The sequence below is a fragment of the Actinoplanes philippinensis genome (genome assembly GCF_900113015.1).
GTDB lineage: Bacteria > Actinomycetota > Actinomycetes > Mycobacteriales > Micromonosporaceae > Actinoplanes > Actinoplanes philippinensis.
In genome coordinates, this window is sequence record NZ_FONV01000009.1 from 110,304 (window position 1) to 223,016 (window position 112,713).

General features: G+C 72.9%; 112 protein-coding genes, 2 pseudogenes and 1 riboswitch (2 of these 115 running past the window's edge). Of the genes and pseudogenes, 56 read left to right on the forward strand and 58 right to left on the reverse strand.

The window, feature by feature from the left end:
- The 3 genes from BM290_RS23940 to BM290_RS23950 all read left to right on the forward strand — a co-directional run.
- Positions 1-19 carry the 3' portion of a metallophosphoesterase family protein gene (locus tag BM290_RS23940; protein WP_093617735.1) on the forward strand. The gene continues 725 nt to the left of window position 1, outside the view, so 19 of the gene's 744 nt are visible here — the last part of the coding sequence; its start codon lies off the left edge, out of view; the stop codon is at positions 17-19.
- Positions 20-30: 11 nt separating this feature from the next.
- Positions 31-720, forward strand: coding sequence for a VOC family protein (locus tag BM290_RS23945; RefSeq protein WP_239143666.1), 690 nt, complete (start codon positions 31-33; stop codon positions 718-720).
- Between the two features lie 101 nt (positions 721-821).
- Complete coding sequence (locus BM290_RS23950; RefSeq protein ID WP_093617739.1) at positions 822-1,523, forward strand: hypothetical protein; 702 nt, start codon at positions 822-824, stop codon at positions 1,521-1,523.
- 16 nt (positions 1,524-1,539) lie between these two features.
- Here the strand turns inward: BM290_RS23950 and BM290_RS23955 are convergent, their stop codons facing one another.
- From BM290_RS23955 to BM290_RS23970, 4 genes are all read right to left on the reverse strand, one after another.
- On the reverse strand, positions 1,540-1,854 hold the full coding sequence (locus tag BM290_RS23955; protein ID WP_093617741.1) for a DMT family transporter: 315 nt from the start codon (positions 1,852-1,854) through the stop codon (positions 1,540-1,542).
- Positions 1,855-1,868: 14 nt separating this feature from the next.
- A riboswitch (guanidine-III (ykkC-III) riboswitch) is annotated at positions 1,869-1,938 on the reverse strand.
- An 84-nt stretch (positions 1,939-2,022) separates the two neighbouring features.
- Positions 2,023-2,544: a hypothetical protein gene (locus tag BM290_RS23960; protein WP_093617743.1), complete on the reverse strand. Its 522-nt coding sequence runs from the start codon at positions 2,542-2,544 to the stop codon at positions 2,023-2,025.
- Positions 2,545-2,585: 41 nt separating this feature from the next.
- The gene (locus tag BM290_RS23965; RefSeq protein WP_093617745.1) at positions 2,586-3,170 is read right to left on the reverse strand and encodes a hypothetical protein; all 585 of its coding nucleotides are present in this window, start codon (positions 3,168-3,170) and stop codon (positions 2,586-2,588) included.
- 52 nt (positions 3,171-3,222) lie between these two features.
- Positions 3,223-3,993 carry a lysophospholipid acyltransferase family protein gene (locus tag BM290_RS23970; protein WP_093617747.1) on the reverse strand — a complete coding sequence of 257 codons (771 nt, stop codon included), beginning with the start codon at positions 3,991-3,993 and terminating at the stop codon, positions 3,223-3,225.
- 104 nt (positions 3,994-4,097) lie between these two features.
- Here BM290_RS23970 and BM290_RS23975 point away from each other — a divergent pair, with 104 nt between their 5' ends.
- Positions 4,098-4,751 carry a GNAT family N-acetyltransferase gene (locus BM290_RS23975; protein ID WP_093617749.1) on the forward strand — a complete coding sequence of 218 codons (654 nt, stop codon included), beginning with the start codon at positions 4,098-4,100 and terminating at the stop codon, positions 4,749-4,751.
- Between the two features lie 6 nt (positions 4,752-4,757).
- Here BM290_RS23975 and BM290_RS23980 read toward each other — a convergent pair whose 3' ends face one another.
- From BM290_RS23980 to BM290_RS23995, 4 genes are all read right to left on the reverse strand, one after another.
- Positions 4,758-4,994 (reverse strand): hypothetical protein, encoded by a 237-nt coding sequence (locus tag BM290_RS23980; protein WP_203779471.1) that lies wholly within the window; start codon positions 4,992-4,994, stop codon positions 4,758-4,760.
- Between the two features lie 129 nt (positions 4,995-5,123).
- Positions 5,124-6,674: a trypsin-like serine protease gene (locus BM290_RS23985; protein ID WP_177319873.1), complete on the reverse strand. Its 1,551-nt coding sequence runs from the start codon at positions 6,672-6,674 to the stop codon at positions 5,124-5,126.
- A gap of 121 nt (positions 6,675-6,795) precedes the next feature.
- Positions 6,796-7,332 carry a LuxR family transcriptional regulator gene (locus BM290_RS23990; RefSeq protein ID WP_239143665.1) on the reverse strand — a complete coding sequence of 179 codons (537 nt, stop codon included), beginning with the start codon at positions 7,330-7,332 and terminating at the stop codon, positions 6,796-6,798.
- Positions 7,329-9,824 (reverse strand): LuxR C-terminal-related transcriptional regulator, encoded by a 2,496-nt coding sequence (locus BM290_RS23995; RefSeq protein WP_093617753.1) that lies wholly within the window; start codon positions 9,822-9,824, stop codon positions 7,329-7,331. The genes BM290_RS23990 and BM290_RS23995 overlap by 4 nt, the downstream gene beginning before the upstream one ends.
- A gap of 176 nt (positions 9,825-10,000) precedes the next feature.
- On the opposite strand from BM290_RS23995, the gene BM290_RS24000 reads away from it, so the two are divergent.
- From BM290_RS24000 to BM290_RS24020, 5 genes are all read left to right on the forward strand, one after another.
- The gene (locus tag BM290_RS24000; protein WP_093617755.1) at positions 10,001-11,464 is read left to right on the forward strand and encodes a dynamin family protein; all 1,464 of its coding nucleotides are present in this window, start codon (positions 10,001-10,003) and stop codon (positions 11,462-11,464) included.
- A gap of 61 nt (positions 11,465-11,525) precedes the next feature.
- Positions 11,526-13,307: a dynamin family protein gene (locus tag BM290_RS24005; protein ID WP_093617757.1), complete on the forward strand. Its 1,782-nt coding sequence runs from the start codon at positions 11,526-11,528 to the stop codon at positions 13,305-13,307.
- A 1-nt stretch (position 13,308) separates the two neighbouring features.
- A complete protein-coding gene (locus BM290_RS24010) occupies positions 13,309-13,761 on the forward strand; it encodes a hypothetical protein (RefSeq protein ID WP_093617759.1) in 453 nt (150 codons plus the stop codon).
- A gap of 73 nt (positions 13,762-13,834) precedes the next feature.
- Positions 13,835-15,211: an MFS transporter gene (locus BM290_RS24015; RefSeq protein WP_093617761.1), complete on the forward strand. Its 1,377-nt coding sequence runs from the start codon at positions 13,835-13,837 to the stop codon at positions 15,209-15,211.
- Positions 15,211-15,570 carry a GntR family transcriptional regulator gene (locus BM290_RS24020; protein ID WP_093617763.1) on the forward strand — a complete coding sequence of 120 codons (360 nt, stop codon included), beginning with the start codon at positions 15,211-15,213 and terminating at the stop codon, positions 15,568-15,570. Before BM290_RS24015 ends, BM290_RS24020 begins: the two co-directional genes overlap by 1 nt.
- A gap of 193 nt (positions 15,571-15,763) precedes the next feature.
- Here the strand turns inward: BM290_RS24020 and BM290_RS50005 are convergent, their stop codons facing one another.
- The gene (locus BM290_RS50005) at positions 15,764-15,889 is read right to left on the reverse strand and encodes a DUF2199 domain-containing protein (protein ID WP_239143664.1); all 126 of its coding nucleotides are present in this window, start codon (positions 15,887-15,889) and stop codon (positions 15,764-15,766) included.
- Positions 15,871-16,077, reverse strand: a complete 207-nt coding sequence (locus tag BM290_RS47490) for a DUF2199 domain-containing protein (RefSeq protein ID WP_239143663.1) — start codon at positions 16,075-16,077, stop codon at positions 15,871-15,873. Before BM290_RS47490 ends, BM290_RS50005 begins: the two co-directional genes overlap by 19 nt.
- A gap of 187 nt (positions 16,078-16,264) precedes the next feature.
- On the opposite strand from BM290_RS47490, the gene BM290_RS24025 reads away from it, so the two are divergent.
- The gene (locus BM290_RS24025) at positions 16,265-16,915 is read left to right on the forward strand and encodes a hypothetical protein (protein ID WP_143133911.1); all 651 of its coding nucleotides are present in this window, start codon (positions 16,265-16,267) and stop codon (positions 16,913-16,915) included.
- On the opposite strand, the gene BM290_RS24030 is transcribed toward BM290_RS24025, so the two are convergent.
- The gene (locus tag BM290_RS24030; RefSeq protein WP_093617767.1) at positions 16,866-17,405 is read right to left on the reverse strand and encodes an MFS transporter; all 540 of its coding nucleotides are present in this window, start codon (positions 17,403-17,405) and stop codon (positions 16,866-16,868) included. The two genes, BM290_RS24025 and BM290_RS24030, sit on opposite strands and share 50 nt — an antisense overlap.
- Here BM290_RS24030 and BM290_RS24035 point away from each other — a divergent pair.
- Positions 17,404-17,976: a hypothetical protein gene (locus tag BM290_RS24035; protein ID WP_143133912.1), complete on the forward strand. Its 573-nt coding sequence runs from the start codon at positions 17,404-17,406 to the stop codon at positions 17,974-17,976. The two genes, BM290_RS24030 and BM290_RS24035, sit on opposite strands and share 2 nt — an antisense overlap.
- Before the next feature lie 346 nt (positions 17,977-18,322).
- Here BM290_RS24035 and BM290_RS24040 read toward each other — a convergent pair whose 3' ends face one another.
- Positions 18,323-19,057: an SGNH/GDSL hydrolase family protein gene (locus tag BM290_RS24040; protein ID WP_093617771.1), complete on the reverse strand. Its 735-nt coding sequence runs from the start codon at positions 19,055-19,057 to the stop codon at positions 18,323-18,325.
- A 199-nt stretch (positions 19,058-19,256) separates the two neighbouring features.
- Entirely contained in the window at positions 19,257-19,958 is a 702-nt protein-coding gene (locus BM290_RS24045; RefSeq protein ID WP_093618460.1) for a class I SAM-dependent methyltransferase, read from the reverse strand.
- A gap of 66 nt (positions 19,959-20,024) precedes the next feature.
- Between BM290_RS24045 and BM290_RS24050 the strand changes: the two genes are divergently transcribed.
- The gene (locus tag BM290_RS24050; RefSeq protein WP_177319874.1) at positions 20,025-20,522 is read left to right on the forward strand and encodes an RBBP9/YdeN family alpha/beta hydrolase; all 498 of its coding nucleotides are present in this window, start codon (positions 20,025-20,027) and stop codon (positions 20,520-20,522) included.
- On the opposite strand, the gene BM290_RS24055 is transcribed toward BM290_RS24050, so the two are convergent.
- The 6 genes from BM290_RS24055 to BM290_RS24080 form a co-directional block, all read right to left on the reverse strand.
- A complete protein-coding gene (locus tag BM290_RS24055) occupies positions 20,500-21,381 on the reverse strand; it encodes a DUF3626 domain-containing protein (protein ID WP_093617775.1) in 882 nt (293 codons plus the stop codon). The two genes, BM290_RS24050 and BM290_RS24055, sit on opposite strands and share 23 nt — an antisense overlap.
- On the reverse strand, positions 21,378-22,214 hold the full coding sequence (locus tag BM290_RS24060) for an undecaprenyl-diphosphate phosphatase (RefSeq protein ID WP_093617777.1): 837 nt from the start codon (positions 22,212-22,214) through the stop codon (positions 21,378-21,380). Before BM290_RS24060 ends, BM290_RS24055 begins: the two co-directional genes overlap by 4 nt.
- Before the next feature lie 60 nt (positions 22,215-22,274).
- Positions 22,275-23,201, reverse strand: a complete 927-nt coding sequence (locus BM290_RS24065; protein WP_093617779.1) for a tyrosine-type recombinase/integrase — start codon at positions 23,199-23,201, stop codon at positions 22,275-22,277.
- Between the two features lie 13 nt (positions 23,202-23,214).
- Positions 23,215-24,795 (reverse strand): ABC-F family ATP-binding cassette domain-containing protein, encoded by a 1,581-nt coding sequence (locus tag BM290_RS24070; protein ID WP_093617781.1) that lies wholly within the window; start codon positions 24,793-24,795, stop codon positions 23,215-23,217.
- 99 nt (positions 24,796-24,894) lie between these two features.
- Positions 24,895-25,491 carry a dihydrodipicolinate synthase family protein gene (locus tag BM290_RS24075; RefSeq protein ID WP_093617783.1) on the reverse strand — a complete coding sequence of 199 codons (597 nt, stop codon included), beginning with the start codon at positions 25,489-25,491 and terminating at the stop codon, positions 24,895-24,897.
- Between the two features lie 27 nt (positions 25,492-25,518).
- Positions 25,519-26,292, reverse strand: a complete 774-nt coding sequence (locus BM290_RS24080) for an endonuclease/exonuclease/phosphatase family protein (protein WP_093617785.1) — start codon at positions 26,290-26,292, stop codon at positions 25,519-25,521.
- Positions 26,293-26,408: 116 nt separating this feature from the next.
- Between BM290_RS24080 and BM290_RS24085 the strand changes: the two genes are divergently transcribed.
- Genes BM290_RS24085 through BM290_RS24095 form a run of 3 tightly spaced genes read left to right on the forward strand, consistent with a single transcriptional unit; the run spans position 26,409 to position 28,667 of the window.
- The gene (locus BM290_RS24085; RefSeq protein ID WP_093617787.1) at positions 26,409-27,170 is read left to right on the forward strand and encodes a sulfite exporter TauE/SafE family protein; all 762 of its coding nucleotides are present in this window, start codon (positions 26,409-26,411) and stop codon (positions 27,168-27,170) included.
- Between the two features lie 20 nt (positions 27,171-27,190).
- Positions 27,191-27,667 (forward strand): heme-degrading domain-containing protein, encoded by a 477-nt coding sequence (locus BM290_RS24090; RefSeq protein ID WP_093617789.1) that lies wholly within the window; start codon positions 27,191-27,193, stop codon positions 27,665-27,667.
- A gap of 58 nt (positions 27,668-27,725) precedes the next feature.
- On the forward strand, positions 27,726-28,667 hold the full coding sequence (locus tag BM290_RS24095; RefSeq protein WP_093617791.1) for an NAD-dependent epimerase/dehydratase family protein: 942 nt from the start codon (positions 27,726-27,728) through the stop codon (positions 28,665-28,667).
- On the opposite strand, the gene BM290_RS24100 is transcribed toward BM290_RS24095, so the two are convergent.
- On the reverse strand, positions 28,662-30,332 hold the full coding sequence (locus BM290_RS24100) for an FAD-binding dehydrogenase (RefSeq protein ID WP_093618462.1): 1,671 nt from the start codon (positions 30,330-30,332) through the stop codon (positions 28,662-28,664). The two genes, BM290_RS24095 and BM290_RS24100, sit on opposite strands and share 6 nt — an antisense overlap.
- Positions 30,333-30,473: 141 nt before the next feature.
- On the opposite strand from BM290_RS24100, the gene BM290_RS24105 reads away from it, so the two are divergent.
- The 5 genes from BM290_RS24105 to BM290_RS24125 all read left to right on the forward strand — a co-directional run bounded on the left by BM290_RS24105 (position 30,474) and on the right by BM290_RS24125 (position 39,194).
- Positions 30,474-31,949 carry an IucA/IucC family siderophore biosynthesis protein gene (locus tag BM290_RS24105; RefSeq protein WP_239143661.1) on the forward strand — a complete coding sequence of 492 codons (1,476 nt, stop codon included), beginning with the start codon at positions 30,474-30,476 and terminating at the stop codon, positions 31,947-31,949.
- Between the two features lie 22 nt (positions 31,950-31,971).
- Positions 31,972-33,504, forward strand: a complete 1,533-nt coding sequence (locus BM290_RS24110; RefSeq protein ID WP_093617795.1) for an IucA/IucC family protein — start codon at positions 31,972-31,974, stop codon at positions 33,502-33,504.
- A complete protein-coding gene (locus BM290_RS24115; protein WP_093617797.1) occupies positions 33,501-34,628 on the forward strand; it encodes a type III PLP-dependent enzyme domain-containing protein in 1,128 nt (375 codons plus the stop codon). The genes BM290_RS24110 and BM290_RS24115 overlap by 4 nt, the downstream gene beginning before the upstream one ends.
- A gap of 171 nt (positions 34,629-34,799) precedes the next feature.
- The gene (locus BM290_RS24120; RefSeq protein ID WP_203779470.1) at positions 34,800-36,584 is read left to right on the forward strand and encodes a glycosyltransferase 87 family protein; all 1,785 of its coding nucleotides are present in this window, start codon (positions 34,800-34,802) and stop codon (positions 36,582-36,584) included.
- A 183-nt stretch (positions 36,585-36,767) separates the two neighbouring features.
- Entirely contained in the window at positions 36,768-39,194 is a 2,427-nt protein-coding gene (locus tag BM290_RS24125; protein ID WP_093617799.1) for a DUF6493 family protein, read from the forward strand.
- Between the two features lie 71 nt (positions 39,195-39,265).
- Here the strand turns inward: BM290_RS24125 and BM290_RS49225 are convergent, their stop codons facing one another.
- The 4 genes from BM290_RS49225 to BM290_RS47495 form a co-directional block, all read right to left on the reverse strand.
- Entirely contained in the window at positions 39,266-39,871 is a 606-nt protein-coding gene (locus BM290_RS49225; RefSeq protein ID WP_239143660.1) for a sterol carrier protein domain-containing protein, read from the reverse strand.
- Entirely contained in the window at positions 39,775-40,473 is a 699-nt protein-coding gene (locus tag BM290_RS49230; RefSeq protein WP_218163301.1) for a GNAT family N-acetyltransferase, read from the reverse strand. The genes BM290_RS49225 and BM290_RS49230 overlap by 97 nt, the downstream gene beginning before the upstream one ends.
- Positions 40,474-40,706: 233 nt before the next feature.
- A complete protein-coding gene (locus tag BM290_RS24135; protein WP_239143659.1) occupies positions 40,707-41,111 on the reverse strand; it encodes a GNAT family N-acetyltransferase in 405 nt (134 codons plus the stop codon).
- A gap of 128 nt (positions 41,112-41,239) precedes the next feature.
- The gene (locus tag BM290_RS47495) at positions 41,240-42,013 is read right to left on the reverse strand and encodes a DUF4142 domain-containing protein (protein ID WP_143133914.1); all 774 of its coding nucleotides are present in this window, start codon (positions 42,011-42,013) and stop codon (positions 41,240-41,242) included.
- Between the two features lie 156 nt (positions 42,014-42,169).
- Between BM290_RS47495 and BM290_RS24145 the strand changes: the two genes are divergently transcribed.
- Complete coding sequence (locus BM290_RS24145) at positions 42,170-44,119, forward strand: endo-1,4-beta-xylanase (RefSeq protein WP_093617805.1); 1,950 nt, start codon at positions 42,170-42,172, stop codon at positions 44,117-44,119.
- A 251-nt stretch (positions 44,120-44,370) separates the two neighbouring features.
- Positions 44,371-45,096 (forward strand): hypothetical protein, encoded by a 726-nt coding sequence (locus tag BM290_RS24150; protein ID WP_143133915.1) that lies wholly within the window; start codon positions 44,371-44,373, stop codon positions 45,094-45,096.
- Positions 45,097-45,443: 347 nt separating this feature from the next.
- Here BM290_RS24150 and BM290_RS24155 read toward each other — a convergent pair whose 3' ends face one another.
- A complete protein-coding gene (locus BM290_RS24155; RefSeq protein ID WP_093617808.1) occupies positions 45,444-46,589 on the reverse strand; it encodes a threonine aldolase family protein in 1,146 nt (381 codons plus the stop codon).
- Positions 46,590-46,727: 138 nt separating this feature from the next.
- Here BM290_RS24155 and BM290_RS24160 point away from each other — a divergent pair, with 138 nt between their 5' ends.
- The gene (locus BM290_RS24160; protein ID WP_093617810.1) at positions 46,728-47,303 is read left to right on the forward strand and encodes an RNA polymerase sigma factor; all 576 of its coding nucleotides are present in this window, start codon (positions 46,728-46,730) and stop codon (positions 47,301-47,303) included.
- A 39-nt stretch (positions 47,304-47,342) separates the two neighbouring features.
- The gene (locus tag BM290_RS24165; protein WP_093617812.1) at positions 47,343-47,798 is read left to right on the forward strand and encodes a hypothetical protein; all 456 of its coding nucleotides are present in this window, start codon (positions 47,343-47,345) and stop codon (positions 47,796-47,798) included.
- Here the strand turns inward: BM290_RS24165 and BM290_RS24170 are convergent.
- A complete protein-coding gene (locus BM290_RS24170; RefSeq protein ID WP_093617814.1) occupies positions 47,788-50,427 on the reverse strand; it encodes a CHAT domain-containing protein in 2,640 nt (879 codons plus the stop codon). The genes BM290_RS24165 and BM290_RS24170 overlap by 11 nt on opposite strands.
- 373 nt (positions 50,428-50,800) lie before the next feature.
- Here BM290_RS24170 and BM290_RS24175 point away from each other — a divergent pair, with 373 nt between their 5' ends.
- The 4 genes from BM290_RS24175 (at position 50,801) to BM290_RS24190 (ending at position 55,039) form a co-directional block, all read left to right on the forward strand.
- Positions 50,801-52,090, forward strand: coding sequence for a S8 family peptidase (locus BM290_RS24175; RefSeq protein ID WP_177319875.1), 1,290 nt, complete (start codon positions 50,801-50,803; stop codon positions 52,088-52,090).
- A gap of 114 nt (positions 52,091-52,204) precedes the next feature.
- Entirely contained in the window at positions 52,205-52,897 is a 693-nt protein-coding gene (locus BM290_RS24180; protein WP_143133916.1) for a hypothetical protein, read from the forward strand.
- Positions 52,898-52,901: 4 nt separating this feature from the next.
- Entirely contained in the window at positions 52,902-53,375 is a 474-nt protein-coding gene (locus BM290_RS24185; protein ID WP_093617820.1) for an LNS2 domain-containing protein, read from the forward strand.
- A 59-nt stretch (positions 53,376-53,434) separates the two neighbouring features.
- Positions 53,435-55,039 (forward strand): peptide chain release factor 3, encoded by a 1,605-nt coding sequence (locus BM290_RS24190; protein WP_093617821.1) that lies wholly within the window; start codon positions 53,435-53,437, stop codon positions 55,037-55,039.
- Between the two features lie 64 nt (positions 55,040-55,103).
- On the opposite strand, the gene BM290_RS48560 is transcribed toward BM290_RS24190, so the two are convergent.
- Positions 55,104-55,268, reverse strand: a complete 165-nt coding sequence (locus BM290_RS48560) for a hypothetical protein (RefSeq protein ID WP_177319876.1) — start codon at positions 55,266-55,268, stop codon at positions 55,104-55,106.
- Positions 55,269-55,432: 164 nt separating this feature from the next.
- On the opposite strand from BM290_RS48560, the gene def reads away from it, so the two are divergent.
- The gene (def, locus tag BM290_RS24195) at positions 55,433-55,942 is read left to right on the forward strand and encodes a peptide deformylase (protein ID WP_093617823.1); all 510 of its coding nucleotides are present in this window, start codon (positions 55,433-55,435) and stop codon (positions 55,940-55,942) included.
- 173 nt (positions 55,943-56,115) lie between these two features.
- Here def and BM290_RS24200 read toward each other — a convergent pair whose 3' ends face one another.
- From BM290_RS24200 to BM290_RS24220, 5 genes are all read right to left on the reverse strand, one after another.
- Positions 56,116-56,493 carry an STAS domain-containing protein gene (locus BM290_RS24200; RefSeq protein ID WP_093617825.1) on the reverse strand — a complete coding sequence of 126 codons (378 nt, stop codon included), beginning with the start codon at positions 56,491-56,493 and terminating at the stop codon, positions 56,116-56,118.
- Between the two features lie 72 nt (positions 56,494-56,565).
- Positions 56,566-56,841 (reverse strand): DUF3040 domain-containing protein, encoded by a 276-nt coding sequence (locus BM290_RS24205; protein WP_093617827.1) that lies wholly within the window; start codon positions 56,839-56,841, stop codon positions 56,566-56,568.
- A gap of 80 nt (positions 56,842-56,921) precedes the next feature.
- Positions 56,922-57,659: a GerMN domain-containing protein gene (locus tag BM290_RS24210; RefSeq protein WP_143133917.1), complete on the reverse strand. Its 738-nt coding sequence runs from the start codon at positions 57,657-57,659 to the stop codon at positions 56,922-56,924.
- On the reverse strand, positions 57,656-58,999 hold the full coding sequence (locus BM290_RS24215) for a sensor histidine kinase (protein ID WP_093617829.1): 1,344 nt from the start codon (positions 58,997-58,999) through the stop codon (positions 57,656-57,658). Before BM290_RS24215 ends, BM290_RS24210 begins: the two co-directional genes overlap by 4 nt.
- On the reverse strand, positions 58,996-59,682 hold the full coding sequence (locus BM290_RS24220; protein ID WP_093617831.1) for a response regulator transcription factor: 687 nt from the start codon (positions 59,680-59,682) through the stop codon (positions 58,996-58,998). Before BM290_RS24220 ends, BM290_RS24215 begins: the two co-directional genes overlap by 4 nt.
- A 124-nt stretch (positions 59,683-59,806) precedes the next feature.
- On the opposite strand from BM290_RS24220, the gene BM290_RS24225 reads away from it, so the two are divergent.
- From BM290_RS24225 to BM290_RS24235, 3 genes are all read left to right on the forward strand, one after another.
- Positions 59,807-60,091 carry a hypothetical protein gene (locus BM290_RS24225; protein WP_093617833.1) on the forward strand — a complete coding sequence of 95 codons (285 nt, stop codon included), beginning with the start codon at positions 59,807-59,809 and terminating at the stop codon, positions 60,089-60,091.
- Positions 60,088-60,447 carry an STAS domain-containing protein gene (locus BM290_RS24230; protein WP_093617835.1) on the forward strand — a complete coding sequence of 120 codons (360 nt, stop codon included), beginning with the start codon at positions 60,088-60,090 and terminating at the stop codon, positions 60,445-60,447. Before BM290_RS24225 ends, BM290_RS24230 begins: the two co-directional genes overlap by 4 nt.
- Positions 60,448-60,540: 93 nt before the next feature.
- Entirely contained in the window at positions 60,541-60,978 is a 438-nt protein-coding gene (locus BM290_RS24235) for an ATP-binding protein (protein ID WP_093617837.1), read from the forward strand.
- Here BM290_RS24235 and BM290_RS24240 read toward each other — a convergent pair.
- Positions 60,975-61,394, reverse strand: a complete 420-nt coding sequence (locus BM290_RS24240) for an RpiB/LacA/LacB family sugar-phosphate isomerase (protein WP_093617839.1) — start codon at positions 61,392-61,394, stop codon at positions 60,975-60,977. The two genes, BM290_RS24235 and BM290_RS24240, sit on opposite strands and share 4 nt — an antisense overlap.
- Positions 61,395-61,403: 9 nt before the next feature.
- The gene (locus tag BM290_RS24245) at positions 61,404-61,997 is read right to left on the reverse strand and encodes a CGNR zinc finger domain-containing protein (RefSeq protein WP_093618468.1); all 594 of its coding nucleotides are present in this window, start codon (positions 61,995-61,997) and stop codon (positions 61,404-61,406) included.
- Between the two features lie 144 nt (positions 61,998-62,141).
- On the opposite strand from BM290_RS24245, the gene BM290_RS24250 reads away from it, so the two are divergent.
- The 3 genes from BM290_RS24250 (at position 62,142) to BM290_RS24260 (ending at position 64,478) form a co-directional block, all read left to right on the forward strand.
- Complete coding sequence (locus BM290_RS24250; RefSeq protein ID WP_093617841.1) at positions 62,142-62,591, forward strand: VOC family protein; 450 nt, start codon at positions 62,142-62,144, stop codon at positions 62,589-62,591.
- Between the two features lie 15 nt (positions 62,592-62,606).
- On the forward strand, positions 62,607-63,509 hold the full coding sequence (locus BM290_RS24255) for a pyridoxamine 5'-phosphate oxidase family protein (protein ID WP_093617843.1): 903 nt from the start codon (positions 62,607-62,609) through the stop codon (positions 63,507-63,509).
- A 222-nt stretch (positions 63,510-63,731) separates the two neighbouring features.
- Positions 63,732-64,478, forward strand: a complete 747-nt coding sequence (locus BM290_RS24260) for a hypothetical protein (RefSeq protein ID WP_093617845.1) — start codon at positions 63,732-63,734, stop codon at positions 64,476-64,478.
- On the opposite strand, the gene BM290_RS24265 is transcribed toward BM290_RS24260, so the two are convergent.
- Positions 64,471-65,490, reverse strand: coding sequence for a CU044_5270 family protein (locus tag BM290_RS24265; protein WP_093617847.1), 1,020 nt, complete (start codon positions 65,488-65,490; stop codon positions 64,471-64,473). The genes BM290_RS24260 and BM290_RS24265 overlap by 8 nt on opposite strands.
- A complete protein-coding gene (locus BM290_RS24270) occupies positions 65,487-66,011 on the reverse strand; it encodes an RNA polymerase sigma factor (RefSeq protein ID WP_093617849.1) in 525 nt (174 codons plus the stop codon). Before BM290_RS24270 ends, BM290_RS24265 begins: the two co-directional genes overlap by 4 nt.
- Positions 66,012-66,386: 375 nt before the next feature.
- Here BM290_RS24270 and BM290_RS47500 point away from each other — a divergent pair.
- Positions 66,387-66,506, forward strand: a pseudogene (locus BM290_RS47500) (helix-turn-helix domain-containing protein); the annotation flags it as partial.
- A gap of 318 nt (positions 66,507-66,824) precedes the next feature.
- On the opposite strand, the gene BM290_RS48565 reads toward BM290_RS47500, so the two are convergent.
- Genes BM290_RS48565 through BM290_RS24280 form a run of 3 tightly spaced genes read right to left on the reverse strand, consistent with a single transcriptional unit; the run spans position 66,825 to position 68,080 of the window.
- A complete protein-coding gene (locus tag BM290_RS48565) occupies positions 66,825-67,232 on the reverse strand; it encodes a hypothetical protein (RefSeq protein ID WP_093617851.1) in 408 nt (135 codons plus the stop codon).
- Positions 67,229-67,399: a hypothetical protein gene (locus BM290_RS48570; protein WP_177319864.1), complete on the reverse strand. Its 171-nt coding sequence runs from the start codon at positions 67,397-67,399 to the stop codon at positions 67,229-67,231. The genes BM290_RS48565 and BM290_RS48570 overlap by 4 nt, the downstream gene beginning before the upstream one ends.
- A gap of 57 nt (positions 67,400-67,456) precedes the next feature.
- Positions 67,457-68,080 (reverse strand): DUF4360 domain-containing protein, encoded by a 624-nt coding sequence (locus tag BM290_RS24280; protein WP_093617853.1) that lies wholly within the window; start codon positions 68,078-68,080, stop codon positions 67,457-67,459.
- A gap of 313 nt (positions 68,081-68,393) precedes the next feature.
- On the opposite strand from BM290_RS24280, the pseudogene BM290_RS50010 reads away from it, so the two are divergent.
- Positions 68,394-68,744 (forward strand): annotated as a pseudogene (locus tag BM290_RS50010) (ATP-binding cassette domain-containing protein); the annotation flags it as partial.
- Between the two features lie 724 nt (positions 68,745-69,468).
- Complete coding sequence (locus BM290_RS50015) at positions 69,469-69,786, forward strand: ATP-binding protein (RefSeq protein ID WP_239143658.1); 318 nt, start codon at positions 69,469-69,471, stop codon at positions 69,784-69,786.
- 437 nt (positions 69,787-70,223) lie between these two features.
- Here the strand turns inward: BM290_RS50015 and BM290_RS24295 are convergent, their stop codons facing one another.
- A complete protein-coding gene (locus BM290_RS24295) occupies positions 70,224-71,222 on the reverse strand; it encodes a hypothetical protein (protein WP_143133918.1) in 999 nt (332 codons plus the stop codon).
- 257 nt (positions 71,223-71,479) lie between these two features.
- Positions 71,480-73,372 carry a putative bifunctional diguanylate cyclase/phosphodiesterase gene (locus BM290_RS24300; RefSeq protein ID WP_239143683.1) on the reverse strand — a complete coding sequence of 631 codons (1,893 nt, stop codon included), beginning with the start codon at positions 73,370-73,372 and terminating at the stop codon, positions 71,480-71,482.
- A 169-nt stretch (positions 73,373-73,541) separates the two neighbouring features.
- On the opposite strand from BM290_RS24300, the gene BM290_RS24305 reads away from it, so the two are divergent.
- Complete coding sequence (locus tag BM290_RS24305; protein WP_093617861.1) at positions 73,542-74,540, forward strand: sugar ABC transporter substrate-binding protein; 999 nt, start codon at positions 73,542-73,544, stop codon at positions 74,538-74,540.
- Positions 74,541-74,579: 39 nt separating this feature from the next.
- On the opposite strand, the gene BM290_RS24310 is transcribed toward BM290_RS24305, so the two are convergent.
- Positions 74,580-75,857: an extracellular solute-binding protein gene (locus BM290_RS24310; protein ID WP_143133919.1), complete on the reverse strand. Its 1,278-nt coding sequence runs from the start codon at positions 75,855-75,857 to the stop codon at positions 74,580-74,582.
- A gap of 129 nt (positions 75,858-75,986) precedes the next feature.
- A complete protein-coding gene (locus tag BM290_RS24315; RefSeq protein WP_093617864.1) occupies positions 75,987-76,292 on the reverse strand; it encodes a hypothetical protein in 306 nt (101 codons plus the stop codon).
- A 98-nt stretch (positions 76,293-76,390) separates the two neighbouring features.
- Here BM290_RS24315 and BM290_RS24320 point away from each other — a divergent pair, with 98 nt between their 5' ends.
- Complete coding sequence (locus BM290_RS24320; protein WP_093617866.1) at positions 76,391-77,404, forward strand: methyl-accepting chemotaxis protein; 1,014 nt, start codon at positions 76,391-76,393, stop codon at positions 77,402-77,404.
- 12 nt (positions 77,405-77,416) lie between these two features.
- On the opposite strand, the gene BM290_RS24325 is transcribed toward BM290_RS24320, so the two are convergent.
- On the reverse strand, positions 77,417-79,645 hold the full coding sequence (locus BM290_RS24325; protein ID WP_093617868.1) for a beta-L-arabinofuranosidase domain-containing protein: 2,229 nt from the start codon (positions 79,643-79,645) through the stop codon (positions 77,417-77,419).
- Positions 79,646-79,762: 117 nt separating this feature from the next.
- The gene (locus tag BM290_RS24330; RefSeq protein WP_093617870.1) at positions 79,763-81,127 is read right to left on the reverse strand and encodes a BNR repeat-containing protein; all 1,365 of its coding nucleotides are present in this window, start codon (positions 81,125-81,127) and stop codon (positions 79,763-79,765) included.
- A gap of 173 nt (positions 81,128-81,300) precedes the next feature.
- On the opposite strand from BM290_RS24330, the gene BM290_RS24335 reads away from it, so the two are divergent.
- The gene (locus BM290_RS24335) at positions 81,301-81,876 is read left to right on the forward strand and encodes a hypothetical protein (protein ID WP_093617872.1); all 576 of its coding nucleotides are present in this window, start codon (positions 81,301-81,303) and stop codon (positions 81,874-81,876) included.
- Between the two features lie 34 nt (positions 81,877-81,910).
- On the opposite strand, the gene BM290_RS24340 is transcribed toward BM290_RS24335, so the two are convergent.
- The 4 genes from BM290_RS24340 to BM290_RS24355 form a co-directional block, all read right to left on the reverse strand.
- Positions 81,911-82,672 (reverse strand): hypothetical protein, encoded by a 762-nt coding sequence (locus tag BM290_RS24340; protein WP_239143657.1) that lies wholly within the window; start codon positions 82,670-82,672, stop codon positions 81,911-81,913.
- 83 nt (positions 82,673-82,755) lie between these two features.
- On the reverse strand, positions 82,756-83,427 hold the full coding sequence (locus BM290_RS24345) for a maleylpyruvate isomerase N-terminal domain-containing protein (RefSeq protein ID WP_093617874.1): 672 nt from the start codon (positions 83,425-83,427) through the stop codon (positions 82,756-82,758).
- Positions 83,428-83,785: 358 nt separating this feature from the next.
- Positions 83,786-86,146 (reverse strand): aminopeptidase N, encoded by a 2,361-nt coding sequence (gene pepN, locus BM290_RS24350; protein ID WP_093617876.1) that lies wholly within the window; start codon positions 86,144-86,146, stop codon positions 83,786-83,788.
- A gap of 13 nt (positions 86,147-86,159) precedes the next feature.
- A complete protein-coding gene (locus BM290_RS24355; RefSeq protein WP_093617878.1) occupies positions 86,160-86,999 on the reverse strand; it encodes a TolB-like translocation protein in 840 nt (279 codons plus the stop codon).
- Positions 87,000-87,070: 71 nt separating this feature from the next.
- Here BM290_RS24355 and BM290_RS24360 point away from each other — a divergent pair, with 71 nt between their 5' ends.
- Positions 87,071-88,048: an aminoglycoside phosphotransferase gene (locus BM290_RS24360; RefSeq protein ID WP_143133920.1), complete on the forward strand. Its 978-nt coding sequence runs from the start codon at positions 87,071-87,073 to the stop codon at positions 88,046-88,048.
- Positions 88,049-88,050: 2 nt separating this feature from the next.
- On the opposite strand, the gene BM290_RS24365 is transcribed toward BM290_RS24360, so the two are convergent.
- The 4 genes from BM290_RS24365 to BM290_RS24380 are packed head-to-tail and all read right to left on the reverse strand — an operon-like array spanning position 88,051 to position 90,929.
- The gene (locus BM290_RS24365; protein WP_093617882.1) at positions 88,051-88,722 is read right to left on the reverse strand and encodes a hypothetical protein; all 672 of its coding nucleotides are present in this window, start codon (positions 88,720-88,722) and stop codon (positions 88,051-88,053) included.
- Complete coding sequence (locus BM290_RS24370) at positions 88,722-89,276, reverse strand: TerD family protein (RefSeq protein ID WP_093618472.1); 555 nt, start codon at positions 89,274-89,276, stop codon at positions 88,722-88,724. Before BM290_RS24370 ends, BM290_RS24365 begins: the two co-directional genes overlap by 1 nt.
- A gap of 16 nt (positions 89,277-89,292) precedes the next feature.
- The gene (locus BM290_RS24375) at positions 89,293-89,745 is read right to left on the reverse strand and encodes a hypothetical protein (protein WP_093617884.1); all 453 of its coding nucleotides are present in this window, start codon (positions 89,743-89,745) and stop codon (positions 89,293-89,295) included.
- 2 nt (positions 89,746-89,747) lie between these two features.
- Positions 89,748-90,929 (reverse strand): toxic anion resistance protein, encoded by a 1,182-nt coding sequence (locus BM290_RS24380; protein ID WP_093617886.1) that lies wholly within the window; start codon positions 90,927-90,929, stop codon positions 89,748-89,750.
- A 119-nt stretch (positions 90,930-91,048) separates the two neighbouring features.
- Between BM290_RS24380 and BM290_RS24385 the strand changes: the two genes are divergently transcribed.
- Genes BM290_RS24385 through BM290_RS24415 form a run of 8 tightly spaced genes read left to right on the forward strand, consistent with a single transcriptional unit; the run spans position 91,049 to position 98,401 of the window.
- Positions 91,049-92,185 (forward strand): DUF475 domain-containing protein, encoded by a 1,137-nt coding sequence (locus BM290_RS24385; RefSeq protein ID WP_093617888.1) that lies wholly within the window; start codon positions 91,049-91,051, stop codon positions 92,183-92,185.
- 11 nt (positions 92,186-92,196) lie between these two features.
- Positions 92,197-92,778, forward strand: coding sequence for a TerD family protein (locus tag BM290_RS24390; protein WP_093617890.1), 582 nt, complete (start codon positions 92,197-92,199; stop codon positions 92,776-92,778).
- Between the two features lie 19 nt (positions 92,779-92,797).
- A complete protein-coding gene (locus tag BM290_RS24395; protein WP_093617892.1) occupies positions 92,798-93,382 on the forward strand; it encodes a TerD family protein in 585 nt (194 codons plus the stop codon).
- 6 nt (positions 93,383-93,388) lie between these two features.
- Positions 93,389-94,069, forward strand: a complete 681-nt coding sequence (locus BM290_RS24400) for a TerD family protein (RefSeq protein WP_093617894.1) — start codon at positions 93,389-93,391, stop codon at positions 94,067-94,069.
- A 45-nt stretch (positions 94,070-94,114) separates the two neighbouring features.
- Positions 94,115-95,266 carry an HpcH/HpaI aldolase/citrate lyase family protein gene (locus BM290_RS24405; RefSeq protein ID WP_093617896.1) on the forward strand — a complete coding sequence of 384 codons (1,152 nt, stop codon included), beginning with the start codon at positions 94,115-94,117 and terminating at the stop codon, positions 95,264-95,266.
- Positions 95,263-96,459, forward strand: coding sequence for a phosphoribosyltransferase family protein (locus BM290_RS49235; RefSeq protein WP_203779469.1), 1,197 nt, complete (start codon positions 95,263-95,265; stop codon positions 96,457-96,459). The genes BM290_RS24405 and BM290_RS49235 overlap by 4 nt, the downstream gene beginning before the upstream one ends.
- A complete protein-coding gene (locus tag BM290_RS49240) occupies positions 96,456-97,568 on the forward strand; it encodes a cysteine protease StiP family protein (protein ID WP_203779468.1) in 1,113 nt (370 codons plus the stop codon). The genes BM290_RS49235 and BM290_RS49240 overlap by 4 nt, the downstream gene beginning before the upstream one ends.
- Complete coding sequence (locus BM290_RS24415; protein WP_093617898.1) at positions 97,565-98,401, forward strand: HAD family hydrolase; 837 nt, start codon at positions 97,565-97,567, stop codon at positions 98,399-98,401. Before BM290_RS49240 ends, BM290_RS24415 begins: the two co-directional genes overlap by 4 nt.
- 135 nt (positions 98,402-98,536) lie before the next feature.
- Here the strand turns inward: BM290_RS24415 and BM290_RS48575 are convergent, their stop codons facing one another.
- Positions 98,537-98,698, reverse strand: coding sequence for a hypothetical protein (locus tag BM290_RS48575; protein ID WP_177319879.1), 162 nt, complete (start codon positions 98,696-98,698; stop codon positions 98,537-98,539).
- Positions 98,699-98,771: 73 nt separating this feature from the next.
- Positions 98,772-99,548 (reverse strand): 2-phosphosulfolactate phosphatase, encoded by a 777-nt coding sequence (locus tag BM290_RS24420; RefSeq protein WP_239143656.1) that lies wholly within the window; start codon positions 99,546-99,548, stop codon positions 98,772-98,774.
- A gap of 66 nt (positions 99,549-99,614) precedes the next feature.
- Here BM290_RS24420 and BM290_RS24425 point away from each other — a divergent pair, with 66 nt between their 5' ends.
- Genes BM290_RS24425 through BM290_RS24440 form a run of 4 tightly spaced genes read left to right on the forward strand, consistent with a single transcriptional unit; the run spans position 99,615 to position 103,285 of the window.
- Positions 99,615-100,766 carry a DegT/DnrJ/EryC1/StrS family aminotransferase gene (locus BM290_RS24425; RefSeq protein WP_093618478.1) on the forward strand — a complete coding sequence of 384 codons (1,152 nt, stop codon included), beginning with the start codon at positions 99,615-99,617 and terminating at the stop codon, positions 100,764-100,766.
- A gap of 11 nt (positions 100,767-100,777) precedes the next feature.
- Positions 100,778-101,377: a sugar transferase gene (locus BM290_RS24430; RefSeq protein WP_093618476.1), complete on the forward strand. Its 600-nt coding sequence runs from the start codon at positions 100,778-100,780 to the stop codon at positions 101,375-101,377.
- On the forward strand, positions 101,370-102,005 hold the full coding sequence (locus BM290_RS24435; RefSeq protein ID WP_093617900.1) for a NeuD/PglB/VioB family sugar acetyltransferase: 636 nt from the start codon (positions 101,370-101,372) through the stop codon (positions 102,003-102,005). Before BM290_RS24430 ends, BM290_RS24435 begins: the two co-directional genes overlap by 8 nt.
- An 11-nt stretch (positions 102,006-102,016) precedes the next feature.
- Complete coding sequence (locus BM290_RS24440; protein WP_239143655.1) at positions 102,017-103,285, forward strand: glycosyltransferase family 4 protein; 1,269 nt, start codon at positions 102,017-102,019, stop codon at positions 103,283-103,285.
- On the opposite strand, the gene BM290_RS24445 is transcribed toward BM290_RS24440, so the two are convergent.
- The 3 genes from BM290_RS24445 to BM290_RS24455 are packed head-to-tail and all read right to left on the reverse strand — an operon-like array spanning position 103,207 to position 107,066.
- Positions 103,207-104,400, reverse strand: coding sequence for an O-antigen ligase family protein (locus BM290_RS24445; RefSeq protein WP_093617902.1), 1,194 nt, complete (start codon positions 104,398-104,400; stop codon positions 103,207-103,209). The genes BM290_RS24440 and BM290_RS24445 overlap by 79 nt on opposite strands.
- Positions 104,397-105,683, reverse strand: a complete 1,287-nt coding sequence (locus BM290_RS24450) for a lipopolysaccharide biosynthesis protein (RefSeq protein WP_093617903.1) — start codon at positions 105,681-105,683, stop codon at positions 104,397-104,399. The genes BM290_RS24445 and BM290_RS24450 overlap by 4 nt, the downstream gene beginning before the upstream one ends.
- 3 nt (positions 105,684-105,686) lie before the next feature.
- Positions 105,687-107,066 carry a tyrosine-protein kinase domain-containing protein gene (locus BM290_RS24455; RefSeq protein WP_093617905.1) on the reverse strand — a complete coding sequence of 460 codons (1,380 nt, stop codon included), beginning with the start codon at positions 107,064-107,066 and terminating at the stop codon, positions 105,687-105,689.
- Positions 107,067-107,178: 112 nt separating this feature from the next.
- Between BM290_RS24455 and BM290_RS24460 the strand changes: the two genes are divergently transcribed.
- The gene (locus tag BM290_RS24460; protein WP_093617907.1) at positions 107,179-109,029 is read left to right on the forward strand and encodes a nucleoside-diphosphate sugar epimerase/dehydratase; all 1,851 of its coding nucleotides are present in this window, start codon (positions 107,179-107,181) and stop codon (positions 109,027-109,029) included.
- Between the two features lie 228 nt (positions 109,030-109,257).
- Positions 109,258-112,713: the 5' portion of a DUF4011 domain-containing protein gene (locus tag BM290_RS50755; protein ID WP_093617909.1), read on the forward strand. Its footprint extends 1,380 nt past the window's final position; 3,456 of the gene's 4,836 nt are visible here — the first part of the coding sequence; it begins with the start codon at positions 109,258-109,260; its stop codon lies off the right edge, out of view.

The following is a 112,713-nucleotide window of genomic DNA, read 5'->3' on the forward strand; positions in this document are numbered from 1 at the left end:
GGGGCGGGTGGGGTCGTGACGGTGCGGTGGGTGACGGGGTTCCTGGATTCGCCGTCGCGGGCGGCGGAGCCGTTCTGGGTGGCGGTGACGGGCTGGTCGTTGTCGGCGCGGCGTGGTGGTGGGGTGTTCGCGACGCTGGTGCCGGCGGCCGGGGATGCGTGTCTGCGGGTGCAGGTGGTCGGGGACGGTCCGGCGCGGTCGCATCTGGATCTGCATGTCGATGACATCGGCGAGGCTGCGGTACGGGTGGTGGGGCTCGGTGCGGTCGAGGTGGCGGATCACGGTGATGTGCGGGTGCTGCGCTCCCCCGCCGGGATCGTGTTCTGTCTGGTGCCGTGGCGGGGTGAGCGGGTGCGGCCGTCCGGTGGGGTGAGTGTGGTGGATCAGTTGTGTCTGGATGTTCCGGCGGTGGCGTATGAGCGGGAGGTGGGGTTCTGGTCGGCGGTGACGGGGTGGGCGGTGCGGGCGACGGATCTGCCGGAGTTCTCGTATCTGCAGCGGCCGGCGGGGATGGGTGTGCGGTTGCTGCTGCAGCGGGTCGGCGGTGAGGTGGCGGGGGTGCATGTGGATTTCGCGTGTTCGGATGTGGATGCCGAGATGGCGCGGCATGTGGAGGCGGGGGCGAGTGTGGTGCGTCGGGTGCCGGGCGAGTGGACGACGTTGCGGGATCCGGTGGGCCGGGAGTATTGCGTGACGGGGCGGGCGCCGTTCTCGTCATGATCACTTCGGTGTGGTGTGCGGTTGTTGTCGGTGGGTGCTGGTAGAAAGAAGCCGCTCTCATACAGGCGTACGAAGGTGGTGGGGTTGTGACGGCGGCAGGCGTGCAGGCCGGTGGGCTGTCCGCGGATGAGTTGCAGCAGATCCGGGATGCGCTGGCGGCCGGGCGGAAGCCTCGGGTGCAGTTCACCGAGTCGGCGGGGCAGATCTCCGGGCAGATCGGGCAGGTGGTGGGGCTGGAGGATCCGGCGGTGTCGGATGAGTGGGTGGTGGTGAAGTTCGGGCGTGACGAGTTGCCCTTCTCCCCCGCTGATCTGCGGATCGCGCCGAAGGGTCCGGTGCCGAAGAAGGTGGCGCCCCCGGTGGCCGAGCCGGTGGAGCCGGTGTTGTCGGGTCCGGAGTTCCTGATCGACAAGCCGCTTCCGGTGAAGGCTCCGGTGCAGCGCAGGAGTGAGCCGCCGGCGCAGCGGCGCGGTGAGGAGGAGGTGCCGGTGGCTGCTCCGCGTAAGGCGGCGCGTCCGGTGAAGGCGAAGCCGGGCCCGAGTCTGACGGTGACGCTGGCCTACGGTGAGGGCGAGTGGACGATCGCCGCCAATCAGGGGGCGAAGGCTCTGGCCCGGCCGTATGTGATTCGGCCGGCGGAGGCGTTGAAGATGGTGTCGCTGATCGACGTGCCGGGGGTGCAGGAGGCGGTCGATCAGATCATGGCGGCGGAGCGGGCCGAGGCCGAGCAGCAGGCGCAGCGGTTGCGGGCGGAGCTGGCCGAGGTGGAGGCCCGCCTGGCCGAGCTCGGCGAGGCGGGCTGACCTGGGTGTGCCGGGCTCAGTGGAAGTATTTGAGCCCGGCGACGCCGGTGATGACCAGGAGCAGGCACAGGATGCGGGGCAGGGTGGCCGGCTCGTTGAGGGCGAGCATGCCGGCCAGCGCGGTGCCGACGGCGCCGATGCCGACCCAGACGGCGTATCCGGTGCCGACCGGGATGGTGCGCAGGGCGTAGCCGAGGCCGGCCATGCTCAGCACGACGGCGACGCCGAAGACGGCGGTGGGTGCGGGGCGGGTGAATCCGGCGCTGCGGTCCAGGGCGATGGCCCAGACGGTTTCGAGCAGGCCGGAGATGATCAGGACGAGCCAGGCCATGACGGGTCACCTCCAGGGCGGTCGTCTTGTCAGTCCGGGTACGACACGCAACTCGTCCGGGGCGTCCGTGGTCACGGGCCGTCTCCGAGGGTATCCAGCCGGCCGGCTGGGCGGGACGCGGCGGGGTGTGCCGGTGACCGATCACACCCCGGGCCCGCGCGGTGTGGGTCAGGGGCAGCGGATGCGGTCGTTGAGGGTGGCGAGCTGGCCGGCCGGGTTGGTGAGGTAGAGCCAGACGTGCAGGTCGTAGTGGACCGGCATGGGTGGGGCTCCGGCGGGGACCTCGTGGCCTGCCATGGGGCCGTCGAAGGGGTTGCCGAACAGGGTGGGCCGGTCGGTGTCGGTGGTGAGTCTGCCGTCGGCGTCGGGTTTGAAGTATTCGACGCCGACCAGGCGGACGGTGTCTTTCGGGCCGGGCACGTAGAGCAGCACTTCCGGCCAGACCGGGTCGATGGCGGTGTCGGCGGCGAGCTGGGGGTTGAGGTAATGCCAGCCCATGCCGGGGACGCACAGGTCGGTGGGCTGGTATCCGGCTTTGATCGCCTCGTCGACGTCCTTGAAGCGGTGGGTGGCGTCGATGAGGACTTTGCGCTGGGCGGCGCTGAGGGTGGCCGGGTCGGCGTGTGCGGGCAGGGCCGGGGTGACCGTGCAGGTCGCGGCGAGGGCGGCGGTCAGGAGACGCTTGATCATGCGGCTCAGGGTGGGTCACCGGGTCCGGGGGTGTCCCGGTTTTACGGCGGGTCCATCCGCGGGAGGTGGATCTCGACGTCGCCCTCGTAGGCGAGCTGGGTGAACCAGCCGGTTTTCGCTGTCGGCAGCCAGGTGGTCGTCGCCCGGAACCAGCGGACCGCGGTGTCCTGTGCCGGCGATGACGGCCGGCCGGTGAGCCAGACGGAGGCGTGGCGCAGGCTCGGGGCCTCGCGGGTTCGCACGTCGATCTCGGTGTCGCGGATGCAGGTGTGCTCGCCGCACGGCCGGTCGCCGGGGTCGGCCGTGTACCTGACCACCGCTTGGAGATCCCCGTAGGAGTAGATGTCGACCACCCCGTCGTCGGAGGGGCCGTCGACGGGTTCCATCGCGACCAGGCCGGGCGGCAGGTGTTGCCGCAGGATGGCGAAGTGTTCGCCGCGTCCGGCCCGGCGGGCCAGGTCGATGTCGGCGGCGGATCTCTGCAGCGGGGTACGCGCGGCGAGCCGCTCCTGACGGGCCCGTTCGGCGGCGGCCTCGCGGTGGTGGCGGCGCACCAGCCCGTAGCCGCCGATCCCGGCGCACAGCCCGGTCACCACCACGATCAGAGTGATCAGGACGCGTTTCACGACGCTAGCATGCCCGTCGATACGTGGCCTGCTGCCGGCCCGATGGCTCCTGTCAGGGGCGCGGGCGTACCCGCGACAGGTCGTGCGGGCGCGACGTGTCGATCACCTTCGGGGTCTGCATCTCGTCGCGGCGCAGGGGCGCGAGGGTCTCGTCGAGCGCGTCCATGATCAGCCGGGTGGCGTGCAGGGCCTGCGCGCCGGGGGTGCCGGTCTCGGCGCCGGTCAGGTCGACCGGCCGGCCGGCGAAGCGGACCTGCACGAGCGGGCGGGTCAGCAGGGCACGCAGCAGGGCCCGGCCGAGGTGTTTCGGGGCCTCCCACGGCAGGACGGCGTGGGTGCCCCACTGGGCGACCGGCAGGACGGGCGCGCCGGACATCTGCGCCATCCGGGCGGCGCCGGTCTTGCCACGTTCGGGCCACATCCACGGGTCCAGGCCGATGCGGCCTTCCGGGTAGACCAGCACCGCCGAGTTCTCGGCCAGGGCTTTCGCGGCGTTGGGCAGGGCATCGGCGACGTGGGCGGTGTTGCGGTCGACGCGGATGTGCCCGCAGTGCCGCATGATCGAACCGACGATCGGTGCACGGAACACCCCGCCGGTGGCCATGAACCGCGGGGCGATGCCGGCTTTGTGGCATGCCGCCATGACGATGACCGGGTCGAACGGGCTGACGTGGTTGGCGGCCAGGATGACCGGGCCGCCACGCAACTGCTCGGGCAGCCCGCCGGACACCCGCAGCCGGGCCAGCGGGAACACCACGATCCGGGCGACGACGAGCAGCCACCGCCACAGCCGCGGCGCCCGCCAGACAGGTGAGGTCTCCATGAGGTCTCGAATGATCGCACGGCCGCGCGAGGTCACGGCATCCGCCGGTCGGGGCGGCGAAAGTGGGATGCGCCGGTGGCCACGGCCGGTTTAGCGTCGCGGGCGTGGACCACACCTATCCCCCGCTGAACGTCACCGTCGTCACACCCCGGCTGACGCTGGCCGGCGCGAGCGACGATCTGCTGGAGCGTCTGGTGCCGCTGGTACGGGCGGGGATCGCCGACACCGAGCCGTGGCCGTTCGACGATCCGATGTCGTTCTACGCCGACAGCCCGCAACGGGAGTGGCGGTGGCTGCGCGGCATCTGGGCGGGCCGTGGGCGGGTCACCGCGGACTCGTGGCGGTTGTACTTCGTCGTGCTCGTGGACGGGCAGCCGGTCGGCATGCAGGACTTGACCGGCCGCGACTTCACCCGTTTCGGTACGGTGACCAGCTTCTCCTGGCTGGCGCCGGCCCATCGTGGGCGGGGGCTGGGCCGGCAGATGCGGGCGGCGATCCTGCATCTGGCGTTCGCCGGGCTCGGCGCGCGGGAGGCCGGCAGTGACGCGTTCGCCGACAACCACGCCTCCAACCGGGTGTCGCAGGCGCTGGGGTATGAGCGCAACGGCACCGACTGGGACACCCGCCGCGGGGAGCCGGCCCTGATCCAGCGGTGGCGGCTCACCCGGCAGGTGTGGCAGCAGCACCGCCGCGACGACATCACCCTGACCGGTGTCGAGCAGTGCCTGCCGGTGCTGGGCATCGACCGGCCGGAGTGACAGCTGTCAGTAGTGCGCGAGGATCTGCGTGACGGGGTGGCCGAGCAGGGCGGCGACGGCGCCGAGTTCGGCGGTGTCGAGTTCGTAGGCGGCGCGGACCGGGTTGGTCACGCAGATCTCGAACCGCGCGAACCCGACCGGCCAGTCGTAGCGCAGCGAGTCCAGCGCGACGGTCGCCGCGCAGCACGGCACCTGCCGGTCGAGGCTGGTGAAGGTACGGCCGCGGCCGTATCGGGCTGCCACCGTGTGTCGGTGGGGATCAGCCGGAGGTAGTCGTCGCTCACCGTGCCATCATGACCGTTCCCCGGGTCAGAGCAGCGGCGACACCTGCCTCTGCACCAGATGGCGCAGAGGCAGGTGATCCGGAGCCGGTCAGAGGTTGTTCAGGTCGAATTTCTCCCACGACCCGCCGACGGTGTCGCGGTTGGCGATCAGCGGCTCCGCGCCGGCGCTCTCCGCGGTGACGAACTTGCCGTTGACCACCGCCTTGAGGCTGACACTGCCGTCGGTGTTGCGCACGAGCAGGAACTTCTCCCACGTTCCGCCGACGTAGTCCCGGTTGGCGATCAGCGCCCGGTCGCCGGCGCCGTCAGCTGTCACGTACTTGCCGTTGACCTGCGCCCGCAGGGCGATCAGGCCGTCACCGAGTTCGAAGGAGTCGAATTTCTCCCACGACCCGCCGACGGTGTCACGGTTCGCGATCAGCGGCTCCGCGCCGGCGTTTGCCGCGGTCACGTACTTGCCGTTGACCCGGGCGCGGAGGCTGACCGCCGTGGCCGGGGTGACCGACAAGACCCGGAACGGTGTGCCCTGGGAGCACTTGGTGACCCCGGAGATCGGGTAGCCGGCGATGCTCAGCTTCGCACCCACCGTGACGACGGCCGGATCACCGCCGAACGGGCTGTAGGTCACGCCGCCGGACGACAGCAGCGAGCAGCCCTCGACGCCCTTGGTCACCGTTCCGGTCAGGGTCTGCACCGTGTACGCCTGGGTGACCTGGACCCGGACGCCCTGGGTGCAGGCGCCGGCCGGGTTCGGGGCCCGGTAGCCGTAGACGTGCACTGTCTGCCCGGCCTTGACGACAGTGGCGTCGCCGCCGGCCAGCTGGTAGGTGCCGGTGCCGTCGGTGACGACCAGGCAGCCGGTCCCGCCGGCGGCCTCCACCCGGCCGGTCACCTCGAACTCCTTGAGCTGGGCGATCCAGGCGCCGAGCCCGTCGACGCGGCTCGCGGTGGCGTCGCGGCGGGTGCCGGTCTCGCCGAGACATCCGCCCTGCCACGAGGTGCTGAGCACGGCGACCAGTTCGGCGGTGCCGTCGCTGTTCTCGCGGATCACCGGGCCGCCGGCGTCGCCCCGGCAGATCGTGGCGTCGCCGAGCGGGACGAGTCCCAGGGTGGTCGCGGTGGTGTCCTGCACCGCGATCTGGCCGGTGTGCGGCAGGTCCGGCAGCCAGTCGCGGGCGGTCCGGCCGAAGCCGAGGACCCGCAGCGTCTCACCGGCCGCCGACGCGGACGCCGACACGGGGGCGCTGCCCCGTACGCCGGTCACGGTCTTGGCCAGATGCGCGACGACCAGGTTGCGGTCGTCGCGGACGTGCAGGTAGTCGACGGTGACGGTCTGTGCGGCCACCGGCTGGTCCGAGCGGGTCGTCACGGTGCTGCCGGCCGGCGCGGGCCCGGTGACCGGCGCGGTGGCGAAGCAGTTCTTGGCGGTGGCGACCAGGTGGGGGTCCACCAGCACCCCGGTGCAGGCGCGGTCGGCGCCGACGCGCACCTTGACGACGTATCCGTAGGCGGCATCGGCGGTGGCGCCGGCGACCGCGGCCGCCTGGTCGGCGGTGACCAGCCCGGTCAGGCCGATGGCCGCGGCGGTCAGCACCGCCATGCCCCAGCCGCCGAGCAGCCGTCTTCTGTTTCGTGCCATTGCTGTCCCCCGTTGTGTATCGAGCAGATCCACACCGGACAGTAGTGGCAGTCGTCGATCCCCGGAAGAAACGGGTGTCGAAGTTGGCATCCCGTCGCCGGTCAGCGGCGGGGCCGGAGGCTCATTCCGGGGAACGCCGGCGCTGGCGCAGGTAGGCCAGGACCGCTTCGCGGGTGGTTCGTACCCCGAAAAGGGCTCTCGCCTCGGCGATGCGGCGGTTGGCGGTGCGCAGGGACAGGAATTCGGCGGCCGCCGCGGCGGCGATGGTGTCGCCGGCGGCGAGCCGGTCGAGCAGGGCCCGCTGTTCGGGGATGAGGTTGGCGATGGTGTCGGCGCCGTCGATGCCGCGGTGCACCGGGCCGAGCCGGGACAGGTCGTCGATGAGGGCCCGCCCGGCCGCCGACTCCGGGTCGCACACCGCCACGACACCGGCGCCGCGGGCCGCGGCCAGGACGGCGAGCTGCGCCGATTCGAGGTCGTCGTCGCCGACGCGGCCGTGCAGGATCAGGTGGGCGGCGCCGACGTCCCAGGAGGGGTCGGGCAGGGCGAATCCGGCCCGGGCGGTCCATCCGTCACGGGTCAGCCTCCGCAGAACGGTGTCGGCTTCGGCCGCCGTGGCAACTACGTGGCGTGGAGCATCGTCGGGCTGTCGTATCACCGGCCATCCTCGCTGATGTCGAAGGGTTCGGGCCTTGCCGGGGTGGTGGCGAAGGCCAGTGCCGCTGCCTCGGTCCGGGTACGTGCCCCGAGTTTGCGCATGCTCGCGCGGATGTGGGTGTCGACGGTCTCGGCGGAGATGCCGAGCTGCCCGGCGATCCGGCGGGTCGGCTCCCCTGCCGCGACCAGGCCCAGCACGTCCAGCTCGCGGCGGGTGAGCCGCCCGTCGGAGCGGGGGCTGCGGCTGTCGCGCTGCACCTGGTGGCGGCGCAGCCCGCGGCGGGCCCGGCCGGCCAGCACGGTCAGCCCGGCGCTGTCGGCGAGCTGCTCGGCGCGCAGCAGCGCGGTGACGGCCTGGTCCCGGTCGCCGCTGGTGAGGCCGGCGGCGATCAGGCAGCGGACCTGTTCGCGCAGGGCGACCGGCTGCCAGCTGTCGGCGGCGCTGTCCAGGCCGGAGCCGACGGCCCACGCGGTCAGGGTCCGGCGTGCGGCGACGGGCAGGTCGACGGGGATCGCCGCGGCGCCGGGCATGCCGAGGTCGTAAGCGGCCCACCGGGCGGTGATCGCGTGCAGCCCGGCGAGCAGACCGGTCCCGGCGTCGGCGGGGATCCGGGCGGCCCGGTCGGGTTGCCCGTCGAGCCAGGCCGCCTCCCGCGCGACCCACGCGGCGGCCGGATGCGCCGGAGCGCTCTCCAGGCGGGCCCGGGCGGCGGCGAGCAGCCCGGTGTCGGCCTCGATCAGCGCGGTCGCGGCGGTGGCGTAGGCGCGGGCCTGCTCCGGCAGGGACCGGTCGGTGAGGTTCGCCGCGCGGCGCAGCACCCCCTCGATGCCGTCCCACGACAGCTCGGCCGGGAAGTCGGGGCCGTGCAGCGCCAGCGCCCAGTCGGCGGCGGCCAGGAACCGGGTCTGCCAGCCGTAGGCGAGCGCTTCGCCCGCGGCGGCCGCGGCGGTCAGGGCGGCGCCGGCCGCGTCGGTGAGCCGGCCCTCCGCGGCCAGGTGCTCCACCAGCAGCCACGCCGACCAGCGGGCGATCAGCGGGTCGGCGAACCCGGCGGCGGCACGCAGCGCGGTGTCCCAGCCGGGCAGCCGGTGGGTGGCGCGGACCGCGGCCAGGGCGGCGACGATCCCCGGCGGCGGCTGCGGATGCCGCACGGCGATCTTGTCGGCCAGCTCGAGCGCGCTCATCGGTTCGGTGGCCAGCGCGCACAGCAGCAGGACCCGGTCGCGGGCGGCGACGACCCCGCCGGCGGCGGTGTCCGGCACGACGCGGACCGCGTCGCGGGCGGCGCCCGGCTCACCGGCCTGCAACAGCGCCTCCCCGCGCAGGGCGGCGCCCTCCAGGGCGAGCGGGTCGGCCGGTGCGCCGGTGCGGGCGGCGGGGTGCCCGGCCAGCGCCGCGAGCGGGCGCAGCACCTCGGCGGCGTCGGCGGCCCGGCCGGTGGCCAGGGCGGCGTCGGCGGCGGCCAGCCGCACCCGCGGGTCGACGTCGGTGGGCAGGGCGCACGCGAACAGCAGCAGCGACGCCCGTTCGGCGCCGGCGGCCCGGTCGGCGGCGGCCAGCGCCGTGCGGTAGGCGCCGGGGGCGTCACCGGCGGCGGCCCGGTGCCGGGCGGACTCCGCCGGTGGGGTCAGCTCGGCGAGCCGGGCGTGCAGGTCGGCGCGGGCCGCCGGGTCGAGCAGCCCGGCCGCGGTCTCGGCCACATACGCCGACACCGGCAGCAGCGACCCGCCCGGCTCGGCGGTGACCAGCCCGGCGGCCAGCAGGTCGGCGGCGCCGGTGCCCAGCAGCGCGGGCGCGGCGGGACGCCCGAGCAGGCCGAGCGCGGCCAGCGCGGTGCGCGCCGGGCGGGGCAGGTCGGCCAGGGCGGTGGCCATCGCGTACGCCACCTGGTCGATGTCCTCCCCGATCGGCGCGCGGCCCGCGGCAGCCTGCCGGGCCAGCGCGATGATCGCGAGGGGGTTGCCGCCGGCCCGGGCGACGACCGCGGCCGCGCTCGCCTCGTCGAGGCCGCCGGCGCTCTTGCGGACCAGGGCGTGGGCGTCGGCGGGGGTCAGCGGCGGCACCGGCAGCCACGCGGTCGCGGCCTCGCGCAAGGCGGTGGCCAGCGGCTCGGGCAGCCGGTGCGGGGTCCGCACGGCGACCAGCACCCGGCAGGTGCGGGCCAGGTGCGGCAACGCGGCCACGGTGGCCGGGTCGGCGTGCTGCAGGTCGTCGATGACCAGCAGACCGCCACGGACCCGGGAGCGGACCGCCTCGGCCAGCAACGGCACGTCGTCGGCGGGCAGCCGGGCCCGCACCGCCCGCGACAGGGCGAACGCCGGGACCTCCGACAGCATGGCCAGGCCGCCGCCGAGGTGGGCGGGGCCGGGCACGGCCGCGGCGATGCGGCGCAACAGGGTGGTACGCCCGCAGCCGGGCGGACCGGTCAGCACGACGAGGGCGGGCCCTTGACGCAGAGCGGTACGGGCGGCCACCTCTGGCTCGTCCGTCACCTGCGCCCTCCCCTTCCGGAAGCGGACATCACTGGCACGATCTCGGGATCCCGGTCACGGGGTGGACCTCCGTAGGCTCTGCGAGACTGCGGTGGACTACAGGAGGGCCCTTTCGTGACGCCGACTTCCGCGATAAGCACATTGTCGCCGACGGTGTGCTGCGCTGACGAGTCGAAGTGAACGGGCCGCTCACCTCCGGTATCGCGACTCTCTGTCACGAGATCGTCACCCGGGTTTCCTCCGATGCTGGTCAACAGGTCCAGCAGATTAGCAACCGCCTTCACGATCCGTTACGTGTGGCGATCGCGGGCCGCCTTAAAGCCGGAAAGTCGACACTAGTCAACGCACTGATCGGGCGGCGGGTCGCCCCCACCGCGGCCGGTGAGTGCACGCGCGTGGTCACCCGATTCCGTTACGGGCCCGCCGACCGCATCGACGTGGTCACCCGCGACGGTGACCGGCACAGCCTGCCGCTGGACGAGGACGGCATGGTCCCCGACCGGCTCGGCGTGCCCGCGTCGCGCATCGCCCACGTCGACGTCGCCCTCACCAGCGACCGGCTGCGGGACCTGACCGTCGTGGACACCCCGGGCCTGGCGTCGACCGACACCGCCGGCAGCGCCCGCGCCGAGGCGGCCGTCGGCATCGACGACGACTCGGCCGGGGAGATCGCCGCCGCCGAAGCCGTCGTGTACGTGTTCACCCAGGCGGTCCGCGCCGACGACGTGCGCGCGCTGCAGGCCTTCCACAACGCGTCGGCGCGGCTGGCGACCAGCCCGATCAACGCGATCGGCGTGCTGGGCCGCATCGACACCCTCGCCGGCGGGGCCGCCGATCCGTGGCCGGTCGCCGGTCCGCTGGCCCGCCAGCAGGCGCAGCTGCTGGCCCGTACGGTCGGCGACGTCGTGCCGGTGGCCGGGCTGCTGGCCGAGACCGCCGAGGCCGGCCGGCTGACCGGCGCCGACCGTGACGCGCTCGCCAAGCTGGCCGCCCTGCCCGCGGCCGACCTGGCGCTGCTGCTGATGTCGGCCGACCTGTTCCGCGGCCGGCCCGCCCCGATCAGCGCCGGCCAGCGTGAACGGCTGCTGACCCGCCTCGACCTGTACGGCATCGGGTTCGCCTGCGCGCAGCTGGCCGCCGAGCCGCGGCTGGGCACCGGCGAGCTGGTGCGCCGGCTGGCCGCCGCGTCCGGGCTGGCCCGGCTGACCGCCACCGTCGACCAGACGTTCCGCTGGCGCTCCGACGCGATCAAGGCCGGGTGGGCGCTGACCCGGCTGGAACGGCTGGCCTCCCTCGACCAGCGCAACCGCGACACCATCCGCGACGCCGTCGAGCAGGCGCTGCGTGATCCGGCCTACCATCGGCTGCGGCTGCTCGACGCCGCCCAGCGGGCCGCGACCGGCGCGGTGCCGTTGCCCGCCGACCGGGAGCAGGAGCTGATCCGCCTGGCCACCTCGTCCGACCCCCGTTTCGTCCTGGACCTGCCGGAGGCCACCGGCCCCGAGCTGGCCACCGCGGCGATCGCCGCGGCCGGCCGGTGGCGGGCCTACGCCGTCGACGGCGCCGGCCCGGCACAGGCCCGGATCGCGCACGTCGTCCACCGCGGATTCCAGCTGCTGGCCCAGGAGGCGCGCCGGTGAACGACCACGACCGGCCTGCGGGCCCGCCGGCAGGCGACCTGACCGTCACGGGGGTGCGCCGGTGAAAGACCTGACCACCGTGCTGGACACCGCCGTGCGCGACACGATCGCCTATCTGCGCACCGCCGACCCGGACGCGGCCGCCGACCTGGTCCAGCTGCGCCGCGCGCACCTGACCCGGCCCGGCGTGGTCGTCGTCGGCGAAACCAAACGCGGCAAGAGCTCCCTGGTCAACGCGCTGCTCGGGGTGCCCGGCCTGTCCCCGGTCGACGCCGCCGTCACCACCGCGGCATACCTGAGCTTCGTGCCCGGCGACACCTTCACCGCCCGGGCATGGCTGCCCGGCGGCGAGGAGATCGACATCGACGACCTGTCCGCGTGGGCCCGCGGCCACCAGCGCACCCGCAAGATCGAGGTCACCCACCCGGCGCCGCTGCTGCAGTACCTGACCCTGCTGGACACCCCGGGCGCCGGCGGCCTCGACCCGGTGCACGCCACGATCGCCCTGGACGCGGTACGCCGCGCCACCGCCCTGCTGTTCGTCGCCGACGCCTCCGCCCCGCTGTCGCAGCCGGAGCTGGACTTCCTGGCCGCCGCGACCGAACGCGTCGACGCCGTCGTCTTCGCCCTCACCAAGATCGACGCGTATCCGCAGTGGCGCACCATCGCCGAGGACAACCGGTCACTGCTGCAGGCCCACGCCCCCCGGTTCGCCGCCGCACCCTGGTTCCCGGTGTCCGCCCGGCTGGCCGAGGCCGCACTGACCGCCGACCCCGCCACCCGCGACACCCTGGCCGGCGAGTCGAAGGTGCCCGCCCTGCAGCACGCCCTGGTCGAGCTGGCCGGCCGCGGCCACCAGCTGTGCCTGGCCAACGTGCTGCGCGCCGCCCACCGCGACCTGACCCGGCTGCGCGACGTCGCCGAGGAACGCGTCGCGGCGGCCGCCGCCGGCGCCACCGCACAGGCCGCCACCCGCGCCGAACGCTCCGCGCTGGCCGCCCGCAAACGCACCGAGTCGAGGCAGTGGACCCTGAAACTCAACGCCGAGATCCAGCACGCCCGGGTCGCGGTCGTCGGCCGGCTGCGGACCCGGCTCACCGAGGTCCAGCACGACTACGCCCAGCGCATCGACGAGGCGAAGGGCGAGACGCTGACCGCGCTGCCCGACGACCTCGACACCCAGCTGCAGGCCGTCGCGGCGGAGCTGTCGGCCACCCTGGAGGACACCTACCGCGACGTGGCCGAGAAGGTCCTCGCCGACACGTTCGACCCGGCCCGCGTCAGCGCCACCCTGCGCCACACCATGTCGGCCGGGCCGCCCCGCGACGGCTCCGGCGACAACATGCTCATCGCCCTGTCCGCCGGCGGGATCGCCCTGGTCGCCGGCCGCGGCGCGATGCTCGGCGTGTCCGCGCTCGGCATCGCCGGCGCCGGGCTGCTGATGCCGTTCGCCGGCCTCGGCCTCGGCCTGGCCGCCGGCGGCTACGTCATCTACCGCCGCCGCGTGCACACCGACCGCCGGCACGCCCACACCTGGCTGCGCGATGTGCTCGCCGAGGCGCGTGCCGCGCTGACCGACGAGATCAGCGGCCGGTTCACCGACCTGCAGTACGCGCTGTCGGTCGCCCTCGACGACGCCATCGAACGCCGGCTGCGTGAACTCGACGCGCTGATCGCCGAGATCGACGCGGCCGCCGCCGAGGACGCCGCCGGACGCGCCCGCCGCCGCACGGCCGCCACCACCGACCGTGACACCGCGGCGGCCCGCCTGCGGGCCGCCGACGAAGCCCTGCTACGGGCCCGTTCCCTCACCCCCACACCCACCGACGAAGGACAGGCCTGAGATGACCGACCACTGGGACCACGACGACGACGCGTTCGGCTTCGACCTGCCCGACGACCACACGCCGCTGCACGAACCCCTCGACCCGGCCGGCCACCACGACGACCACGACACGTGGGACCTGCCCGACGCCGACGACCTCCCCCACGCCCCGGACCTGCCGGACCTGCACGAGGAGGTCGCCGCCGTCGCCGACGACACGGTCTTCCCGCCCGCGCTGGAGGTCGACCTGCCCGAACCCATCGACGGTTTCCCGTGGACCGACCCGGCCACCCTGGGCGCCGCCGACCCCACCGGCTTCCTGCCCCCGGTCGAGAACGTCACCCCGCAGGAGCTCGCCGCGTACGCCGGCATCGAGATCCCCGACGGCGCCGACCCGTGGGCGGTGCTCGCCGCCTCCGACGACCCCGCCACCGCCGCCCTGGCGAAGTGGTGGACGACGGGTGAACAGTGATCCACATCTCCCGCCGGGAGCGTACTGATGGCATCATGACCGCGCACCGACCACATTCGTAGGAGCGCACCCGATGGCCGTCGACGGCAACACCACCACTCTCGCGAGCAAGCGGGAACGCACCGGCTGGTACTTCTACGACTGGGCGAACTCGGCGTTCTCCACCACGGTCATCACCGTCTTCCTCGGCCCGTTCCTGACCAGCGTCACCGAACGCGCCGCCGGCTGCGCCATCGACGCCGACACCTGCGACGGCACGGTCCACCCGCTGGGCATCCCGGTCGCGGCGGGGTCCTACTACGCGTACCTCGTCAGCCTGTCGGTGTTGCTGACCGTCTTCGTGCTGCCGGTGATGGGCGCGATCGCCGACCGTGCCCCACGCAAGAAACCGCTGCTGGCCGGGGCCGCGTTCACCGGCGCCGCCGCCACCGTGGCGATGGCCTTCGTCACCGGCGACCGCTACCTGCTCGGCGGGCTGCTGTTCATCGTCGCGAACATCTCCTTCGGCGCGGCGATCGTCGTCTACAACTCGTTCCTGCCGCAGCTGGCCGGCCCCGACGACCGCGACCGGATCTCCAGCCGCGGGTGGGCCATCGGGTACCTCGGCGGCGGTGTCCTGCTGCTGCTCAACCTGGTCGCCGTGATGAGCCTGTCGCAGGAGGGCAACCCGCAACGCACCCTGGACCTGGCCCGCTGGTCGATCGTGTCGGCCGGCGTGTGGTGGGCGGCGTTCACCGTCGTGCCGCTGCTGTGGCTGCGCGAGCACCCCACCGTCGCCTCGGACACCGGCGCCGGCGGCAACGTGCTCACCGACGGGTTCAAACAGCTCGGCCGCACCATCAAGGGCATGCGCGCCTACCCGCTGACCCTGGCGTTCCTGGGCGCCTACCTGATCTACAACGACGGCATCCAGACCGTCATCGCCCTGGCCAGCCAGTTCGGCACCGAGGAACTCAAACTCGAGCAGTCGGCGCTGATCCTGACCATCCTCATCGTGCAGTTCCTGGCCTTCGGCGGCGCCCTCGCCCTCGGCGCGCTGGCCACCGTCATCGGCGCCCGCAAGACGATCCTGATCGCCCTGGCCCTGTGGCTGGGCGTGGTGACGGCCGCCTACTTCCTGCCCGAGGGCGAACCCGTCCCGTTCATGCTGCTCGGCGCCGGCATCGGCATCGTCATGGGCGGCAGCCAGGCCCTGTCGCGAAGCCTGTTCTCCCAGCTCATCCCGGCCGGCAAAGAAGGCGAGTACTACGGCTTCTACGAGATCAGCGACAAGGGCACCAGCTGGCTCGGCCCGCTGTTCTTCGGCCTGATCTTCCAGCTCACCAGCAGTTACCGCGCCGGCATCGTGTCGCTGGTCGTGTTCTTCCTCGCCGGTGGGGTGCTGCTGGCGTTGGTGCCGGTCCGGCGCGCCATCCTCGCCGTCGGCAACACCCCGCCCAAGCTGATCTGATGGACATCACCATCGACCCGGCGTCGGCGACCCCACCGTACGAGCAGGTCCGCCTCCGCATCGCCGCCCTCGCCGCCGACGGTGACCTGGCCGCCGGCACCCGGCTGCCCCCGGTCCGCCAGCTCGCCGGCGACCTGGGCCTGGCCGTCAACACGGTGGCCCGCGCCTACCGCGAACTCGAACAGGCCGGCCTCGTCCAGACCCGCGGCCGGCACGGCACGGTGATCACCGCGAAGGCCACCAACACCTCCGGCCAGGCCGCCCGCGCCGCCCACGCCTACGCCGAACGCATCCGGGCGCTGGGCATCCCGCCGGAGACAGCGTTGGCGCTGGTCAAGGCCGCCTTGGAAGATCAATGACCGGTTTCGGTACGCCGTCGGCCGCCCCACGCCGCACCACCCCTCCCGCCGTCGTCGACCGCGAGGCGGCCGGCCGCTCCCGCCCGCCGGCGCGCCTTTCGGGCGAAATCCCGGCGCACCACCCCACCCCTCCCGTGCCCACCGGCCCCGGCCGGACCACACCGCCGTATCCGGCCCGGTGAAACAGCGCGGGTCACTGGCCCGGGTGCAGGAGGGTCTCGGCGATCTGCCGCACCCGGTCCAGGGTGATGCCGGTGCGCTGTTCCACCGCGAGGGGATGGTCGCTCGGCTCGAGCTCGATCAGCGGACGCCGGCCCACCTCTCGATGAGCCCGCGCAGGAAGTACGTCTCGCCCTTGATCACGCACTGGTCGGAGTTCAGGCGGTTCCGGCGGCTGAACGGCAGCCGCCCGGCCCAGTGGATCGGGGCCTCCGCGTGATAGGCCATCGGGAGAGCGGGATGCCGCCGGCCGCAGCACGAGCAGACGAAGCCGTGATCATCGGGCATGGCGGCGACCCTATCGAGTCGCCCTGATCTGCCGCCGGTCGGGCCGTCGAGGGCCGCTCGCCGAGCCGCGCGACAGACCCGCGCGCGGACCGCACCCGGGACGGCTCCGGGCGTACCACAGCGGCTTGTTCTTCTGGTGTGTGGTCCGGCGGTCAGTGTGTTGCGTCGGCGGGGCAGGATGGTGCGCGTGCCCCGGAATCGCCTGATCCTGCGACAGGTTTTGTTGTCGCTCGCCGCGTTGTCGGTGTGCCTTTCGGGGTGGGTGACGGCGGCGGTGCTCACCGGTTCCGGATCGACGGCGCTGACGGTCGTGGCGGTGGCGCCGATGGTGGCCGGCCTTGTCGTGCCGGTGCTGGTGTGGTTCGCCGGTGAGGATCGGCTTGATCGGCGGCCGGTCTGGTATGCGGGGATCGGTGTGGTGACGCTGCTGTTCGCGGTGGCGGCCGGCATGGGGACGGCGGCGGCCTATCTGGATGTGGCGGGGCGGCGGGTGCCGGTGGTGGTGACCGCCGGTGACGATGCGGCGCGCGACGGCTATCAATTGGTCGTGGTGGAGACCGCGGCCGGTGGTGAGGATCTGGGTGAGCTGCTGGTCTTCGCCGACCGTGACCTTCGCGCCGGTGACCGGCTGGTGGCGGTGATCGATCCGCTGGGCTGGTTCCCGCCGGATGCCGGGCAGCCGTCGCCGGTGCTGCTGCGCTGGACCTACGGTCTGGCCGCGGCCGGGTCGGTGGTGCTGGCGGCGCTGACCGGCCTGCGGGTGCGCCGTGACCTGAACCGCTACGACTTCACCGGCAGCCGCCGTCCACCGCAGCGGCTGCGTCGCGCGCGGCAGTGACCGTGCCCGGCAGCAGGGTGAGGATCAGCAGGCCGGCGAGGCAGTAACCGGTGCCCTGGACGGTCAGGACGGCGACGATGCCGGCGTGTTCGGCGAGCGTCCCGGCGGCGACGGTGGCAGCCGGCTTGGCGGCCGATTCGAGCACGACCAGCGCGGCGTAGACACGGCCGCGGTGGCTGTCGCCGGTGGCGGTCTGGAAGACGGTCATCAGCCCGGCGAGGGTGCAAGCGCCGGGCAGCCCGGCCACCGCCATGATCACCACGGCGGGCCACGGCGACGGGCCGGCCAGCGGGTACAGGAACAGGGCCAGGTCGAGCAGGCCGAAGGCGACAGCGCCGTAGCCGAGCAGCCGCCGGGGCGCGAACCGGTGGCCGAACACGGTGGTGAGCAGGCCCCCGGCGATCCCGCCGACGGCCTGGGCGGCCATGATCGTGCCGTAACGGAGCGGTCGCCCTCCTGGGCAAGGAAATCTGGCCGAACGGGAGGCCATGGGGTCCAGCAGATCAGTCCCGTCGAGGACGCCACCGCGGGAGGTGGCCGGTTACGCCGAGGCGTACGCCGCCGGCCTCCTCCCCCGGGTGCCGTCCACCCCGCCGCCGCTCATGGTCGTCCCCACCGCGCGGGCCGCGTTCCGCAGGCTCCTCGCCACGACCGTGATCGCCTTCCTGACCGTGCTTCTGCTCGCCAAGACCTTGAGCGGCGCCGGCGCCATGGCAGCGGTCGGCCTGGGTGGCATCCTCGTGCTGGTGCTGATCCATCGGCAGCTCGCCCGTGTCGGTGATCAGCTGATCGCCGAGTTCCGGCACGGGTACGCCACCCTCGACGTGTCGTGGGGCGGCTTCTGGTTCGGTGAGGGCCACACCGGCACCACGGGCGAGGCGTGGGATCTGCGAGGACTGTGGCTGCTCGACGCCTCGACCGGGGCGGTGCGTCGTGGTCCGGCCGGACACGGCGATCCACCCGGCATGTATCCGTCGCCGCACGCTCCGGGGCGGTGGGAGCTGTGGACGGGCGTGGAGTGGCACGGCCACTTCGACGACCCCGCCGGCACGCGCCGCTGAGAACCGCGGACGGTCAGCCGGGGCTCGGGACAGAACCGTTGTCCTGGTCGCAGAACACGGACGGGCCAGGTACGGCAGCCGGCCCGCGCGGCGATCGTGTCGACCAGGTGCGGGGCGGTGTCGCCGGACCGGCCGACGAAGCCGTCGATGGTGAAGTCACTGGGCCCGGCACGGCAGGGCGACGGCATGGTGGGGAGCGGGCGGTGCTGCTCGCGGTGGATTTCGTCGGCGTTGCGGGAGCGGCCCGCATGGTGGGCGGCTGCCCCGGCGAGCCGTTTCACCGCCGACGCCGGGCCGGCAACCGAAGGTGAACGCGGTTCGGTGCGGTTCCCGCAGCCGGTTTCCGCTACACGGTCGCCGGGCGTGGCGGCATCGACGACAACCCCCGCGGGTTTCCGCCGCCGGAGGTCCGGGACAGGGCGTTCCACCAGGTGGTACGGATGGCGTGTGCGCCCCACGCGTTGGGTTCGACGACGCCGCAGAACCACAGGTCACGGTTGGCGGGCCGGGCGTCGGTCTGTGCCGGGTCGCCGGCGGTGACGCCGTGGCCGGTGAAGGCCGCGTGCACGTCGGCGAGGAGCGCGCCGTGCCGGTCGGCGAGGTCGGCCAGGGTGGTGTTGAGCGCCCGGATCCAGTGTGGCGCTGCCGGCCACGGGGTGAGGCCGGGTGCGGCGCCGGCGCCGTCGCTGGGGTCGTAGACGGTGGTGAGCACGACCCGGCAGGTGCGGGGCAGCCGGGCCAGGATCGCTTCGCCCTGGGCGGCGACACGGCCGATGACGGCTGCCGCGGCGGTGTCGTCGCCGTAGACGCTGAGCAGGTCGTTGCCGCCCATGGTGATGGTGACCAGGTCCGGGTCGTCGCCCAGGTGCGGCAGCTGACGGTGCAGGATGTCGGCGGTGACGGCGCCGTCGCGGGCCAGCACGTCGAGCGTCCATCCGCCGGTGGCGAGGTCGTGGCCGGCCCAGTCGGGGAAGTCGGCGCCGACGTTGCTGTGCAGCAGGCTCGCCGCGCCACGGCCGGGCCCGCCGGCGTAGTCGTCGATCGACATGGAGTCACCGAGGGCGACGTAGCGACGGTTCATGGTCGTCGATGATGCAGGCCGCGCTCCCCCGCCGCGACCGATTTCCGGCTGCCGCTCACCGGACCGGCCCGGAATTTCAGCGTGGCCGCCGGCTCGCGCACGACGGACGGGCCGCCCCGGCCCGGTGGGCGCGCCGGCGGCCGGGACGGGCCGCCGGCGTCGCGGGGTAGGGGACGGTTGTCCTGGTGGCCGTACCTCTTCAGGGTTTTTCGCACAGGAAGACCCGCTGCTGGGCGGGCCGGTCGGGGGCCTGGCGCACGTCGGTGATGCGGAATCCGGCGGCCGTCAGGCCGGCGTCGAGGTCGTAGCGGTCGCGGAAACGCAGGGTGGAGTCGGAGGTGAGGGTTTCGCCGTCGGGGAAGGTGTAGCGGTACCGGAACGACACCAGCGGCAGGTGTACTTCGGTGAGGGTGAAATGTTGTTCGACCGGGCCGATGCCGGGCACGTGGCGGGTCTCGGGGCGGCGCTGCGCCCATTCGTCCCAGGCCCGGTATTCGGGGCGGCGGGTCTCGAAGACCAGGTGGCCGCCGGGCCGTAGCAGGTCGTGGATGGTGTGCAGGGTGTGTGCCCAGTCGTCGTCGGTGAGGAACACCTGGGCGACGTTGCCGGTCATCAGGACGAGGTCGAAACCGGACAGGCCGGTAAGGGTGTCGCGCCAGTCGACGGTGCCGGATTTGGTGCGGGCGATGTCCAGGGAGGCCGCCGCCGGGTCGTATCCGGTGACGTCGCAGCCGGCCGGCAGGCGGGCGGTGAGGCTGCCGGTGCCGCAGCCGAAGTCGAGGATGCGGTGGGCGCCGAGGTCGGCGACGATGTCGAGGTAGGCGTCGAGGTCGCCGCGGTCGCCGTCGAAGGTGTCGTAGACGGCGGCGAGCCGGGGGTGGGCGAAGATCGCGTCGGGCACCCGCACGACGATATGGCATGGCCGCGACGACGGCAGGTATTCACGTTTGCCGTTACGCTGCCGGGGGTGACCCGTTTTCTGCTGGTGCCCGGCCGCGGGGTGCCGTTTCCGAATCACTGGTCGCGGCAGTGGGCGCGTGCGCATCGCGGTTACCGGTGGGCGCCGGAGCCGTCCGGGCCGCCGTATGTGGCCGACGATCGGGTGGCGGCGTTGCAGACGGCGGTGGCCGCGTCGCAGGAGCCGGCGGTGCTGATCGCGCACAGCGCCGGGTGTCTGACGGTGGCGTGGTGGGCGCGGCGGTTCAGCGGGCCGGTGGCGGCGGCGTTGCTGGTGACGCCGCCGGAGGGGCCGCCGGTGCCGCGGGAGCCGTTGCCGTTCCGGTCGATCGTGGTGGTCAGCCGGGATGATCCGCACGGCTCGTTCGCGTACGGCCGGCAGCTGGCGGCGGACTGGGGTGGCGAGCTGGTCGATGCCGGGCCGGTGGGGCATCTGGATTCGAGTTCCGGGTTCGGGCCGTGGCCGGACGGGCAGAAGCTGGTCGCTAGGCTGGCCGGCCCCGCATGACCAGGATGTGCCACAGGTATTTGACCAGTTGCGGCGGGTCGCCGTCGCGGGCGGCGCGGCCCAGCAGCGCCGCGTCCAGGACCGGCCGGCCGTAGCGGTCGGCGATGGCGCGGGCCAGCGGCGGGACCTCGGGGCCGCGCGGGCCGGCGTCGAAGCCGGTGGCGTCGAGGCGGAAACCGGGGTGCCAGCGCACCGGCACGCCGAGGGCCCGCAGCCCGGTTTCGGTGGCGGTGCCCTGGAACGACGGGTCGGCGACGAGTGCGGCGACGTCGGTGCTGATGGTGAGGCCGCCGTGGATCTGCGCTTCGACGTAGTCGTCGAGGGTGCGCCCGGCGTGGGTGCGGGGCGCGGTCAGTGCCGCGGCCCACTGTGCGGCGTCGGCTGCGGTGACCCCCAGGGCCTGGCCGGTACGGGTGACCTGCGCGCACAGTCCGTCCCACACGGCGGTGAAGGTGGTGGCGGTGCCGACGATCGTGGGCAGGGTGACGCTGTCGCCGAGGCTGTAGGTGGCGCGGGCGTTGACGTGGCGGTGCAGCACGAGGTGGCAGCTGCCGAAGCGGGGTGCGGCCCCGTCGGGGTGCCCGGCGAGGTTGAGGGCCCCGTAGACGGGCCGGCTGCCGCTGTCGCCGAACATGCGTCGTTCCCAGTGGGGCCGGTCGCCGCCGAGGCCGCCGTTGGAGATGCCGGTCTCGTACTGGGTGCGGTAGACGCCGTCGGTGGTGAGGTGCTCGATGACGGTGCGGCCGTCGGCGAGCAGCCGGTCGGGGTGGAAGTTGACGGTGATCGCCGCGTCCGGCATGGGGCCCGGCGACGCAGACAGCGCCCGCACGAACGCGAGCGCTTTCTGCGCGGGTGTCATTTCGCGTCGATGGTGTTGGTGGCCAGCAGCACCAGCAGCAGCGACCCGAGGGCGAGCCGGTAGAAGATGAAGATGCTGTAGGAGTGTTTGGACACGAACTTCAGCAGCCAGGTGACCGACGCGTAGGCGACCAGGAAACTGACGACGGTCGCCACGATCGTGTTGGTCCAGCCGACGCCGGAGGAGATCCGGTCGGCCTCTTCGACGCCCTGCAGGATCGACGCGCCGGTCAGGGCGGGGATGGACAGGAAGAACGACAGTTTCGTGACGGTCACCCGGTCGAGGTCGCGCAGCAGGCCGGCGGACATGGTGGCGCCGGAGCGGGAGATGCCGGGGATCAGCGCCATGCATTGGACGACACCGATGATGATGGTGTCTTTCCAGGTGACGTCCTCCTGGTGGCGGACCTGGGTGGCGGCGTGGTCGGCGAACGCCATCACCCCGGACCACAGGATCAGCGCCCCGGCGACGAACCACAGGCTGCGCAGGGTGCCTTCGATCTGGTCCTTGAACAGCAGCGCCGCGATGACGATCGGGATGGAGCCGAGCAGCACCGCCCACCCGAACCGGAAGTCCTCGTGCTCGCGGTGGGCCTTGTTGGCCAGGCCCTTGAAGAACGCCGGGACGACCCGGGCGATGTCCTTGCGCAGGAACAGGATGGTGGCCAGCACGGCACCCGACTGGATGATCACCGTGAAGGCGGTGATGTCCGGGTCGTCGATGGTGTGGCCGAACAGTTTCTCCAGGATCGTCAGGTGTCCGGTGCTCGACACCGGCAGGAACTCGGTGACACCTTCGACCGCGCCGAGGATGACTGCCTCGACGATGCTCATTTCCGCGCTCAAAACCCCGCCCGCTCTGTCGTTGCCGGGTTCAGAGCATAGGCGGCATGGTCACGGGTTGTTGCGGCGGGCACGGGCGGCGGCGATCGTGTACGCGGGGTCACGGTCGAGGTTGAACCGGTCACGGTCGTAGCGGCGGGTGGTGCGCGGGTCGGCGTGTCCCATGGCGTCCTGGACGTCTTCGAGGGCGACGCCTTCGGCGCGGGCGGTGGTGGCGAACGCGTGGCGCAGCGAGTGCGGCGACAGCCGGCCGGCTTCGGCGATGCCGGCGTCGGCGGCGAGGCGGCGTACGAGCCGGAACACGGCGTGCCGGTCGACGCGGGCGCCGGTGGCGGTGGCGAACAGCGGCCCGGGGTGCAGGCCGCGGTCGCGCAGGTAGTCGTCGAGGGCGGCGGACACGGCGGGGGTCAGCGCCCGGCGGCGGGCCTTGCCGCCTTTGCCGGTGAACCGGACGGTGCGGTGGCCGCGGTCGTGGCCGACGTCGCCGAGGTCGAGGCCGACGAGTTCGCCGACGCGCAGGCCGAGGTCGGCCAGCATGGTGATCATGGCGTGGGTGCGGGTGCCGGCGCGGGCGGCGGCGGTCAGCAGCGCGTCGACCTCGCCCGGGGTCAGGCCCAGGGTGGCGGAGTGGTCGCGGTCCAGGTGCGGCCGGTCGGCGCCACTGACCGGGTTGGTGGGCACGGCCTGCAGTTTGACCAGGAAGTCGTACCAGCTGGACACGCCGGACAGTTTCCGGGCGACCGAGGCGGGCGCGAGGGTCGTCTCGAGCCGGCGGGCGTAGGCGTTGACGTCGAGGAAGGTGGCGTGCAGCGGGTCGAGGTCACGCTCGGCGCACCAGGTGAGCCAGGTCGCGACGTCGCGGCGGTAGGCGGCGCGGGTGTGTTCCGACAGCCGCCGGTTGGCCAGCCACGCCTCGGTGAACTCGGTCGCCGAGGCGGGCGTGACCGGTGGCAGGGCCCGGTGTGGCTGCAGTGACATGCCTGCCAGTTTCTCAGTTGTCGATCACCTGACGGTCGGCGACATGCCAGTGCCGGTTGTGGCCGACGGCGTCGGCGAAGTACCGGTCGTGGCTGACGAACAGCAGCGTGCCCCGGTAGCGGCGCAGGGCTTCTTCGAGGACGTCGAGGGCGGCGAAGTCGAGGAAGTTGGTGGGTTCGTCGAGCAGCAGGATCCGGGACTCGCTGTTGACCAGCACGGCCAGCAGCAGCCGGCGCAGCTCGCCGGCGGACAGGTCGGCGACCGGCTGGTCCCACTGGTCGGCGTCGAACTGGTGGCCGGTGAGCAGGGTTTCGGCGTCGTCGACGTAGACCGGCACGCGGGCGCGGAAGAAGTCCATCACCGTGGTGGCGTCGCGCAGCCCGTCGTCGGTCTGCGGCAGCACCGCGACGCCGGGGTGCCGCTCGGCGATGGCGGTGAGCAGGGTGGTCTTGCCGGCCCCGTTGCGGCCGGTGATCAGGATCCGGTCGCCGCGGGCCACGTCCAGGTCGATGTGCGACAGCAGGTCGCGTACCGTCAGGTCGCGGATCGTCAGGACCGTCTCGGCCGCATCGCCGGTGTCGGCGGGAAACGCCAGGGTCAGCGGGGGCCGGGTCCGGGGCCGGGCGATCCAGCGCACCGACGCCATCTGCCGGCGCAACCGCCGTTCCCGCACTTTGGCCTTGCGGGCCACGAGCCGGGCGACCCGCCGGATGTGGGGGGCGGCGGCACTGGCCGGGGTGGTCAGTTCGACGGTGCGGGCGTAGCCCTTGGTTTTCTCGATGTCGGCTTCCCACCGGCGCCGGTCCTTCTCCTGCGCCTCGTAGTCGAGCAGCAGTTTCTCCCAGCGCCGCTGTTTCTCCTGCCGGTAGGCGCGGTAGCCGCCGCCGGGATAGTCGTGGGGCCGTTCGTCGATGCCGTCGAGCTCGATGATGCGGGTGACGACCTCGTCGAGGAACGCCCGGTCGTGGCTGACCGCCAGCACCCCGCCGCGGAAGTCGCGCAGCCACTGCCGCAGCCAGGCTGCGCCGTCGGCGTCGAGGTGGTTGGTGGGTTCGTCGAGCAGCAGCAGGTCCGGGTCGTCGAGCAGGGCCCGGGCGAGCATGAGCCGCGCCTGTTCGCCGCCGCTGACGGCCCGTAGCGGCAGGTCGTCGTCGAGGTGGTCGATGTCGAGACGCTGGCGGATCTCGGTGAGCCGGCTCTCGGCGGTCCACCCCCGCAGGGCGGTCCACCGTTCCTGGGCCACCGCGTAGGCGTCCAGCACATCCTCCCCGCCGGCCAGGCGTTTCTCCAGCTCACGCATGGTGGCGGTGACGTCCGCGAGCTCGCCGAGGCCGGCGGTGAGAAACGCGCCGACAGCGCCGTCGGGGTCGGGCATGCGTTGCGCGACGTACGCCACCCGGGTGCCCGGGGCGACGCTGAGGTGTCCGGCGGCAGGCGGGTGCAGGCCGGCCAGCGCCCGCAGCAGGGTGGTCTTGCCGGCGCCGTTGGGGCCGACGACCCCGATCCGGTCGCCGGGCCGCAGCACCAGGTCGACACCGGAGAACAGCAGGTCACCGTCGTAGGCGCAGGCGAGATCGACTGTTTTGACATGCACGAGCGACTCCCGGGAAGGGTGAGTGGAGAGCGACGACCACGGGCGGGGGTCTTCTCACTTCACCGGTGGGGCTCCTCGACGGTCGGCGGCAGGTGCGGGTCACCACTGTGCCCGGCTCCGGCGTGCCACGCAACGCATATCAGGCCGGTGCGGTCGCGTCGACGGTGGCGAGGGCCTGCAGCACCCGGGCGCGGGCAGCCGGCCCCAGGGGCCGCAGCCGGTCGGAGGCGGCGCGGGCGGCGGCCGGCGACCCGGCACGGGTGAGTCGTCGGTGAACGTGAACCCGGTGGTGCGCGGGTTGTCGTACACCACCAGCGGCACCGACAGTGCGGCGGTGACCTGCTCGTACAGGTGGTACACCTCGTCGTCGGTCAGTGGCTGGTAGGACACCGGGGCGAGCAGCACGGCGGCGGCGCCGGCCCGCTGGGCGTCGTCGGCGTGCTGCAGCACGTGCCGGGTCCGTAGCGCGCCGATGCCGGCGATGACGGGGGTGCCGGCCGCGTGGCGCACGGCCAGCTGCACGGCGCGGGCACGTTCGTCGCGGGTGAGGTACGCGTAGGAGCCGGTGGAGCCGAGCGCGCCGATGCTGTCGACGCCGGCGTCGGCCAGCCGGGTGACGAGGGTCGCGTAGGCGTGCTCGTCGAGCCGGTCGTCGTCGAGCGGGGTGAGCGGGAAGGCGCTCAGGCCGGTGAACACGCAGGGTCCTCCAGGTGACGGTGTCGGTCAGCGGTCGAGGCGCACGACCAGGGGCCGGTGGTCGGAGACGGCGACGCTGGGGGTGCGCACCTGCACCACGCGGCCGAGGGCGGCGGCGCCGCGCGGGTCGGCGAGCACGTGGTCGAGCTGGGTTCTCGGGGCGGGGCTGGGAAACGTCGCGGCGCGGGCCAGCGGCTGCCAGCCGGTGAACGCGCGGACCGGCCCGGCCGGCATGTTCAGGTCGCCGAGCAGCACCCGGGGGCCGGGCAGGCCCCGCAGCGCGCGGACGGCGGCGCGTAGCTGCCGCACGTTCCAGCCGGGCACGAACGACAGGTGGGTGGTGGCGACGGTCAGCGGCCCGGCGGGGGTGTCCAGGACGGCGGCCAGCAGCACCCGCGGTTCGTCGCGCAGCAGCAGCAGGCCACCGCCGGGGACGTAGACCGGTGACCGGACCGGCGCGGCGGGCAGCCGGGTGATCTGCCATCGTTGCACCGGGAATCGGCTGACCAGGGCGATGCCGTACTGGGGGTGGCCGATGTCGGCGCCGGAGTGCCAGGGTTGCCAGGTCTGGCCGGGGGTGCCGACGACGGCGGCGGCGAACCGGTGGGTGGTCGCGCCGAGGGCGTCGGCGGCCAGCGCGGTCAGGTCGAGCAGCCCGGACCGTGGCTGGGCCCGGTCGACCTCCTGCAGGCCCAGCACGTCGGCGTCGAGGTCGGTGACGGCGGCGTGGATCCGGTCGGCGTGTACGGTGCCGTCCGACAGGGATCTGCCGTGCAGCAGGTTGAAGGTGGCCAGTCGCACGTGCCGACCCTAGCCAACGGGAGGGAGCCGATGTTCTTCAAGGCCTTGTGGTGTCTGGCGTTGCTGTTCGTCGCCGGGGCGCTGTTCGGGATCTGGCTGCAGAAACAGCGCCGGCGGTGATCGCGGCACTGCTGGTGGCGGCGTGCGCGGCCGGCTGGGTCGATGCGGTCGTCGGTGGCGGCGGGCTGTTGCTGCTGCCGGCGTTGCTGGTGGTGGCGCCGCAGCTGGGCACGGCCACGGCGCTGGGCACCAACAAGCTCGCCGCGATCTGCGGCACGTCGACGGCGGCGGTCGCGTACGCGCGCCGCACGAAGATCGACTGGCCGGTGGCGGGGCCGGCGGCGGGTCTGGCGCTGCTGTGTGCCGGGTCGGGGGCGGCGCTGGCCGGGGCGGTGCCGGCGGCCGCGTACCGTCCGGTGATCATCGCCGTGCTGGTGGCGGTGGCGGTGTTCGTGACGGTGCGCCCGCAGATGGGGCTGACCGAGAACGCCGCCAGACGCACCCGGGTGCGCCGCGGTGTGGCGGTGGCCGTCGCCGGGGGCCTGATCGCCCTCTACGACGGGCTGATCGGGCCGGGCACCGGCACATTTTTGGTGCTGGCGTTCACCGCGATCGTCGGCGCCGACTTCGTGCACGGCTCGGCGATGGCGAAGATCGTGAACACGGCGACGAACCTGGGCGCGCTGGTGGTGTTCGCCGCGACCGGGCATGTGGCGTGGCTGCTCGGCGCGGCGATGGCGGTCTGCAACATCGCCGGCGCGGTGCTCGGCGCGCGGATGGCGCTGCGCCGCGGCGCCGGTTTCGTGCGGATCGTGCTGCTGGTGGTGGTGCTGGCGTTGATCGCCCGGCTCGGCTACCTGCACTGGACCGAGAGCTGACCGGGAGCAGAATGGGGCACATGAGTTCCGAGGATCTTGCGAAGCTGATCGCCGCCGTCGAGGACCAGGAGCGCCGGCTGGTGTTCCCGGCGTTCACCGAGGCCGACGCGTGGAGGCTGGGCAGCCTGCTGGTGCGCCTGGCCACCGACCGCGGCCTGCCGGTGGCCGTCGACATCCGCCGCGGTGAGCAGCAGCTGTTCCACGCCGCCCTGGCCGGGTCGGTCGCCGACAACGACACCTGGATCGAGCGCAAGGTCCGCGTCGTCTACCGCTACGGCGCCTCCTCCTACCTGGTGGGCCGGCGGCTGGCCGCCAAGGGCCGCGACCTCGACGCCTCCCAGGGCGTCGACCCGGCCCGCTACGCCGCCCACGGCGGCGCGTTCCCGGTCCGGGTGCCCGGCGCCGGCGTGATCGGCGTGGTCACCGTGTCGGGGCTGCCGCAGGCCGACGACCACGCCCTGGTCGTCGAGGCGATCGAGACGTTCCTCGCCGGCTGAGTCTGCTGACGGCAGACACCGCTGGGCGTGTCGCCGCGCGAACGGGCACGCTGGCCGCATGCGGATCCTGGTGCTGGGCGGCAGTGGTTTCGTCGGCCGGTCGATCGCCGAACTGGCGGTCGAGCGCGGCGACGACGTGACGGTGTTCAACCGCGGCCACGCGACCGCCCCGGCCGGGACCCGCACGGTCATCGGCGACCGGCAGACCCCCACCGGCCTCGACGCGCTCGGCGACAGCACCTGGGACGCCGTCGTCGACACCTGGTCGGCCGACGCGGCCGTCGTCGGCGCCGCCGCCCGCGCCCTGCACGGCCGCGCCGGGCACTACACCTACATCTCCAGCCGTTCGGTGTACGTGCTCGGCGAGGACCGGCTGGTCCCCGACGACGAACCCGGCTACGCCGGCGACAAACGGCGCGGCGAACAGGCCGCCCACGCGTTCGGCGGGCCGCTGCTGCTGGCCCGCGCCGGGCTGATCCTCGGACCGTACGAGAACATCGGCCGGCTGCCGTGGTGGCTCAACCGGCTGCGCCGCGGCGGCCCGACCCTGGCGCCCGGCCCGTACGATCTGCCGCTGCAGTACCTCGACACCCGCGACCTGGCCGCGTTCGTCCTCGACGCCGCCGCCACCGGCCGCACCGGCCCCTACGACCTGGTCAGCCCGTCCGGGCACACCACCATGGGCGAGTTCCTCGACACCGCCAACACCGTCACCGGCGGCCGGGCCGACCTGCGCTGGACCGACCCGCAGACCATCCTCGACGCCGGCATCCAGCCGTGGACCCAGCTGCCCGTGTGGCTGCCACCGGGCCCGCTGCACGCCGCCCTGCACCAGGGCGACGTCAGCCACGCCCTCGCCGCCGGCCTGCGCTGCCGGCCGGTCACCGACACCATCACCGACACGTGGGCGTGGCTGACGTCGCTGCCCGGCGGCGCACCGCAACGCGCCGACCGGCCCGTCGTCGGCCTCGACCCGCAGACCGAGGCCGGCCTGCTATAGCTGGGTGGCGGCGTGCCGGCCCGCGGCCCGCCCGGAGAACAGGCACCCACCCAAAAACGTGCCCTCCAGCGCGTTGTAGCCGTGCACACCCCCACCACCGAACCCGGCGACCTCCCCCGCCGCGTACAACCCCGGGATCGGTGTCCCGTCCACCCCCAGCGCCCGCGAATCCAGGTCGGTCTGGATCCCGCCGAGCGTCTTACGCGTCAGCACGTGCAGCCGCACCGCGATCAACGGACCCGCCGCCGGATCCAGCAGCCGATGCGGCGCCGACGTACGCCCGATCCGGTCCCCGAGGTAACGCCGCGAATTGTGGATGCCCTGGATCTGCGCGTCCTTGGTCACCGTGTTCGCGACCTGCGCGTCGCGCGCCACCACCTGCGAACGCACCGTCGCCACCTCCAGCAGCGGCTCACCGGTCAACCGGTTCATCCCGGCCACCAGATCGTCCAGGCCGTCGGCGACCACGAAGTCCGCGCCGTGCCGCTTGAACGCCTCCACCGGCCCGGGCGCACCCTTGCCGAACAGCCGCTGCCGCAGGAACCCGCGCCGGTCCGACGCGGTGATGTCCGGGTTCTGCTCCGACCCGGACAACGCGAACTCCTTCTCGATGATCCGCTGCGTCAGCACGAACCACGAATGGTCGTACCCGGCGATCTCCGGAGTCGTCCGCAGATACTCCAGCGTGCCGAGCGTGTCGTACGACGGGAAGAACGGCGCCGGCAACCGGCGCCCGAGCGCGTCCAGCCACAACGGCGACGGCGCCGACAGGATCCGGATCCCGTGCCCCGGCCAGATCGGATCCCAGTTCTGCACACCCTCGGTGTAATGCCACATCCGGTCCCGGTTGACCAGCCGCACCCCGGCATCCTCGGCGATCTGCAGCATCCGCCCGTCCACATACGCCGGCACCCCGGTCACCATCGTCGCCGGCGCCGTGCCCAGCCGCGCCGGCCAGTACCGGCGCACCAGATCATGATTCGCGCCGATCCCGCCCGTCGTCACGATCACCGCCTGCGCCCGCACCTCGAAGTCGCCGGCCTCGTCCCGGTTCGACGGCACACCCCGCGCCGCATCATCAGGGGCCAGCAGCTTCCCGCGTACGCCGACCGCCGTCCCGTTCTCCACGATCAGCTCGTCGACCCGATGCCGGTGCCGAAACGACAGCAGCCCGCTCTGCGACGCCGCCACCGCCGACGCCACGAACGGCGCCACCACCCCCGTGCCGGTGCCCCACGTGATGTGGAACCGCGGCACCGAGTTGCCGTGCCCGTCCGAACGCAGATCACCCCGCTCCGCCCAGCCCGCGAACGGCAGCCAGCTCAACCCCAGCGACGCCAGCCACGCCCGCTTCTCACCCGCCGCGAACTCCACATACGCCCGCGCCCACCGCACCGCCCACGCGTCCTCGTCACCCAGACGGTCGAACCCGGCGCTGTTGCTCCAGTCCGCCCACGCCAGCTCGACACTGTCGGCGATCCGCGCCCGTTTCTGCTCCGGGCTGCCGACGAAGAACAGGCCCCCGAACGACCAGAACGCCTGGCCCCCCAGATTCGCCGCGTTCTCCTGATCCAGCAGGGCCACCGACCGGCCCGCCCGGGTCAGCTCATGCGCGGCGGCCAGCCCGGCCAAACCCGCCCCGACCACGATGACGTCGACGTCCACGGCCACTCCCCTCGAATGAATACGAGAATTTATCGGATTCGCGGCGTGGGCGAAACACACCCCACAACCCACGATGTGACACCCACCGCCCACACCACCTCCCCCCACCGCACCCACCACCACAACCGCGACAATGAACCCGTGCCGCACCCCACCGCCGACCCCGCCGGCACCCGCACCCAACTCGCCGCCATCCGCCCCGACCTGCTCGACGCCTACGACACCGCCCTGCCCACCGCCCGCACCGCCATCCTGGCCCGCCTGCTCATCGCCACCGAAACCGAACCCCTACCCGGCCTCACCAGCCGTCACCACCACCACGGCCACACCCACGTCCGCTTCGGCGACACCCTCCTCACCTACCCCACCACCGCCGCCACCCCCTTCACCGAACCCGCCACCGGCCTGCACGTCACCGTCCACGGCCGACCCACCGACGACCCCGCCCACCTCGCCGCCACCCTCTGGCCCGGCACCCGCCTCACCACCGAACTCGCCGAAAGCGTCGCCAACCTCGCCCTCGCCCGCGCCGCCAACCCCACCCCCACCTGGCCCACCCACCCCCGCCCCGGCCAGATCGAACAAACCCTCGTCGACGGCCACCCCCTGCACCCCTGCTGCCGCACCCGCACCGGCATGACCGTCGCCGACCAACTCGCCTACGCCCCCGAACACCACCCCGTCATCACCCTGCGCCGCCTCCGCGTACCCCCCGACCGCTGGCACGGCACCGGCGAACCCGTCCTGCTCGCCCACCCCTGGCAAGCCACCCGCCTGCACCAGCAATACCCCTGGCTCACCGACGACGGCCCCACCGGACCCGCACGCCCCCTCATGTCCCTGCGCACCGTCGCCCCCCTCGACGGCGGTCCCCACATCAAAACCGCCGTCGACATCCAGATGACCTCCGCCGTCCGCACCGTCTCCCCCGCCGCCGTCCACAACGGCCCCCTGCTGTCCACCCTCCTGCACCACCTCACCCGCGACCTGCCGATCGATGTGCTCGCCGAAACCACCGCCGGCGCCGTCATCACCGACCACGGACCCGACCGGCGCCTCGCCCACCTCATCCGCCAGCCACCCCCACCCGACGCCGTCCCCCTCGGCATCCTCGCCAACCAGCCACACCGCTTCGGCGACCCACACCAACTCGTCAAAGACCTCGGCCAGACCTTCCTCGCCCCCCTGGCCCAACTCCTCGACCGCGGCATCGCCCTCGAAGCCCACGGCCAGAACAGCCTCGCCATCCTCCGCGACGGCCGCATCACCCGCATCCTCTACCGCGACCTCGGCGGCATCCGCGTCCACCCCGCACGCCTCAAAGCCGCCGGCCACGACATCCCACCCCTGCACGGCGACCTACCCACCGACGACGACACCGAACTACGCACCAAACTCGCCGCCGCCGCCCTCGCCACCGTCACCCGCCAACTCATCGCCAACGCCGGCACCGACCCCGACCCCCTGTGGCACACCACCGCCACCGCCCTGCGCCACCACCCCCACCTACTCACCGAACCCCTGCCGGTCAAAGCCACCACCGCGATGCGCCTCGCCGACAACCCCCTGCACGACCTCTGGACCCACCTGCCCAACCCCATGGCGGCACACGCATGAGCCACCCGCGGAAGGACCCCCGATGATCCGCCTCGCCACCACCGGCCGGCTCGCCACCGCCGCCGCCCACACCGAAGCCGCCCTCGCCGTCCACGCCCCCCACCTCGCCGACCGCTTCCTCCACCACCTCCCCACCGCCGCCGACACCGTCGGCCGCCGCCTCCGCGCCGCCCTCGTCCGCGAAAACCTCACCCCCGAAACCCCCGGCGGCCGCCGCCACGCCTTCCACCGCGTCGAATACCCCGACGCCGGCGTCGCCGACCCCGTCGACCTGCTCACCGGCATCGACAACACCGGCACCTTCGCCACCGAGATCCGCAACGCCGTCCTCAACCTCGCCATCGCCCTCACCCGCGCCGGCGACAACCTCCCCACCGCCACCGACCCCGACACCACCGCCGTACGCCTCGAACGCCTCGCCGTCGCCGGCCACAACCTGCACCCCTGCGGCCGCACCCGCCTCGGCTGGGACACCGGCGACGTCCTCGCCCACGACCTCGAAGCCGGCCACACCCGCATCCACTTCCTCGCCGTCCGCGACGCCACCCACCTCGGCGACGACCTCGGCCCCTGGCCCGGCATCCACCCCGCCCCCGCCGGCTACCGCCTGCAACCCGTCCACGCCTGGCAACTCGACACCGTCCGCACCCGCTACGCCGACCACTTCACCGACGGCACCCTGCGCCACCACGACGGCCACCTCGACGCCATCCCCACCGCCGCCCTACGCACCCTGCTGCTCCCCGACGGCCGCTACCTCAAACTCAGCCTCGACATCCAGGTCACCTCCACCCGCCGCAGCATCAGCGTCGCCTCCACCCGCAACGGCCCCGCCCTCTCCACCCTGCTCACCGACCTCCTCGACGACGACCGGCTACTACTCATGACCGAACCCACCGGCGCCGCCGTCCCCATCGGCACCGGCCGCGACCTGTCCGCCATCACCCGCACCGGCCTCACCACCCGCCTGCACCCCCACGAAACCGCCATCCCCGGCGGCGCCCTGCCCCTGCTCATCGGCGACCTCGTCGACCAGGCCGGCGGCAACCCCGCCACCTGGCTCACCGACTACACCCGCCTGCTCCTGCCACCACTGCTCCGACTCCTCGGCCACGGCATCGCCCTCGAAGCCCACCTGCAGAACTGCCTGCCCACCTTCATCGACGGCCACCCCCACCGCCTCGCCCTGCGCGACCTCGCCGGCCTCCGCCTGCACCCCGGCCGCCTCGCCACCGCCGGACACACCATCGACCTGTGGCCCGGCTCCGTCATCACCACCACCGACACCGAAACCCTGCGCGCCAAACTCGGCTACACCGCACTCCAAGCCCACCTCGGCGAACTCGTCATCCGCCTCGCCGACACCCACCACCTCGACGAACACCACGCCTGGCGCCTCATCCGCACCGTCATCGACGACACCCGCGACCACGGCCTCACCACCGACGACCACACCTGGCTCACCGCCAAGACCGTCCCCCACAAAGCCCTCGTCCGCATGCGCCTCGCCGGCACCGGCGACCTGCACCTCCCGGTCAGCAACCCCCTCGCATGACCGACCACCTCACCACCGCCCTGCGCCGCCTGCCCACACCCCGCTGCGCCTACCTCTACGACACCACCACCCTGCGCACCCGCACCGCCCAACTCCGCGCGGCAACACCCCCCAGAACCACCCTCCTGTACGCCGTGAAAGCCAACGGACACCCCGACGTCATCCACACCCTCGCCACCGAATGCGACGGCCTGGAGGTCGCCTCCGGCGGAGAACTCACCCTGGCAATACAGGCCGGCGCCCGACGCATCGTCTTCGGCGGCCCCGCCAAAACCGACACCGAACTCGCCGCCGCCACCACCGCCGGCGCCCTGCTCAACGTCGAAAGCCCCCACGAACTACGCCGCCTCGCCGCCCTCGGCATCACCGCCGACATCTGCCTGCGCATCAACCGCACCGGCACCCCCCTCACCGGCAGCCACACCATGACCGGCACCCCCACCCCCTTCGGCATCGACGAGAACCAACTCCCCCACGTCCTCGCCGACATCCCCGAAGGCCTGCGCGTCATCGGCTTCCACCTGCACGCCGTCTCCAACAACCTCGACGGCGCCGCCCACGCCCGCTTCCTCACCGACGCCATCGACTGGTCCACCCGCACCGCCCACACCCACGACATCCCCCTGCGCATCGTCAACGCCGGCGGCGGCCTCGGCATCGACTACCTCACCGGCAACCCCATCGACCTCACCCCACTGTCCACCGTCACCGTCCCCGACCACCTCGAACTCATCCTCGAACCAGGCCGCTACCTCACCGCCGACGCCGGCTGGTACGCCACCGAAGTCCTCGACCTCAAAACCACCCACGGCCGCACCTTCGCCATCCTCCGCGGCGGCACCCACCACTTCCGCCTACCCGCCGCCTGGGGCTACTCCCACCCCTTCACCGTCATCCCCATCGACGACTGGCCCCACCCCTACCCCCGCCTCACCATCTACGACACCCCCGTCGACGCCGTCGGCGAACTCTGCACCCCCCGCGACGTCCTCACCCGCAACCAACACGTCACCCACCTGCGCACCGGCGACCTCCTGCTCTACCCCCGCGCCGGCGCCTACGGCTGGGACATCTCCCACCACGACTTCCTCCGCCACGAACCCCCCACCTTCATCACCCTCTGAATCAGGAACCCCCCTCCGGAAACCACCCGACCCACCCCGCCCCGCCCCACAGGCCTGCCCGAAACGCCGACCCCGGCCGCAACCGAGCCTTGATACCGTCCCCGACGGTCAACAGCGGTCGACTTCGAGGAGCATCGTGCCCGGTAAACGCGGATCCCGGCCGGCAGCACGGTGACAGCCACCGAACACCGCACCAGCCCAGCCACACCGATCTCCCCCTGGGCCCGAACATGGTCGACACTCACACCCCGAACACGGGCTCTCGCCGTCTCCGCAGCCGCCGCCGCGTTCACCCTGCTGGCCATCTGGTCGATCACCTCAGCCCTGACCCGCCCGGCCTACGACCGGCTGGCCGACCTGCACGTCTACCTCGGCGCGGTACGCGCGATACGCGACGGCACACCGCTCTACTCCTACGCCGCGGAGAACGGCGACCCGTTCACCTACCCCCCGTTCGCGGCACTGCTGTTCTGGCCACTCGGCGCACTACCCGAACCAGCAGTACAGATCGCCTGGACACTGGCCACCGTGGCCGCCGTGACAGCCCTCGCCGCGGCCCTCACCCATCGCAACGGCATCACCGGCCGGCAGCGATTCCTCGTGGTGACGCTCGCAGCCGCCACCGTCCTGCTGGCCTCCGCACCCACACAGAGCAACCTGCGGTTCGGCCAGGTCAGCATCTTCATCGTGCTGCTCACCCTCATCGACGCGCTGGCACTGCTGCCACGCCGGGCCGGCGGCGTACTGATCGGGATGGCCGCCGCGATCAAGCTCACCCCCTTGCTGTTCGTGCCCTACCTGTGGGTGGTAGGCCGCCGCCGCGACGCGGTGCGAGCCACGATCACCTTCATGGCCTGCGCCGTGGCGGCCACAGCGGTGTGGCCGTCCGCCTCGGCGACATTCTGGACCCGAGCGGTGTTCACCACCTCACGCATCGGCGACCTCTCCTCCACCGGCAACCAGTCCCTCAACGGCACCCTGCTGCGGTACGCGATCCCCACGAACGAACGCCTCGCCGCCTGGGCGATCCTGGCAACGCTGGTGTGCCTGGTCGCCTTCCTCTGCGCCCGCGAATACCACCGGCGCGAACAGCCGGCCCTCGCCGCGGTGGTGATCGGATGCGCGACGGTCGCCGTGTCACCGGTCTCCTGGACCCATCACCAGATCTGGACGGTACTGGCCGGAATGCTGCTGGTCGCCGGTCCACGACGAAGCCGGATCGCCGCCGGAGCGATCGTGCTGCTCACCATGTGCGTACAGGTCGGCGCAGTCCTGCCGGCCGGCGGGTTCCTGCGCGACAACGCACGAGCACTGTGCGCGGTGGCGGTCTGCTGCGGCGGGGCGATCAGCCTCTGGACGGCAGCAGCCGGACGGGTGCGGTTGCTGCCGGGTCTCGCCGTCGTGGGACGACCACGTACAGCCCTGCTGTACTGCACAACAGCCGCCGCCGGCATCGCCGGGATGCTGGCCCTCACCCATGACCGCGCGGTCGTCGCACAGGTGTACGCGGCACAGAACGCCCACGATCCGCTCTGGTCCCGGGTGATCAGCGACAATCCGTGCGGCGGCATGGGGCTGCGCGACGGCCGGTGGATCTGCACGGACGTCACCGGCCAGGCGATGGGCGGCCTGCAACTCAACTTCTCCGTCGGCGACGACGGTGCCGGCGGCATCGGGATCGAGGGCCAGGTCGGCCCGGACGTGGCTCGGCTGGCGTACATCCCGGTGCAAGGCGCCAAACCGGTGGACGTGCCCCTGTGGCCGGAACTGCCGGCACCGCGGACCGCACCGGACATGTCGGCACCGGAGAAGATGCTGCCGGTCGTCGACCAGCGCAGCATGACCACACACCGCTTCGCGGTGAGCACGAACAACGCCACCGACGCGGTGTTGCTGGCCTACGACCGCACCGGTCACATCATCGGCGTGAGCGGCGACAAGCTACAGGACAGATGAGCTCGGGCCGGCAGCGGCGAACACGACGCCCTCAACCACCCAGCTGACCGGCTCCGGCCGTACCCCCAAGATCAAAAGAATGGGTGGTCGTCGGCGAAGCCGTCGTTCTGATCTTGTCCAGTGCGGCTTGCCGCACCACTTCTAAAGCATCCTAGGATGAAAGCTGGGCTCTATGCTGCGCCGATGTCCCGCCTCACCGAACTCCTGACCGTCCCCGACGACGACGTGGTCCCACTCCTGTGCGGCCTCACCGACGACGAACGACGATCACTGAGCCGGGACGTCGACACGATCTACGCCACCCCCCGCGACATCAGCCCCACCGACCACCACCGGCTGAAACTGTCCCGCATCGCCACCCGCAAACGCACCGACGCACCGGTCGAGGTCCTGCCCCGCACCGACGACGAGGTACGCATCGCGATCGCCCGCGGCCCCGCCCACGTCCACGCCATCGCCGCAGCAGCGATCCGCGAGATGGCCACCGTCAGCGAACTCGGCTGGTCGTTCGCCGGCGTCCGCGCCCTGGAACGACACGGCGCCGTCACCCTGCCCACCGACGACGACTACGTGCTCGCCACCATCGGCTCCTACCTGGAGAGCGGCACATGGCCGGGCGGACGATTCACCCCGAACACCGCCTCCTCCCCCCGCACCTCCGAACGCCTGCTCGCCGAACCGGACCTGCTCGACCGGATCTTCTGGCGCCTCTTCGACACCGACCGCGACCAGGCCCCCAGCCTGGCCGCCGCCGACCGCGGACTGGTCCGCCCCGGCCTCACCTGGCACGACACGGTCCTCGACCTGATCACCACCGGGTACGCCGACCGCGCCCAGGTCCTCGACGCCACCCTCACCGCCCTCGCCGACGCCACCTCCCCGTACCGCGCCGGCTGGTTCGTCCGCCTGCACCACGACCTGGCACCCACCCGCGACGACACCGCCACCCGGCAACCCGCCTACGACCTGCTGCTCCGCTCCCCGATCGGCCCGGTCGTCACCATCGGACTCGACGCCCTCCGAACCCTCGGCGTCACCGACGCGCCCAGCCTGCCCGACGCGGTGCTCTCCCCCGGCAAGACGAACGCCCTCAAAGCCCTCAAACTGGGTGGCCCGCCACTCGCCGAAACCGCCCTCGAACACCCCCATCCCGAGGTACGCGCCGCCGCCGCCCGCATGCTCGGCCGATCCGCCCCCACCCCCGTCATGCCGGTCACCACCCCCGCACCCACCACGCCCCCACCCCTGACCCCGATCACACCGATCACCGACCACACCGAACTGGCCGAGGCCTTCGCCATCCTCGTCGAGAACCCCGCCGACGCCGACCTCATGGAACGAACCCTGTGCGCCGCCGCCCGCCTCGGCCCCGACCCCACCCGCCTGCGCACCGTCGCCCAACGCCTGAAACGCCGCCTCACCAGCTACCCCCGCGAAACAGACGTCCTACTCGTCCTCGGCACCGTCCTGTACGCGGCCGCCGACCACCCGGCCCCGGCAGCGCCCGGCCACCCACCCGCCCCGAAGACGATCCACCTCACCGCCCGGGCCACCGAGATAGCCGACGCCCTCCGCACCGGCACCCGATTCACCCCCCTCGCCGAACCCACCCACACCGGCGGCTGGATCGACCCGGCCGTGCTGGCCACCCGCACGGCCACCACCCACCGGCCGGCCGACGCCGTGGCCGCCCTGCTCCGCACCGGCCCCGACCCGGCCGCCCACGGCCCCGACCTCGCCACCGCCGTCCCCGGCCCGTTCGGCGCAGCCCTGCGCTACGCCCTCGGCGGCCCGCCACCAGCCACCATCACCGCCACCGACGCCCCGCTGTGGATCGCCGCCGCCCGAGCCCGCACCCCCTACGGCGACGAGCCCACCCTGACAGCCCACGGCCTCGACACCACAGGAGCCGGCCGCGCACCCGCACTGACCCCCCGCCTGCTGACCGACGGCGGCATCGGCTTCACCGCGGCCACACCCTTCCTCCCCACCACCGACGACGACCCGCTCCTGCCCACCGTCACCCTCGGCGCCATCGAAGAACACCAGGACCGGTACCTGGCGACCGCATGGTGGCCCTGGCTCGCCACCACCTGGCCGGCCAACCGCGACGTCCCCGCCGCGCTGGCCCTCCTGCAATGGCCGGCCGGCGACACGGGCCGCATCACCGGCGACGGCGTCCTACGGCCACTGCTCGCCGCCCGGACCGCCCTGCCCCCGACGGCCCGGATCCTCATCGCCGCCGTCCTCGGCTCCGCCCGGCTCACCGACCGCACAGCCGCCGCCGACGCGGTGATCGATCTCGTCCCCCACCGCCTCCCACCCGCCGACCTGGGCGCCGCAATGGCCTGGCTCGCCCCCACCACACCCCTGCAACGCTGGGCATCGTCCCTGCGAACCGTCGCCGAAGCCGGCCGCGGCCCCGACGTGGCCGCCGTCCTGGCCGCCCTCCTGCCCACCCTCGAACGCACCCACACCGGCCTGTTCGCCCTGGTCGAACTCCTGGCAGACCTCACACCCCCGGCACCCGGCGGCACCCTGCGACAGTGGCTCACCGGCTTCACCGGAACCGGCAGAGCAGCCCGGGCCGCACACGCCACCCTCACCTGACGAAACCCCGAATCCGGCCCGTCAGCGCACACCACCACCGCGCCCCACCGCGCGCCCCGCCAAAAAACCGATCAGAACCAGTGCACGCAGTACGGGGCACGCTCCGCCCGGAACAGCGCGTCAGCACGAGCGGCCACGCCCACCCGGTGCGCCCGGATGTGCCCGGCCCGCACCAGCACGCTCGGCAGGGTGCCACCGAGACAGATCGACCCGAGATCACGCACGTCCAGCGACAGATCCGGCTCCCGGCCGGTCGGCACACACTCGGCCTTGCCGTCCCGCACGGTCAGCAGATACCGCCCCCGCTCCCCCAGGAACGAATCGTCCACGTCCAGGACCAGCTCGCCGTCGGCGAACCAGCCCCGCGCGGTCAACGCCCGCGGGACGTCCAGCAGCCGCACCCACAGCCACTCGCTGTCATCGGTCACCTGACCGGCCCGGAAATCCGCGAGCTGCCACCGCAGCGGATGATCGACCGGCATCCGCTTGAACAGCACCTGCGGCACCAGATCGTGCCCGAGCACGAACCGCACCAGCGCCGCGTCCACACCGTCATCGGCAGTGACGACCTCGTCGACGATCAGGGTGTCGGCGTCGTCGAGCGCATAGCTGACATACCCGTCGGGCACCCCGTCCGCATCCCGGTGCACGGCGACGTGCCGCGGCGCCGAGGACACCGGCGACTGCCCGGCGCCATTGGCCCACCACCGGTGCGGCCGCGACAACGCACCGGGCTGCCCGCGACGGTACCGGTCGTACACCTCCTCCAAGATCTCACCGCAATCCGCGCGCCGCAGCAGCTCGATCGACCCGGCCGAGCCACCGGCCCCCTCGGCGCGGCGAAGCCCGCCCGATGCCGTGGCACCGTCAGCCGCTGCGCGTAGGTCGCCGGCCCGTAGCCGAACCTGCCGTAGATCGTCGCCTCGGTCGCCAGCAGCACCGCGAGGAACTCGCCCCGCGCCCGGAACTCGGTGATCTGCCGTCGCATCATCGCGGTCAGCACACCCTGACGGCGGTGCGACGGCAACACGCCGACGCCGGTCACGCCGGCGGCCGGGGCGACGATCTCACCGGGCAGGGTCAACTCGAAGGAGTACGCGCCCGCGGTGCCCACCGGCCGCCCGTCACTCGTCACCGCGAGCAGGTTGCGGTCCATCTCGTATGCCGACCACAGATTCCCGGCGCCCTCGGCCGGGCCGTCCCGGAACCGCCCGAACGCCGCGAGAATCGTGTCGACGAAGACCTCAAGGTCCTGCCCGCTGGTGGAACGAATCTCCATGTGACGCTGCTGCCTCTCCGCGCTGCCGGGTCCACGAGCCGTGGTGTCCCGCCACCATGGAGTCGCCCTCGAACCAGGTCAATCGATTTAGCGGCGTTCCCTCTGTCCCCGGAGCCCGCACACCCGCACCTCTCCTCAAGAGGCGCCTGAATCTTTTGGTTCTGGTCGGCGAAGCCGTCGTTTCGAGGGTTGTCGTGCGGCTCGCCGCACGATCCCTAAGGCATCCTAGGAAGTTAGGATACTGGCTTGCTGCACAGCACGTCCGGATAGGTCAGGTAGCCCAGGCTCTGCCAGAACCGCAGGCCGGCCTCGTTGTCCGGCCGAACCAGCAGGTTGATCCGCGGGCAGCCGAGCGCCCGGAACCGTACCTCCAGTTCGGCGATCAGCCGGGTGGCGACCCCGCGCCGCCGGTGTCCCGGGTGGACGCCGAGCCGGAAGATCCAGCCCCGCCGCCCGTCGTAGGTGCCCAGCACCACGCCGGCGATGTCCTCCCCCGCCGCAGCCACGAGGAACAGCTCGGGATCACGGACCAGCTTCGCCTCGAGTTCGGCCCGGGACAGAACGTCGGCGCCGGACTGCCGCCACACCTCGACGACCCGGTCGTAGTCGCTCCACCGGAACTGCCGGATGTCACTCACGCGAAAACCCTCCCCCATGATCGGTCTCCGGAATTCGATCATGGGGGAGGGTTTTCCGCGAAGAGCCGGTGGTACGGGGACGCGCCGCACCACGCCTAGAGCATCCTAGGAATCCAGCCTGATATCGATCAGCTGGTGGCGTCCCTCAGCATCTTCTGGTGGCCGGCCAGGATCGGCGCGGCCTCGGCGGCGACCTGCTTGATGCTCGCGTCACTGCCCCGGGCCACCTGGGCGTCGGCGATCCGCTTCGCCTCCTGCTGAAGTTCCAGCTGGGTGGAGAGATAGAGCAAGTCGAACGACCCGGCCGACGCGGCCTGGTAACGCTCGGCGACAGCGATTTGCTCGGCGTTCGGGGTGGCGTTGAGCTTGAGCTTCAGCTTCCGGGCGGCCTCGGTGATCTCCGCGTTGAGCCGGATGTGATCGACCATGAACCGCCCGGCGATCTCCTTGACCTCGGCGTTCGTGGTCCTGGTCCAGGCGATGCGGCCCTGCGCGATGCCCGCGAGGTTGATCTCGTTGGCAGCCTGGAGGAAGGCGGTGTCCTGGGTGGACGGCTCCGCGATTCCGGTGCGGAGGGTGTCCACGGCGAGGCCGGGCGAGCCGCCCGCGACTACCCGTGCAGGTGAGACTGCGCCGGCTGCGACCGGGCCGACTGCGACTGCGGCTTCCCATGCGGGTGAGACGGCGCCGGCTGCGGCCGGGCCGACTGCGACTGCGGCCGGCCCGCCGAGGGCTGGGGTGAGGGCGGCCGCGCCGGTCAGCGCTGGGGCGCCGCCTGCCTCCGAAGCAACCGGACCGGCGGCGGGTTCGGCGAAGGCGGGTGTGGCTGCCAGAGTGGCGGCGCCGCCGGCGGCTACTGATGCGGCCGCGCCGACGGCGACCATGATTCGTCGAAACAGCATGACCCGGAGCCTAGCTACGACAAATACTCACATTCCCGTTTTGCGCCCTCGGAGAATCCGCCTCCGGACACCGCCCCGCAACACCGTTGTAATGGGAGCGCTCCCATGTAACGATGTCGCTCAATCTCCCTCTTCTCCCCCCGAAGGAGCCCGCTCGTGCGCGCTCTCCCCCGCCTGGCGTTGGCCGCTCTGACCGCCGCGGCAACCGTCGCCGTCGTCAGCGCGACCGCCGACGCCGCCGCAGATCCCGCCCCCATCACCGTACTGACCAGCGACTTCGAGGACGGCACCGTCCAGGGCTGGGCCGGTCGCTCGGCCGAGACGCTCGCGCCCAGCACCGCCGTCGCGCACGGCGGCACGAACAGCCTGCTGGTCAGCGGCCGCACCGCCACCTGGCAGGGCCCCTCCCTGGACGTGTTCGGCACCTTCGAGAAGGGCACCGCCTACACGATCTCGGTGTGGGTACGGATGGCGTCCGGCTCGGACAACGCCCGCCTGAGCGTGGAACGCCACACCGCCGGTGTCGCCTCCTACGACCAGGTCGTCGGGAACACCGCCGTGACCAGCGGCGCCTGGGTCAACCTGACCGGCCGCTACACCCTCGCGGCCGACGTGGACCTCCTGCGCGTCTACGTGGAGACCGCGTCGACGACCGAGTCGTTCCACATCGACGACGTGACCGCCGCGTATGTGCCGGCGCTGCCGGTGCAGACCGACATCCCTTCGGTGAAGGACGTCGTCACCGAGTTCCCGGTGGGCGCCGCGATCACCGGCGCGGAGACCGTCACCGAGCACGGCCGGCTTCTCACCAAGCACTTCGACTCGGTGACCCCGGGCAACGCGCTGAAGTGGGACGCCACCGAGCCGACCGAGAACACCTTCACCTACACCCAGGCCGACCCGCTGATGGCCTTCGCCAAGGCCAACGGCCTCGCCGTGCGCGGGCACACCCTGGTCTGGCACAACCAGACACCGTCGTGGGTGTTCACCGGCGCGGACGGCCAGCCGATGACGGCGACCGCCGAGAACAAGACGCTGCTGCTGGGCCGGCTGGAGAACCACATCCGCAACGTGGCCGCCCACTACGGCACCGACATCGGCGTGTGGGACGTGGTCAACGAGGTGATCGACGAGAGCCAGCCGGACGGCATGCGCCGCAGCACCTGGTACAACGTGACCGGTCTTGACTACATCCGCACCGCGTTCCGGGTGGCCCGTGAGGTGGCGCCGCACGCGAAGCTCTACATCAACGACTACAACACCAATGTGCCGGCCAAGCGGGACTTCCTGTTCACCCTGATTCAGCAGTTGAAGGCCGAGGGTGTGCCGATCGACGGCGTCGGCCACCAGATGCACATCAACATCAACTGGCCGTCACTCGTCGATACTGAATCAATGTTGACGAAGTTCATGCCACTCAACATCGATCAACAGATCACCGAGATGGACGTCAGCATCTACACCAGCAACAGCGAGACCTTCCCGACGCCGCCCGCGGACCGGCTGCTCAAGCAGGCGTACGTCTACCGCGACATGTTCGCCCTGTTCCGCCGGTACAGCAGTGAGATCACGTCGGTCACCCTGTGGGGCCTCGCCGACGACAACACGTGGCTGGACACGTTCCCGGTGACCCGCAAGGACGCGCCGCTGCTGTTCGACACCCGGTTGCAGGCCAAGCAGGCGTACTGGGGCGTGGCCGACCCGACGAAGATCGAGACCTCCGCGAGCCCCTCGCCGAGTGTGAGCGCCAGCGTGTCACCGAGCACGAGCACCAGCACCGGAACCGGATCCTGCGCCGTCACCTACCGGGTCACCGGCAGCTGGCCGGGCGGCTTCCAGGGTGACGTCAAGGTCGCCAACACCGGCGGTGTCGCGCTCGGTTCGTGGAAGCTGGCCTGGCAGTTCACCGGCGGTCAGCAGGTCAGCCAGCTGTGGGGCGGCGCCGTCACCCAGTCCGGCGCCGCGGTGACCGTCACCAACGCCACCTGGAACGGCAGCCTCCCGGCCGGCGGCTCCACCTCGCTCGGTTTCCTCGGCAGCTGGACCGGCAGCAACCCGGTCCCGGCCGCGTTCACCCTGAACGGAACCACCTGCACCGTCCTCTGACCGATCACCTCTGCACAGGCGATTGCCGAACGGCATCGCCGCTACCGGTTCGCCGACGGGCCGACCGCAAGCAAGCCCGGCGGAACAACGTCACCGCCTGGACCATCGGTTGAGGGGCCGGCCGGGAAAGCGTGCCTCAACCGCCGAGTCGCCGATTTTCGTCCCGGCGGCGGACGAGCATGATCATCCGGTACGCCCGGAGGCCGCCCCTGGTGGCCTCCGGGATGCGCCGATAGGGCACGATCGGTGAGGTGCACTACGTAACGGCGACAGCGATCGATGTGACCGGAACCTGGCCCGTGCGGGTCGAGGTGCACCTGGCCGAGTCCGACGGTTCGGCCGCCGTCATCCTGGGGCACGCGCCCCTGCTGGACATCGGTGACGTCCGCGGCTCCCGGCTGCCCACCGCGCTCGACCTGCGCTGCGACGTGGTCGGCCGGGACGACGACCACACCGTGCTGATCCGGCTCGGGCACGGCGCGACCGACCGGCGAGGCCGCGACACGTTCCGGGTGGCGGCGGAGGCCGTACGGTCGGAGACCCCGGGTGAGATCTTCGAGCGCCTGCTGCTGAACTATCACGTCGATCCGCACACCGTCACCGACGTCGAGTCGGCGTGGCTGGCGTTCACCGAGTTCGTCCAGACCGGCTTCGACGGTCTCGGTGACGACGGTTTTCGTGTTCAGTGGGGCCGCTATTCGTGGGCGGATCGTACGGCCATGCTGAGTTTCGCCCGCCAGTTCACCCTCCCGGCACCCGGCGGTCCGGCTCTCTGGCAGGTGAGCCTCGACATGCGGTTCGCCGGCTTCCACACGCTGGCCACCGGCGACACCGGCTTCGACCACACCCCACCGGGCCCGGCGCGAGCCGCCGCGCTGGCCGCCGTCCGTGCCACCGTTTCCGACAACCCCCACCTGTACGACCTGTGGCGAGCCGTCCCCCGCCATGCCGCGCTGACCTTCGACCGGGCCGCCTGACCAGGGTCACGACGCCGGCCCGGCACCCTGGCTCTCCCCGGGCCACGCGGGCGACGGGCCGGAGCCACGCCCGCCGCCCTGACCTCAACCACACCGCCGACAGAGGAGTAGGGGCCGGCGCGGCGCCCGGTTTCGAACCGCGCCTCCTGGCCGAGCACCGAGAAGCCGAGCGGCCAGCGGCGGCGGCCAGCGGCGGCGGCCAGCGGCGGCGGCCAGCGGCGAATGGCCGCAGGCGCGCTGCCCAGCAGTGGCCGGGTCAGGCCGGCAGAGCCGCGGGCCGACGAGCCGGTGACGCGGCCACGGCAGGACAGCGCGACGCGGCGGAACGGCGGCCGGGAGGGCGGCGATCAGCCCCAGGTACGGCTGTGTGCCTGGTGGGAGACGGTCACCGGATGGGGCGCCTCGATCCGGTCCCACCACCGCGACCGGGCCGTCCCGCGCACCGGACGGACTTCACCCGCCACGGCGATCAGGCGTTCGGCCGCGCGTACCGCCCGATGCCGAGGTGTGCGGACGTCGAAGACCGCTCGCACCGACGTCCGGCGAACGGGCAGCAGACGCACCCCGGCCGCGGCGGCGCGGGTGACGAACTCGCCCGGCGTGCAGGCGAGCCGGCTGACGTCGGCGTGCACGATGTTGGTGTCCGGCCGTTCGACGACGAAGTGCGGCGACTCCGCCAGCACGGACGCGAAGAAGGCGGCGCCGGCGTGGTCCTCGGCGAGGCGTGCGCTGTTGTGGCGCAGCGCCCACAGTGCGGCCGCGGCCATCGGGCCGGACTGGTGCAGGGCTCCGCCGTACCACTGGCGGTAGCGGCGGGCCGTGCCGATGAAGTCCTCGGTGCCCAGCAGCACCGCGCCCATCGGCGCGCCGAGCCCCTTGGTGAAGCTCAGCGTCATCGCGTCGTTGGTGTGGCCCCAGGCGGCGGGGGTGGTGCCGGTGGCCGCGACGGCGTGCATGATGCGGGCGCCGTCGAGGTAGACGGCGATGCCGTGGTGGGTGCTCCAGTGTTTGACGTCGGTGAGCAGCGCCAGCGGGTAGACACGGCCGCCGCGGCCGGACACCGTGTTCTCGGTCCACACCAGGCCGGTGGCCGGCTGTTCCGCGATCCAGCGGGCGCGGTCGCCGATGGCCCGGGCCGCGGTCTCCGGGCGCAGGAACCCGTCGGTGGTGGTGACGGCGTTGACGGCGACCCCGGCGAGGGCGGCGGCGGACGACGCCTGGTGGACGTTGAGGTGGTGGCCGGCCTCGCACAGCACCTCGCGGCCGTGGCCGGCGAGGATGCGCAGCGCGATCTGGTTGCTCATCGTCCCGGACGGCATGAACAGGGCGGCCTGTTTGCCGAACAGGGCCGCGCAGTGATCCTCGAGGGCCCGCGTGGCGGCGCTCTCGCCGAACCGGTCGTCGCCGTGGTCGGCGGTCATCATGGCGTGCAGCATCGCCTGTGTGGGACGGCTCATGGTGTCGCTGCGAAGATCAATCAACTCCACGGACATGTCGGCTCCCCGTTCGTACTGGCCTCCCTTGTCTGATCGGCGGGGAACGCCGCTGATACCGCGGACCACGTCGTCCTGCCGGTAGGGACTTTCTTCGTAATCCGGTATCAACCGCGGGATCGCCGTGATCCTCAGGGGGTGAACGAAAGCTTCGACGTGACCGATCTCGTGGCCGCGGCCGTGGACGGGGACGAGGCGGCCTGGAAGGACCTGGTCGCCCGGTTCACGCCGCTCGTGGCGTCGGTGGCGCACGGATTCCGGTTGCACGGCACGGACGTCGACGATGTCGCCCAGACGGTGTGGCTGCGGCTGCTGGAGCACCTCGGTGAGCTGCGCGAACCCCGCGCCCTCCCGATGTGGATCATCACGACCAGCCGGAACGAGTGCCTGCGGCAGGTCCGGGCGACACAACGGACCCGGCCGTACGATCCCCTCGCCGACACCCACGCCGGGGACGAGCCGCTCTCGGCCGCCCCGGCCGGCGACCCGGACGAGCACCTGATCCGGGTCGCCCGGCACCAGGCGCTGCTCGCGGGCCTGGCCGTGCTCCCGGACCATCAGCGTGAGCTGCTGCTCCTGCTGATCGAGGATCCGCAGCCGTCGTACGCCGAGATCAGCCGGCGGCTGAACATCAGGATCGGCAGCATCGGGCCGACCCGGGCACGGGCCCTGGAACGCCTGCGCGCATGCCCGCACATCAGCGGAATGGCATAGAACCGACAGCCGGTAACGACCAGGAAGAGGTGGCGGGTCATGAGCACGACCGACGAGGAGGCCGACGACATGCTGGTGGGCGAGCTGGCGGCGGCGATGCGGGAGTCCGGGCACCTGACGGAGAGGGTACGGGCCGCCGGCGCCGTGTGGACCTGGCGCGGCATCGACGAGGAACTGGAGCTGGCCGGGCTCACCTACGACTCGCTGATCGACGCCGGCGCCTCGGTGCGCTCCGGCACGGCCGGGAACCGGACCGTGCTGTTCACCGGCGAGAGCGCCGAGGTGCAGGTGGAACGGGACGCCGAGCAGCTGATCGGACAGCTGATCCCGCCCGGGCCGGGCCGGCTGACGGCCGAGGGGGCACAGGGGCCGACGGCCGAGGCGCAGATCGACGAGGTGGGCTGTTTCAGTGTCGACGTGCCGGTGGGCGAGCCGTTCCGGCTGCGGGTGGAGGCCGGGCCGGTACGGCTGAGGACCGACTGGATCAGGATGTGAGCGGAGCCAGCCCGGCGCCGAGGCAGACGAACCCGGCCGCCGCCGCGAGAGCCGGCCCGCCGTCGTCGCGGGTGCGTTGCTGGGCGGCGGCCAGCGCCTCGGCCGGGGACCGCCCGGCGGCCAGCCCCGCGTGGTAACCGTCCATCAGGGTGGCCGTCTCGGCGTCGGGGACCGGGATCACCGGCGCGGTCAGGGTCGGGGTGCCCTGGCCGAGCAGCGCGGTGGTGAGCCCGAGGACCTCCTCGCCGGCCACCGGCTGGCCCCGGCCGGCGTCGCAGGCGGCCAGCACCACGTGCTGCGGCGGGCGTTCCAGAAGTTCCAGGTCGTAGACGGTGAACGGGCCGTCGGCCAGCCGCAGCGCCGAGAAGAGCGGGTTGTCCGACCGCAGGTCGCCGTGCGCGGCCACGTGCACCAGCCGGGCGCCGGCCATCGACGCGGCGACCCGGTCGGCGGCGGCCGCGTCGCCGAGCAGCCGCACCGCATCCGGGTAGCGGCGGGCCACCGCCTCGGCCTCGCGGCAGGCGTCACGCAGCCCCGGTCCGGCGACCACCAGCACCGGGCCGGGCCGATCGGTACGGCGGTGGACCGCGTCCAGCCACAGGCGGGCCGACGGGACCACGGTCACCGGCCGGCCGGCGCAGGACGGCAGGATCGACCACGGCAGGGACCGCAGCTGTTCGCTGGGCGCCAGCACCAGGGGCCGGTCGCCGAGCCGCAGCGGCCGCAGCAGCGCCCGGTCGAAGGTGGCGGCGGCACGGGCCAGCACCGTCCGGGCCGCGGCGGCGCTCGCCGCGGTGGTGTGCTCGCTGGCCAGCCGGTGCAGGGCGAACGGCAGGTGGCGCAGGCAGCCGGTCACCTCGGTGAGCGGACCCAGCCGGTGCAGCCGGGTCCGCCCGGACACCACGGTCACCGCGTGCAGATGGTCGTCCAGCTCGACGTACTCGACCAGGGCCGCGTCGCCGAGCCGGGCGGCGAGTTCCGCGATCGCCGGTGGGCCGGGACGGGACGGGCCGGTCCCGCAGCCGTCGGTGCGGCGGCAGTGGTCGCGGATCTCGCGTTCGAGGGTCACCTGGCGATGGGTCAGGGCCGGGGTGGGGCCGCCCGCCTCCATCGTGGTCATCGTGGCCCGCAGTTCGGTGAGCAGCGCGGCCAGCGCCGGGTCGCGGGGCGGGCGCACCGGGCGCGGGACCGCGGTGATGCCCCGCCGCCGTTCGGCCCACCGGTACACCGCGCGGGGGCTGCCGTTCTCCAGCGCGAGGTCCACCCCGAGGCGGGCGAGCGAGCCGCGGTGGGCGGACATGTGCGCGCGCAGCTCGGTGGCGCCGAGCAGAGCCTGCTGGTCCTCGAGGATCCGCAGCCCGGCCGCCACGGCCCGCAGCGCTCCGGAGCGGTGGCCGTCGGCGCGGCGCAGCATCGCCTCGGCGAGCCAGGCCCGGGCACGCGCCTCCGCCGGGCCGGCGGACCGGGCCCGGCTCGCCTGTTCCAGATCGGCACGAGCCTCGGTACGCCGTCCGCGGTCCAGCGCCAGCAGTCCGGCCATCAGCCGCGCCTCCAGCGCCGGCACCAGCCAGCCCGCCCGGGCGAGGTCGTCGGCGCAGCGGCGCGCCTGCGCGGGCGTCACACTGCTGCGGTCGCGGACCATCCGCACCTGCAGCCGGGCGTGCCGGGCCAGGGCCAGCAGCTCCCGGCGCGCGGCCCGGTGGAACTCCCGCGCCGCCTGCCGGGCCGCCTCCTCGGCCGCCGGGAGATCCCCCTCGACCAGGGCCACCGTGGACAGCAGCAGCCGTGCCTCGGGCAGGTTGATCCGGCGCTGCTCGGCGTACGCGGCGACGGCCGCCTCGGCGGTGGCCCGGGCCTCGCCCACGAGCCGTACCGACAGCAGCAGCCGGGCCCGGTCCACCAGCAGCGACCCGACCCGCATGTCGAGCCGCCGGTAGTGCTCCTCGGCCCGGTCGAAACTGGCCAGCGCCGCCGGCACCTCACCGCGGCCGGCGCGCAGACAGCCGAGATTCTGCTCGGCGTACGCTCGCGGCAGGTCGAGCCCGTGCCGGACGCACAGCTCGATGGCGGTCAGCAGGTCGGCCTCGGCCGCGGCGAACGCCCGCCGTTCGAGGTGCAGCAGACTGCGGTTGTTGAGCGCGCGGACCTCCCACTGCACGTCACCGGCCCGGCGCAGCACCGGCAGCGCGGGCCGGACCGCGGCCAGCGCCTCGTCGACGCGGCCGAGCTCCTGCAGGATCGCCGCCTGCTGAACCCGGGCCCGCGCGGCGGCAGGCCCGTGCAACTCCCGCAGCGCGGTGGCGATCTGCCGGAACGCCGACCCGGCGGACCCGCTGAGCGCCAGCGCCGACGCGAGACTGGTCCGGGCCTCGCCGGCCAGGGTGGTCGCGCCGGAGCGCCGGGCGAGCGACACCGCCGCACGCAGCCGGGTGACGGCCTCGTCGAGGTCCCGCAGTTGCAGGGCGGCCACGCCGAGGGCGCGCTGGGCGACGCTGCGCCCGATCCGGTCGCCGGTGGCGCGGGCGGCCCGATCGGCGGCGTGGGCCAGTTGCCGCGCGCGGGCGGGCTCGACGGCGGCCAGCCGCAACGCCTCCGCGGCGTCGGCCGCCACCACGATCTCCGCTTCCACCTGTTGCCCCTTCCGGCAACGCCACGCCTCGTCCCGGTCCGGGCCGGCCCCACCGCCGGCCGGCCCTGGGAGCGGCCAGAAACCTGCCCGCCGGCTCCCCGACCAGCCGCCGTCAGAGCTGCCACCACAGTCCGCCCGACAGGCCCCAAGATCAGCCGGTTCGAGGGCCGCTCCAGCGCTCTGGGCCGGCCCGGGACGGGAGGGCCGGCCGGTTGTGGAAGTCCGGCAGCTCCCACGGCCGGCGGGTCGAGCCGGGTGGCGCCGGACCGCGGCCGTGACCGGGGCCGCGGGATGACGACCCCCCGGCGACACGATCGCGTCCGGCGGAAAAGGCCGGGCGTTAACCGTACAAAATATGTTTAATCTGGATTTTATGACTTCTGTTGCCGAGCCGACCCAGGTGGTCGTCGCGCTGCCACACCTGGGGATGGTGCTGACCGCGCTGGACGAGGCCCGCGAAAGGGCCGGGAGCGACCCGGGACGGCTGCACGCCGGCGCGCAGACCAGTGACGCGCTGGAGCTGGCCCTGGTGACGCTGCCGGATCCGGAACGGGCGGCCACGGCGCTGGAGTCCTGGGCGCAGATCGGCGGTGACCGGGGCGGGCCGCCGCTCGACCGGATCCTGGCGGCGGTGCGCGCCGGGTTCGGACGGCAGTACTGCGGCTGGTCGCCGTTGCTCGGCAAGAACCGGATGGTCGGCGAGGTGCACGGCCGCCAGAGGTCCGCAGCGGCCCCCGCGTCCGCGGCGACGCAGGACGGACGGGCTGCTGGGATCCAGGGCCGGACGGCGGGTGGATCGGGGGCGGCGCCCGCCTCCGGGGAGGTGTCGCACGGTGGCGGCGGCGCGCCGGTGGCGATCGCGCGACCGGCGTGGGCCGACCGGCCGGGCGCGACCCCGAACGGCGTCGTCGTCGGGCTGATCGACACCGCGATGGTGAACCACGACTACCTGACCGGGGCGTGGACCGGTCCCTATCCGGGCGCGGGCGACGGCCGGCCGGTGCGTGCGGAGGCCGGTCACGCCACGTTCATCGCCGGGCTGGTGCGCCGGCACGCCCCGGCGGCGACCCTGAGCGTGCATCCGGTGCTGGACGGCACCGCCGACGCCTGGACCACCGCCCATCAGATCGTCGCGGCGGGCCGGGCGGGTGCGGACGTGCTGAACCTGTCGTTCGTCTGCTACACCGACGACGGCGACGGGCCGCTGGTGCTGGCGACCGCCCTGGAGCGTCTGGGCCGGGACACCGTGGTGGTGGCCGCGGCCGGCAACCACGGCTATCTGGCGGACGGGCGGGATCATCAGCCGGCGTTCCCGGCTGCGTTCCCGAACGTCGTCGCGGTCGGGGCGGAGGGCGCCCCGTTCAGCGCGAAGGGCCCGTGGATCACCGCGCTGGCGCCCGGCACCGATCTGGAGAGCACCTATCTCAGCGGCACGGTGTCGGTCTGGGAGGATCCCGACGGCGCCGGGCCCGCTCCGGCGACCAGGCACGACAAGACCTTTCAGGGGTACGCGCGGTGGAGCGGGACATCCTTCGCGGCAGCCGTGGTCAGCGCGTTGATCGCCGAGCGCACCGTGCCGGGCCGGATCAGCGCCGCCGAGGTCGCCGCGGAACTGCTCGCGCCCGCCGCCGAGGGCAAACCCGCCCGTCTCGGCCCGGCCTGACCCGTTCGGCGACGACATCCCGGCCGGGAACACGCGTCACCCCGCGCGGACGAGATCAGCCGCCGAGGTCCGGCCCGTACCGGCCTCGCGGGGTGACCCGATAGGTTCTGCCACATGAATCGATGGTGGTTGTGGGCGGTCGGGGGCGCCGGAGTGGCCGCCCTGCTGGTGGCCGGGTGGAAGACGTTCTTCTCCCCCGATCCGGGCGCCGCGCTCGTCGTCATGCTGATCGCCGGCGGCCTGCTGCTGCTCAGCCCGTTCGTGCTGCCGCACCTGGAGGCGCTCCTGGTGGGCGCCGGCGGGTTCGAGCTGCGGCTGGTGCGGCAGATCGCCCGGCACGGCGCCCCGGGGACCGCGCGGCTGCTCGACAACACCGAGCTGGCCGAGATCGCCGAGGCGTACGGGGTGATCCACACCCAGCTCGTCGGCGGCACCTACTACACCGTCCGCAAGCAGGTCCAGGACCACCTGCTCACCCGGGCGGCCGCGTTCGCCGGCCAGCGCACCTTCGACCCGGCGGAGATCAGGGCGGTCTTCCCGGTGGCGTCCGGGCCGGTCCGGGTGCTGCTGCTCGGGCTCATGCAGGGTGACCCGCGGCTGGTCGACGCGGCGACCCTGACCAGCGCGATCAGTGTCCCGGTCACGGCCACCGAGCAGCACCAGGCGCTGGTGCTGGCCGAGGCGAACCTGCGCCGGTTCACCGAGGCCGAGCGGGCGCCGCTGCTGGCCGCCGTGGACGCCGCCGACCTCGGCGCCGACGACGGCGACCGCCGCAAGATCGTCGACCGGATCAAGGCGGCACACTGATCCCATGCCCTTTGCCGTCTTCGACGTCGACGGGGTGGTCGCCGACGTCCGGCACCGCCTGCGCCACGTCGCCCGCCCACCGAAGGACTGGGCCCGGTTCTTCCGGGCCGCCGACCGGGACCCACCCCTGACCGAGGGGACCGACCTGGTCCATCACTACGCCCGTGACCACGACCTGGTCTGGCTGACCGGGCGGCCCGAGTGGCTGCGGCCGGTCACCGAGCGCTGGTTCGCCCGGCACGGGCTGCCCGCCGGACGGCTGCTGATGCGCCCCGACGACGACCGGCGGCCCGCCCGCGACTACAAGCTCTCCCAACTGCGCCGGCTGGCCCGCGACGGCGCGATCGCGGTGATCGTCGACGACGATCCGGCGGTCGTGAAACGCCTGAAAGCCGAGGGACTGCCGGTCCGGCTGGCCGACTGGGTGCCCTACGAGCGCTCACTGCGACAGGCTCAGGAACGCGACGGCCGTACCTGAAGTTATGGTTGCGGGGTGGCGGCCGGTGGCCGCCACCGTTTCGTGAGGGGTGTGGATCGGTGAGTCAAAGCGTGCTGACATCGGCGGCGGGAGTCGCTGCCCAGGCGGCGCGACGGCGTACGTTCGCGGTGATCTCCCACCCGGACGCCGGCAAGTCGACGATGACCGAGGCGCTCGCCCTGCACGCGCGAGTGATCGGCCAGGCCGGCGCGGTGCACGGCAAGGGTGACCGCAAGGGTGTCGTCTCCGACTGGATGGCGATGGAGCAGCAGCGTGGCATCTCGGTCACGTCGGCGGCGCTGCAGTTCTCCTACGGCGACACCGTCATCAACCTGCTCGACACGCCCGGTCACGCCGACTTCTCCGAGGACACGTACCGGGTGCTCACCGCCGTCGACAGCGCCGTGATGCTGCTCGACGCGGCGAAGGGCCTGGAGCCGCAGACGCTGAAGCTGTTCGAGGTGTGCCGGCAGCGGGCCATCCCGGTGATCACGTTCATCAACAAGTGGGACCGGCCCGGCCACGAGGCGCTCGCGCTGATGGACGAGATCGAGCAGCGGATCGGGCTCAAACCGACGCCGCTGACCTGGCCGGTCGGCATCGCCGGGCACTTCCACGGCGTCATCGACCGGCGCACCGGGGTGTTCACCCGGATGCAGCGCTCCCCCGGCGGCGCCGACCTGGCCATCGAGGAGGAGATGGCCGACAGCGAGGCCGCCGAGCGGTACGGGGCGGAGTGGGTCACCGCCAACGAGGAGCTCGAGCTGCTCGAGATGACCGGCGCCGACCACGACCAGGCGACCTTCCTCGGCGCCACCAGCACGCCGGTGCTCTTCGGGGCGGCGGTCGCCAACCTGGGCGTACGGCAGCTGCTCAACATCCTGGTCGAGCTGGCGCCGCCGGCCACCGCCCGGCCCACCGTGTCCGGTACCGACCAGCCGGTGGACAGCGGGTTCTCCGGGTTCGTGTTCAAGATCCAGGCGAACATGAACAAGGCGCACCGTGACCAGGTGGCGTTCATGCGGATCTGCTCCGGCCGGTTCGAGCGCGGCATGGTCGTCACCCACGCCGGCACCGGGCGGCCGTTCACCACCAAGTACGCCCAGCAGGTCTTCGGCCAGGGCCGCGACACCATCGACGAGGCGTTCCCCGGCGACGTGGTCGGCCTGGTCAACGCGACGGCCCTGGGCATCGGCGACACCCTCTACGCCGACAAGCCCGTGCAGTATCCGCCGCTGCCGTCGTTCCCGCCGGAGCACTTCGCCGTCTGCCGTACCGACGACACCGGCGCGTACAAGCGGTTCCGCCGCGGCATCGAACAGCTCGACGGCGAGGGCGTGGTCCAGGTGCTGCGCTCCGACTCCCGCGGTGACGGCCTGCCGGTGCTGGCCGCCGTCGGGCCGATGCAGTTCGAGGTCGCCAGCTTCCGCCTGGAGTCGGAGTTCGGGGTGAAGGTGCATCTCGACCGGCTGCCGTACGAGATCGCCGCCGTCACCGACGCCGACGGCAAGGAGATGCTGCGCGGCGAGTCCCAGGTCGAGGTGATGACCCGGGTCCGCGACGGCGCGCTGCTGGCGGTGTTCGCCCACCGGTGGCGCATGCGCACGGTGGCCGGCCGCCATCCGGGCCTGAAACTCGACGCCCCGCTGGACGCCGGCCTGTAGCGGGTTCTCTCCTGCCGGAAGCGGAGCGGCTCGCCCGGATCGGCCGGGCGAGCCACTGCACCACTTACTTCTTCTTGGACTTCTTGCTCTTCTTGTCTTTCTTGTCCTTCTTCTTGTCCTTCGCCATGGCGGCACTCCCTTCACCAGGTGACCCGGGCGGGATCACACAACGCGCACGATCGGAGACCGTGAGCGACGATTGCCGACCGTAGGGCACGAAGATGAACAACCTGGCACCTCAGGGCCGGTACGCCCGGCCGCCGGCTCGCCTGACCTGGGGCCGCGAAGGTGAATGTGAGATGTACGTCACCCGAACGGCGAATGCCGCGCAGATGGACCGGACACGTGTGATCCGGATGCGCTGGCGAGCCGCGGCGACGATAGGGTTCGGCGATGGCTGACGCTCGACCGATCACCTTCTACGGCACACCGGTTCTGCACCGGCGCTGTGCCGACGTCACCGTCTTCGACCAGGCGCTCGGCGCGCTCATCGACGACATGTTCGCCTCGATGTACGCGGCCTCCGGGGTCGGCCTGGCCGCCAACCAGATCGGCGTCGACGCGCAGATCTTCGTGTACGACTGCCCGGACGCCGACGACGTGCGGCAGAAGGGTCACGTGATCAACCCGGTGATCACGTCGCTGTCGGCGGAGCTGGACGACGGCACCGAAGGATGCCTGTCGGTGCCCGGCCCGCGCGCGTCGGTGCCCCGGGCCTCGGTCGCCACCGTCACCGGCGTCGATCTGGCCGGCGAGCCGATCACGGTCACCGGGACCGGCTATTTCGCTCGCTGCCTGCAGCACGAGACCGATCACCTCAACGGCACCCTCTACGTCGACCTGCTGCCCGGCGCGCAACGCGACGACCTGCTGCGCGAGGCCGGTCTCACACCGCCGTCCTGAGATCCGATCGCGGCCGGCCGACGTGGTGGACGCCACAGGATCTGCGCCGAACTGTCACGCCGCTGTCATCTGACGGGGACAGGACCGCCACGACCGGCATGGATACTTCCGTTTCGAGGTCGTGCGGAGGCCTTGTTCACGTATCGGGTGGCGGCGTACCGGTTCGGGCGCCGTCACCCGATCGTACCGGTCGGGAAACGTGGCGGTGACGGCTGTGCGGGCAGCGAGAAACCGGGCTCCGCATCGTCGGCGCGGATCTCACACAACGCGGCCAGCAGCCGGGCCGACGGCGCGGTGAAACAGAGTTGCACTCCCTGCAGGCCGGCCCGGTGCTGGGCGGCGCTGAGCGCGCTCAAGCCGGCCCGGTCGATCGGCCCGGCCGGCGACAGATCCACAACGATCCGGTCATGGCAGGTGACCGCCCAGGCCAGCACGTCGCGCAGCAGCGGCACGGCCGCCGCGTCGACGTCTCCCCGCACGGTGACGACTGCGGCGCCGTCACGCTCGTCGATCCTGATCGTGTCCGGAAAGCCGGTGACCGGCTGTGCCATGTTCCTGGTCCTCTCGCCTGCGGTGAGGACGAGGTTCGCCGGGCCACATGGCGATGACCACACGGGTTGATGTCAGTTGTTTGACGAAAGCCGGCGCTGACGGTAGACCCCGAGGCCGATCGCGACGGCCACGGTCACGCAGGTGATGGCCACGCCGACGGCGCCCCAGACGACCATCAGGACGGAGAGGCCGGCCCAGACGAGAGCGCCGGCCACCGCGAGAATGGACAGCAGCACTCGTTTCGGGATCATCCGGACCGGGCGGGCCAGGGACGGGTCCTCCGCGGCCAGCTTTCCGACGATCTCCTCGAACTGTCGGCGTGTGTCTCTGGTGGACAACGTCGTCACCGCCCATCGTTGCGTGGACCTTGCTCATCCATGCATACCCCGTTTCGGCAACCACCCGCATGGCTCGCGGCGAACGGTTTTCACGGCGGATCGATCAGAACTCGATAGTCCGCCGCGGTCAATGGCTCCTCCGTGACGGCACCGTTACCGTCGGGCACCTGCAGCCGCTGCCCGGCCCGCAGGAACGTGACCGCGGCGATGCCGGTGCGGGAGGTGAGGGTGCAGACGATCTGGCCGTACGCGAGCGCCTCGACGACCCGGCCGGCGCCCTCCTCCGGCGCCGCGATCTCGACGGCCGCCGTGGTGCTCCCCGCCGGAACGGTCACCGTCAGCGCGGTGGCGGCCAGCGCCGTCGACAGGCCCTGCGCCCGCTCGGCCGGGGTCGGGCCGGTGACCAGCAGGTCAAGCTGGCGTTGCGGGCTCAGCGGCGTGCCGGACCGGCGAACCGTCTCGACGAGCCGCTCGTCACGGGTCAGGCAGATCACCTGCGCGACCTCCCCGGCCGGTTCGGCGGCGGTCGCGGAGACCGTCGCATTCAACGGACGCCGCGGCAGGACCACCGGATGAGGCTCGTCCTGAGCCGGCACCCCGCATCCGCCGAGCAGCACGAGGCCGGCCAGAACAGCGCCGAGCCCGCGCCCGGCGGCCCGCAACAGGCCGGCCGGCGGACCATCGGCCCCGCGCCCGGCGCACCGCACCGAGCCGGCCGACGGACCATCGGCCCCGCACCCCGCGCACCGCGACGGGGCGACCGCCGGAGCGACGAGCCAACCCGCGTCCCGGCGCGACGGGGCGGACCGGGGGCGTACCCCGGTCATGCGTCGAATCCCGGGAAGGTCATGCGGAAGCGTGCTCCGCCGCCGGGCCGCTCGGTGACGTCCGCGTCGCCGCCGTGGGCGGCCGCGTGGCCGGCGACGATGGCCAGGCCCAGGCCGGTGCCGTCGCCGTCGCCGCGGGCATTGGCGGCCCGCCCGCGGACGAACCGGTCGAAGATCGTCGGGCGATCGTTCTCGGACACTCCCGGGCCGGCGTCGTCGACCTCCAGGTAACCGGGGCCGACCCGGACGGCGATCGGGCCGCCGCCGTAGCGGACCGCGTTGTCGATCAGGTTGCCGAGCGCCTGCTCGACGCGGCGCTTGTCGACCGACCAGGTCGCCGGGGTGCCGGGAACGGTCTCGACCAGGTCGCCGGGCAGGTCGCGGGAATGGCAGATCCGCCGGGCGAGAGCCGGCACGTCGACCGGCTCGCGGTGGGCGGGCTGGTCGGTGCGGGCGAGTTCGAGCAGGTCGTTGACGAGCGCCTGGAAGCGGCTGATCTCGGCGGTGACCAGGCCGACAGCGGCGCCGGCACGCTCGTCGAGCTGGTCCCGGCGCTTGTCCAGGACGCTGGCGGCGGCCTCCAGGGTCTGCAGCGGGGAGCGCAGCTCGTGGCTGACGTCGGCGGCGAAACGGCGGTCGCGTTCCAGGCGGCGGGACAGCTGGTCGGCCATGTCGTTGAAGGCGGCGGAGAGCGGGGCGAGATCAGGTTCGGTCGCGGGGTCGAGACGGGTGGTCAGGTCGCCGCCCGCGATGCCGCGGGCGGCCTCCGCGACGGCGGTCACCGGGCGCAGCGCGTGGCGCGTCACATACCACCCGACGGCTGCTCCGGCGGCCGCCACCATGATCGCGACGGCGGTGAGGACCAGGGCCAGGGTCTGCAGCGTACGCTCCAGCTCGCCCAGCGACACGATCTCGTAGAAGACCGCCGCGCCGGCCAGGGGCACGCCCACGATCAGCGCGGGCCGGCCGTCGCGGCGGATGCGCTGCGCGCCGGCCTCACCGGAGGCGGTCATCTCCTGCAACCCCGGTGGTACGGCCGTGTCGACGGCCAGGTCGGCGCTGCGGGAGTGCCAGCGTCCGTCGAGGTGCAGCAGCACGTAGCGGTCGGTGCCGGTGTCCAGCGACTGGAGCACCTCCAGCACGTCCGGCGCGGGGCCGCCGATGCCCGCGCTGACCACGGTGGCGTCGTAGTAGGTGGCCCGGACCGCGGTCCGCTCCCGCTCGGCGAACAGCGTGTTGCGGACCGACTCGTAGGACACCAGGCTGATGCAGGCCGACAGGATCAGCGCGCCCAGGGCGAAGGCGGCGCTGACCCGGGCCCGCAGACCGATCGGCCTCATGGCTGCAGCTTGTAGCCCAGGCCGCGCACCGTGACCAGGTGCCGCGGGCTGCCGGTCTCCCGCTCGATCTTCTGCCGCAGCCGGCCGACGTGCACGTCCACCACCCGCTCGTCGCCGAACTCGTGGCCCCACACCCGCTGCAGCAACTGCTGGCGGGAGAGCACCAGGCCGGGGTGGTCGGCCAGCTCGCACAGCAGGCGGAACTCGGTGCGGGTCACGGCCACCACCTCGCCGCCCAGCCGGACCTCGCCGGCTTCCGGCCGTACCTCCAGATCGCCGAACGTCAGCACCGATGTCGCCGGCGCCGTCGTCTGACCGGCCGACCGGCCGCGGCGCCGCAGGGCCCGCAGGCGGGCCGCGAGCTCCTTGACCTTGACCGGTTTGACGACGTAGTCGTCGGCGCCGGCCTCGAGCGCCGCCACGATGTCGTGGGTGTCGTCGCGGGCGCTGACCACCACGATCGGGACGTCGTCGTCGCGGCGCATCCGCCGGATGCACTCGTAGCCGTCCATACCGGGCAGCATCAGGTCGATGAGGACCGTGTCGGCGCGGTGGCGGCGCTGCGCGGTCAGGCCCTCCTCGGCGGAGGCCACCGCGTGGGCCGTATATCCCTCGTCCTCCAGGGCCATCGCCAGGGACAGGCGGATCCGGTCGTCGTCCTCGATCAGCAGTACCGCGCTCATGCGCTCAATCCTGTCGCGCGTAACGACGATCGGCCCGTTTGTCATGGAACTGTCATGGTGGCGGGAAGGTTCCGCAGATCGGGGCGGGCAGTCTGGCGGTCGTCGAGCGAGGAGGGGGTCCACGATGACCGGGCTGAGTCTGATCGCGGCCGTGACCGTCGGCGCCGTCATCGGTGGCGCCGCGCGGATCCTGGCCGCCCGGTGCCGTACCGCGCCGTGGTGGTTGCCGCTCGCGGCCGGAGTGGCCGCCGCGGTGCTGGCCACGGTGCTGGTCCGGATGGCGGCCGCCGGCGGTCCCGGGCCGACCCTCGTCGAGTTCGTCCTGCAGGTGCTGTTCGCGGGCGCCGGGGTGACGCTCGTGGCGCTGACCGCCGACCGGCCGGCCCCCGCGTCCGGGAAGACCCGATGACCGGGCCTGCCGAGGTGATCCGGGACGTCGCGGGAGCCCGGGTGGTGGTGCTGCCGGCCGATCTGGACGAGTCGATGGCCGACCGGCTGCGGCCGGTGCTGATCGAGGCGGCCGAGGCCGGCCGGGACCTGGTGATCGACATGGGCGACGCCGCGACCATCGACCCGGCCGGGCTGGGACTGCTGGTGCGGGCCCACCGGGCGGCCCGGCAGCACGACGCGACACTGTGCCTGGTCGCGCCGTCGCGGTTCGTGCTGACCGTGCTGCACACGATGCGGCTGGACGGGGTCTTCCCGATCTTCCCGGATCAGCGGACGGCGTTGTCGGCGCCGATCCGGCCGGCCGCGGTGGCGTGACCGGCAGGGTTGTTTCAGGTCCTGGGGCCCACCCGCTAATCTTTGGCACGGGTGGCGAGCCTTCCGGCACGCTCCTCAGTGAGCGGGTGCCTGATGACGACTCTGACAGCGCAGTTCGACGTGCCGATCGGTGTGGACTCGCCGGGCACGTGCCGGCGGGCGGTTCTCGCGGTGCTCGCTGTCTGGGGTTACCAGCACGACGACTGGGTGGCCGACGCGTCGGTGGTGGTCAGTGAGCTGGTGACCAACGCCGTCCAGCACGGCGCCGGGTCGGTGCAGATCAGCCTAGAGGCGTATGGTCCGCACGTCGTCTTCTCGGTCGCCGACGGGTCGTCGGTCGTGCCGCGCCGCCGCGAGCCGGACGGGCGGGGTGGGCGCGGCCTGGTCCTGGTCGAGGCGCTGACCCGCCGGTGGCATGTCGAGGAACACGAGGGCGGCAAGCGGGTCCGGGCCGAGCTGCGGCTCTACCCCGACGCCGACGGGCCGCCCCCGCCGCCGGGCAGCGCCCGGGAGGATCCACTCCAGGCCTAGGCCCAGGGCTCGATCGCGGCGATGGCGGCCGCCTCCTCGGGGTCCGGCTCGGTGGTGTCGAGGAAGGCGCGCAGCACCTCGACCGCCACGTCCGGCGCCAGTCGTTTCAGGCTCATGGCCAGCACGTTCGCGTCGTTCCAGAGGCGGGCGCCGCGGGCGATCCACGGATCCCAGGCGAGCGCCGCGCGGACTCCGGGCACCTTGTTGGCGGCGATCGCCGTCCCGGTGCCGGTCCAGCACATCACCACGCCGTAGTCGGCGTCCCCGTCGACGACCGCCTGCCCCACGAACCGGCCGAGGTCGGGCCAGGAGGGCGACCCGTCCGGCCGGATCACCTCGTGCCCGTCCCCGGCCAGGGCGGCGGCCACGGCCCGGGTCGTCTCGTTCTCGTCGTCGGTGGCGAACGCGATCCGCATCCGGCAACCCTAAGGTCTCGGCCTCCGCCGATCCGGTGCGGGCCACGCCGGCACCTGGTCCTGACGGGACTGCGCGCGGGCGTGGTGGGCCCGGTACTTCGAGCGGTTGCCGCACGTGGCCATCGAGCACCAGCGGCGGGCGCCGGCCTTGGACACGTCGTAGAACCGCAGCACGCACTCCGGGTTGGCGCAGCGGCGCAGCCGGGACGGGTTCGTCTCGAGCAGCCGCAGGTAGTGCTCGGCGGCCTCCCACGCGGGGCGCCAGCCGGGGGTGTCGGTCTCGATCACGGTCTCCGGGCCGGCCTCGCCGAGCAGCCGCCGGAACCGGCCGTGCCGCAGCGTCGCGTTGAGCATCTCCCGCGCGTGCTCCGCGCCGGTCTCGGCCAGCTCGTGCAGCGCCGCGCGCGTGGCGAGCAGCGCGTCCAGGGTCTCCGGGGCGTCCGGCGCCACGCCGGCCAGGCCGGCGGAACGCAGCCAGATCCCGAGGCCACCGGGCATCGCCAGCAGGTCGTACGGCCCGTCGTCGCCGATCCAGCGGGTGTTCATCAGGTCCAGTGGCAGGGGCTCCCCGATCAGGGGGCGGGGGTCCACCGGTGTGCTCATCGTCGCCGTCCTCTCGTCGCGGCCCCATTTCACCACGAACAACGCTCTAACCGGTTAACTTAGTTTCACGGGTTGTCGATCCGATTGCCAACCGCTAAAGTTCCCTTCACCGGTTACCTCGGCCACCCAGTCGGAAGGACCACCATGGGGACCTCGTTCAGCACCGGCCACATCGGCCTCAACGTCACCGACCTGGACCGCTCGCTGCCCTTCTACACGCGGGCCTTCGGCCTGCAGGTCGTCGACGAGGGCCGTGACGAGGACCGGCGGTGGGCCTTCCTCGGGCACAACGGCGACCTGGTGCTGACCCTGTGGCAGCAGAGCGACAGCGGCTTCTCCCCCACCACGGCCGGGCTGCACCACCTGTCGTTCCGGGCCGGGTCACTCGACGACCTCGCGGGGGCCGAGCAGGTCCTGCGGGAGCTGGGCGCGGAGTTCGTACACCAGGGGGTCGTCGCGCACGGTGAGGGCGCCGCCTCCGGAGGCCTCTTCTTCACCGACCCGGACGGCGTACGTCTGGAGATCTTCGTCCCGAGCGGCGCCGAACGCGCCCCGGCACCGGCCGGGACCGCGCCGACCTGCGGATTCTTCTAGCCGGAAAGGCTTGTCATGTCGGTCTTCCATCGCGGTGAACTCGCCGCGCAGCAACGAGCCGGTGTGCTGGACGCGGCGGCCCACGTCTCCCAGATGATCAACGACGTCCTGCCGACGGCGGCGCGTCTCTTCCTGGCCGAGCAGCCGGCCCTCGTCGTCGGCGCGACCGACCGGCGTGGTGACGTCTGGGCCACGATGCTGACCGGAGAGCCCGGGTTCATCACCGTCACCGGACCGTCGACGATCGAGGTCGCGGCGACACCCGGCCCCGGCGATCCGCTGCACGACGTGCTCGGCGGGCCGGCCCGGGTCGGCATGATCTCGGTCGAACACGGCACCCGGCGCCGCATCCGGATGAACGGCGACGCCTGGCCGGTGCCCGGCGGCCTACGCATCGACCTGGAACAGGTGTATGCCAACTGCCCCAAATACATCCAGAAGCGGGCACCGCGACGGGAAGCCGTCACGCCCGGTGCGCCGTGGACCGGCGATCAGCTCACCGACGGTGACATGGCCTCCGTCAGCACGGCGGACACGTTCTTCGTCGCCACCGCCGACGCGGACGGGAACGCCGACGCCTCGCACCGCGGCGGCAATCCCGGGTTCGTGCAGGTGCTGAGCCCGACCCGGCTGCGGTGGCCGGACTACGCGGGCAACGCGATGTTCAACACGTTCGGCAACCTGGAGGTGAACCCGAGGGCCGGGCTGCTCCTGCCGGACTGGGCCACCGGCACCCTGCTGCATCTCACCGGAACCGGGGTCGTCGACTGGGACCCGGACCACGCGGCGGCCGTGCCGGGTGCACAACGCCTGGTCGACTTCACCGTCAGCGGGGTCACCCGGGTCGACGGGGCGTCGCCGCTGCGCTGGAGCACTGCGGAGATGTCCCGCTTCAATCCGCCGGCCCTCACTCACTGAACCCACCGCCGCTCCCCCGCTTCAAGGCGCCGGCTGCCTGACCGGCCTACTGATGCGCCGGTCTCAGCCGGGCCCCACGCCGCCGGACCCGCCCGTGGGCGGCCGGCCCCTTCATCGACCCATCTCTTCATCGGCCACCTGCTGATCGGCCCGCCTCTTCGTCAGCCTGCTTCTCGTAACCGGCCCACCTCCTGTTGACCGGCCCGCCTACTGTGCCGAGCCGTGGACGTCGCTCTTACCTTTCTCGCTGAAGCCGACGCACGTCAGCCGGGTGCGCTGACCGGACTCTTCCTGCACGGATCGCTGTGCTGGGGTGAGTTCTTCAAGGGCAGCGACGTCGACTTCGTCGGCGTGTGGGACGAGCCGCCGGACCTCACAGCGCTGGCCGAGGCCCACGAGGCGACGAGGGCCCGCCACCCGGAGGTGACCTTCGACGGGTTCCACTGCTCGCGCGCCGACCTGGCCGGCCCGGCGCGCGAGGTGGGGCCCCGCCCGGTGTTCTTCCAACACACGTTCGACCCGGCGGGGACCACCGACATCAACCCGGTCACCTGGCACGAACTGGCCGAACGCGCCGTCGTCATCCGCGGCCCGCTGCCGCCGGTCCACACCGACCGGGCCGCGCTGCGCGAGTTCACCCGGGACAACCTCGACACCTACTGGCGGGGCTGCCTCATCACGATCGAACAGGCCGGCGTCGACGCGGTCGGACGGCACGACGAGTCCGTCCTGTGGGTGGTCCTCGGTGTCGCCCGCTTGCATCACCTCCTCGCCACCGACCAGCTCACCTCCAAGAGCGGCGCGGGCCGGTACATCACGAACTCCCTGGACCCTCGCTGGCACCGCCTCGGCGCCGAAGCGCTGCGGCTACGCGAGCGCCCCAGCGACCCGACGCTCTACGACGACCCCGTGCGGCGCGGCGAGGAGACGCACGCCTTCCTGCAGTGGGCGATCGACGACGCTACCTAGGAAGCGTCGTCCAATCGGCGGTCAGATAGGTCTCGTACCCGATCACGGCCGGCACCCGGACCGCGAGTTTCCCGGCATCGGTCGTCAGCATCTGCTCGTAGCCGAGCAGCACGCCGGTGACGGGGTCGACGATGAGGGTGTGCCGGGTCGGCAGGCCGCTGTGATCGGTGGTGACGGAGAAGGCGGTGCCCGTCCGCCCGGCACGATCGGTGACCGACCCATCGAGGGTCAGGCCCGGCAGCTGCGCGACCACCCGCAGGACCGCGGCCCGGACCGCCGGAGTCAGCAGCCGCTCGCGGGCCAGGTCGGTGACCGCCACGATCGTCTCGTAGGGCCCGTTCTCCCGCGGGTGGCCGACGTGCAGCCACGCGTCGACGTCGCCGGTGGGTGGCAGGTCGGCCCACATCGCCGGGAACTGCCCGGCCCGATAGTCCTCGGATGTGGGATCCAGGCCGTCGCCGAACAGGTTCTGCGCCCGCCACAGCCACTCACGCCCGGTCGACGAGAACTGTGGCTCCTCGAACCGGGTGGCCCGCCGCCCCGAGTTGTCCGGGCCACGCCACGACTCGAGGCGCGACGGGATGACCGCCGACCTCACATACTCCCCGTCGACCTGCGTCCACAGACCCCACGACTGGATGACCAGGTGCTCGTAGTCGCCGACCCGCGCCGGGTCTGGGGCGGCGGCCGCCTTCGCCGCGATCGCGGTCAACGCGTCCCGCGCGGAGCCGTCACCCCCCGAATACCGCAACAGGGGCGGAGTCGCCGCGAAAGCCGGCTGCGGCACCGACACGAACTGCAGGCCCGCCAGCACCAGGGCCAGCAGGGCGGCGGCGGCCATCACCAGACGACGGCCGACCGGACGCGCCCGCCGGGCCTCCGTGGCCTGCGCGCCGGCGAGAATGCGATCGAGATCGGCCCGCCGGTCGTGCGGGCCGGTCAGCGGAGGCCCGCCGGCGGGGTCGGCAGGACCGAGCAGCCGGCGCACGTCACGGGTCAGGGATGGGCTCACGATGGCTCTCCTCTCAGGGTGGTCAACGGGGCCGGACCGGTGGGCGACAGCGCCTGCCGCAGCCGGGCACGGGCCCGGTGCAGCCTCATCGCGAACGCCGGCAGCGAACAGCCGGCCGCCTTCGCCGCCTGGCGCAGGGTCAGGCACTCCCACGCGACCAGGCGCAACGCCTCCGCGTAGGGCTCCGGAAGGCCGGCCAGCGCCGCCGCCAGGCTGACCCGGCCGGCCACCTCGTCGGCATGATCATCGACCTGGAACTCCCCGTGATCAGCGGCTCGCACGGTCAGCGCCGCACGACGCCCGGCGCCCCGGAACTCGTTGGCCAGCACCCGGCGCGCCGTCCCATACAGCCAGGGCAGCGCGTCGTCTGGCACCTCCGGGAGCCGCCGCCAGGCGACGAGAAACACCTCCGCGACGACGTCACGCACCGCAGCATCGTCGAGACGACGACGCACATATCGCTCAACGGCGTCGTAGTGCTGCTCATACAGCACCGTGAACCGTTCCTCTGACTTCGCCATTCGACCTCCTACCCTGCCTGTGTCCGGCACCGCGCGGATGTTCACCGCCGATTCCGGGAAGATTTCGAGCCCTCGGAGGTACGCGCCACACCTCCCCGCCGGTCCTACGCGAGGAAGGCGACCCTCACCGCCGAAACGCGCTCAGCCTCGTTTCAGCCGGTCCGGACGCAGCACTGGTTGCCGGCTCGACTCGGCCGACCAGCGCGCAAGGCCGTTTCGGGGGCCCGAATGCGGCGCTCGTCGCCGGCCCGGTTGCGTCGGCCGCCGTGCAGCGTCGTATCAACGCGGGGATACAGCGTTGGGTGTGTCGGCTCCGCCTGAAAACTGACCACGTGGTTCCGCGTGAATCGGGACCACCTCCGGAAGCATCGGGAGGTGGTGAACGTGGAGGACTGGGCAGAGATCCGGCGGCTGCGTCGGGCGGAAGGGATGACGATCCAGGCCATCGCCCGGCGGTTGAAGGTGCCACGGAACAGGGTGAAGAAAGCGCTGGCGTGCGCTCCGAGACGATCATGTGTGTGCGTGACCCCGAGGATTGGTTCGCACGACGACGATCGTGTGCCCCTGTCGGCGCCGGCCTCGGACGCGTGGGTCAGCGGCCGCCAGGTCCCACCCCGGCGACTCGTCCCGGCAAAGGCCGACGTGCATCGCACCTGGCGGACCGCCTCGGGCAGGGAGTTCGCCCACGACCGCGAACAGTCGGCAGCAGCGGCAAGCCGCCGCACCCGGCCGCGTTTTCAGCCGGCTGCGACACGCTTCACGAAGGGAGCGCGGCGGAGCATTTCACCCAGTAGACGGGCGGTTTGGGATGGTTCAGTCGTCGAAGGGCAGGGTGATGCCGCCGCCGCCGAGGCCGGCGTAGATGTGTGGGTTGCGGGTCATCACGTCGGCGCCGCACTCCAGGGCCAGCCACGCGGCCAATGCGTGCGGATAGCTGCCGACGACCCGGTGCACGCCGGCGACCATCCGCCAGTCGTCCGGGTCGTCGACCACCAGCTGAGCCGCGGCGTGGCCGATCAGGATGTCGAGCCACCCGAGCTCCTCCTCGGTGATCAGCGCGGCGGCCTCGACCAGGCACGGCAGCGGGACGAGGACACAGCCGCCCTCGATGTCGATCTCGGCGAGCAGCTCACCCACGGCGATGCTGCCGCGGGCGAAACCGGTGATGGCGCTGGTGTCGAGGATGAGAGCGACGGGACGGGGACCTGGCAGGTCGGTCACGCGGCGCGCAGGCGGGCGAGCAGAGCGGCCCGGGCACCTGGGTCACGACGGGCCCGGGCGGCGGCGAGTGAACGGCGGGCCCGGTCGAGGCCCTCGGTGGTGACGGGACGCCCGTTTTCGGCGAGCACGTCGACGAACGGCCGGCCGTCGGTGTCGGGGTTGCTCATGCCGCCAGAGTACGACCCGCCCAGGCGACGTGGCCAGTTCCGCGATTCAGCCGGCGTTCAGCATCTCCTCCAGACGAGGCTGAACGTGGAGCCGCTCGTCGAGTCGAGGGTGAGAACGTTGCGCCCGCCGGCTGCTCCCGACCGTACCCTCAACTCGATGTTGACGTTGAGGTTGCGCCTCTGGCCACACGGCTGGTAGATCAGGTCTCTCGTGGCGACCTTCTTGACGCGCTGCCAAGGGCCGCTCAGCGGGCCGGTGAACGCCTGGCTGACCCGGCCCGTGCGGCTGTCTCCGGCCCAGTAGAACGAGGTCACCTGGGTGGCGGACGCGCCGCTGCGCAGGGTCGCCGAGCCGGTGCTCGCGATCCGCGAGATCGCCCAGGTCCAGCCCTTGCGGGCGGACACGCTGAGGGCCAGCTGGCAGTTCTTCCGGAAATCGAGAGCGGAGGCGCCGCCGCCGGCGGAGGCGGTGAACGCACGGTAGGTGACCTTGAACGACGCGCCGCGGGCCGAGGCCGACACGCCGGTGGTGCCGGCCGGGCACCCGGATCCGTTGGCGGAGACGACCGTGACGGTGACCTTGCCCGGCGGCGGCGCGGACGCCAGGGACGACGACGGCACGACCGCGGTCGCGGCCAGGGAGGCCAGCAGCGCGGTTCCGGTGGCGACGGTGTGGAGCATGGCGACCTCCCAGGTCAGACGGTGGGGAGCGATGGCGGCCCATGCACTCAACGTACGTTTCGCCGCGTTTGCCCACCGTGCTCACCGCCGATTTTCGGCCGTGCGGGGGATGCCCGGATGGCCCGCGCGTCCCGGAACGGATGACAGGGACACCCTGGGCGCCGCGCTGTCACCGTGCTGACACCTTTCGTTCTCTACAACGGACTCGGCACAGTTTTTCCGACGGAGAGTCGAGGACCGGATCATGAGTGAGGCGACGATCGTCGTCGACCGGGTGCGCAAGCGCTTCGGGTCGGCGCAGGCGCTGGACGGGATGTCGTTCGCCGTCCGGGCCGGGCAGGTCACCGGGTTCATCGGGCCGAACGGCGCGGGCAAGTCCACCACCATGCGGGTGATCCTGGGGCTGGACCGGCCCGACGCGGGTGCGGCGCTGGTCGGCGGGCGGCCGTATCGGTCGTTGCGGCGGCCGCTGTGCCACCTGGGGTCGCTGCTCGACGCGGGGGCGCTCCAGCCGAGCCGGACCGCCCGTAACCACCTGCTGTGGATCGCGCACTCGCAGGGGCTCGGCGCGGCCCGGGTGGACGCGGTGCTGGAGCAGGCCGGGTTGCGGCAGGTGGCCCGGCGGGCCGCCGGCGGGTTCTCGCTCGGCATGCGGCAGCGGCTGGGCATCGCGGCGGCGCTGCTCGGCGACCCGCCGTCGCTGATGCTGGACGAGCCGTTCAACGGCATGGACCCGGAGGGCATCATCTGGATGCGCGGTTTCCTGCGGTCGATGGCCGAGCAGGGGCGGGCCGTGCTGGTGTCCAGCCATCTGATGAGCGAGCTGCAGGACTGCGCGGGGCGGGTGGTGATCGCCGGCCGGGGGCGGGTGATCGCCGACATGGCGGTGGCCGATCTGCTGCGGTCGGCGTCCGGGGGCCGGGTCACCGTGCTGACCGACGCGCCGGAGGCGGCCGGTGTTCTGCGGGCCGCGGGTTGCAAGAGGCCCGCGACGAGGTGCTGCGTCTCGGCGCTGCCCAGGAGCGACTGCTGGACGCCCTGTTCGCCCTGCCAGCGGCGAGCAGGGGGCGGCGGCCCGTCGACCGTGCGACCTCGCCGACCTGACTCGCGCGGTCCTGCAGTCCCGCTCGCCGGCCCTGAGCGCCGGATCCGCCCGCTGCCCCACGTCACTCGCACCCGAGGCCGGCACGATCACGGAGCCGCACACCGCGACGACCGACGCGAAGCAGGACCCGCACACGGACACGAACAACACGATCACGGAGCCGCACACCGCGACGACCGACGCGAGACAGGCCCCGCACACGGACACGAACAACACGTTTGCTGGGCCGCTCACCCTCACGAGCAGGCTGGGTCCGGCTCCGGTCGCGGCCGATCCGCGGCTGGTGCAGAGTCTGATCACCAACCTGATCGACAATGCGGTTCGGCACAACGTGCCCGGCGGGCGCGTCGAGGTGGAGACCACGTCGGCCGGTGGCGCGGGCCGGATCGTGGTCCGCAACCCCGGGCCGATCGTGCCGGCCGCCGAGATCGATCGGCTGTTCGAGCCGTTCCAGCAGTTGCGCCGCGAGCGGACCCGGCACGGTGACGGCCACGGGCTGGGCCTGGCCATTGTGCGGGCGATCGCTGCCGCGCACCATGCCACGCTGACGGCGGCTGCCCGGCCGGCGGGTGGCCTCGACATCACCGTGACGTTTCCCTGATCCGGGTTCGGCGCCGAGCCGACCTCGGATTCCCCGAAACCTCGAAGACCGAAGTCGCGGGAGTACTTGCGGCATCAGGGTCTGCCGGCCGCAGCAGCCATCCGGTGAGAAGATGCGGCCCGGCCGGGACGGCCCTCCCCTCACGGAGCTGATGTTCAGGACGACGCGAACACCCGCCACAGGTCGGTGTCCCGCTCACGCTTTCCGCGGCGACTCCGGCCGACGATCGGGGCCGGATCGGATGGCCGGCCTCAGGAGAAGACCGAGACGGTCCCGGTGGGCAGGTCGGGCGAAACAGGCATGGCGAGGGTGGACGGCCGGGGACGGCCTGCGGGATGGGACTCAGAGGAGATCTGCTGGAGTACCGGCGGGTTTCGTCGGCCCAACCACGGTGTCCGCATTCGCACAGCTATCTCGGATCTCGGACTCGTCCCTGGTCAGAAGCCCCGTGCGATGTAGGCCCCGAAGTCGACCGGGGGCGGCGGGACGGTCGCGTCGGGGCACGTGGGGTCGGGGACGCCGACGATCGGCGCTTGCCGTGGCCATTGCAGGAGGTAGTAAACGGTCCGGCCGGTGCTGTCGATGGCCTGCCGCAGCGCGCCGGCCGCGGTCGGGTCGTTGTTGAACACCTCGCCGATCGTCCAGCCCTGCTTGGTGTAGCCGTACTGGTTCATCATGTTGTGTGCGGTGGTGAACAGGGCGCCCTCGTCGACCCCGTTACGACGGTAGAAATGGAAGTCGAACAGGTATGGCGGATTGTTCCCGTACACCTTGGGGATGTTCTGGATCCGGCCGGCGTAGCCGATGGCGGAGAACCCGACGGTGTCTTTCTTGTCGAAGGCGTTGGTGTAGTCCTTCCACAGCCGCTGTGTGTAGGTGAGCAGGAGCGGCTGGAGGTCCGTCGGGACCGCCTCGTTGCACAGGTCGATCCGGTAGTGGATGCCGGAGGCGGCGATGATCGGGCGCAGGTTGGCGATGAGGTTCCAGTTCTCCTGGTAGATCTCGTCACTCCAGGCCGTCCAGTTGTATGCGGCGTTCTCGCCGATGGGCATGAACGCCACCTGGATCTCGACGAAGCCGGCGTCCTTGATGGCGCGCAGCAGATCGGTCAGGTTCTGCCGGTTCGCGGCGGAGATGTTGCCGCCGGTGGAGTCCATGCAGGTACCGGTGTCCGGGCGGCGCCGGTGGATGATGTGCACCCGCAGTCGTGCCTGGCCGGCCGCACGCATCGCGGCGAGCTGACTGCGGATCAGGTCGGGGGCTTTGTGGAACGAGTTGACGACGCCGTACGGTTCCCGGTTGCAGCCGTCGATCTGGTACCAGCCGTAGTTGGACCCGCCCCGGGAGGTCGCCTCGGTCGTCGCCGCCCGAGATGAGCCTGCCGGCCAGCCGACGAGCCCGGCCGCCGCCGACCCCAGCAACACCCTGCGACGCATCGCGCCACCCCTTCCGCTCGTCGCCTCGACCCGAACCGGTCGCGACCCGGTCTGGCGAACCGGCCGACCCTGCCTACGACCCGGAGAAGGACCGGCCGGCGTGGATCCCGATCAAGGTATAGCGAAGCGCCCGCTGTTGTCCGTCCCGTGCCGGGATCGCGAGGCCCGCTCGCGGGGCGGGTCCGCACAGTTCCCGATCAGCTTGCCGTACCTCTCCGGACGACCGGGGTCGGGCGGGGCCGCGAGAGGGGCGGGGTTCAGGAGAGAGCCGGCACGGTCCAGGTGTCCAGCCATGTGGGGATCTCGGCCGGGGGCAGCGGGCGGCACATCAGATACCCCTGCGCCTGTTCGCAGCCCATCTCGCCGACCGCGGCCAGTGTCGCCTCGTCCTCGATGCCCTCGGCGACCACCGTCAGGTCGACGGCGTGCGCCAGGTCGATGATCGCGCCGACGATGGCGCGGCCCCGGTCGGTGGTGAGGATGCCGGCGGTGAAGTTGCGGTCGATCTTCAGTTCGTCCAGGGGCATCGACTGGAGGTAGCTCATCGAGGAGTAGCCGACACCGAAGTCGTCGATGGAGATGCGTACCCCTTTGTCGCGCAGCCGGGCCAGGGCGCCGGCCGCCGCGGACGGGTCGACGATCAGGAACGACTCGGTGATCTCCAGGGTGAGCAGGCCGGCCTCGGCGTCGTGGCGGCGCAGCGCGTCCTCGACGCGGCCCGGAAATCCGCTGTCGCGCAGGCACGCCGCGCCGACGTTGACGGCGATCGGCAGGTCACGGCCGTCGGCGCGCCACCGTTTCTGGTCGCCGAGGGCCATGTCGAGGACGGCGTCGGTGAGGGCGAGCATCAGGTCGCTCTGTTCGGCCTCGGGCACGAATGCCTGCGGTCCGAGGAGCCCGCGGATGGGGTGCCGCCAGCGGACGAGGGCTTCGATGCCGGCCACCGCCCGGTCCGGCAGACTGACCTTGGGCTGGTAGTGGAGTTCGAGTTCGCCCCGGTCGATGCCGCAGCGCAGGTCGGCCAGCAGGGTGAGCTGTTCGAAACTGTTGTCGTCGTTCTCCACCTCGTATCCGGCGACGCCGAGGTGGTTGCGTTTGGCGTGGTACATGGCGACGTCGGCGTGTTGCAGGAGTTCCTCGGCGGAGCTGCTGGGCGTCGGATAGTACGAGTAGCCGATGCTGCCGCTGATGTCGACGGTGAGCCCGCCCAGCTCGGCGGGCCCGCACAGTTCGGTGAGCAGGCGTTCGGCGACCGCGCCGGCGTCGGACAGCTCCTCGACGTCGGCGAGCAGGACCGCGAACTCGTCGCCGCCGAGCCGGGCGACCAGGTCGGCGGGCCGGGTGGCGTTGCGCAGCCGGCGGGCGACCTCCATCAGCAGCAGGTCGCCGGAGTGGTGACCGAGGGTGTCGTTGACCTCCTTGAACCGGTTGAGGTCGAGCAGCAGCAGGCCCACGCCGGGCCCGCCGCGGTCGGCCTCGGCGATGGCGGCGGCGACCCGGTCGGTGAGCAGCCTGCGGTTGGCGAGCCCGGTGAGCCCGTCGTGGGAGGCGCGGTAGTCGTTGTCGGCGGCCTGCCGTTCGGTGCGTTTCTGATAGGTGAGCAGCACCAGACCGCACAGGATCACCAGCAGCAGGTCGGCGATGGAGAGGACCTTGACGGCGATCAGCTGGCGGGCGATGTCCTGTTTGGCGTCGCGCAGCACCACCGAGATGCTCAGGTTGTTGCGGGCCACGTTGACCGAGGCCTGCCGGCGCAGGCCGGAGGCGCTGAGGGCGGCCTGTTTGGCGAACTTGAGGGTGCCGGGCCGGTCGCCGGCGGAGGCGGCGTCGATCAGGTTCCGCAGCGTCCAGGTGTATCCGCCGTACGCGTTCTGCAGGGCCATCGCCTGCCGGGTGTCCTGGTCACCGCCGTTGGCCAGCAGCCAGCGCAGGTTGGGCTCCGCCGATCCGATCGAGGAGAGCAGCGGCTGCCGGTCGTTCTGATCGGGCGAGTCGAGATAGTCCTCGAGCAGCTCGTACTCGATGCTGATCTTGAGATAGATCTCGTTCCACTGCTGGCTGGCCTGCTGCGTGGCGGCCGCGGTGTCGGCGGCGCGCGCGGCGGACTGGCTGCTCACCACCGCCATCGCGGCGAGCAGGCCCAAACCCACGGTCAAAGCCACCACAGCGGTACGGGCGACCGCGCGCCGTCGTAACCAATCCCGCATGGGAACCTCCCGGCTTCATATCGGCCGGGTCACGGCGTCTTTGAGCACTCAGGCGAAGTGATCCTCTGCCGATGGGACTCCGGTGAGACTCGGAGGCGCCGCGGTGGCGGCAATGGTGCTGCTCGGAGCCTGCAGCGACGAGCCGTCGACGGCTCCCCCACCCGCGGTGCTCGTGGTGGCCGGGCGGCAGGTCGACTTCGTGGCGGAGCTGTCGGCCGGGTTCTCGGACGGCGTGCACCGGGTGTCCGGGGTCTCGTCCCAGACCACCGGCCCAGGGATCGTCGACAACGCGGCCGAGCTGCGCACCATTCAGGGCTATCTGACCGGTGAGCGCGGGTCCCTGACGCTGTTCACGTTCGCCCCGGAGTTGTTCGCCGACTCCCTGGACAAGGCGGCCGCGGCCGGGACGCCGGTGATCGCGCTGCACTCGGTGCCGGCGCCGGGCTCGCGGGTGCCCCTCTACATCGGCAACGACAACCGGCAGCTCGGGACGTGGCTGGGCGAGGCGATGGCGAACCGGATGCCGGCCGACGCGAAAGGGGTCGTGATACTCGGGTCGCCGCATCCCGGGATCAGTGTGCTCGACGATCGGGCCAGCGGCGTCCGGGAAGCGCTCCAGAGGCTGCGGCCGCAGGTGACCGTGATGGGCCCGTTCGACACCAAGCAGCCCCCGGCCCCGAACATGCAGGCCTGGCGGACGTTGCAGGCGGCCAATCCGGACGCGCTCGCCTTCGTCGGGGTGGGCGGTCAGGACGCCCACAACCTGGCCCACCTGCGCGAGCCCGGGACCACCCGGGTGGACGGCGGTTTCGGCACCGACTCGGATGCGCTGAAGCTGGCCCAGGACGGCTCGATGCTGCTGGTTTCCACCGAGCCCTATCTGCAGGGCCTGCTGGCGGGAGCGTTGCAGGCCCGGCACGCCAAGACCGGCGATCCACTGCCGACCGGCTGGCTGCCGACTCCCGGCATCCTGATCAATTCGTCGAACGCGGCGCGGGTGATCGCCCGGCAGGCGACGCCGGCGGCCAAGGAGGCCTGGTTCAAGGCGAGCGCCGACATGTTCCTCGACGATGTGGACAGCCACATGCGGTCGATGGACGACGCGCGCTGACCGGTCAGTCAACAGTGGACGGCCCGTGCGGGCGGGTCATCAGTTGACCCCGAGGGAGGCGGCGGTGGCGCGTCCTCCCTCGACCGCAGCGGTCCACGCCTGCGCGGCGGACGTCGAACCCTTCTCCACCTCGTCGAGCGCGAGGACGAACGACTCGTGGATCTTGCCGTCGGCCGGCGCCTCGTACACCCGGTGGGCTTTGCGGGCCGATTCGGCGAAGATGCCGACGGTCTTCTGCCCGCCGAAGAACGGGTCGGGCTGCAGCAGCGCCGGCATCTCGAAGGCGGCGGTGGCTGCCGGGAAGAGCCCGGCCTCGGTGAACGCGACGGCCTGGTTGTCCGGCGCCAGGATCCATTTGATGATCTCGAAGGACAGTGCGTGGTCGCTGCTGCCCTGCGGGATGGCCAGGAACGAGCCGCCGTAGTTCGCGCCGATCGCCGGGCCGGACGCGACCCGCCACTTGCCGGAGGTGTCCGGGGCCATGCTCTTCAGGTCGTAGCCGAGCCAGGACGCGCCGAGGGCGGTGGCGACCGTGCCCTCGGCCAGGGCCTTGGCCCAGCCGTCGCCGTCGGTGCCGGCGATCCGCGCGACCAGGTCGTTCTCGATCAGCTGGACGCTGAGGTCCCACGCGCGTTTGACGTGCGCCTCGCCGCCGATGTAGTGGTTGGTCTCGTCGATGTAGCGCTGGGTGCCCTGCCACAGCATGATCGTGTAGAGCTCGCTGCTGTTGCGGACCAGTTTGACCGACGGGAGCGCCTTGACCAGCTTGCGCCCCATGGCGATGTAGTCCGCCCAGGTCTGCACGGCCGCCGCCATCTTCCCCGGATCGTCGGGCAGGCCGGCACGTTCGAAGAGGTCGGCGCGGTAGAAGGTCGCGGTCGGCCCGGTGTCGATGGGGAAGCCGATCTGCCGGTTGTCCGGGGAGGCGGCCTGCTGCCACTTCCACGGCACGTACTGGCTCATCAGGTCGTCGGCGCCGAGGGTGTGCAGGTCGGCGAAGAGGTCGGCGCGCGGCACCAGGGCCGCGACCTCCTCCCCCTTGATCCCGACGATGCCGGGCAGGTCCGTGCCGGCGTTGAGGATCTCCATGAGCTTGTCGCGGTACGTGCCCTCGATCTGCACGGGGTCGAGCTCGGTGCGGTCGGCGAACTGTTTCCTCGCCCGGTCCAGCACCTCGCTGCTGAGTCCGCCCGACCAGTAGAGCAGGCGCATCCGGTTGCTCTCGGCGGTCGCCGTCTCCTGACGGCAGCCGGCCAGTCCCCCGGCCGCCCCGGCCAGCCCCAGCAGGAGTGCAGCCCGCCTGGATATAGGTAGCAAAACGGCCCCTTTCGCCTCGTTGACGGTAGCACTCAGTGACCGTCCGCTGGCCCCGGTGCGCCGTTTAGGGGCGTAGCGGCTCCCCGGCGGCTACGCGCCGGTATTGGTGGTGAAGCAACGGTGGGCAAGTCAGGGAGACCCGCAGCGCAGCGCCATGCTGAGCCGCACCGAGCTGCTCCAGCACGCCACGAGTCTCGACGCCCCGACCATGCAGCAGGTGGAGAGCACGATCGCCGAGACCGACGCCGCGCTGGCCGGGCAGATGGCGTCGTATCGGCTGAACGCGGCCGATCCCGCGCTGGTGGACGCCCTTCTCTCGGACTGGGCGTCGGTCGCCGACATCCGGGACCGGGTGATGCTGCCGCTGTCGCGGGGCAACAGGGCGGCCGAGTTCCAGAAGACCCTGGCCGAGCAGTACACGCCGGCCGTCGACAAGGCCCTGGAGAAGCTCGGCGGATCGTTCGACGCCGAGGGGACGCCAGGCCGCCGCCCGCGCCGACGGGGCACAGGCCGCCTACCGTACGGCCCGCACGATGATCGTCGTGGCGCTGCTGGCCGGCGGCCTGCTGGCGCTCGGGCTCGGCATCGTGACCGCCCGGCAGATCGTCGGCTCGGTGCACCGGGTCTCCGACGTCGCGAGAGCGCTGGCCAGCGGCGATCTGACCCGCCAGGCCGCGGTCGCGTCCCGGGACGAGCTGGGCCGGATGGCCGCCGACCTGGACCAGGCGGTGACCTCCCTGCGCTCGACGGTGACCCTGGTCGGGCAGAACGCCGTCGAGCTGGCCGCCTCCAGCGAGCAGCTGTCGGCCACGAGCACGCAGATCGCCGCGGCCGCGGAACGCACCAGCGCGCAGGCCGGCACCGTCTCGGAGGCCGCCGAACGCGTCGACGCCAACATCGCCACCGTCGCCGCCAGCTCCGAGCAGATGGGCGCGTCGATCCGGGAGATCTCCGCCAACTCCAGTGCGGCGGCGCGGGTCGCCGCCGAGGCCGTCGACGTGGCGGCCACCACGACGCGGACCATCGGCCGGCTCGGCGAGTCGTCCGCCGAGATCGGCAACGTGGTGAAGGTGATCACCGCCATCGCTGAGCAGACGAACCTGCTGGCCCTCAACGCCACCATCGAGGCGGCCCGGGCGGGCGAGGCGGGCAAGGGCTTCGCGGTGGTGGCCTCGGAGGTGAAGGACCTGGCCCAGGAGACGGCGCGGGCCACCGGCGACATCTCCCGGCGGGTGAAGACCATTCAGGCGAACACGGTCGGCGCGGTGGAGGCCATCCAGCAGATCACGAATGTGATCACCCGGATCAACGACTTCCAGACCACCATCGCGTCGGCCGTCGAGGAGCAGACCGCGACCACGGCGGAGGTGACCCGCAACATCTCCGCCGCCGCCACCGGCGCCCGCGACATCAACGAGAATGTCGCCGACGTGGCCGAGGCCGCCCAGACCACCGCCACCGCCGTGACGGAGGCCCAGGCGGCGACCGAGGAGCTGGCCCGGATGAGCAGCAGCCTGCAACGGGTCGTCGCCCGGTTCATCACCTGACCGCGGCGGCTGTCAGATCGCCGTCAGGCGCCACAGGTTGTCGGCCGTGCCGTTGTCGGGCTCCTGGACCACCTGGGCGCCCCAGGCCGTGGCGCCGTTGAGGACCGCCAGCAGCTTCCCGCTGTTCACGTTGCGGATCTTGTAGAGGCCGTTGCCCTGGTCGAGCAGCGTCCAGCGGTGGTCGGCGGTGCCGTTGTCGTCCCACTGCAGGACCACGGCGTTGTCGGCGGTCGACATGTCCTGCACGCCGAGGACCTTGCCGCTGTTGGCGTTGCGGAACCGGACCGCGTCGCCGTCGGTGATCCGCGTCCAGCTGTGGTCGAGGGTGCCGGTGTCGCCCCACGTCACGGCGAGCCCGCCGTTGGCGACCGACATGTCCTTGACGCCGAGGACCAGGCCGGTGGCGTTGTTGACCAGCTTGTACGCGGGAGTCGTCAGCCAGTAGACGGTGTAGTTGATCCCGTGCGCGTCGTAGAACGGCACCAGGCCGACCGTCGAGCCGCCGGCGGTCGCGGAGGTACGGGTCACCGACGACACGGCCAGCGACGGCGGGCTGGTCAGCGCCGTGTCCCCGTAGTTGCCGGCGAGCACCGTCGGTCCGTACGTGATGGCCTGCAGTCCGGGGTTGTCGTTGGCCGGGCGCAGCACGATCCGCATCGGCAGGCGCACCACTATCGTGTCGTTGGCCGCCCAGGTCCGGGTGATCGTGGTGTACGTGCCGGGCGCGCCGGTGGTGACCGCCGTGCCGTTGACGGTGACGGCGGCGCCGCTGGTCCAGGCCGGGATGCGCACCCGGATGCTCCACGAGCCGCTCATCGTGCCGGTGAGCTTCAGTGTGGTGGTGTCGCTCTCCGGGAACGTGGTGGTCTGGGTGACCGTGATGCCGCGCTGGGTCCAGGTCAGCACCGACGGCGCGAACAGGTTCACCGTGAGCGTGGTGCCGCTGTAGTGGTAGATCGACTCGGCGAGCCGGGTGTTGACCTCGACGCCGGTGCCCTGGCAGCACCAGAACGTGCCGTAGTCGGTGCTCCACGTGCCGCCGCCCCAGGCCGGGCCGACCCCGCGGCGGCCGCCCGGGCGCAGCGGCGTGAAGTAGGTGACGTGGCCGTAGGGCGACGCCGGGTTCTGCGCGCCGAGGACGTGGTTGAGCAGCGCCTGCTCGTAGTAGTCGAAGTAGGCGGCCCGGTCCGGCTCGGTCAGCCACAGCTCGCTGGTCAGGCGCAGCATGTTGACGGTGTTGCAGTGCTCGCAGGTGTCGTTGGTGAGGTATCCGGCGATCGCGCCGGCCGGGCGGAAGTGCTCGGCCTGGCTGTTGCCGCCGATCGCGTAGGTGTGCGCGCCGACCGTGATGTTCCAGGCGTTGCGGGCGATGTCGCGGTATCGGGTCGTGCCGGTGGCCTTGTACTCGCGGGCCGCGCCGATCCACTTCGGCACCTGCGTGTTGGCGTGCAGTCCGTTGAGGCTGTCGGTGCCGGCGGCGAGCGGGTCGAAGACGGCCGCGTGGTCGAAGCGCCGGGCCACGGTCAGCCAGCGGGAGTCACCGGTCTGCTGGTACAGGTCGGTGAGGACGGCGTTCATCCCGCCGAACTCGGTCTGCAGCATGGCCTGCATCTGCGCGGTCGTCAGCGCGGCGGTACGGGTGTCGACCCACGCGGCGAGCTTGAGGACGACGTCGCGGGCCTGGGTGCCGCCGATGAGCCGCCACACGTCGAGCAGCCCGGCGAGCGTCTTGTGGATGCAGTAGTACGGCACGTTGCCGTTGGTCAGGGTGCGGTTGTGGACGGCCGTGATGTCGGCCTCCGGGAACCCGGACAGGTACCCGTTGGCGGCCTGGCACTTGGCCAGCTCGGCGACCATGTAGGTGGCTTTGTCCCGGCAGACGGTGTCGCCGAGAACGGCCCAGGCCTGCGCCCACGCGGTGAGGAAGTGGCCCTGCACGTGGCTGCGGAACGGGAACGTGGGCGCGTCCCAGCCGCCGTTGGCGGTGGCGCCGCCGGTGGACAGGCCGTGGTTGGCGCGGAAGACGTAGAGCAGCCGGTCGACGTCGACGAAGCGGAGGTAGGCCAGGGTGCGGCTCTGGTTGTCCATGAGCCGGCCGGCGGTGAGCCGCACCTGGCCGAGCGGGAAGGAGTAGGCCGAGACGCCGGTCTCGGCGGCGGCAGCGGGGAGACCGGGCATCACGGACAGGGCGGCGCCACCGACGGCGGCGCCCAGGATGCTGCGGCGGGTGAGCGGGAGCATGGCTCTCCTCAGTGGGGGAACGGGGAGATTTCGCCTGTGTTACGCGCCACATGTTATCGATAACAATTACTGTGTCAAGGCTCCCGGATTCACCCGCCGACCGGCGATGTGATCGCTCTACCCGCCGCTCACCGTCCAATCCTGAACATCGATCTGGCTGCCGCCGTGGCGCGGGGCGAAGAAACTCAGCGTCCCCAGTGTCCGCAGGCGCTGGTGGTCGATCAGCGGGTCGGAGTAGTAGATCGCCGTCGACGTGTAACGGATCACCCAGTCGGTCCAGCCGGACGCCTTCGACGCGGTCTGGATGTGCAGCTTGCGGGTGCTGGAGTCGCCGCTGACCACGTACAGGTTGTCGCGGGCGTCGACCGCGATGTCCCCGCGGGCCGAACGCTCCAGGAACGGCGTGTACGTCTGGTGCCACACCTTGCTCGCCTTGTCCCGCCAGTAGTGCACCAGGACCGCGGACTCCCGGGCGGCGGTGAAGTCGGTGTTGTCGGCGGCCGACGCGGGCAGGTGCGAGGCGAGCACGTGCACGATCCCGGCCGCATCGACGACCTGGGACTCCTGGTTGATCAGCCCCCGGTTCTGGCCGATGCCCCAGACCCTCAGGCCGGCGGCGTTCGACGCGAGCGGGGTGCTGCCGGTGGTGGCGACCACGGTGCCCGCGTTGTTGCGCCAGGTCCGGCCCTTGTCCTTGCTGTACGCGTAGAAGATGTCGTGGTTGGTGCTAGCGTTCGAGGTCTCCCGGACCGTCCACGTGACGTGCAGCAGCGGCGCGGCCGGATCGACGTCGTCGTACTCGATGCCGAACAGGTAGGCGTTGTTGCCGGCCGTGGTGCCGTCGAGGAACTCGCCCAGATACGACCAGGCCCCGGACCGGTACTCGTAGAGGACCTCGTCGCCGGTGCCGCTGTAGCCGGTGCGGATCGCCAGTTGCAGGGTGCCGTCCGGGTGGGCGAAGAACTGCGGGTACGTGACGACGTCCATGCTCGTGCCGGTGAGTTTCGTCTGGACCGTACCGAAACTGCTCATGGACCAGACCGCGCTCGCCGGCGCGGAAGCCAGACCGGCGATCGACCGGCGATAGCGGAACTGCGACGAGTGCGTGTCGAAGGCCAGGTGGATGGTGCCGTCGGACGGGGCGATCCCGATGCTGATCGTGTTGTGCGAGTCGGTGGACGTGGTGACGTAATCGGTGAGCCGCAGGTTCGACCAGGCGCCGGAGGGCAGCCGGCGGCGGGACAGGTTGACGTAACCGGCCTGATCCCAGAAGGCCGAATACTGCCAGCCGTTGACGGTGACGATGCCGTCCTGCTGGAACGACTCGCCGTTCATGTAGCCGGTGTAGGTGAGCGCGGTCCGGCCGCTGGTGGTAAGCACAGTGGTCGAGGCCGGCACGACGGCTGGCGCGGCGGCCGCGGCCGGGACGGCGGCGAGCACGGCGGCCAGGGCGGCCGGCAACCAGGGGATGAATCGTTTCATGGATCCTCGCAGGGGGATGTGGGGAGGAGCGAGCGGTGCCCGAGACGTTAAGACCCGGTTTCACGCTCGTCAATGACCGGCCCCGGCATTGCGCCGGCTCGAAGATCGAAACCGTTGGGAGCGGTCGCCCGGGCCACTTGCGGGGACGACGGCCCTCCGGCACCATCACGCCCGTGGACGATCTTGTCGAGCTGTTGCGGCTGCCACCCCTGGACCGGTCGCGGTGGCGCTCGACCGACTGGGCCGCGACCGAGGCGGCGCTCGGGACCTCCCTGCCGGGCGACTACAAGACCTTCATCGATGCATACGGGCCGGGCGCCATCGACGATCACCTGCTCGTGTGTGCCCCGGACGCCTCCCCCGGCTGGACCGACCTGGTCGACAACAACGCGGTGGCGCAGGAGTCGTGCCGCATCTGGTTCGGCGGCGACGCGGACGGGGCGTGGCCTCTGGGCGACTCCGCACACTGGGACGGCGATGACGTCCCCGACTGGTTCGAGCCCGGCGACGACCTGGTCTCCTGGGGTGGCACCCCCGACGGCGACTTCCTGTTCTGGCACATCAGACCCGGTGTCGCCGCGGCCGACCATCCGGTGGTCCTCCGTGAGCGAGGCCCCTTCTTCGAACGGTTCGAGGCCGGTTTCGCCGCCACCCTCACGGGCCTGCTGACCGGCGCGATCTCATCCCGCTATCTGAGCCGGTGGCTGACGGCTCCCCATTCCTACGGCCTGGCCGGTTCCCGGGACTGACGGCCCGTCCCGGACACGCGGGCAACCCGCGGCATCAGGTGGCGGGCCGGTGCTCGCGGAGCCATTGCCCCGCATCGCGCTCGCGGCGGCTCACCGGCGCCGCGGCCAGCTGCAGCCGGCACCACCGGCCCAGGCCGGCGGGAAGCGCCTCGACCTGCGACGACCGCAGCCGGGGATGGTGGACGACGAGCGCGCCGTCGGCCATGGTGGCCAGCGCACGGTACTGACGCAGATCACCGGGACCGTCGGCGTGGAACCGTGTCTCGTCCGGGCGGCTCGGGCGCAGGATGTGGCGGGCGTCCGGGTGGAGGTGCTGGGCGAACGTGCCGGACTCCGGCGCGCCGGCCTGGCGGAGGAGCCGGACCAGGGCCGGAGTGTCGACGGCGGTGAAGGCGCCGACGTCCCGGGGCAGCTGCCACCGCCGCCAGGTGGGCCGGGTGGCCGGTGGCGTGGCCGGCGCGGGAAGGCGTGGCGCCTGCTCGAGGAAGGTGAGGTCGAACCCGCCCTCCTGGAGCCGGGTGCGCATCCAGTCCTGTTCGAACTCGCCGGCGGTCTGCCATGTCCAGACGAGGGGGTCGTGGTCACCGGCGGCTCGTGGCCGTTCGCCGCCCGGAAGGTTGTGGCAGACGTCGGCGATCAGCCTGATCTCGGCGAGATGACCGTCGGGGTGTCTCGACGTGCCCGGGCGGGTGGCGAGAGCCCGGATCTCGATCATGGCGTGGTAGAGCAGCAGGTCGATCGCCGCCCGCCGTTGATCCCTGGACCAGGGTGCGCCGGATCTGCCGCGAACGCCCACCCGCGCAAGATACACCGGGGCCGACAACGGGACGGCTGCCGGTTGAGGGGTCGTCCGGTTGCTGCCCGAGCCGCGGTAGCCGATCAGCCGAGGACAGGAAGGCGCCCGGTCAGCGCGGGCGCCTCGGCGCGCTGCCGGGGGCCGGCCTCGACCCGGCCCGCGCCGAGCAGGACGACGACGTCGTCGGGCCAGCCGGCCGGGGCGGCGACGGCCAGGGCCTCGACCGTCTCGCGGGCCAGGCGCAGCGCCGCCGGCGCGGGCGGCGGCACCGGCAGGTCGCGGGCCAGGTCGAGCTGGTGGACGGCCAGTTCGACGGCCCAGGTGGCCAGGAAGTCACCGGTCGACAGGACGTGCCCCTGGAACCGGACAGCGCCCGGTTCGAGACGGTCCGCCGCCGCCCGGACGCCGGCGGCGGTCGGCAGCAGGTGCCGGACCGCGCCGGACGGCCGCCGGTAGGACGAGGCCAGCAGCCGGATGAACCGCATAGCCGCGAGCTGGTCGTCCTCGTCCGCCCGGGGCGTGGACCGCCAGTAGGTGGCGGCGTCGGTGCCGGGCGTCTCCTCGGTGCGGGTCACCAGCCCGAGGAGCATCTCCTGCAGGCCGAGGTGCACATGCACGATCACGTCCCCGGCGGTCCACCCGGTGCAGCGGCTCGCCGCCATCAGGTCGAGGTCGGACAGTCCTTCGGCGACGGTGACGAAGTCGTCGAGCGCCGTGCGGAAGGCGGCCAGCGCCGGTTCGTGGTCGACGTTCATACCGTGGACGATCTCACGGGACGGGCCGGCCCTACACTGCCGGGCGTGACGTGGACGGCGTACGAGCAGGGCCGGCTGGCTGTCGACCGCCGCGACTACGGGGTGGCCCGGGAGCTGCTGCGCGAGGCCGGCGCCGATCCCGCCGCGATGCTGCTGCTGGGACAGCTGGCCGGGGCGGGTCTCGGTGGTCCGGTGGATCCGCAGGAGAAGCAGGGGTGGTACGAGCGGGCCGCCGCGACCGCGCTGCCGGCGGACATCGACGGTGATCCGGACGACGAGATCCGCGAGGCCGGCCGGCCGGCTGTCCGGGCAGCTGACCGACGCCGAGGTCTTCCTGGCCCGGCGGCGGGCGGCCTGATCACGCCGTGCGGTCGTCGAGTTCGTCGTCCCAGTGGCGGCGCAGGACGGTCGGCATGTCGTGGCGCAGCGCCTCCCGTACCCCCTCGTGCTCCTGATCGGTCAGGGCCAGCGCCGGGAAGGCCCGGCCGATCTCGGCGGCGAACGCCGACCCCCGGCGGGCCAGCGTGGGCGCGGCGGCGAGGTAGGCCGGGATGTACGGGGCGACCAGCTCGCGCTGCGACGGCGACCAGAGGCCGGCGGCCAGCGCCCGGAACCGGCGGACGGACACGCCCGGGTCCTCGGTCATCGCCGCCCACGCCTCCGCCTTCGCCGACTCGGAGGGACGGGCGGCGAGGGCGGTGAGAGCGCCGAGCGCCCCGTCGGCGGTGTCGTCGCGCCGCCGTTCGGCCTCGATCCCGGCGGCGTCGAGGCCGCCCAGCTCGGCGAGGCGGTGCACCAGCGCCCAGCGCAGCTCGGGGTCGAGGGTCAGGCCCTGGTCGGTGGCGTTCGCGGACAGCCAGCGCCGCAGCAGGGCGGTGTCGGCGGTGGACCAGGCGAGGCCGCGGGCCAGGGCGACGGCACGCTGCTCGTCCGGCTCGCCGGTGGTGGCGCAGGCGGCCGCGACGACGGCGAGGGCGTCGGGCACGGCGGCGGCCGGCAGGGTGCGGTGGATCAGGCGGTTGCGGATGCGGGTGAGGGCCGCACCGATCAGCGTCGGCGACGGCTCGTGCGGCAGTTGGCGGGCCAGCAGCGGCAGCGGGTCACGGTCGAGCAGCTCCGGCCAGAGCACGGCCCGGACCAGCGGGTCCGGCACGGTGGTCAGGCCCTCGGTGAGGGCGTCGCGGGACTGCTGGTCGAGGTCGAGGCGGGCGAAGGTCTCACCGTTGGCGTTGGGCACCACGACCAGGCCGGACCAGTCCGGCAGGACCAGCGGTTCGTCACCGAGGTCGATCAGGCGCGAGGCGACCGGTTCCAGCTCCGCGGTGTACGCCGAGACGGTGAACCGGTGCGGGCGGACACCGACACGGCTCAGGGCGGGAACGCCGTCACTGCGGGTGACCCGGATCGTGTCGTGCCCGGACCGGCGCAGCCACACGTCGGCCCAGCCGCGCACGTCACGTGGCGAGGCCGCGTCGAGGGCGGCCAGCAGGTCCTGGAGGGTGGCGTTGCCGAACCGGTGGGCCGTCAGGTGCGCGTTGACGCCGGTCAGGAAGTCGTCCTCACCCAGCCAGGTCACCAGCTGGCGCACGGTGGCGTTGCCCTTGCCGTACGAGATCTCGTCGAAGATGGTCGTGGCGGTCGCGGTGTCGGGGACGTCCGCGCTGTCCGGGGCCACCGGATGGGTCGACCGGCGCCGGTCGGCGTCGTAGGCGCCCGGTTTGTGCAGCGCCTCGAAGGACACCCTGGTCCCGGTGCAACCGGCGGCGGTCTCGGCCACCTCGAAGCCCATGTAGTCGGCGAACGACTCGTTGAGCCAGGCGTCCTCCCACCACACCGGCGACACCAGATCGCCGAACCACATGTGCGACATCTCGTGGGCGATGACCATGGCCCGGCGGCGGCGGTCGTCGTCGGTGACCCGGCCGCGGGGCAGCATGAACTCGTTGAACGTGACGCAGCCCGGATTCTCCTGGGCGCCCCAGTTGAGCTCCGGCACGAACACCTGGTCGTAGGAGTCGAACGGGAACGGCTCGGTGAAGACCCGCGCGAAGTGGTCGTAGCAGGCCTCGGTGACACGGCGCAGCTCGGCGGCGTCGCGGTCGAGCTCGGCGGCGAGCGACCGGCGGGCGTGCCAGCCCATCGGCACCCCGGCGTGCTCCCAGCGCACCGAGTGGAACGGCCCGGCCGCCACCACGAACAGGTCGCAGGCGATCGGCGGGGTGGTCGCGAAGGCGCCCGGCCCGGTGGGCACCCCGTTGGACAGCACCGTCCACGCCGGGTCGGCGGCGACGGTGAGCGTGATCGGCGCTTTCAGGTCGAGCTGGTCGAAGCAGGCGAACAGCCGCTGGGTGATGTCCAGGCCGAGGTAGCCGCCGACGTAACGCTCGCCGTCGGCCGGGTCGGTGAAGGTGTGCAGGCCCTCGCCGTCGGTGACGTAGGACAGGCGGGCGTCGACGATGACCTCGTGCTTGCCGGGCGCCAGGTCGTCGAGGACGATGCGGACGCCGTCGTACGCCGGGGTGATCGGCGTCCCGTCGAGGACGACGTCGAGTGTCCGGGCCCGGTGCAGCTCCAGGAAGGTGCCGCCGCCGGTGGTGGTGAACCCGATGACGGCACGGCTGCGGAAGTCGTCGGTGGAGGTGACGTCGAGGGCGAGATCGTAGGAGATCTCGGAGAGCGCGGCGGCCCGGGCACGAGCTTCGTCAAGAGTCAGCGACACCCGGAAAGTATCCCTAAACCGGCGCGGGATAGTCCACGTACGCGAAACGGGCCGAGTCCGGCGACCAGCTGTTGACGTTGACGGTGCCCTGGCCGCCCCGCAGCGTGACGACGGTGCGGGCCGCGCGCCAGTCGCCGTCCTCGACCAGGCGCAGCTCGACCGGCAGGCCGGCCGGGTGGCCCTGGGTGCCCGGCGGATAGCTGAGGTAGAGGGCGTGCCGGCCGTCCGGGGCGAAGTGCGGGAACCAGTTGACCCGCTCGTCGAAGGTGAGCTGCTCCACGCCGGCGCCGTCGGGCCGGATGCGGGCGATCTGGGCGTGCCCCGGGGAGAACCGCTCGGTGTTGAAGTAGAGCCACGCGCCGTCCGGGGTGTACTCGGGCCCGTCGTCGACGCCGCCGGGCTGTGTCACCCGGACCGTGCCGGACCCGTCGGTACGCACGGTGAGCAGGCTGGCGGTCGACCAGTCCGGCCGGTCGACACCGACGTACGCCAGGGTCGTGCCGTCCGGGCTGACGCCGTGCAGGAAGTGCCGCCGGTCGTCGGAGGTGATCCGCCGGGCGGCGCCGCCGCGGATCGGGGCCTCGTAGAGGTGGCCGTCGTTCGCGGACAGGAAGATCGTCTCGTGGCCGGGGGCGAGCACGTGGTCGTTGTTGAGCTCGGGGACCCCGTCGAGCGGGATCCGCCGCGGCTCCCCCGCGCCGTCGGCGGGCAGGGCCCACAGCAGGCCGTCGCCGTTGAGGACCAGCATGTCGCCGGCGGTCCAGTTCGGCGCCTCGAAGTGCACCGACGTGCTGGTGTGCACGAGGGTCCGCTCGCCGGTGGCGATGTCGTAGGTGTGGATGCGGCACAGCATCGGCGGTTACCTCCAGCGCGCGGGACAGGACCCGATCAAACCATGGACCGTGCTGCGGTATGTTCCGGCGCATGTCGACACGTCCGCGGCTGCTGGACGCTCCGGCGGAGGTCGTCGCGGCTCTCGGCGCCGCCCTGGGGTCGGCGGTGGCGCGGGAGGTCCCGGCCGCCGCCGGGTTCACGCCGGCCGTCGCGTCGGTGGTGGCGCTCGCCGACGGGCGGGAGGTGTTCGTCAAGGCGAGTGACGACCCGGGCCTGCACGAGGGCCTGCGCAACGCCGTCGACTGCGACGCCGCCCTGACCGACCGTTCGCTGGCGCCGCCAGTCTTGGCGTCCCTGGCGTGCGGCGCGTGGCGGGTCGTGGCGTGGGCCCGGCTGCCGGGCGGGCACGTCGGGCGGTGGTCGTCACGGGACGTGCCCGCCGTGCTCGATCTGGCCGCCCGTCTGGCCGCCGCCACCCGGCCGTGCCGGGTGCCGGGGACCGTGCCGTTCCCGCACGCCTTCGCCGGCCGGATCGGGACGTTCCAGGCCCTCGTGTCCGGCGGGCGGCCCGGACCGGAGGTCGATCACCTCGCCGGGACGCCGGTGTGGTCCGGCCTCGACCCGGTGCGGCTCGCCGCGCTGGAGGCCGGCTGGCCGCTGCTGGCCGAGGGCGGCCACCGGCGCCACGGCCATCTACACCACGGTCATCTGCACCACGGTCATCTGCACCACGGTGACGTGCGCCGGGACAACCTGATCCGGGGCACGGACGGCCGGCTGCGCCTGCTCGACTGGACGCACCGCTGGACCGCGCCGGGCTGGGCCGACCTGGTGCTGCTGATGCCCGACCTGATCCGGGACGGCCTCGACCCGGAGCCGATCCTGGCCGCCTCGGTGTGGGCCGGCGCCCCCGCCCACGAGGTGAACGTGCTGCTCACCGGCCTGCTCGGGTACTGGTTCAACGCCGGGCACCGCCCGGACCTGCCGCACGCGCCGGGCCTGCGTGCCCTCCAGCGCGCCCAGGGCTCGGCGTGTGCGTCGTGGCTGGCGACCCGCCTGTCGCGGTGACGTCAGCGCAGCGGCGTGTGGGCGTCGCGCCAGGTGATCCGGTCGTATCCGTAGGCGCGGCAGGCGTCCTGCAGGGTGCCGCCGACCGGGTCGTGCTCGGCCCGGATGACCAGCTCACCGTGCACGTTGAAGAGGGTCGCCAGGACCGCGACGCCCGGTGACGGCGCAACCGCGACCGGGATGCCGGCGCGGCCGCCGCCGTAGGTGCTGATCGTCAGCGCGCCCTCCAGCGGCCGGGGCGGCCCGTTCGGGGTGACGGCGAGCAGCAGCCGGTCGAGGCGGCCGATGTGCAGCAGGTCGACGAGCAGGCGCGGGGTGTCGCCGCGGTGGTCGGCGCGCAGGCCGCCGGCCGTCGCCAGTGGCGCGTCGGCCGGGGTGAGCACGTGCTGGACCCGGTCGCTGGTCTGGCAGGCGACGATCAGCCAGCCGGCCGCGGGTTGCGACCAGTGGACGACGGCCTCCAGCCTGCCGACCCCGGACTGGACACGGGTGAGGACCGCGGTGGGCATCGCGGGGGTGAGCATCACCGGCTGGTCCGGTGTGGTGCGGCGGACCGGGGCGAGCCGGCGGCGGGCGGCGGCCGGCCGTTTCACCGGGGCGGGCGGCGGTTCGGCCCGTGGCGGGCGGCGGCGGTGACGCAGGTACGGCAGGTCGGTGCGGGGCGGGCCGTACATCACAGGGTCAGCCCGTAGTCGCGGGCCAGCCCGAGGATGCCCTCGGCGTACCCGTCGCCCAGCACCCGGAACTTCCAGTCCCGCTGGTGACGGTAGAGCTCGCCGAGCGCCAGGCCGGTCTCGGCGGTGAGGGCGCCGGCGAGGTCCTCGGAGCGGATCAGCTCGGCGCCGGTGGCCAGGTCGAGCACCCGGATCTCGCAGCGCCGCAGCCGGCCGAGGCTGCGTCCCCGGCTGAGGCCGTCGTTGACGTACATGACGAACACGATGGAGGCGACCGGGTCGGGCACGGCGTGCAGGTCGATCTCGATCTGGTCGCGGTCGGCGCCGAGGGCCTCCTCGATCCGCTGCACCGACATGTCGGGGGTGGCCAGCTGGTTGAAGAAGACGAAGTGCTCGTCGGAGACGACCTTGCGATCGGGGCCGCAGAGGATCGCCGCGACCACCAGGTTGTCGGTGAGCACGGTCTCCGCGCCGGCGTCGGCCCGGATGCCGGCGACGACGCCGGTCAGGCCGGGGTTCTCCCGGGTCAGCGGCGCGTTCGCGCCGCGCTTCATCACGGCCACGGGACGATCACGGGAGGTCCAGGTCGGAGCGGGTGAACTTGGTACGCAGGAAGCTGCTCTGCGTCGACATGGCGTCGAGGTCCCGGTCGCGGACCGCGGCGAGCGCCGTCGTCACCGCCGTGTGCAGGTCGGTGAGCTGGCGCCGCAGATGCTGATCGGGGGTCCGCCCGTCGGCGCGGGGCCGGTCGCGCAGGTCGTCGCCGACGGCGAGGTAGCCGCGCAGCGTGGTCGGCAGGTAGTCGCCGGCGGTGCCGGTGACCAGGATCTCGGTGGTGACCTCCACCGGCGGGGTGGCCAGGACCGCCCGCAGCGTGTCGGTGATCCAGCGGGCCTCCACGACCGCCCAGCCGGGGAGCCCGCCGCTGCTGCGGTTGATGAACCGGTCGAGGTCGTCGACCATCGCCGCCGGGTCGGGCCGCCGCGGGACGTCCGGCGGGCCGGGGCGGCGGAACCAGCGCACGGCTAACCGCCGCCCTCGTTCCGGCGGGCCCGTTCCAGGTAGGGCTGGGCCCGCTGGATCTGTCCCTCGAGGGCGTGCACGGTCTGGGCCATCGACTCGACGGCCTGCGCCCGGAACGTGTCGACGGCGTCCATGGTGGCGAAGACGTTGTCGAAGGCGGCCTGGAGCCGGTCCACGTCGACGGTGGCCGACGCCGCGTTCTCGTGGATCGCCGCGCCCTGGGTCCGCAGCTGCTGGGAGGTGGCCTCGATCAGCTGGGAGGTGACGTCGTTGAGCGCGTTGATCTGGTCGAGGACCAGTTTCTGGGTGGACAGCGCCTGCGAGACGATGACGGCGATCCGCAGCGCCGCGACGGTGGTGGTCTGCGACCGGTCGACCCCTTTGATCAGTTCGAGGTTGTTCTTGCGGATCAGGTCGAGCGCCAGGTATCCCTGCACGCTGACGGCCATCTGGGTCATGATGTCCTGCCGCCGCTGCCGGATGGCGAAAACCGCGTCCGAGGTCAGCGTCGCGGCGTCCTCGGTACGGCCGATGGCTTCGAGGGCGGCGGCCTTCTCGGTGAGGGCGGCGTCGAGCGCGGTGGCCAGCTCGTTGTACTCGCCGAGCCGTCCCATCGAGGCCCACAGGTTGGCCTTCTCGGTCTCGATGGCGGCGTTGTCCTTGCGCAGCTCGTCCTGGCCGGAGGCGAGGGCCCGGATGATCGCGTCGAGCTGGGTCTGCGCCGACTGGTAGCGGGCGAAGTACCTGTCGATCCGGCTGCCGCCGGGAAGCCACTTGAGGACCTTCTTGACGCCGGTGAGGTCGGCGCGTTTCGGGTCCAGTTCGGTGATCTTCACGCGCAGGTCGGCGAGGGTGCCGGCGACCCGGGTCTGGGCGTCGCCACCGCCTTTGCCGAGCGCGGCGGCCGGGCGGTCGAGCATCCGGTTGGCGGCGGTCGCGGCGGCCCGCATGTCCTGTTCACCCATGCCGGTGATCGACGCGACCTTCTGGGTGAACTCCGGCGACCGGAAATCCAGCGCCGCGAGTTCGTCGGCGAAGGTTCCGGCGCGCTGTTGCAGCTCGGTCTGCCGGGGCGCGGGCAGCGGGACGGCGGCGGCCGCCTGCTGCTGGGTAACCTCGACGACGGCGGCCGGCGGGGTCAGGACGAGGGGCTCGGTCGGTGGGCCGAGATCGAGGCTGGACATCCGGGATCTCTCTCGGGCGCGGGAGGTGAACGGCCTCATCGTTCTACAGCCGCGGGGGCCTGGTGCCGGAACGACGAATCCGGGCCACCCGTGCACCGCCGCCACTAGCGTTCGACATCGTGGTTATCCGAGTGTTCGGCTGGTCCTTCGCGATCACGCTCGCCGCGCTGGCGGGCGCGCTGATCCTCGGCGGACCGCGGGCGCTGGCGCTGGTGGCCATCCTGTGCGTGCTGGAGATCTCGGTGTCGTTCGACAACGCGGTGGTCAACGCGACAGTGCTGGAGCGGATGAACGCGTACTGGCAGCGGCTCTTCCTGACCGTGGGCATCGTGATCGCGGTCTTCGGCATGCGGCTGGTGTTCCCGCTGCTGCTGGTCGGGGTCACCGCGCAGGTCGGGCCGGTGGAGGTGATCCGGCTGGCGCTGGCGGGCGGGCCGCCGGAACAGCCGGGCACCTATGCGGCGCTGCTGCACCACGCCCACCCCAGCATCGCGGCGTACGGCGGCACGTTCCTGCTGATGCTCTTCCTCGACTTCGTGTTCGAGGACCGGGCGGTCTCCTGGCTGGCGTGGCTGGAGCGGCCGCTGGCCCGGATCGGCAAGGTCGACCAGCTGTCGGTGGTGGTCGCGCTGGTGGTCCTGGTGGTCACAGCCGAGACCCTGGCGCCCGAGCCGGGGACCGTGATGGTCGCCGGCAGCCTCGGGATCATGACGTATCTGCTGGTCAACGGACTCGGCGCGCTGGCCGAGTCGAAGGGCTCGGAAGAGGACGACCGGGCGGCCGGCATCCACGGCGACGCGCTGACGGTCGAGAAGTCGCTGCAGCCCGGCGGTCGCGCCCGGCCCGCCCAGGTCGCCGGCAAGGCCGCCTTCTACCTGTTCCTCTACCTGGAGGTCCTGGACGCGTCGTTCTCGTTCGACGGGGTGATCGGCGCGTTCGCGATCAGCCAGGACATCTTCGTCATCGCGGCCGGGCTCGGGGTGGGCGCCATGTACATCCGGTCGATCACCATCTACCTGGTCCGCAAGGGCAGCCTCGACTCGTACGCCTATCTGGAGCACGGGGCGCACTGGGCGATCGGGGCGCTCGCGGCGATCATGCTGATCAGCATCCGGCACGAGGTGCCCGAGGTGATCACCGGACTGGTCGGCCTGGCGTTCATCGGCGCGGCGATGGTGTCGTCGGTGATCCGCAACCGGCACGGCGGGCTCGCCGCCGCCGCCGACGAACGCCGCAAGGTTCTCATCGACGCCTAGGAGTGCGACCAATGAGTGTGAGTCTGCGCAAGGGCGAGACGGTCTCGCTGCAGAAAGCGGCCGGTGGCGGCAGCCTGTCGGTCGTCCGGATGGGCCTGGGCTGGGACGCCGTCAAGAAGCGTGGCCTGTTCGGCGGCATGAAGGATCAGAGCATCGACCTGGACGCGTCGTGCCTGATGTTCGACGGTGGCGGGCAGCTGGTGGACCAGGTGTGGTTCCGGCAGCTGAAGAGCCGGGACGGCGCGGTCCGGCACACCGGCGACAACCTGACCGGCGCCGGGGACGGCGACGACGAGAGCATCCTCGTCGACCTGGCGGGGCTCACTCCGGCCGTACAGCAGATGGTCTTCGTGGTGAATTCGTTCACCGGCCAGAACTTCAGCCAGATCCAGAACGCGTTCTGCCGCCTCGTGGACGAGCGGGCCGCCCGGGAGCTGGCCCGCTACGAGCTGTCCGGCAGCGGCACGCACACCGCCCAGATCATGTCGAAGGTGACCCGCGGCGGCGACGGCTGGGCGATGACCGCGATCGGCGCCCCGGCGTCCGGGCGGACCTTCAACGACCTCATTCCCCTGATCTCTCCACATCTGTAGAACTCGATCGGAGGCAAACATGTCAGTCAGCCTTACCAAGGGCGGGAACGTCTCGCTGACCAAGCAGGCCGGGCCGGGTGGACTCTCCGCGGTGACCGTGGGCCTGGGCTGGGACGTGCGTACCACCACCGGCACCGACTTCGACCTCGACGCCAGCGCGATCGTCGCCGACCCGAACGGGAAGGTCATCTCCGACCAGCACTTCGTGTTCTTCGGCAACCTGGCGACGCCGGACGGGCTGGTCCAGCACACCGGCGACAACCTGACCGGCGCGGGTGACGGTGACGACGAGCAGATCAACCTGCGGCTGTCCGAGCTGCCGCCCCAGTGCGACAAGGTGGTCTTCAACGTCTCGATCTACGAGGCCGACCAGCGCGGCCAGTCGTTCGGGCAGGTCCGCAACGCGTTCATCCGGGTGATCAACCAGGCCGACGGCCGGGAGCTGGCCCGCTACGACCTGTCCGAGGACGCGTCGACCGAGACCGCCATGGTCTTCGGCGAGGTGTACCGCAACGGCCCGGAGTGGAAGTTCCGGGCGGTCGGGCAGGGCTACGCGTCCGGGCTGCGGGGCATCGCCATGGACTACGGCGTCAACGTGGCGTGATCGACGATGCCGATCGACTACACGAAACGGCCCAAGCCACCGCCGGACCCGGGCCCGGCCGGCGGTGGCGTGACCCTGACGAAGGTCAGCCTCACCAAGGCGGCGCCGACCGTGTCGCTGACCAAGCAGGGCTCGGCGAGCGGGACGCTGCGGGTCAACCTCAACTGGAACGCCCGGCCGCCGACCGGCGGCGGCATGTTCCGCAAGTCGCAGCCCGGCATCGACCTGGACCTGGCCTGCCTGTACGAGTACGCCGACGGCCAGAAGGGTGTGGTGCAGGCGCTGGGCGGCGCGTTCCGGGACCGCAACTCGTACAGCCGGGATCCGATCTGCCGCCTCGACGGTGACGACCGCTCCGGCTCGGTCAGCCAGGGCGAGAACCTGTATGTCGACCTGACGAGAACCGACGCGATCCGCCGGATCCTGGTCTTCACCTTCATCTACGAGGGGGTGCCGAACTGGGCGGCCGCGAACGGGGTCGTCACCGTCCACCCGGCGAGCGGCCCGCAGATCGAGGTGCTGCTCGACGACGCCGACGACCGGGCCTCGATGTGCGCCATCGTGATGATCGAGAACACCGGCTCCGACCTGTCGGTGCGGCGCGAGGTCAGATACATCACGGGCGGACACCGCAAACTCGATGAGACGTACGGGTGGGGAATGCGCTGGGAGGCCGGGAGCAAGTGAGGCGATCCCACCTCGTACGAGTGGTTCGCATGAATTAATTGCGGTATGCGGCACTTCGCCCATCTTGCGCCCGCGGTACGCGGGCGGCTGTTCTCACGGGAGCCGGTCCCCTTCGACCGGTCGTCCGGGACCGAGGTGCTGGCCCTGGCGCTCGGCGCCACCCTCTACATGCCGGGGACCCGGCCGAGGCTCGCCGACGACCTGCGCCGGGCCGCGGCGCGCGGTGCGGTCAGCGCGGTGCTCTGCCTGGAGGACGCGGTCGACGACGACGAGGTCGCCGCGGCCGAGGAGAACGTCGTCGCGCACCTGCGGGACCTGGCCGCCGACACCGCCCCGCTGACCTTCGTCCGGGTGCGCCGGCCCGAGCAGATCACCGCGATCGCCGCGCGGCTCGCCGGCCGGGCGCCCGCGCTGACCGGCTTCGTGCTGCCGAAGTTCACCGAGCTGACCGGCGCCGCGTACCTGGAGGCGCTCACCGCGGCCCCGGCCGGGCACGGGCCGTGGTACGGCATGCCGGTCCTGGAGTCCGCCGACGTGATCCACCGCGAGTCGCGGGACGCCGAGCTGCTCGCGGTCCGGCGGCTGGTCGACAAGTACCCGGGCACGGTCCTGGCGGTCCGGGTCGGCGCCACCGACCTGGCCGCCGCCTACGGCCTGCGCCGCACGCGGGGGCTGACCGTCTACGACGTGCGGGTGGTGGCCGAGGCGATCACCGCGATCGTGAACGTCTTCGCCCGCGCCGACGGCACCGGCCGGATCGTCACCGGCCCGGTCTGGGAGCACTTCGGCGGCACCGGGCGGCTGTTCAAACCGCAGCTGCGGCAGTCGCCGTTCGACGTGCTCAACGCCACCGGGCTGCGCCGCGAGCTGATCTCGGCCGACCTGGACGGGCTGCTGCGCGAAGTGCTGCTCGACCAGGCGAACGGGCTGACCGGCAAGACCGTCATCCACCCCACCCATGTGCCGGTGGTGCACGCGCTGATGGTGGTGTCGGCCGAGGAGTTCGCCGACGCCCGCGACGTCCTCGCCACCCGCGCCCACGGCGGGGTTCGCGCCTCCGCGTACGGCAACAAGATGAACGAGTCGAAACCGCACCGCGCGTGGGCCGAACGGACCCTGCGCCGCGCCGAGGTGTTCGGGGTGGCCGCCGAGGGTGTCGGCGCGGTGGACCTGCTCATCGCGGGATCGGCGCCGTGAGGGCGGCCGCCGTCGGCCGGGCCGTGTGGACCGGCTCGTGGGTGAGCGAACGGCTCGGCGTCACCGTCGGCGGCGGCGCCGCCACCCGGCTGCTCGCCGGGCTCGCGTTACGCGACAACCCCCGGCGGGCCCACCTGCTCGTCTCCCCCGTGCTGGGCAAACACGTACCGGCCGATCCGCGGGCGGTGCTGACCGCCGGGCGGCGGCTGGGGCATCAGGTCCGCCGCTGTCTGCGCCGCCGCGGCGTGCCCGGACGGCCCCTGGTGATCGGCCTCGCGGAGACCGCCACCGCGCTCGGGCACTGTGTCGCCGACGTGCTCGGCGAGGCGGTCTGCCTGCACTCGACCCGCCGCGACCAGCCCGGCACGGTCCCGGCGGCCGAGTTCACCGAACGGCACTCGCACGCCACCCGCCACCTGCTGGTCCCCCACGATCCGGCGCTGCTGTGCGACGGCGCGCCGGTGGTCCTGGTCGACGACGAGATCAGCACCGGCGCGACCGTCGCCGACGCGATCCGCGTCCTGCACCGGCTGAGCCCGCGCCGCCACTACGTGGTCGCCGCCCTGCTGGACACCGCCGGCCCGGCCCGCTGGCAGGCCCTGTCGGCGGAGCTCGGCGCCGACATCACCCTGGTGGCGACCGCCCGCGCCCGGGTCACGCTGCCCGCCGGCGTCCTCGACCGCGGGCGCGACCTCGGCGCCCGGCACGGCACACCGCCGCTGACGCCGCCGGCCGCGCCCGAGGTGACCCACCTGGCGCTGCCGTGGCCGGCCGGCCCGCCGCCCTCGGCCCGGCACGGGTTCCACCCCGCCGACCGGCGCCGCCTGGACGCCGCGCTGCCCCGGCTGGCCGGCGCGGTGCCGCCCGCCCGGCGACTGCTCGTGCTCGGCGCCGAGGAGCACATGTACGTGCCGCTGCGCCTGGCCGCGGCGCTGACCGGCGGGGGCGCCCGGGTGTGGTTCGCCAGCACCACCCGGTCCCCGGCGATCACCGTCGACGACCCCGGCTACGCGCTGCGCGACGCCATCCGGTTTCCGGCCGCCGGGGAGCCCGGCACCCGGTTCGCGTACAACCTGGGCGGGCTCGGCGCCGACGCCGTGCTGCTGATGACGGATCAGCCGGCCGCCCGGGTGGACGGGCTGGTCCGGGCGCTCGGCGCGGTCAGCCCGCGGGTGTGGGTGGCCGCGTCGTGAGCCGCACCGCGCAGCCCCCGGCGCCGTTGCGCGGGCCGCGGTTCGGCAGCTACCCCGCCGACGAGGTCGGATGGCTGCTCACCGACCTGTCCACGGCCGCGCTGGAGGCCCCCGCCGAGGAACGTGAGGCGGCGATCCAGGCCGGGACGGCCCACTACGCCGACTCGCTGCCGATCGAGTACCAGCCCGGCGGCGACTACCTGGCCCTGTTCCATCAGGCGCTGCGCGACGGCGCGACCCGGCTCGCCCACGACGTCGGGGTGCTCACCGAACTGGTCCGGCACCAGATCACGGCACGCCCGGTGCTGCTGTCGCTGGCCCGCGCCGGAACCCCGATCGGCGCCCTGATGCGACGGTGGGCGCTCGCCGTGCACGGGGTGGACCTGCCGCACTACGCGGTCAGCATCGTCCGCGGCCGGGGCCTCGACACGGCCGCGCTGCGCTGGGTGACCCGCCGGCACGACCCGGCCGGCCTGGTCTTCGTCGACGGCTGGACCGGCAAGGGCGCCATCTCCCGGGAACTCGCCGCCGCCCTCGGTGACGGCGACGTGCCCGCGCGCCTCGCCGTCCTGGCCGACCCGGGTGGCTGCACCGCCCTGTACGGCAGCCGCGACGACTACCTGATCCCGTCGGCCTGCCTCAACGCCACGGTCTCCGGGCTGGTGTCACGGACCGTGTGCAACCCGTCCCTGCTCGGGCCGGGCGACTTCCACGGCGCGAAGTTCTACGCCGAACTGGCCGGCGCCGACCTGTCCCGGCTGTTCCTGGACACGGTCAGCGCCCGGTTCGGGGCGGTGTCCGCGGCGGTCGCCGAGGACTGGCCGAAGCTGGCGGCCACCGACCGGGCCCCGCGCTGGACCGGCCTGGCCGTGGCCCGCCGGATCGCCGCCGAATACCGGGTCGACGACCTCAACCTGGTCAAACCCGGAATCGGCGAGACCACCCGGGTACTGCTGCGGCGGGTGCCGTGGCGGGTGCTGATCGACAGCGCCGCCGGGCCCGAGGTCGACCACGTCCGCCTGCTGGCCACCCAGCGCGGGGTGCCGGTGGAGACGGTGCACGGCCTGCCGTTCCGCAGTGTCGGCCTGGTGCGGCGCCTGGCCCGATGAGCCGCCCGCTGGTCGCCTGCGACCTGGACCGCACCCTGATCTACTCGGCCGCCGCCCTCGGGCTGACCGGTCCCGATCACGAGGCCCCGCCCCTGGTGGTCGCCGAGGTCCACGAGGGCCGCCCGATCAGCTACCTCACCCGGCGGGCGGCCGGCCTGATCGAGGACCTGGCCGGGGCCGCGCCGCTGGTCCCGGTCACCACCCGCACCCTCGGCCAGTACCGGCGGATCCGGCTGTCCGACCGCCCGCCCCGGTACGCGGTGGCCGCCAACGGCGGGCACCTGCTCGTCGACGGGCGCCCCGACCCCGGCTGGCACCGGCGGGTGGCCGGCCGGGTCCGCCGGGAGTGCGCGACGCTGGACACGGTCAGCGGCCACCTGGCCCGCGCCGCGGATCCGGCCTGGCTGCTACGGGCACACGTCGCCGACGACCTGTTCTGGTACGCGGTGATCGACCGCCCCCGGCTGCCCGCCGGCCACCTGGCCGAACTGGCCGCCTGGTGCGCCGACCGCGGCTGGACGGTGTCGGTGCAGGGCCGCAAGCTGTACTGCGTGCCGGGCCCGATCACCAAGTGGGCGGCGGTCGCCGAGATCCGCCGGCGGCTGGACTGCGGGCCGGTCTTCGCCGCCGGCGACTCCCGCCTCGACGAGGAGCTGCTGTCGAGAGCCGACACCGGGATCCGGCCGGCACACGGCGAGCTGCACGACAGCGGCTGGCGCCCCGACCGGATCACGGTCACCACGGCGTCCGGGGTGCTGGCCGGCGAGGAGATCGCCGGGCTGCTCCTCGACCACGTCCGGCAAGCCGCGGGGCTCCTCGGCCACACCCGATGAACCGCCCGACCCCGCCGCCGGGCTCCTCCCCCACCGCCCGGCGAACCGCCCGACCCTGCCCCGCCACCCGACTCCACCGCCGCCGCCCGACGAACCACCGAGGGCCGGCGTCGCGACCGCCGGGCGGCTTGTCGGTCACGTCCGGTCGGCCGCCGGGCCGGCGGCGCTGTCGCGGACGACGAGGGTGGTCGCCAGCTCGATGCCGATCCGGGAGACAGTCTCGCCACGGCCGAGGGCCAGGGCCAGCTCGGTGGCGGCGACCGTCATCTCGGTGAGCGGCTGGCGCACGGTGGTCATCGCGGGATCGAGCATCCCGGTTCGGCCACCCGCGACGGCCACCTCCGGAGCGTCGCCCGACCCGGGCCGGGGGCTACGGCGCCGGGGCCGGGCGGAAGCTCTCGCCGGACAGCAGCGGCACCACCGTGCTCGCGCCGTGCTCGGCGGCGATCTCCACGTCCTGCCGGTAGCCGCCGGAGACCAGCTCCCGGCCGCCGACGCAGTCGAGCAGCGCGGCGCGCACGTCCGGCTCGACGTGCCGGTACGCGGCCGCCGCCGCTGCCGCCTCCGGGGACAGCCCGGTGACACCCTGCTCGATCAGGCCCTGCAGGAACGCCCCGGCGCCCCACAGATCCTCCACCGCGGGCCGCAGCGAGCCGTCCGGCCAGCGTTCGCCGGAGGCGATCACGGCCACCGCGGCGCCGTCCGGCAGCCGCCCGGCGGTCCATCGAGCGGCGGCCGACGCGTTGCGCAGCGACACGCCGATCACCGTGGCGCCGGCCTCGGCGAGGCGGCGGGAGACGGTGGAGCCGTTCGGTGACGGCAGCACCAGGCGGTCCAGGCGCGCGACGGCGCGGATCGTCGCCGGCGACAGGCTGACCGGGCGGCCGGGGCTCACCTGGGAACGGCCGACGGCCAGGACGGCCCCGCGTTCGGCCGCGAACGTCTCGGCCCGTTCGTCGCGCCAGCGGTACGGGAACACCTCGGCGCCCCGGTCGGCGGCCACGGTCAGGGCCGTGGTGAAGGACAGCACGTCGACGACGGCGACGATCGCCGCCCCCGGCCCGACGGCGTCCGCGCCCGGCGGGCCCCAGTCACAGCGCACCCGGTATGTCCCCTGCGTCAGGTAGGCGTCCATGCCGGTGATCATCGCAGGAGGCTCAGCGCGGGGCCGCCCGTGCCGAACAGAGACGGCAGGCGGATGAAGGAGTCCGGGATGGCGCTGGTCGGCACGGAGCACCACCGGTCCGTTCTGCTGTCCGCTCCCGACATCGGCGAGCTGGAGCAGGAGTACGTGCTGGCGGCGCTGCGGTCCGGCTGGGTCGCGCCGGCCGGTCCCGACCTGGATCTGTTCGAGGCGGAGATCGCCCGCCGGGCCGGGGTGCCGCACGCGGTCGCCGTGAACTCCGGCACCGCCGCGCTGCATCTGGCGCTGGAGGGGGTCGGCGCCGGGCCCGGTGACGTGGTGGTCGTTCCCACGCTCACCTTCGCGGCCAGCGCGAACGCGGTCCGCTACACCGGCGCCACGCCGGTGTTCGCCGACTGTGATCCGGCGACCGGCAACCTCGACCCGGAGCTGCTGTCCGGCCTGCTCGCCACGCTCGACGCCGAGGGCGCCCGGGTGCGGGCGGTGCTGACCGTGGACGTCTACGGGTCGTGCGCCGACTACCGGCGGATCCTGCCGCTGTGCGAGCGGCACGGCGTCCCGGTGGTCGAGGACGCCGCGGAGTCGCTGGGGGCGGAACACGACGGGCGGCCGGCCGGGTCGTTCGGGCGGGCGGCGGCGTTCTCCTTCAACGGCAACAAGATCATGACGACGTCGGGTGGCGGCATGCTGGTCACCGCGGACACCGGGCTGGCCGACCGGGCGCGCTATCTGGCCGGGCAGGCGCGGCTGCCGGCGGAGCACTACGAGCACGCCGAGGTCGGCTACAACTACCGGCTCAGCAACGTGCTGGCCGCGCTGGGCCGGGCGCAGCTGTGCCGCCTGGACGCGATGATCGAGCGGCGGCGGGCGGTGCGGGCGGCGTACGCCGGGGTGTTCGCCGCGGTCGACGGGGTGCGCCTGCTCGCCACCGGCGAGCCGGGCAACTGCTGGCTGACCACTGTCGTCGTGGACCCGCGGCGGACCGGCTGGCGCGCGCGGGACCTGGCCGCCCACCTGCGGGCGCGGGACGTGGAGACCCGCCCGGTCTTCAAGCCGATGCACCTGCAGCCGCTGCACGCGGGCGCCCGCGCCTTCCTCACCGGCGCCGCCGAGGACCTGTTCACGAACGGGCTGGTGCTGCCGGGCGGTTCGGTGCTCGGCGACGACCAGATCCGCCGGGTGCTCGACGAGATCAACACCTTTCTGGGGGTACGGCGGTGAAAGGTGACCGGGTGCAACGCGTGATCGACGTGGCCGTCGCCGGGGGCCTGCTGGTGGTGACCGCCCCGGTGATGGCCGGGGTCGCGGTGCTGATCGCCCGCCGGCTGGGCCGGCCGGTGCTGTTCCGCCAGCAGCGGCCGGGGTGGCACGGGAAGCCGTTCACGCTGGTCAAGTTCCGCACCATGCGCGACGTCGACGAGCAGCGTGGCCTGGTCAGCGACGCGGACCGGATGACCGGTCTGGGCCGGGCGCTGCGGGCGGCCAGCCTGGACGAGCTGCCGACGCTGTGGAACGTGCTGCGCGGCGACATGAGCCTGGTCGGGCCGCGCCCGCTGCTGATGCACTACCTCGACCTCTACACCCCGGAGCAGGCACGGCGTCATCTGGTCCGGCCGGGCGTCACCGGCCTGGCCCAGGTGAGCGGGCGGAACCTGCTGAGCTGGGAGGACCGGCTGGCGCTGGACACCTGGTACGTGGATCACCGGTCGCTCGGCCTCAACCTGCGCATCTGTGCCCGGACCGCGCTGGTGCTGCTGCGGCGGGTGGGCATCGCCGCGCCGGGGTCGGTGACGATGCCGCAGTTCACCGGGTCGGCGGCGGCCGGTGGCTGAGCCGCTCGTCATCGTCGGCTGCGGGGGCCACGGCCGGGAGATCCTCGGGATCGTCGCGGCGGTCAACGCGAGCACCGGCGATCCGTGGAAGGTGCTGGGTTTCCTGGACGACGCGCCGGCCGGGCCGAACCTGAGCGCCCTGGACCGGCTGGGCACGGCCTGGCTCGGGCCGGTGGAGATGGTGGCGGAGCTGGACGCGTACCTCGTCATCGGCATCGGTGACCCCCGGATCCGCGCCGCGGTCGCCGCCCGCCTCGACCCCGTCGGCCGTCCGGCAGCGACGCTGGTGCATCCGGCGGCGACGGTCGGCCCGGACAACCGTCTCGCCGAGGGTGTGGTGATGTTCGCCGGCGCCCGGGTCACCACGAACGTGACGCTGGGCAGGCACGTACATCTCAATCAGAACGCGACGGTCGGCCACGACGCGGTGCTGGCCGACTTCGTGCAGGTCAACCCGCTCGCGGCGGTGTCCGGCAACTGTGTGCTGGGCCGGGCCGCGCTGGTCGGCACCACGGCGTCGGTGCTCCAGGGCCGGTCGGTGGGCGCCGGCGCGACGGTCGGCGCGGGCGCCTGCGTGGTCCGTGACGTCGCCGCCGGCCGGGTCGTCAAGGGCGTGCCGGCGAGGTAGAGGAGGCTCTGGTGCGGATCACCTACATCCATCAGTACTTCAAGACGCCGTCGATGTCCGGTGGCACCCGGTCGTACGAGTTCGCGCGCCGGCTGGTCGAGCGCGGCCACCAGGTGCACCTGATCACCGGCGACCCGCACGCCCGCCGGGCCCGGGTCACCACCGAGGCCGGGATCGTCGTGCACTGGCTGCCGGTGCCGTACGACAACGCGATGTCGTACCGTCGCCGGATCCTGGCGTTCCTCGGGTTCGTCGGCCGGTCGGCGCTGGTGGCCGGGCGTCTGCGGCACGATCTGGTGTTCGCGACCAGCACCCCCCTGACGGTGGCGGTCCCCGGCGCGTGGGCCGCGCTGCGCCGCCGGGCGCCGATGGTGCTGGAGGTGCGCGACGTGTGGCCGGAGCTGCCGATCGCGATGGGCGCGCTGCGGTCGCCGGTGAGCCGCTGGGCCGCCCGGCGACTGGAGGCGTGGGCGTACCGCCGCTCCGCGCAGGTCATCGCCCTGTCGCCGGGGATGGCCACCAGCATCCGCCGCCGCTTCCCGCGTGTGCCGGTGACCGTGGTGCCGAACAGCTGTGACCGTGACCTGTTCGCCGGCGCCGGCGAGGCGGGCGAGCGGCTGCGCCGGGACACCCCGTGGCTCGGCGACCGGCCGCTGGTCCTCTACGCGGGCACGCTCGGCCTGGCCAACGGCGTGGACTACCTGGTCCGGATGGCGGCCCGCCTGGCCGACACCGACCCCGGGGTGTGCGTCGCGATCCTCGGCGACGGCCGGATGCGCGACAGCCTCCGGAACCTGGCCGCCGAGCTGGGCGTACTGGACCGCAACCTGTTCCTGCTGGGCCCGGTGAGCAAGGCCGAGGTGGTGGCGTTCTTCGGCGCGTGCGACCTGGCCGCCTCGGTGTTCGCTGACGTCCCCGAACTGGGCGCCAACTCGCCGAACAAGGTGTTCGACGCGTTCGCCGCGGGCCGGCCGGTGGCGGTCAACCATGACGGCTGGATCGCCGACCTGATCGGCGAGCACGGCGCCGGGCTGGTGCTGCCGGCCCACGACACCGCGGCGGCGGCCGGGGCGGTGGCGGCGTTCCTGCGTGACCCGGCGGCCGGGCGGCGGGCGCGGGCGGCGGCGTACGCCCTGGCCCGTGACCGTTTCGACCGGGACCTGTTGTTCAAGGACTTCGCGCGGGTGCTGACCGGGGCGGCTCAGCGGGCGAGGACCGGCGCCGGCGCCGGGCGCACCGCGGCGAGCAGGAGCAGGATCCACATCAGCCGGGCGTCGTAGTAGTCGCCGGAGAACAGGCCGGCCGCGCCGACGAAGATGCCGCAGTAGGCCGCGACCCGGGCCTCCAGGCTGCGCTCGGCGGGTGGGACCGCGACGTACGCGCGCCACAGGCCGGCCCACGCCGCCACCAGCAGCGCCAGCCCCACGGCTCCGCCCTCGGCGGCGATCGACAGGGGCAGGTTGTGCACGTACCGCTCACCGAAGCCGAGGTCGGTGACGGTGTGGAAGCCGTTCAGGCCGGTGCCGAGGATCGGGCGTTGCAGGAAGATCCCGAGAGCCATCTGGAACAGCACGTCACGCGACGACGCGTACCCCTGCCCCAGGGTCGCCTCGACGAACCGGGACTGGACGTACCCGGCGATCGACGGGCCGGCGGTGATCACCAGGATCGTGCCGAGCACGGCGACCAGCGCGAGCGGTTTGGCGATCCGCTCGAAGTCGATCCGGGGCCGGATGGCGAGCAGCGCCACGGTGACGGTGATCGCGAGCGCCACGATGCCGCCCCGGGAGCCGGAGGCGATCGCACCGAACAGGAACGCCGGGATCGGCGCCAGCCAGATCACCTTCTCGCCGCTGCGCAGGTACAGGTAGAGGGAGGTGATCATGCCGAGGATCATGATGCGGATGAAGACGTTGGGGCCGCCGCCGAGCGCCGCCCAGCGCCCGTTCGCCTGGTGGCCGCGGCCGGACGCGGCGGCCAGGAAGTAGATCCAGGCGGTGACGTGGAACAGTTTCAGGGTGGTGGCGGTCACCCGGTCGCGGTCCCAGGCGGCCAGGTTGAAGTAGACGACGAGCAGCCCGGTGATGGCGAGCAGGTCGCCGAGCATCGGGCCGGTCACCGCGCCGGGCGGCACCCAGAGCACCGACAGCGCCTGGTACCCGATCAGCGCCAGGATGCCGAGCAGGGCCTGGCCGCCCTCGACCGGCCGGGAGCCGACGTGATGGGCCTCCAGGACCAGGGACAGGATCAACACCAGGAAGAGGGGTACGCGTACGTCGTTCACGACCGGGACGTCCAGGCCGACACGTTCCAGGGTGAACCGGCCGGCGAGCGTGACCACGAAGGCGATCAGCACGACCAGTCCGGGACGGGCCTCGGGCGCGCGGGTGGTCATCCGCGCCGGCGCAGGGCGTAGGCGGCCAGTCCCACCGCGTCCAGCCCGAGCGCCGTCCCGGCGGCGAGCAGGCCCGCCACCGCCGCCTGCGGGACGGTCAGGAGCGACTCGGCGATGACCGTCGCCAGGATCTCCAGGACCAGGCAGGCCAGCAGCAGCCGGCTCATGAACTTCGCGTCGAGCAGGGTGTCCATGGTGGGGCGGGCGGCGTAGAACATCGCGAGCGGGATCGCGGCGAGCACCCCGAGGCGCAGCACCGGAACCGCGCCGGCGAACTCCGGGCCGAGGAAGCCGCGCACCAGCGCCGGGGCGAACAGCAGGATCAGCCCGGCCGGCGCCGCGGCGAGCGCCCCGGCCAGCAGCGGCAGGACGGTCAGCAGCCGGCGGACACCCGGGTCGTCGCCGGGCCGGTGGAACAGCCGGCTCAGCCGGGGCATCAGCACCGGGGTGAGCATCGCGAAGACCGAGCAGATCAGGGTGACGGCCGAGGTGGTGAACCCGACGTAGCCGGCTTCCGGTTCGCCGGGCATCAGCACCGCGACGGCGAAGGTCGGGAAGGTGTAGAGGACGGGCAGGGCGAATTCCCCGGGCATGCGACGTATGCCGTACCCGATGAGGGTTCTGACGTCGGGCTCGACGGTCTTCTCGGTCGTGGCCGGTTGCCGCCGCACCACCCAGGTCGCCCACACGCCGACCACCGCGGTCCCGGCGCCCTGGATGATCAGGAAGTCCTCGATCCGGTCCGCCACCACGAACGCGACGAGCGGGAAGAGCCCGAAGCCCAGCGCCATGGTCAGGTTCGCGTCGACGATCTGCTGGTTGCCGCGCAGCGCGGCGAGCGAGACGGTGCACAGGCAGTTGCCGGCCAGCATGATCAGCGCGGCGGTGACCGCGGGCCGTCCGCCGGGCAGGCCGAGCAGCGCGGCGATCCCGGCACCGGCCGCCATCCCGGCCAGGCCGACGGCGGTGACCAGCACGGCCTCCACGCCGAGCGCCTGCTGGGCGAGGCGGCGGGTGGTGTGCTCGGTGCGGGGCAGGTAGCGGTGCAGGCCGACGCCGAGGCCGAGGAGCAGGATCGGCTGCAGGGTGCTCACCGTGCCGCGGGCGATCTGGTAGTAGGCGAAGCCGCTGACGCTGCCGCGGCGCGCGACCAGGTGGAACAGCAGCAGCCCGATCCCGAGGACGAACCACTGGACGATCAGGGTGGCGACGTAGTCGCGGCGGACCGCGGCGGGCACGCTGCGCAGCAGGGCCCGCAGGCGCAGACGCTCCCCGGCGGGCATGCCTCAGGCCGCCTGCATCGACCAGCCGCCCCGGCCGCGCGGCGACGGCTTCGGGCCGGACAGGTACGAGTCGTAGCGGGGCATCGCGTCGGGGCCCTTGCCGGCGACCATGTTGAGCACGCAGCCGAGCAGCGTGGCGTTGACCGCGTGCAGGGCCCGGACCGCGTCGGTGACCTGCGCCGACGTCGTGCGGCGGGCACGCACCACGAGCAGCGTGCCGTCGGCGCGGGCGGCCACCACGGCGGCGTCGGTGACCGGCAGCAGCGGCGGGCAGTCGAAGATCACCACGTCGAACCGGCGGCGTACCTCGTCGACCAGCTCGGTCATCCGTGGCGAGCTGAGCAGCTCGCTCGGGTTGGGTGGGGTCCGCCCGCCGGCCAGCAGCCACAGCCCGGCGCCCCACGGCTGCAGGACCTGCTCCAGCGGCGCGGTGCCGTCGAGCACCGTGCTGAGCCCGGCCGCGTCCTCCCGGCCGAGGAAGGCGCCCAGCCGGGGGTGGCGCAGCTCGGCGTCGACGACCAGGACCCGCTGCCCGGCCTCGGCGAAGAGCAGCGCCAGCCCGCACGCGGTGGCCGACCGGCCCTCGCCGGGGACCGCGCTGGTCACGGCAAGGGTCTTCACCGAGCCGGCGGCCGCGGCGCACTGCACCCGGGTGCGGACCTCGCGCAGCGCCTCGGTGCGCGGCGACGTGCTCGGCGAGACGAACGGCCCGGCCGGGTCGGCCGGCACCCGGGCCAGCACCGGGGCCGAGGCGAGGGTCTGCAGCGCCTCGGCGGTCCGCACGGTGTTGTCGGCGACCTCCCGGCCCACCGAGCCGATCGCGCCGACGACCAGGCCGGCCACGGTGGCGAGGGCGAGGTTGTTCAGCGGGTCCGGGGAGACCGGGTCCTCGTCCAAAGCCGGGCCGGAGACGATGGTGACCTTCACCGACGACGGCTCGGCCGGGTCGGGCCGTTCCAGCTCCTGCACCGCGGCGACGAAACTGCGGCTGAGCCGGGTGAGCAGCAGCAGCGTGCGGTTGGGGTCGCGGTCCTCGACGACCACGTTCATGATCACGGTGTCCGGGACGATCTCCGCGGTGATCGCCTCGCGGATCTCCTCCAGGTCCAGATCGACACCGGGGGTGCCGGCGAGCGGCGCGGCCACCTCGTCGCTGGTGAGCAGCGCGGCGTAGGTGGACAGGCGGTTGGTGCTGAACATGCCGGCCGCGGCGATGCCGCCGCCCCCGGAGCTGGGCGTGGAGAAGAAGAACGTGACCCGCGCCGCGTACACCGGGGTGGCGTAGAGGTTGACGCCCAGGGCCACCCCGAGCGCGACGACCACCGACGCGGCCATCAGCCACCGGTTTCGCCTGGCGACGCGGAGATAATCCCGCAGGCCCACCGAGACCCCCGTTCCGCGGCCAACCGCCACGATAGGGCTACAAATCGTGCGGTCAACCCAAATCGGAAAAGTTAGTTTTTATCATAACGGGCCGCTTGCTACGCTGCGGGACATGAGGGGCGCTCGCCTGCTGCCGCTACTCGTGGACGGCGCCGCATGGGTGGCCGGGCTCCTCGTAGCCGTCCACACCCGCTTCGACTTCATCCCCAGCCGCCGCGACCTGACCGGCACCACGGCGATGATCGCCCTCGCCGTGACGTTGCAGGCCACCGTCGGCCACGCCCGCCAGCTGTACCGGGGGCGTTACCGGTTCGCCAGCTTCGACGAGGTGCACGGCGTCGCCACCACCACCGCGGCGGTCACCTTCGTGCTGACCATCTCCAGCATGCTGATCTCCGAGCCGCCGGCGCCGGTCGGCGTCCCGGCCGCCGGCGGCGCGATCAGCCTGGTCCTGATGATGGGCGCCCGCTACCTGCGGCGCCTCCAGCTCGCCCACCGGCTGCGGCCGGACCGCCGGACCGCCGCGCCCGTGGTGCTCTTCGGCGCCGGCTCGGCCGGGGCCGTGCTGGTCCACTCGATGCTGCACGACCCGAAAGGCCGCTACCTGCCGGCCGGCCTGATCGACGACGACCCGGACAAGCGGCGCCTGCGCATCCACGGCGTGCCGGTCCTCGGCGGGCGCGACGACATCGGGCGGGCGCTCGCCGACACCGGCGCCGAACTGCTGATCTTCGCGGTCGCCAACGCGAACGCCGGGCTGGTCCGCGAGATCCGCGACCGGACGCTGGCCACCGGCGCCGCCTTCAAGGTGGTCCCGTCGGTCAGCGAGCTGATGGACCAGGCCGTCCAGGTCGGCGACATCCGCGAGGTGCAGGTCACCGACCTGCTGGGCCGCCATCAGATCGACACCGACCTGACCGCGATCGGCGGATACCTGACCGGCAAGCGGGTCCTGGTCACCGGGGCCGGCGGGTCGATCGGGTCCGAACTGTGCCGGCAGATCCACCACTTCCGGCCCGCCGAGCTGCTGATGCTCGACCGGGACGAGACCTCGCTGCTCGCCGTCCAGCTCTCCATCGACGCGCAGGCCCGCCTCGACGACCCGGCGGTGATCCTGGCCGACGTACGCGACGCCGGGCGGATGCGGGAGATCTTCCGCTCCCGGCGGCCGCAGGTGGTCTTCCACGCGGCCGCCCTCAAACACCTGGCGCTGCTGCAACGCCATCCCGGCGAGGCGATGAAGACCAACGTGATGGGTACGCTCAACGTGCTCGAGGCGTCCGGCTCGGTGGAGCGGTTCGTCAACATCTCCACCGACAAGGCGGCCGATCCGACCAGCGTCCTCGGCTATTCGAAGCGCATCACCGAGCGGCTCACCGCGTGGACCGCCCGGCGCAGCCGGGGCACGTTCCTGAGCGTCCGCTTCGGCAACGTGCTGGGCAGCCGGGGCTCGGTGTTCACCACGTTCAGCACCCAGATCGCCGAGGGCGGGCCGGTCACCGTGACCCACCCCGACGTGACCCGCTACTTCATGACCACCCAGGAGGCGGTGCACCTGGTGATCCAGGCCGCGGCGATCGGCGCGGACGGCGAGGCCCTGGTCCTGGAGATGGGCGACCCGGTCCGGATCGCCGAGGTGGCCCGGCAGATGGTGGCGCTGTCACGCAAGCCGGTCCCGATCGTCTACACCGGTCTGCGCGACGGCGAGAAGCTCTCCGAGACACTCTTCGGCGCCGGCGAGGTGGACCGGCGGCCGTTGCATCCGCTGATCTCGCACGTCGCGGTCCCGCCCGTCGACCCCAACCACCTCATCCCGCTCCCGTCCGGCGCCGATCCCCCGATCCTGATCGCCGCCCTGGCGGAGACGTGCGCCCTGCCCGCGCCCTCCGCGACGCCCCCCGCCACATCGGGCGCCACGCCCTCCACCACCGCGCCCCCGCCCCCGGCCGCACTCCCGCCTTGACTCTCGCCCGCGCCGGCCCACGCCCTCGCCCCCGGCCGCGCCCCCGCCTTGACTCTCGCCCGCGCCGGCCCACGCCCTCGCCCCCGGCCGCGCCCCCGCCTTGACTCTCGCCCGCGCCGGCCCGCGCCGGCCCGCGCCGGCGACCGGCGCCCCTTCATGGGAAAGCCGACAAACGCGAAGAATCTGATTCTCCCGCGCGAAAGGGTCGTGTACTGCTGCAATCGGGGCATGGGATCCCGGGTTGACGAGGACCGGCCCGAGCCGAGGCCGGCACGGGCCGGCGTGCACGCGGCGCTACGGGCCTGGCGTGACAGCCTGATCGATCTCGGCGACAACAACCGCCTGATCAACTTCTCCGGCGGCAACGCCGACCTCGTGGAGATCACCGCGCCGGAGCCCGACCGGGTGGTCGCCGCCCTGACCCGGGGCACGCCCTGCACGCTGACCGGGCCCGGCGGCGACCCGGACGACACGACGTTCCGCACCGAGCTGCCGGACCGTACCCTCGGCCCGCTGCTGCGGCGGTTGATGCGCCGCGCCCACCAGGAGCACCTGGACCGGGGAGTGGCCGTGCTGCATCTGGCCCTCGGGCTGCTGCACTGGCGGCTGGCCGCCGACGACGAGGACGCCGACAGCGAGACCACCAGCTACGCCAGCCCGCTGCTGCTGCTCCCGGCCGAACTGGTCGCGGGCGAACAGGGCGGCCCGCCGGGCCTGCGGCTGCGCGACGCCGAGCCGGTGCTCAACCCGGCGCTCGCGCTGCGGCTGCGGCAGGCCGGCATCACGGTCCCCGGGCCGGAACCAGGCGCCGAGCTGAACGTGGCCCGGTTCTGGCAGGATTTCACCGACACGGTGGCCCGCCGCAACGGCTGGCACATCGAGCGGTCGGTGATCCTGACCTGCCTCACCTTCCACAAGGAGGCGATCTACCGGGACCTGCAGGAGAACGAGGAACGGATCCTGGCGCACCCGGTGGTCCGCGCGCTGGCCACCACCGACCAGCGGCGGCAGACCGAGCAGTTCCGGTTCACCCCGATCCGGCCGGAGGACACCGACCGGCTCGCGCCGCCCGAGGACGTGCCGCTGGTGCTGGACGCCGACTCGTCGCAGCGGGCGTGCGTCGCGGCGGCGCTGGCCGGGCACAGCTTCGTGATGGACGGCCCGCCCGGCACCGGCAAGTCGCAGACCGTCGCCAACATGATCGGGGCGCTGCTGCACGCCGGGAAACGGGTCCTGTTCGTCTCCGAGAAGGTCGCCGCGCTCGACGTGGTCCGCAACCGGCTCGCCGAGGCCGGGCTCGACCGGTACCTGCTGGAGCTGCACGGGCAGAAGGCCGGCCGCCGGGAGGTGGCGACCCTGCTGGCCGCGGCGGTCGACGAGACGCCGGAACCGCCCGGCCACGTCCCGGCCGTGGACCGGGCGGCCCTGCGGGAGCGGCGGGAGCGGCTGACCGCCTACGCGTACGCGGTGAACGAGATCCGCCGCCCGCTCGACGTCAGCGTGCACGAGATCATCGGCCGGTGTGCCGCGCTGGCCGGGGTGCCCGCCGCCCCGGTGCCCACGATCGTCCCGGGCGCGCTCACCCCCGACGCGATGCACCGCATCCACGAGGCCGTCGACCAGTTGTCCCGCTCGTGGCGGGCGATCGCCGGCGGCGACGGGCTGCTCTGGCGTGACGTGATCATCCGGGAGCCGCTCGACCCCGCTCTGAGCCGCGCCGAGAAGGCCCTGGCCGCGCTGGCCCGGACCGCCCGGACCGCGGGCGCCGCCGCCACCGCGTTCGGGTTGCGCGGCCCGTCCGACGCGGCGACCCTGGCACGGCTCGCCGACCACGCCGGCCACCGGCCGGAACAGGTCGCCGACGCCTGGCTGACCGCCGCCGACCTCGATCCGATCCGTACCGCCGCCGACCGGCGCGGTGAGGCACTGGCCGCCGCCGCCCGCGCCGCCGACGCCGTCAAGCAGCGGGCCGGCGCGCCGTGGACCGCGCTGCCCTCCCCCGCCACGCTGCCGCCGGTGCCGTCGCTGGAGTCGCTGCCCGACCCGATCGACCTGGGCGCGCTGACCGCCGCCGACGCCGACGAGCTGGCCCTGTCGTTCACCCGCGCCGCCGAGCAGCTGGAGAAGCACCGGCGCGCCGTCGACCGGGTCACCGCCAAGCTGGGACTGCCGCCGGCCACCACCACCCGCGACATCGCCCGGGTCGCCACCGTCGTCGAGCTGGGCGCACGGCCGCACAAGCCGGAGCGGTTCTGGTTCGGGGCGGGCGTGCTGGCCACCGTGCAGACCGGGGCCGGCACGCTGCGCCGTGCCCTGGAGGTGCTGGTGGGTGCGGAGCTGCAGGCCCGGCCGTACTTCTCCGAGGCGATCCTGGCCCAGCCGGTGGAGGAGCTGGCCGACCGGTTCGCCCACGTGCACCGGGGGTGGCGCAAGCTGCTCGGGGCGTACCGGCGTGACCGGCGGCAGGTGGCCGGGTTCGTGCTGCCGACCGCGCACCTCGGCGACGCGGTCTCCCGGATCGGCGTGGCCGTCGCGTGGCGACGGGCGCTGCAGGACCTGGCGGCGGCCGAACACACGTACGCGACCGTGCTCGGCCGGTACTGGCAGGGCCGCGGCACCGACTTCGCCGCCCTCGACGACGCGATCGCGGTGGCCGGCTCGGCGATCGCGGCCGCCCCGCCGACCGCCACCGAGGCGGTGCTCGCCTACGTCTGCGCGCCGACTCCGGACCCGGCGCCGGTGCGGGTGGTCGCCGAGGCACGGGACGCCCTGCAGCGCTGGCAGGCGACGTTGCGGCCGGCGCCCTACCCGGCGGCCCGGCCGGAGCTGATGAACGGGCCGATCGACGACGCGATCACCTGGCTGACCGAGCACGGCACGGCGCTGCGGGCGGCGGCGGAGGCCGTCCGGGCGTACGACACGGCGACCGGCCGCACCCTCGACTACGCCGAGACGGTACGGCTGGCGCAGCTGCGGGCGGCCGCCGAGTCGGCGGCGGCCGCGGTCGGCGGGCGTACCGGCGAAGCGGAGACCGACCCGGCCGTACTCGCCACCGCCATCGCCTGGGCCGCGACCGCCCGGGAGTTCGCCGGTGGGCCGCTCACCGCCGCCCAGGTCGCCGCGCTGCGGGAGCTACGGCCGTTGCCGCTGCTCAGCGAACGGGCCCAGGAGTGGGAAGGGGCGAGCCAGCTGGTGCTCGCCGGGTTCGGGCCGGCACGGCAGGCAGACCTGCGGGGGTGTTTCGGCGACTACCGGCGGGCGGCGGCGCTGCTGCGTGACATCCGCGACGACAGCAGCGGCCAGGAGGAGTGGTTCGCCTGCCTCGACGCCCGCGACGTGCTCACCTTCCACGGCCTGGACGCGGCCGTCGAGTTCTGCGCCGACCAGGGACTGGACGGCGCGGCGGTGCCGGCGGTGCTGGAGCGGGCGCTGCTGCACGGCTGGGTGGACGCGGTGGTCCGCGGCGACACCCGGCTGCGGCCGTGGCGTGGTGAGGACCGGGACCGCCTGGTCGCCGAGTTCCGGCAGGCCGACGAGCGGCTCGCGGCGGCCGCGGCCCGCGACATCGTCACCGCGGTCGAGGCGGGCCGGCCGGCGGCCGACAGCGCCGGGGCGGGCCTGCTGCGGCGGGAGGCGATGAAGGCGGACCGGCAGCTTCCGGTACGCGACCTGATCGCCCGCGCC

Excerpts from the sequence above, each read along its gene's own strand:
- BM290_RS24270 (WP_093617849.1), bottom strand. The coding sequence starts at position 66,011 with ATGGCGAAGTCAGAGGAACGGTTCACGGTGCTGTATGAGCAGCACTAC.
- BM290_RS24415 (WP_093617898.1), top strand. The coding sequence starts at position 97,565 with ATGAGCCGCCCGCTGGTCGCCTGCGACCTGGACCGCACCCTGATCTAC.
- BM290_RS24010 (WP_093617759.1), top strand. The coding sequence starts at position 13,309 with ATGACCGACCACTGGGACCACGACGACGACGCGTTCGGCTTCGACCTG.
- BM290_RS24460 (WP_093617907.1), top strand. The coding sequence starts at position 107,179 with ATGAGGGGCGCTCGCCTGCTGCCGCTACTCGTGGACGGCGCCGCATGG.
- BM290_RS24400 (WP_093617894.1), top strand. The coding sequence starts at position 93,389 with ATGCCGATCGACTACACGAAACGGCCCAAGCCACCGCCGGACCCGGGC.
- BM290_RS24425 (WP_093618478.1), top strand. The coding sequence starts at position 99,615 with ATGGCGCTGGTCGGCACGGAGCACCACCGGTCCGTTCTGCTGTCCGCT.
- BM290_RS24200 (WP_093617825.1), bottom strand. The coding sequence starts at position 56,493 with ATGGCACAGCCGGTCACCGGCTTTCCGGACACGATCAGGATCGACGAG.
- BM290_RS24380 (WP_093617886.1), bottom strand. The coding sequence starts at position 90,929 with ATGTCCAGCCTCGATCTCGGCCCACCGACCGAGCCCCTCGTCCTGACC.
- BM290_RS48570 (WP_177319864.1), bottom strand. The coding sequence starts at position 67,399 with ATGAGCAACCCCGACACCGACGGCCGGCCGTTCGTCGACGTGCTCGCC.
- BM290_RS24185 (WP_093617820.1), top strand. The coding sequence starts at position 52,902 with ATGCCCTTTGCCGTCTTCGACGTCGACGGGGTGGTCGCCGACGTCCGG.
- BM290_RS24115 (WP_093617797.1), top strand. The coding sequence starts at position 33,501 with ATGACCGACCACCTCACCACCGCCCTGCGCCGCCTGCCCACACCCCGC.
- BM290_RS24055 (WP_093617775.1), bottom strand. The coding sequence starts at position 21,381 with ATGACACCCGCGCAGAAAGCGCTCGCGTTCGTGCGGGCGCTGTCTGCG.
- BM290_RS23985 (WP_177319873.1), bottom strand. The coding sequence starts at position 6,674 with ATGGCACGAAACAGAAGACGGCTGCTCGGCGGCTGGGGCATGGCGGTG.
- BM290_RS47495 (WP_143133914.1), bottom strand. The coding sequence starts at position 42,013 with ATGCTGTTTCGACGAATCATGGTCGCCGTCGGCGCGGCCGCATCAGTA.
- BM290_RS24215 (WP_093617829.1), bottom strand. The coding sequence starts at position 58,999 with ATGAGGCCGATCGGTCTGCGGGCCCGGGTCAGCGCCGCCTTCGCCCTG.
- BM290_RS24030 (WP_093617767.1), bottom strand. The coding sequence starts at position 17,405 with ATGGCCTCCCGTTCGGCCAGATTTCCTTGCCCAGGAGGGCGACCGCTC.
- BM290_RS24240 (WP_093617839.1), bottom strand. The coding sequence starts at position 61,394 with ATGCGGATCGCGTTCGCCACCGACGACGAGAACGAGACGACCCGGGCC.
- BM290_RS24360 (WP_143133920.1), top strand. The coding sequence starts at position 87,071 with ATGTCGACACGTCCGCGGCTGCTGGACGCTCCGGCGGAGGTCGTCGCG.
- BM290_RS24040 (WP_093617771.1), bottom strand. The coding sequence starts at position 19,057 with ATGAACCGTCGCTACGTCGCCCTCGGTGACTCCATGTCGATCGACGAC.
- BM290_RS48575 (WP_177319879.1), bottom strand. The coding sequence starts at position 98,698 with ATGACCACCGTGCGCCAGCCGCTCACCGAGATGACGGTCGCCGCCACC.
- BM290_RS24155 (WP_093617808.1), bottom strand. The coding sequence starts at position 46,589 with ATGTCCGTGGAGTTGATTGATCTTCGCAGCGACACCATGAGCCGTCCC.
- BM290_RS24250 (WP_093617841.1), top strand. The coding sequence starts at position 62,142 with ATGGGGACCTCGTTCAGCACCGGCCACATCGGCCTCAACGTCACCGAC.
- BM290_RS24370 (WP_093618472.1), bottom strand. The coding sequence starts at position 89,276 with ATGAAGCGCGGCGCGAACGCGCCGCTGACCCGGGAGAACCCCGGCCTG.
- BM290_RS24405 (WP_093617896.1), top strand. The coding sequence starts at position 94,115 with ATGCGGCACTTCGCCCATCTTGCGCCCGCGGTACGCGGGCGGCTGTTC.
- BM290_RS24090 (WP_093617789.1), top strand. The coding sequence starts at position 27,191 with ATGAGTTCCGAGGATCTTGCGAAGCTGATCGCCGCCGTCGAGGACCAG.
- BM290_RS24020 (WP_093617763.1), top strand. The coding sequence starts at position 15,211 with ATGGACATCACCATCGACCCGGCGTCGGCGACCCCACCGTACGAGCAG.
- BM290_RS24330 (WP_093617870.1), bottom strand. The coding sequence starts at position 81,127 with ATGAAACGATTCATCCCCTGGTTGCCGGCCGCCCTGGCCGCCGTGCTC.
- BM290_RS24225 (WP_093617833.1), top strand. The coding sequence starts at position 59,807 with ATGACCGGGCTGAGTCTGATCGCGGCCGTGACCGTCGGCGCCGTCATC.
- BM290_RS24445 (WP_093617902.1), bottom strand. The coding sequence starts at position 104,400 with ATGACCACCCGCGCGCCCGAGGCCCGTCCCGGACTGGTCGTGCTGATC.
- BM290_RS24165 (WP_093617812.1), top strand. The coding sequence starts at position 47,343 with ATGAGCACGACCGACGAGGAGGCCGACGACATGCTGGTGGGCGAGCTG.
- BM290_RS24015 (WP_093617761.1), top strand. The coding sequence starts at position 13,835 with ATGGCCGTCGACGGCAACACCACCACTCTCGCGAGCAAGCGGGAACGC.
- BM290_RS24035 (WP_143133912.1), top strand. The coding sequence starts at position 17,404 with ATGGGGTCCAGCAGATCAGTCCCGTCGAGGACGCCACCGCGGGAGGTG.
- BM290_RS24060 (WP_093617777.1), bottom strand. The coding sequence starts at position 22,214 with ATGAGCATCGTCGAGGCAGTCATCCTCGGCGCGGTCGAAGGTGTCACC.
- BM290_RS24395 (WP_093617892.1), top strand. The coding sequence starts at position 92,798 with ATGTCAGTCAGCCTTACCAAGGGCGGGAACGTCTCGCTGACCAAGCAG.
- BM290_RS24345 (WP_093617874.1), bottom strand. The coding sequence starts at position 83,427 with ATGAACGTCGACCACGAACCGGCGCTGGCCGCCTTCCGCACGGCGCTC.
- BM290_RS24220 (WP_093617831.1), bottom strand. The coding sequence starts at position 59,682 with ATGAGCGCGGTACTGCTGATCGAGGACGACGACCGGATCCGCCTGTCC.
- BM290_RS24450 (WP_093617903.1), bottom strand. The coding sequence starts at position 105,683 with ATGCCCGCCGGGGAGCGTCTGCGCCTGCGGGCCCTGCTGCGCAGCGTG.
- BM290_RS24295 (WP_143133918.1), bottom strand. The coding sequence starts at position 71,222 with ATGCGTCGCAGGGTGTTGCTGGGGTCGGCGGCGGCCGGGCTCGTCGGC.
- BM290_RS24390 (WP_093617890.1), top strand. The coding sequence starts at position 92,197 with ATGAGTGTGAGTCTGCGCAAGGGCGAGACGGTCTCGCTGCAGAAAGCG.
- BM290_RS49230 (WP_218163301.1), bottom strand. The coding sequence starts at position 40,473 with ATGGAGATTCGTTCCACCAGCGGGCAGGACCTTGAGGTCTTCGTCGAC.
- def (WP_093617823.1), top strand. The coding sequence starts at position 55,433 with ATGGCTGACGCTCGACCGATCACCTTCTACGGCACACCGGTTCTGCAC.
- BM290_RS23960 (WP_093617743.1), bottom strand. The coding sequence starts at position 2,544 with ATGATCAAGCGTCTCCTGACCGCCGCCCTCGCCGCGACCTGCACGGTC.
- BM290_RS24245 (WP_093618468.1), bottom strand. The coding sequence starts at position 61,997 with ATGAGCACACCGGTGGACCCCCGCCCCCTGATCGGGGAGCCCCTGCCA.
- BM290_RS24420 (WP_239143656.1), bottom strand. The coding sequence starts at position 99,548 with ATGATCACCGGCATGGACGCCTACCTGACGCAGGGGACATACCGGGTG.
- BM290_RS24320 (WP_093617866.1), top strand. The coding sequence starts at position 76,391 with ATGATCGTCGTGGCGCTGCTGGCCGGCGGCCTGCTGGCGCTCGGGCTC.
- BM290_RS24325 (WP_093617868.1), bottom strand. The coding sequence starts at position 79,645 with ATGCTCCCGCTCACCCGCCGCAGCATCCTGGGCGCCGCCGTCGGTGGC.
- BM290_RS24110 (WP_093617795.1), top strand. The coding sequence starts at position 31,972 with ATGATCCGCCTCGCCACCACCGGCCGGCTCGCCACCGCCGCCGCCCAC.
- BM290_RS24255 (WP_093617843.1), top strand. The coding sequence starts at position 62,607 with ATGTCGGTCTTCCATCGCGGTGAACTCGCCGCGCAGCAACGAGCCGGT.
- BM290_RS24355 (WP_093617878.1), bottom strand. The coding sequence starts at position 86,999 with ATGCTGTGCCGCATCCACACCTACGACATCGCCACCGGCGAGCGGACC.
- BM290_RS24125 (WP_093617799.1), top strand. The coding sequence starts at position 36,768 with ATGTCCCGCCTCACCGAACTCCTGACCGTCCCCGACGACGACGTGGTC.
- BM290_RS47490 (WP_239143663.1), bottom strand. The coding sequence starts at position 16,077 with ATGCCCGATGATCACGGCTTCGTCTGCTCGTGCTGCGGCCGGCGGCAT.
- BM290_RS24095 (WP_093617791.1), top strand. The coding sequence starts at position 27,726 with ATGCGGATCCTGGTGCTGGGCGGCAGTGGTTTCGTCGGCCGGTCGATC.
- BM290_RS24305 (WP_093617861.1), top strand. The coding sequence starts at position 73,542 with ATGGTGCTGCTCGGAGCCTGCAGCGACGAGCCGTCGACGGCTCCCCCA.
- BM290_RS24235 (WP_093617837.1), top strand. The coding sequence starts at position 60,541 with ATGACGACTCTGACAGCGCAGTTCGACGTGCCGATCGGTGTGGACTCG.
- BM290_RS24230 (WP_093617835.1), top strand. The coding sequence starts at position 60,088 with ATGACCGGGCCTGCCGAGGTGATCCGGGACGTCGCGGGAGCCCGGGTG.
- BM290_RS24180 (WP_143133916.1), top strand. The coding sequence starts at position 52,205 with ATGAATCGATGGTGGTTGTGGGCGGTCGGGGGCGCCGGAGTGGCCGCC.
- BM290_RS24210 (WP_143133917.1), bottom strand. The coding sequence starts at position 57,659 with ATGACCGGGGTACGCCCCCGGTCCGCCCCGTCGCGCCGGGACGCGGGT.
- BM290_RS24365 (WP_093617882.1), bottom strand. The coding sequence starts at position 88,722 with ATGTACGGCCCGCCCCGCACCGACCTGCCGTACCTGCGTCACCGCCGC.
- BM290_RS24280 (WP_093617853.1), bottom strand. The coding sequence starts at position 68,080 with ATGCTCCACACCGTCGCCACCGGAACCGCGCTGCTGGCCTCCCTGGCC.
- BM290_RS24175 (WP_177319875.1), top strand. The coding sequence starts at position 50,801 with ATGACTTCTGTTGCCGAGCCGACCCAGGTGGTCGTCGCGCTGCCACAC.
- BM290_RS23970 (WP_093617747.1), bottom strand. The coding sequence starts at position 3,993 with ATGGAGACCTCACCTGTCTGGCGGGCGCCGCGGCTGTGGCGGTGGCTG.
- BM290_RS24065 (WP_093617779.1), bottom strand. The coding sequence starts at position 23,201 with ATGTCACTGCAGCCACACCGGGCCCTGCCACCGGTCACGCCCGCCTCG.
- BM290_RS23955 (WP_093617741.1), bottom strand. The coding sequence starts at position 1,854 with ATGGCCTGGCTCGTCCTGATCATCTCCGGCCTGCTCGAAACCGTCTGG.